We start from the raw sequence: 115,343 nt of genomic DNA, 5'->3' as shown, positions 1-115,343 counted from the left end.
TAGCAAATAGCAAGCGGCTAGAAGAAAGAATAAAGCCAATCAACCCAGTGAATATTCCCATCGTCAATGCTACCACTAAAATAGCCAAACCACCTATTCCCAATAAACGTTGAATCGCTGTTCCTGTTCCCCAAATGTAATTGCCGGCAACTAAACCTTGCCACGGCTCTGCCATGGATGTCGTAATAATCATCAAGCTGTATAATACGAAAGCAAAAAATATTGCATAAATAATTAAACTGAATGCTTTTTTAGAGGAAAAATTAAATTCCTCGGCTGTTTGTGGTACTGTATCAAATCCAACATATGCCCATGGTGCAATCGCTACAATTGAAATAATGGCTGCAAAAGCAGTTGTTTCCGCAGGGAAAAATGGTTGTATATTTGATATTCCAGTACCTGGCTGTATCCCAGCTAATAGTGTTAAAGCAACAATACTAGTAACCATTACACAGCAAAAGATAAACTGGATTCTGCCAGACATTCCAGTTCCTTTTATATTGAAATACCCGAATACGATGAGCGCAATTGTTCCAATTATAATTTCTGTTCCATATACACTCCAGCCAGCAACGTCGTAAAGATAGATGTTTTCAATAAGCTTCGGCAGCGTAAACTTAATCATTAATGCAAATGCTGATGCATTGAGTGCGACAATACAAAGATATCCAAACGTTAAAAACCAGCCACATATAAATGCATGTGTACGTCCCAGACTAACATATGTATATGCAAACGCTCCTCCTGAAACAGGAAAGCTTTTGATTAAAAAGCCGTAGCTGACAGCTATCAGCATCATTAATAAACCACCAATACCGAATCCAATAATTACTCCGAGCGGACCAGCTGTAGACATCCACGTTGTAGGTTGCACGAATGCTCCCCAGCCAATCGCTGAACCCAAGGCAATTGCCCATACCCAATGTGGCTTTAATGATTTCTCTAAAGTGGTTCTTTCATCCATACTTTTTCTCCTTTAATGTCGATTTGAATTTTAAACATAGGTTTTATTTTATCACTACTTATTTACAAAATATAATATTTTCTATTCCAAAAATATGACAAACGTATTTACCTATCATATACAATGTTCCCTGTTTACCCTAAAGAAACCAAAATAAACAAAAAGACCCAACAAAGATATCATACAGCTTTAAACAATAGTCGTAATTAACTAATTATTATTTATATTGCTATTATATTACAAAATTATATTCCTATTGTAATAGAGCTGTGCTACTATAAGATTGCATTATTGTCAAAAAATTGAATAATTTGGTGAAAGGATTGATTTAATATGAGGAATTAGTCGACCTATATAGAAAAATAATTGAAACGAGAATGGGAGGAAAAAATGGTTGAAACAGAGATATGTTAAGAAATTATTTAGTAGTTTATTAATCTTTACCCTTATACTTTCATTATTTAATCCATTAATTGTAACTGCTGAAACAAATCACGATGTTTCTAAGCAACTAAACATTGACGATAGAATATCGCAGCTGAAAAATGCAGTTTCAAAGCAACAAGCATTATTAAATCAGGAGCCTGTTTTACATCCATCATTGCAAAATTTATCTAGTGATAAAGAAGTAGCTGTTATTGTTCAATTATCGGAAGCTCCAGTTGCATTAGAACAAGGTAAGAAAACAGTCGAAGGAAAAATGCTTAGCGGAGCACAGGCAACAACTGTAAAAAATAAGGTTATTAATGAGCAAGCCAGGTTTGAAAGACTATTAAAAGCAGACAAGATAGACTATGAGAAAGGATTTACGTACACCGAGGCATTTAATGGGATGTCATTGAAAATGAACGCCAATGACATTGATAAGCTCTTAACAATGGAGGGCGTTGTCAGTGTTGATCCAGATGAAGAAGTTCATGCTCTTGAAGTTGCTGGAAATAATAAAGCAGGTCCGATGATGATTGATACTGTCCCCCACCTTGAAGTTCCTCAACTTTGGGATCTAGGTCATGAGGGACAAGGTGTGAAAGTTGCCGTGCTGGATACGGGTATTGATTATAATCACCCTGACTTTCAAGAAATTTATAAAGGCGGCCATAACTTCATTGAACATACGGATGATTATGCACGTCCTCGAAACGATGATGATCCGTATGAAACTACTCCAGAGGATCGTCCAGAACATATGCCAGAATTCAGTGCCAATGGCAGCTCCTTTTATACATCACATGGGACACATGTTGCGGGTATCATTGCAGGAACAGGAAACAATGAATACGGCATAAAAGGAATCGCTCCTAAAATTGATTTGTACGCATATCGTGTACTAGGTGCATATGGAAGTGGATTTACGTCCGGGATCATTGCTGCGATTGATAAATCGGTCGAGGAAGATATGGATATTATTAATCTATCATTAGGCGGTGGCAGCAACAGCCAGACTGCCCCAGACGCAATTGCTATCAATAATGCTACTTTAGCTGGAGTTACAGCAATTGTTGCAACAGGAAATAGTGGTCCAGGACGTGGTACGGTTGGAAATCCTGCATCTGCTGCACTGGCAATTTCAGTAGGAAACTCCACATTGCCAGAGGATACAATTCAAGCAAGCTTAGATATTAGTGCTGGTGAGTACCAGAAGCAATATGACGCAGCATTAATGGGATGGAATTTTGCTGAAAATCCAGCTGATGCATTATCGGGTACATATGACGTTGTACCTGTTCCAGGAGTGGGTGCATCCTCTGACTATGAAGAAATTGACATTGAAGGAAGAATTGCGTTAGTTGCACGCGGTGAAATTCCGTTTGTAGATAAGATAGAGGCGGCGAAGGAATTTGGAGCTATCGGTATCCTGATTCATAACAATATTGAAGGTGAAGGTCCTGCAAATGTATTGCTGGGAAGTTCATTTGGCTATATTCCAGCATTTGATATTTCAACTGCAGATGGCCAAGCTTTAAGAGAAGCAATCGCATCGTCAGCGGACAATATTGGCGAGGTTACCTTTAGTGATTACCAGGATGAGTCTACTGATGGCGACCAAATTAATCCATCCAGTTCACGTGGACCAGCTACGCCAGTATTTGACATCAAACCAGATGTTTCGGCACCAGGGACAAATATTATGGCAACAGTCCCTGCTTATGGAAAGGATTATCCTGATGCTGCATATGCTCAAGCATACGATCGGAAAACGGGAACGAGTATGGCTGCACCTCAAGTTGCAGGCATAGCAGCTTTACTTTTGTCCAAAAACCCTGATTGGACACCATATGATATTAAAGTGGCACTGTCAAACACAGCAAAGCAATTGAATACAGAGCAATATGATGTTTTCGCTCAAGGACCAGGTCGTGTTCAGCCACTGGCAGCTGCAAATGCAGAAGCATTGGCATATGCATTAGACACAACTGTTTTTGATGAACAATCACTTGATTACGAAAAAGGAACCATCACATTTGGCCGCGTAGCACCAGATCCAGAAAAAGCTTTAACGATAACAAAACAGATTGAAGTACGCGACCTAATCGGAAAATCCAGTGATTTTGATGTAAGTGTTGACGTAACGAAAGCAGCAACTGGTGAATTAGATGATGCTAGCGTTACCGTAAACAAATCAGCCTTTACTTTAAATGGTACGGAAACTCTTGATGTTACATTATCTGTCCCAGCAGGCGAAGAATCTCCTGGAAACGAGCTGCTTGGATACATTCATATTACGAACGGGACAACGAATTTAGCATTACCGTTTGCTGTTAACTTTTCCACAGAGATTCCGAGTGGACTAGCATATTTCGAAATAAACGATTATGCAATTTCACCTAATAATGATGGCCAGCATGATGAAACTTCTTTAGAATTTGGATTGTTAGCAGATGAAGAGCTGATGTCTATTGAGCTATGGGATGCAGCAAATCCAAATGGCGGCTATTATGATGATGGATATATTGGTTATTTGGCATTGCAAGCATTACCTGCTGGTGAATGGCAGCTTCCAATAGGTGAAACATACTACGATTGGGAAACCGAGCAAGAAATGGTAATTCCCGATGGTGTGTATACCGTTGATTTTAACTCATGGGATATTGCAAATCAAAATATCACATTGCTTGCAGACGATGGACCATTTTATGTAAAAACAGCTCTTCCTCAAATTGATTTCGCTCCTGTAGAGGAAGCAATTGACGGAAACGAATTTGTTGTAACAGGATCAATCGATGATAAATTTATTGACTTTAAAAAGACTGTCGAGAAAATTTTTGGATTGACTTACGATGTGAATGAAAAATTATCCGTCACATATGAACTGACAGATGATGATGGTCATGTTTTAGAAAGCAATGATGTAACACTGGAACAAGATGGAACATTTAAAGTCCAGTTAACGAACTTAACGAACGGTAAACACAACCTTGCTTTAACAGTTACCGACATTGTTGCAAATAGCGCTCAGCAGCAACTTGAGCTGGACGTTACAGAAGAAGAAGCAAAGGAGATTACGATTTCCTTAACACCTTCTACTAATGAGCAAACAGAAGAACCAGTTACGATTTCTGTAGATACAGATAGTGAAGCAGAATTGGTTAAGATGAAATGGCTGCAAGGTGACAAGACTGCGGAAGATTTTGCTGAAGCAGGAAATCTTATCGACTTAGATACAAAGGCTTTTGAGGTTCATGAAAATGGAACATACACCGTTTATGTACAAAATAGTGAAGGTGTTGAAGCTGTTGAATCGATTACGATAGAAAATATAATAGATCCGGTTGAAGAGGAAATTGCTATTACCCTTTCCCCTTCCACTATAGAACCGACAGAAGGACCAATTTCCATCTCTGTTGATTCGGATAGTGAAGCAGAGCTGGTTGCTATGAAGTGGCTTGAAGGTGATAAAGCTGCAGCAGATTTTGCTGAGAGCGGAAATACCATTGATTTAAATGCAAAGTCATTTGATGTTCATGAAAATGGAATCTATACCGTCTATGTTCAGAATAGCAACGGGACCGAAGCAGTTCAAACGATTACAATAGAAAATATTACAGATCCGGTTGAAGAGGAAATTGCCATTACCCTTTCCCCTTCCACTATAGAGCCGACAGAAGGACCAGTTTCCATCTCTGTTGATTCGGATAGTGAAGCAGAGCTGGTTGCTATGAAGTGGCTTGAAGGTGATAAAGCTGCAGCAGATTTTGCTGAGAGCGGAAATACCATTGATTTAAATGCAAAGTCATTTGATGTTCATGAAAATGGAATCTATACCGTCTATGTTCAGAATAGCAACGGGACCGAAGCAGTTCAAACCATTGCAGTTGGGAATATTATCGTACAAGGTAAGCTCAGCATTACATTGAGCCCTTCTACAACAAAACCAACGGAAGGTCCTGTATCCATTTCTGTTATTACAAACAGTGAAAAAGAGCTTACTGCATTAAAATGGCTTACAGGAGAACTTACAGAAGAAGATTTCGCGGATGATGGAGACGCAATTGACCTGAAAACAATGACTTTCGATATTGCTGAAAATGGGTCCTACACGGTATACGCGAAAAACAGTGACGGATTAGAGGCTGTACAAACCATTGTAATCGATACTATTATTGAGCCTGGCGATGAGATTATTAATATTTCATTGATACCTTCAACGACCGCACCAACTGAAGGAGCTGTTACAGTTTCGATTGACACTGACAGTGCAGCAGATTTAGCAGCATTAAAATGGCTTGAAGGTGAACATTCCATTGAGGATTTTGCTAAATCAGGAGCAGGAAATGCAATTGATTTAAACAAAAAGGCATTTGATATCACAGAAAACGGGACTTACACTGTTTACGCGAAAAACACTAATGGAGCTGAAGCGGTTCAAAGCATTACGGTAACAAATATTACGGACCCTGCTGAAGAGGAATTTACCATCACGCTTTCCCCTTCTACTACTGAGTCAACAAAAGGTCCTGTAACGATTTCTGTTGCAACAGACAGTGAGACAGATTTAGCAGCATTGAAGTGGCTAACAGGCGAGAAAACAGCTGAAGATTTTGCTGAGGATGGACATGCAATTGATTTAGAGACAAAAGCTTTTGATGTTAATAAGAATGGAATGTATACCGTTTATGCAAAGAATCGCAATGGAGTTGAGGCCATCCAAACCATCCATGTCGAGAATATTTCTAAGCCGGCACCTAAAGAGGATACTGTTATTACAAAGCCACAAATTAAGGATGGAGCAGCTGTCATTTCAAATGATGCTATCGATAAACTAGCGGATGATGGTACATTCATCATTAACTTAGACAAAGTGGAATCTGTACGTATTGACATTACAAAAGAACAGGTTGCTGCTTTGAAAGCAAAAGAAGCAACATTGATTATTCAGAACCATCATATTGAAATGCAAATCCCATTGGTTAATTTACCGGATGATAAAGACATTTCAATTAATCTTGAAAAACAGGACGGGGTTAAAGAGGCTGTCAGTCCTGTATATGATTTAACGATCTATGCAAACAAAAACGCAATCGACATCTTTAAGGAACCGATATCGCTTATATTCACTATTGATGCAAATAAAGTTAACCATACAGATGCTTTAAATGTATACTACTTAAATGAGGAAACAGAGCAATGGGAGTTAATTCCTGGTGCTGTATACAGGGATGGCAAGGTTTCTGTTAACGTGGATCACTTTAGTCAATTTGCCGTTTTTGAAGATGCAGACAATGATGACAAAATTAATGAACCTGCAGACCGGAACCAAGTGGATAAGGATGACAAAAAAAATCCAACAGCTAAAGACCCAATTAATAACAATCGTACAGGTTTCGGCAACAACACCGGCAACAATCCTAGCGGTGGAATGAATACTAGTTATGCAAAAAGCAATCCAACAGATGGTAATAAACTTCCAAATACCGCTACAGCAACATATAATTATCTAGCTATTGGAGCAGTACTAATCATCATCGGTTTGGTTGCGTTCTATATGCAGCAAAGAAGAAAAAGAAAATCGATGCTATGATTATAAACAAGTAGAGAGCCTGGGACAAAAGATACTTATTTATGTCCCAGGCTCTTCTCTTTACTGTGAACGTTCTATTTTCCGTAATATTTTCCTTAAGAAACTAACAATCGGGCGTTTCCCACCCATAACAATTCCTGCGAGCTCAGCAAAAATATAAAGCAGTATGATAACGACGAGCGTTATGAGCAACGACAGGGTTGGACTTGCATTGGAAAATAAAATTCCCATTACCCCAAATAAGGCACTGAAAATGTAAATAATAATAACTGCCTTTCGGTGACTGTAACCAGCTTGAATAAGCTGGTAATGGAGGTGCTTGTTATCCGCAGCCATAATACTCTCTTTGTTATAAGCACGTCGGACAATTGCTACTAATGTATCAAATATTGGTACTGCCAGGATAATAACAGGAATAATGAAACTGAAAAAAGTAACATTTTTAAACAACCCTAGCATCGACAGAACCGCAATCATATACCCGAGGAAATTTGACCCGGTATCCCCCATATAAATTTTGGCTGGATAAAAATTATGATATAAAAAGCCTAAGTTTGCTCCTATTAATGCAATACTTAAAAATGCAACAATAATTTGTGTATCAATTAGTGCCATAACAAATATACTTGTCATTGCAATTGTTGTAACACCTGTCGCCAAACCGTCCAATCCATCAATCAGATTAATCGCATTTGCAATACCAATAACCCATAGGATTGTGATCGGCACACTTAATATTCCGAGATCGATAACACCAAATATCGGGATGGTAATTCGTTCGATGATCAGCCCTGAAGACACCAAAAGGAAAGCTGCAGCCAATTGCCCCGACAATTTTAAAATCGGCTTGATTGTGAATCGATCATCCAGCGCACCAGTAATCAGAATGATAATGGATCCAATTAAAATTTCAGGTAAGTGCTGGTGATATGGCTGTAAATAAAGCGTCCCTAATAGAGCACCAATAAAAATCGCCAATCCACCTAGCCTGGGCGTTTCATGGATATGTATTTTACGGCTATTTGGTTTATCCATCGCACCGATTTTAATAGCGAACTTCTTTACTGGGTATGTACACAATAAAGCTGCACTGAATGCAATGAGAAATGCAATAAATAAATCGACATAATTAAACATAGAATTCTCCTACTGTTCTTTGTTGACAGTTCTTGTAGTAGTTCTTGTAGTAGTACTTGAATTTTTTTCTTTAATCGACTTAAATTATATCGAAAGATGGTGGCAATTAGCAAATTATATCGATATTTATAGACAGTCATTAGGAATCCCGTTACTCGTAAGCTTTCCAATGACATGCATATTAAACTATGCTACGATAATGAAGTGTTTCGAAATAATCTGAATTAAAGGGAGGTGTGCTAATTTGAGTCCGTATCTATTCAGCGCGGCAGCTGTTATCGCTGTTATTGGTATTTTAGCTTGCTTCAAAATCAACTTGGATAAAATCAAAGAAAATCCCGAGCAAGTCGCTAAGGCACAAACAAATTTCTTTATGGGCGTTGCCATTAGTGAAAGTCTCCCTCTTATTATGATTATCTTTGCATTGATTCATGCAGTGCCATTACCTATCGAAAATCTTTATATTCCCGCATTCATTATTATTATCTTAATGGCATTTGCGATGTTCTTTATTTTCTTGCAGCGAAAAGTAGATGTTGAAGAAGATCGAAAACAGGCAGTGAACCAGTTTTCTATGATTGCTCTTGCACTTGCCAATGCAGTTCCAATCATTGCTTTAGTCCTAATGTTTATAAATGTTGCTTAAGCTCCTGACAAGAGGAGCTTTTTTTCTTTCATTCCCCCAGGCAAAACCTTATAATATAAACGAATCGATTGCTTTAAAGGCAGGTGGTTTTATGTTAGAACGAATTACCATTGAAAAAGTTTGCATATTAGCAGGGAAAATTATGTTAGTCAGCGGAGCCGAGACTTATCGCGTCGAGGATACTATGGATCGTATTTCCACTGCATTTGGTGTTAAAAATCCACAGAGCTATGCAACACCTACTGGTATTAGTTTTTCTTTAGATATAGCAGGAACCTCGAATTTCCTTCGTGTGACGAATCGATCTACAGATTTACATAAAATTGCAGAGGTAAATAATATTTCACGAAAAATTACAGCTGGAGAATTAGATATTAAGGAAGCATATGAGCAGCTGGAAAAAGTTGATCAAGCAAAGTTAACATTTCCTGCATGGGCACAAATCCTTGCCGCAGCACTTGTGAGTGGATGCTTTGCCATTATGTTCGGTGGTAGTTGGAATGATTTTATTCCTAGCTGTATAGCGGGAGCATTCGGCTTTGCAGGAATGCTTGGGTTTGAGCGAGTGATAGAAATTCGTTTCCTTGCTGAATTTTTCGGTGCCTTTTTAATTGGCTTATCTACCTTATTATTTATATACTTCGGATTCGGAAATGCTTTAGATAAGACCATTATCGGTGCCGTTATGCCGCTTGTGCCAGGCTTACAAATAACCAACGCAATCCGTGATTTGATGGCAGGCCATCTTGTTTCCGGTCTTTCTAAAGGAGTGGAGGCATTACTGACAGCATTTGCTATCGGAGCAGGTGTTGCACTTATTATTGTCTTTGTTTAATACGAGTATTCATTTTGGAGGTTGAAATATGATGATTATTATGCAGCAGCTTATTACAAGCTTTATAGCCTCTGCCGGCTTCGGAATATTGTTCAATGCTCCACGGAATGCGCTCGTCCAATGCGGTTTTGTCGGTATGTTTGGCTGGATTCTTTATTATGTTTTGGTTGAGGCAGGAATGGATCCTGTACCAGCTACGACTTTTGCTGCAATGCTTGTTGCCGTTTTAAGCCATACATGTGCCAAGATTTTTAAAAAGCCAATTATTATTTTCAATGTATCTGGTATTATCCCGCTTGTCCCTGGTGGAATTGCCTATAATGCGATGCGCAATTTTGTGGAAAATGATTACTATACAGGTGTTCAGCTTTCCGCCCAAGTCATGCTGCTTTCGGGGGGAATCGCAATTGGACTGATGTTTTCAGGTGTTATTAATCAATTATTAAATAAATCCCGGATGCTATTGAAATAATAACTGTAGATGGGTTTTAAAAAGTTCACAATTAAAGTATCCATTATTTGATTAATATTTTATTTCCTATAAAATAGATGATAGATGTATATATAGAGTAAAAAGCGAGGGAACGAAATATGAGTAATGATTTGCAGCCTAAAGCAGTTATCGTAATATTTGGAGCAACAGGTGATCTAGCGAAACGAAAATTGTTCCCTTCGATATATCGCCTTTATCAGAGTGGTAAAATTAGTGAGGATTTCGCTGTTGTCGGGTTAGCCCGTCGTCCCTGGACAGATGAGGTTTTACGCGAGAATGTATCGAATTCCATTAAAGAGGCAGTTTCTCCAAATGAAGATCTGGAGGAATTTGTATCTCACTTCTATTATCAATCATTCGATGTGACTGATGATTCCTCCTACAGTGGATTAAATGCCTTAATAAAAGAATTAGAAGGGTCATACCAGACAGAGGAGAACCGTATATTTTACTTGGCAATGGCGCCAGAGTTCTTTGGGACAATTGCTAATAAATTACAAGAATACGGATTAAAGGATTCTGCTGGCTGGTCACGACTTGTGATTGAGAAGCCATTTGGTATAGATTTGAAATCTGCCAAGAAATTAAATCAACAGTTGCGCGGCGCTTTCGATGAGGATCAGATATATCGGATTGACCACTATTTAGGTAAAGAAATGGTGCAAAATATTGAAGTTATCCGTTTTGCTAATGGTATCTTTGAACATTTATGGAATAATCGCTTTATTTCCAACGTTCAAGTTACTTCCAGCGAGACATTAGGTGTTGAAGAAAGAGCACGCTACTATGACACTTCTGGGGCAACAAGGGATATGGTTCAGAATCATATGCTGCAAATGGTTGCCTTATTAGCAATGGAGCCCCCGATTAAGCTAACAACGGATGAAATACGATCTGAAAAAATCAAAGTTCTTCGTGCACTTCGTCCAATTGCCCCAAAAGAAATAGACAATTTCTTCGTACGTGGACAATACGGAGTCGGAAAAATTGGCGGGGAAACAGTTCCAGCATATGTCGATGAAGCTGATGAGCTGGAAAATTCCAATACAGAGACTTTTGTAGCTGGAAAGCTGATGATCGATAATTACCGATGGGCTGGTGTACCATTTTATATTCGAACCGGCAAACGTTTAGCAGAAAAATCAACGAAAATTGTAATTGAGTTCAAAGACATCCCAATGAATTTATATTATAAAAAGGACAAAGATAGACATCCAAACCTGCTGATTATTAATATCCAGCCAAACGAAGGTATTACACTTTGTTTAAATGCGAAGAAGTCAGGGACTGGTTCACTTGCAGAGCCAATACAGCTTGCCTATAATCATGATCCAGTGCCAGGAATTAACACGCCAGAAGCTTATGAGAAGCTGCTTTATGATTGCATGATCGGTGATGCGACAAACTTTACACACTGGGATGAGGTTGCATTATCTTGGAAGTTCGTTGATACGATTATTAACGAATGGACCAATAGGACCGCCGATTTCCCTAACTACCGCTCAGGCTCCATGGGACCTGACGCTTCGGACGAACTGCTTGCAAAAGACGGCTTCCATTGGTGGTCTATTTAACAAACAGAATGGAGCGTCGAAGCTGGACGACTAATTATTTATTCACAGCCTAGCTTGTATAAGTAGAAAAACTGCTATTACAATTATTGTAATAGCAGTTTTTTATTTAAATGTACTGTCTTCCCTCAGACCTTGATGCAGAGAGAATGAGAATTAAAGCGGTAATGATATGCAGAATCATTCCAACAATTGGTATCCATCCGATAATGGATGTAATAATACCCAAAACACTTCCAAATCCAGATCCATTGTCTTTTTTTGTAAGTATCAATGTAATAATATGGAGAATCAACATAACAAAAAGAGGCATCCAAGCGTTCGAGAGGATATAAAGCCCCCCAAGAAATGGTATTCCTAAAAGTCCTTCAAATATCCCAGTAATCCATTTGAAAATACGTGATATAGACATACAGATTATCACCTCCTGGTATTTCATTTGATTTATTATGACTAGCCATTTTATCGGTACCTTATTTTCTTCGTATAACACTAAAACGAACAGGATTATTACGCATTGCTTCTTTTCTTTTCCCGCTCATTTTATATTTAAATCATCAAGCAATGTATCACCCACTGCTGCAAAAATAGACAAAAGGCAAACACTGTCAATGGTCAAACAAAATCCTCCTGTTATAATGTACAATTACTTGACTTGTTCTTTTATACTGTGTGTCAATTGTATTTTCTGATGCATTGACGTAAATTCCTGTTCCATCTAAAAATTCAATATACGTCATATCAGCTCGCTGTTCATAAAATTTAATTTGGTGAAATGCTACCCATACGCAATCCTTATTTTTAGTTGATGATGTTGGAAACATAAATACGCCTCTTGTTGGAGAAACTGGGACTGGTAATTTGGAGGTTGTGCACAGGATTTTCTGTACAGCTTCTTTTCTCCCTTTTAAATTGGAACCATACAGCAGACAGCTGTTGTCAATAATTTGCTCTGGTGTATGTATGGAGTCTTTATCTTCATTACCCTCTAATACTTTCGCTCGAAAATATGAAGATGTATGACGCATAATTGCTTTTGTGTCAGAAGAAATAATATAAAGCTTTCCCATCTTTTCACCGCCTATTTTTATACATTATGGACTAAGCCTATTTTACTAGATTTATCAAAATATTTCACGTAAACAGAACTTTTTAATCTCAAAAATAAAAAGATCTGTTTTTAAGCACAGCGGAAAGGGTAAAGTAAATTATCTAAGGGAATGAAGGAGGCAGTTTAATGTCAAAAGACAAAAAGAATCAAAATATACAACTCGATGGCCGTAATACAGAAAAGGGCTCGCAGCTGCAATCTGATAAAATGGAAAAAGCACAAGGAAATAAAAAGAAAAAGGACAAAAAGGAAAAATAAAAGATTGCCAATGGTTAAACAGTTGTCTTGCGAATATGTGATATACTTGGGGTAATACATTAAAAAAAAGAGGGATTTAAATGGATATAGCCGCCATGTCTGTGGTAATGGCCAATCAGCAAGTTCGTACCGATGCAAGTATGGCAGTAATGGATAATATTATGGATGTAGCGGAACAGCAAGGTTTGCAGCTTATGGATATGCTGCAGGATTCCACTCCCACACATCCAACGTTAGGCAACAGGATAGATGTAAAACTTTGAAGTAAACTGCAAAGCAGAACGCCTGTTATAGGAGTCGTTCTGCTTTTTTCATCGCTTAACACGGATAATTCAGCTAGTCAATTATCCATATTCATATTCGAATGATTGAATTTGACCTACTGTAAGCAGGCTAATTCACTTGCTGTGGTTTTACTTTCTGTCCTCATCATCACCTAAGTTGTCATTCGGAACTTCTTCTTCATTCGGTGCGCCATCAAGATTATCATCTTCCATCATATTATCTTGATTCTCCCCGTTTTCCTCCGTTGGCTCCATAGGTGCATTATCTTCAACAGGGTCTTGCTCATTATCAGTTCCACAAGCTGCAACTAAAGATAATGCTAGAACAGGTGCACCTAGTCTGATAAGTAATTTGCTTTTCATCATTAATTCCTCCTTTGAGATGTTCACTATCGACATTAGCTTAACCATTTTTAAGGAAGAAATACGGATTTATGCGAAATTATTGATAAAAATTCCAACTTCATGGAATTTTCATCAGCACTCAAGTTCTAGCACTGCTTGGGAACACTTTTTAAACTAAATAGATCTGATGCGGTCTTTATTTAATTGCAAACGTAATTTCTGCTTCACAAGCTACCTCACCATCAACTGTTGCGATTCCTTTACCTTTACCAACCGGGCCTTTCATTCGAAGAATCTCTACTTCTAATTTCAGCTGATCACCTGGTTTTACTTGACGTTTAAATCGGCATTTATCGACTCCTGCCAGGAAACCAATCTTCCCTTTGTTGCCTTCTATATTTAACACTGCAATAGCCCCAACCTGCGCGAGGGCTTCCACAATTAAAACACCTGGCATAACGGGATAATCTGGGAAATGCCCTTGGAAAAACGGTTCATTGATACTTACATTTTTCAGACCAACGACGCGCTTTCCTTGTTCCATCTCTGTTACTTTATCAACCAATAAAAATGGATATCTGTGTGGAATAATTTCTTTAATTTGCTCAACATCTAACATGTTATCTTTCTCCTTTATTCTTTTATCAGCTTCACTATGTATTTCATTATAGCAGTTGATATGTTTCAAACAAAGCAATAAAAGGTATTTAATCTATATGGTTGCTTAATAATTAATTTTTTTGAAAGGAGAATTCGTTATGCTTTGGACTATATTTGTCCTGCTTATCATTTTATGGTTACTTGGATTTTCATTTGATATAGCTGGCGGGCTGGTTCATATTCTGCTCGTTATTGCGTTGATCCTTTTAATCTTTAGATTAGTTACAGGCAGAAAAATCACATAAGGTTTTCTAAAAAGAAACTTCAAACAGTGGGGGGATTGTAAATTCCACAGGATAGATCGGCAAGCTTTTGCATAAAATCAGCTATAAGGGGCTGATTCTCCTACCTTTATTTTTAGAGATGGGATACTAAAGAATGTTAATGCATAATAAAAAAATAAAAGGCTATCGCCAATGTTATGCGATAGTCTTTTGTTCGTACATATAATTAAGAAGAAGTTATTCTACCTTTGTAACAATATCAATGATATGCTGCCACGTTTCTTTTTTTAGTGCATCAGTTGGAACACCGTCACCAATAATTCCATAGCCAATCATCAATCCAGCAACTAGTGCAGCAGCAGCAAGAATTAAAACAATGATAATCCGTAGCCAAATAGGAAAAATACGACGTCGCGGTCTTCTATTTTCCTTTTTTTCAGCTTTATGTTTTAGCTTTTGCTGTTTTCTGGACTGCTTATCTGAAGCTGAACTAGATTTAGGAGACTCTTTCGGTGCTTTCAGTTTCTTTGTTGCTTGTTTTTCTTCTTTCAGAGCTCTTCTAGAGTTTTTTTCAGATTGGTTTGTTGACATAATTTGCTGCTCCTTATTCCCCTGCAAATCAAAACGCTTTTTCTTAATTGAAGTGTAACACAATCGTGTACGATCACCTAATAAAGTGAAACTCTTCAATTATTCGGGATCTTTTCCCACCCCACTGATTGTTAGTTGAACAAAATCAGGTATTTACAAGCTGTCTCCCCAACTTCAAATCTCATCTTTCTCATTTTTAAAGGCGTGGTATTACAGCTTGTTAATGCGTGATAAAAGGGATAATGTTAAGATCTTAGCTGATTAACGAGCCCCATCATTTGGTCACCCATTGAAATCGTTCGGGCATTAAACTGGTAGGAACGCTGAGTCATAATCAAATCGGTCATTTGCTTTGATAAGTCCACATTTGACTGTTCAAGTGCACCGCTTTGAATCATATTCTCATTAACACCTACCTCCTCGATTATTTCATTCATTTCATATCCAAGGTTATTGAGGTCAGGAAGGCGTAACATGTTCTCACCTGCTGCTTCAAGTATGGTTGGTCGAATTGCTTGCACAACTTGCACCTGTGCTTCAACAGCATCTTGACCACCACGTGTAACAACAATTTGGCCGTTTTCACGAAGGGCAATCGAATCGAATCCATCTGAAAGAACAATCGGACCATCTTGACCAAGTACTGGGTGGCCATCACCTGTCGTTAACATGACTGCCTCATTGTTATTTACTGGACTCAGAAAAAAGGATCCGTCTCTGGTGTATAATGTTTCATTCTGACCATTTTGATCTACTTGAATTTGAAACAGATAATTTTCTCGTGTCAACGCAGCATCAAGTGCTCTCCCTGTTTCAGAAATGGAACCAAGTGTCAAATCGTTGCCCACTGAACCAATTTTTGCTCCCGAGCCAATTCGTATACCGTCTGGTGTTAGTCGTCCTTCAGCATTTTCTCGAGCGGATAAATTATTGATTTGGCTAAACAAGAGCGAAGAAAATTCAGCTTGGCGGCTTTTGTAACCTGTTGTCTGACTGTTTGCCATATTGTTGCCGATAATATCGAGCTTTTGCTGCAGCTGGTTCATTGTGACAGCTGCTTGATTCATTATGTGAGACATGATTGTACCTCCTTAGTCCCTACCCAATGCGACCAATTTCAGATACAGCTTTACCCATGCTTTCATCATAGGCTTTTAGAACACGCTGATTCGTTTCGAACATCCGGTAAGCGTTCATCATATCTGTCATCGTTTGCATGGTATCCACATTTGATTGTTCAAGATAACCCTGATGAATGGAGAATTCTGCTCCTGCCGGGACCTGTCCTGCCTCACCAGCAAAAAGATCATTTCCTTCCTTGACCATGCCGTTTACATCTGCAGTGTATGAAATACCGAGCTGAACCGCTTGTTCAGGAGTTCGCAAAATACCTTCTGACGAAACCTCAAATTCCATTCCGTTTGTTTCAATCGGGTTACCTGCATCGTCAAGCACATAATAGCCTTGATTGGTCACAAGAAAGCCTTGTCCATCAATAGTAAAATTACCATTTCTTGTATAGCGCACTACTCCAGCCTCGTTTTGTACCGTGAAAAACAAGGAGCCCGTTTCATCAGGCATTGTGCCCCCTACAAGAGCAATATCGGTAGTTATTCCAGTCTCTCTGATATCACCTTGGTTAAAATTTGGAATTGTCTCTTGTACATAAACACCTGTGTTGATGGAACCAATGGGTGTCTGAATCGGGAATTGCAACTCTCCCTGTGTCGTAGGCAGACGTTTCTGCGATCCCATTTCTTTCAGCAATAATTCAGGAAAAGCACGCAAGCTTGTCTGGTCTGCTTTATAGCCTGGTGTATTCGCATTTGCAATATTATTCGCCAATGCTTCCTGCTGTCTTTGCTGTGAAATCATTCCACTAGCTGCTGTATAAAAGCCTCGTAACATGTTTTATTCCTCCTCCACAGGGCATTGCTGTACCATTCGAGTAAATCAAATCATGAAGAGGTCGTTCAAAAGCCCCGAAAAAATGGCGCACCAAATTTCCGGTTCTTTAATTACCTTTTTTGAACTTGCACTTTAAGATATGTACTCAGGAATATAATCTTTTTAATTCATTCACATTAGCCAATTTTGCTGCGTTCTATTTTATCAATATTCTCGAGCATAATCCCTGTTCCTTTTGCAACACAATCCATCGGATCCTCTGCAATAAATACAGGAACCTTCAATTCCTCTGCTAAAAGCTCATCGATACCATGTAATAATGCACCGCCACCAGTTAAAATAACTCCACGATCAATAATATCTGCAGATAATTCCGGCGGCGTACGCTCCAGCACCGATTTTGCTGCCTGTACAATAAGAGATACAGATTCGCTCAGTGCTGCTTGAATTTCTTCAGAACCGACAGTAATCGTGCGCGGTAATCCAGTTACCATATCACGGCCGCGGATATCCATTTCTTCACTGCGTGATCCTTTAGAGACAGTAGCAACATTAATTTTGATATCCTCTGCTGTACGTTCACCAATTAAAAGTTTATATTTCTTCTTAATGTACTGCAGTATATCAACATCAAACTTATCGCCGGCCATTTTGATAGATTCTGATGTTACAATTCCTCCCATGGAAAGAACCGCTACATCTGTCGTTCCTCCACCAATGTCTACGACCATATTACCACTAGGTTGGAAGATTTCCATTCCAGCACCGATTGCTGCAACTTTCGGCTCTTCTTCCAAATAAACTTTCTTTCCGCCGGATTTCTCAGCCGCTTCCTTAATCGCCTTTTGCTCTACTTTTGTGATATTCGTTGGGCAGCAAATAAGCATTCTTGGCTTCGATAATAACCCTTTTACATTAATTTTATTTATAAAATGCTTTAACATAGCTTCTGTTACATCAAAGTCAGCAATAACTCCATCTTTCAATGGACGAGTGGCTTCAATATTTCCTGGCGTACGTCCAACCATACGACGTGCTTCTTCCCCTACTTCTAATACTTTTCCAGTATTTCGGTCCATTGCTACAACAGATGGCTCATTTAACACAATTCCTTTTCCTTTTACATGAATCAAAACATTGGCAGTTCCAAGGTCGATTCCAATATCTCTAGAAAACATGAAACTAGATCCTCCTAGCGTTACTATCTTGCATGGTCATTTTGACACAATGCTACTATTATAATAGTTTACCACAAATTTCAACAATTAACTGCTGTTTGTGAAACTTTTTTATGTATAAAATTAAGAGCGTTTGTCGACGCAGACTGATAAGGCTCTAAATGCTTGAATTGATTGATTTTATAACTATTTGAAGAGTCATCAGCAGGGTAATTTGTGAGCAAATAATAGAAGATCCCGGATGTATTATCCGGGCATATGTTAGTTAAAACGATTTTATTCAGTTCCTTTAATCCTTTATGTTACATAATATAATGCAAATTCTCCATTATGCCTAACCAGCTGGTTTTTCCTCTGGCACTTTTTTTCCATCAATTTTATATTTTTGCCTTGTCGCCTCCCCCCCACGAAGATGCCGAATTGCTTTATGATATTCAAGAATTTCCTTTACTTGATTTGCGAGCTCTGGGTTAATCTCCGGCAATCGTTCTGTTAAGTCTTTATGAACTGTGCTTTTAGAAACACCAAATTCCTTTGCAATCGTTCGGACTGTTTTTCTTGTCTCCACGACATGCCTTCCTATCCTGATTGTTCTCTCTTTGATGTAATCATGCACACCGTTCGCCTCCCTAAGTTGGATTACTTCCGAGGTGTGGGCAGAGACATGGCGTTACAACGAGATATCAATATCAATATCAATAAAATGATGATACTAAGTAGAATATGGAGTATGTACAACTAATTTTATGAATAATGGACAATAGTTATGGGATATATTCTTCATGAGGAGTGTGTAGTAAAAGGAAGTTTTCTGAATCACACAAGCTCTCACCTCAGACAATTCGTTTGCATGGTTTGTATCATCATATTAGCTTCTTTCCAGCTTTATGATTAAAATTGTCTGGATAAATGAAAGGGACAAGATGTATTTTTATAAAACACTTACTGTGATGCTTTAAAGTACAGAAAAGTATATGCAGTCCGCCAAAGTTCGAGACCAGCATTCCCTGCACCTTGTCAGCACCTAAAAGTAAAAAGATACCTTACTCAAAAGAACAAGGTATCACATGCCAACTATAATTTCCTCATCGCATCTAACGGTAGCTTGCTGAAAAAATAATCACTGCGTTTTCCGATAAAATGATTATAAGATTTCCTCAGTAACCCTTTATCCTGCTTTGCCTTTCCTAAATAATAAAGCTGAAACGGCGTTTTGCTTGGTATTTCACTTAAAATATCTATTGCCTTTTCATTATTGCCTTTTGCTAATTCAATATGGGCTTGTTCTCCTTTATCTGCTGTATAGATATCTTCAACCATTTTATAATGTGCAGAAAGAAAAGGAATATTGTAATTTTCGAGTATATTGATCATGTAAAGCAAATTATGGTCTTCCGAAATTTTTAATGCCTTATCTAAATGATAAATGCCACTTTCATACGTATCATGCGTATAAGATAACCCTAAATACGTATGTACATGTGCATGAAGCTGTGGGCTATCAATCATATTTAATGCACGATATGCGTATTTTCTAGCCATGATTAATTCATTTCGCATAATATGGTAAACAACTTTTATTTTGTACAATCTCACTTTAAAAAAGACAACAAGAAGCCTTTCCTCAATTTCTGAAAAATATTGTTGATGTGTAACCATTAAATTCCCAATTCTATCAAATTGATTAAGATGCTGGTATGCCTTTTCTTGAATCAATTCAATTAGAAATAATAACTCTGGTTCGTTGGTAGAATAGCGGCTCCTGAAGTATGACAATTGTGCCAGAGTTTCTGTCGGACTAGTCTTAAAGCAACGCTGCGCCACCATAATGCGATAAATTTCTCCCCAAAGTCGATTGGATGGGTTGTCCGACTCCAGGTTTTTTTGAATTAATAATTCAAGCTCCCGCATAAATCCGTACATGTACAAATATTCCATGCCTCTTTTTTGGATATTCTGTGATTTAGAATGCAAACAAATATTCTTCATCGATTCCTTTGCTGAAGCTGCATCCTTTTCCAAATTTAATATATTCATCATTTCTGTTATTGTAAGCTCCGATAATGGAGTCATAAACTTTGCAATAAACAACCTTATTCCTCCTTTTCCTGCAACAGGAAAACCTTTATTCGTTTTTTGCCCAAAAAAAATTTATTTCTAAAAACAATAATATTTTATCACAATTTATTGTATTGAAAATATAATATCGTTCGACAATTTGCGCATTAATACGCTTCTTTTCCATAATTTGTTTTCATCGATAAAGAAAAAAATACTCCAGAAATGGCTTTTCCGGAGTATTTTCGTTTTATTCATTTTCAGTTTCTAATTGTTCATCTGTGTCTTGTTCAGAGTCCCCTGCTTCATCACTTGGAGCATCTTCCGGCTTCTCTTCCAATACATCATCCGTATCTGATGACTCATCTGCTGGTTCTTCACTTTCTGCGGAATCTTCACTTTCTGTTGAATCTTCACTTTCCGCGGAATCTCCATTTGCTGCGGAATCTTCATTCACTTCAGAGTCTTCCTTAGCTTCCTCTGTAATACTTTCGAGACTGCTTACAGGCTGATTGAAAAAGCTTTCTGGGTTCACTTCTTTTCCATCTTTTCTGATTTCAAAGTGGACATGCGTTCCGCTATCCTTGCCAAAAATACTTTTTCCTGCAGTACCAAGTTTTTCACCCTGTTTTATTTCTGCCCCAGCAGAAACACTAACCTCTTCTAAACTGGCATAGTAAGTCTTTACATCCTCACCATGTAATAGAATCACAACGTTTCCTAAAAGCGGATCTTCCTTCACTTCCTCAACAGTACCTGTTAAAGCTGCTACAACATCGAATGTTTCTGCATCAGCTGACGCGATATCCACTCCCGTACTTTGATAGAATCTGTTGTTGTAGAGCACTAGTGCATTCTCTCGATCTTCTTGTTCTGCGTTGTAGTCAAAAAATTTAGTTACGATTTCTGCTTGATCTGAGTTCTCTACTGGCATTTGAATCAGTTCCTGCTGCTCAATAACCGGCTCTGCACCCTCCTCATTTGGGATTGGGCTGTACTCATCTGTCAGATTCTCGGTTTCTGTCGTATCTGAGACTTGATTATCTAGATTTTGATACCACACAACCGCTGACAATAATACTGCTGCAATTGTCAAGTATAGAGCTGGGAAAAACCACTTCTTGCGATAAATGCGACTCCATTTATTTTTTGGACCGCCTTTAAATTCTTCACTCATAATTTATCACCTCAGCAACCATTGTGAGCAGAAAAATGAGAATATATACATTGCTGCTGAAAAAATTTGTTGACTTTGTGGATTTTTTTGCAAAATTGGGGGAAGGTAAGAGATTACTTGCCATGTTTACCTTCACAGCAAGTAATAGTTTAGTTTAATATTTCTTAGCTTTTTACTGCTTTATCTTGCAGATGGAGGATAAGTACTCCCAACTGACTACCTTTTAATTTTGGTTGACTCTTCTTATTCTTGGATTCAAACCGACCGGGATAGCCGTGATCTCGGTTGGTTCTGCTTACTTTTGGATTCATATCGACGGTGACACCCATGGTCTCGGGTGGTTCTGCTTATAATAGTTTGTATTTTTTCTACAATAAATAAACCCCCCGTCTATTTCGAGACGAGGGTCGGTGCTGTTTCATTTATTGTACTAATATCAACATCCTGATAATAATGTTTGACGATTTCTTCGTAGGTTTTGCCTTCTCTCGCCATTCCATCGGCACCATACTGGCTCATTCCAACGCCATGACCGAAGCCTTCTGTTGTAAAGATAAGATGCCCATTATTTTGCGTTACCGTAAAGTCGCTTGATTTAAGCTCAAGTCCTTCTCTAACTTCCCTGCCTGTAAAGTTATTATCTTCAATCGCGATGTTACTGACCCGCCCGCTTTTCGTTCGCTCCATTTCGATATATAAAGGTGCGTCCTTGGGCAAGTCAATTGCAAGTGCCTCTTCCACTTGTGCGATCGTAAATGTTTCACGGCCAAGGAACTTCGGTGAATCCACATCCCATGGACTCTCCACGCTTCTTAAATAGGAGACTTCATTATCCCAATATTCCTCAGAGTTTTCTGTATACCCATTGCTCGTAGAAAAAAAGGCTGCATTGATTGGTGCATCATTATAAGTTAAAATCTGACCCTCTGTTTCCTGAACTGCTTGCTTAATTTTATTCATGTTATCAGAGAATTCTTTACCCCATAATTCTTTCAGCTCTTGCTCATTTTTAAAAACCTGATGATTCACCGTATCGGTTACGTCATAGTTTCCTTCTGCATCACCATGCAATAGATGGTTAACTGTAAATGTTCGGGCAGCTAGAGCCTGTGCTTTTAATGCCTCTAACTCAAATGTGGCTGGCATCTCTGAAGCAACTACTCCTGCTACATATTCTTCCAATGGTATGTCCTCCACTGTATCTTTCGCTTGTCGCATCACTGCTATAGAAATTGGTGATTGATCTAACTCCACGGTAGCTTCTGCTTCCTTTTCCTGTGTCACAATAGATTCCTGCTTCCCTTCACCAAACATCGCTACAATAACCGCAGGGATGACGAGGATGAATAACAGCAGTCCAGCTAATACAATCGCAGTAGGGATCTTCCATGTCGATTGGTTCCGATTATCGAAGTACCGTGTTTTTCGATTTTTTAATGGAATAATTTTTTTGAGTGGCGCTTGTTGTGTTTTTGTATATTCCAATTTCTGCTGCTGTTTTTTTATTATTTGCTTTTTCAAGGATGCTTTCTTTTTTTTTAAGGATTTTGGAACAGAATTGGAATAATATGTGTGCTTTCTTTTGTTCACAGCTCTCCCCCTTTGCAATTATTAAAGTAGAGTTCTATTCTAGTTGCTCTACTAGTGCTTGTTCAAAAAAGGGAATAAAAATAAATCATCTTTTTTCTGAACAGCCTCTACTAATAAATCTATACATCACGATTCTAAAATAGACCTTTAATTTTATAATGCTGGAGAAAGCAAATGAATGGTTTAGTGTACAGGTAATGTTTCGGATTTATTTTTTATGGATTTTTTATTGCCGATTGTTTCATCATACAAATGACAGGCTACGTAATGCTCTTGTTCTACCTCCTGCCACATGGGCTTTACTTGTGAACATACTTCCATTGCCATTGGACAGCGTGTTCTGAAGACACACCCACTTGGGGGATTCGTCGGACTTGGTAATTCTCCTTTTAAAATGATTCGTTCTCGCTTTTCTTCAATATCAGGGTCTGGAATTGGAATGGCAGACAGCAATGCCTGTGTGTACGGATGGAGCGGTTTTTCATAGAGCTGATTGCTTTCTGTCAGCTCTACCATATTTCCTAAATACATAACTCCAATGCGATCTGAAAACTGCTTTACCATCGACAGGTCATGAGCAATAAATAAAAAGGTGAGACCCTTTTCCTGCTGCAGCTCCTTTAATAAATTAACTACTTGTGCTTGGACAGATACATCCAATGCGGAAATTGGTTCGTCTGCAATAATAAAATCCGGATTGAGTGCCAAGGCGCGTGCAATTCCAATTCGTTGACGCTGCCCGCCACTGAACTCATGTGGATAGCGATTAGCATGATCACGATTTAAGCCTACTTCTTCTAAAAGCTGATACACTCGTTCTAATTGTGCCTTCTTGTTTTTATATAAACCATGAACCTCCATTGGCTCTGAAATCACTTCTCTTACCGTTGATCTTGGATTTAAAGATGCATAGGGATCCTGAAAAATCATCTGCATTCTCCGGTAAAATTGAAATCGCTCTTTTTCAGACAAAGTATGAACATTCTCATTGTCAAAAATAACATCTCCAGCGGTTTTACTATACAGACCGAGAATTGTCCGTCCAATCGTTGATTTTCCGCAGCCTGATTCCCCAACTAGGCCAAAGGTTTCTCCTTTATTTACATGAAAGCTCACATCATTTACAGCTTGCAGCATTGTTCCTTTACCCATATCAAAATACTTTTTGAGGTTTTTTACTTCTAGTATTTTTTCTTTCATGCTGGTTGCTCCCCTTCATTGTGCCAGTAACGTCTTGCCGCACATAATTCTTTTTCGTATTTTGTTCCCGCTAGCGTTATAATTTCAATTCCTTTGCCAGTTTGCGGTGAGTGCAGCATTCTGCCATGTCCATAATAAATCCCGACATGATGCAGGCTTCCCTTTCCTTCTTCATAAGCGAAAAACAGTAAATCTCCAGGCTGCAATTGATTAAATTTAACCGGCTCACCTCCATTTGCCTGATCTCCAGCATCACGTGCTATTTGGTAACCATTCGCTTTATGGGCAGCATATGCCAGACCAGAGCAATCATAGCCGAACGAACTCATGCCTCCCCAAAAGTAATCTAGGGTTTGGAACGGTTCAACTGCCTTCACAATTTCATTACCATTCCCTTTAGTGATTCCTTTTTCTGTCGGAAAGATATGTAGTGCTTCTGTTGGCAATACAAAAATGCCGTGTGGCGTTATCACTTGTGTTCGGAGGCTATCTGATGATTTAACAGGCAGCATTGTCATATAGCTAAGCTTCATTACTTTTTCTCCAGTCTCTGACTCCAGCCAAGCTTTATCCAGCTTAACAGCTGCCAATTGATCTGTTTGCCAGTCTTTTTTTGCTACTTTTTTCAGTTGCTTCAGCGGAATCCAGCCAGGATAGCCACGTTCATCTTTATGGGACGGCTGTGAGGGAATTACCACATGGGCCCAATCATCTTTAACAGCTGTAATTTCTACAGGATCCCCGTATAAAACTTGCGTTTGCACACGGTTTTCATTACAAAGCGCAAGACTCTCCTCGTAGGACAAATGATTGATCCAATCGTCGATATCTGTTGGATTTGATATCCCCGCTGCATCGATATCCCTTGCTGATTGCGGTTCTGTCCAGACAGTTGCTACTTGAACCGCAGTGACCCACATTGGATCAGGTAGTTGTTCAAACGTTTGATTAATCATTGGTAAACCCCTTTCTTATAGAGAAATGTGCTTATGGAAATGTTTTAGTAAATGCTTTACTCACTTTAGTGAATCTCTTTTCCTGTATTTATGACTGCTAACGTCCAAATCTTGATTATCTGTCTTGCATTATCCGCTGACGACTTCACTTAAGATTAAGCCTTTTCTGCAACATATAGTTCATTAATCGTTTGTATCCCGAGACCTGCTGCATTTCCTAGCTGGATTTGATTATTTTTATAGCTGATTCCTCCATTTGCAATGTCTCCTATCAACATTAATGGAGCATCTAAGTCATAGTGAGCTATATTCGGATGGCTTGCAGCAAAATGTGCTGCAGCAGTAATGCCTATTTTTGTTTCAATCATGCTGCCGACCATGCATTTTACCCCAAAAGCTTCAGCGAGTGTAGCAATTTTAATAGCTTGATGGATTCCACCGGTTTTCATTAGTTTAATATTAATTAAATCTGCCGCTCCCATGTCAAGGACACGCTTTGCATCATAAACAGAGAATACACTTTCATCTGCCATAATTGGTGTTTCCGTATTTTCTGTCACATATTTTAACCCTTCTAAATCATGTGCGATAACTGGCTGTTCAATTAACTCAATTCCTAAATCTAGTTCCTCCATAAGCCTGATTGCTCGAACAGCTTCTTTTGCTTGCCACCCTTGATTTGCATCTAAGCGAATTGGAACATCAGTACCAATCACATTTCGGATTGCTTGAATCCGCTTGATATCTGTTGCAATCTCGTCTTTTCCTACCTTGACTTTTAAAATGGAAAACCCATTTTCAATATACTTTTTGGCATCCTGAGCCATTTCTTCTGGTGTGTTTACACTAACAGTATAGTCTGTTTCAATCGATTCCTGGACGCCTCCAATAAATTGATAGAGTGGGAGATTTGCTTGTTTTGCAATACAGTCATAAAGCGCCATATCGACTGCAGCCTTTGCACTCGTATTACGTACCACACTGCTTTCTATCTTTTGAAAAAGCTTTTCTCGCATTTGAAGCGATTCACCAATGAGCAGCGGCTTAAAAATAGAATGTATGACATAATCAATACTTGCCAGACTTTCGCCAGTAATTACATGTGTTGGCGGTGCCTCTCCCCAGCCAGCTGTCCCATCTGCGCAAGTTATTTTTACAATAATCGTTTCTGCAACTGTTACAGTTCGTAATGCTGTTTTAAAAGGTGTATGTAATGGAATTGCTCCTCGATATGTTTCGATTGATTTTATTTTCGTTTCGTTTTTCTCCACGGCTTATTTCACCCCTGGTTCAATTAGTAAACGCTTTTCTACTGTTGAAAGTTTGGCCCGCACACCTAATGGCAAGGAAAAATGAGGTAAACAATGGCCAATCCTAAACCCACTCATAACAGGGCCTGAAAAATCTGCAAAATAATCCGTAAATACTTCCTCAAGTGTTCGTGACGGATTAACCGTCGGAGCTGCCTCTGCAAAATCACCAAGTACTATACCATTCGCATTCTGAAACTTGCCAGCAAGCCTTAATTGATTCAGCATCCCATCAATACGATAGGCTTCTTCACCTATATCCTCTAATAGCAGGAGCTTACCTGCTGTCTCTATTTCGTACGGTGTACCAAGTGTACTTACAAGTAAAGAAAGGTTTCCCCCAACCAGTTGCCCGACCGCTTCTCCATCAGCATAAATCTTTAATGGCGAAATTACTTCGGAATAGTCTAATTGCGTTGGGGAAAATAATTGCTTAAACAGTTGTGCTGAAAATTGATCAAAATCGCTCTTTCCAATATCTGATGCAAGCATAGGACCATGAAAAGTGATAAGCCCTGTTTGTTGTCCGATGGCTGTATGTAAATAAGTAATATCGCTATATCCCCAGATAATTTTTGGGTTTTTCCGAATCAATTCATAATCGACCCTATCAACGATCCTCCCAGTCCCATAGCCCCCACGTGCAAACACAATTGCCTTTACTTCCGGATCTGCAATCATGGCATGGAAATCACTTAATCGCTCTTCATCCGTTCCAGCTAAAAATCCCAGAGTTTGCTTAACATTTTGTCCTAGCTTCACATGAAGACCCATCTCCTTAAAAAAGACAAGTGCACTCTGTAAGCTTTCTTGTTCTGGCGGTCCAGCAGGTGCAGTAACACCAATAGTATCACCCTTTTGAAGCCGCATTGGATGAATCATTTAATCCCATCCTTTCATATGTATACCTATTATCTAACATGAACCATGCTGCATGTTTTCTATATAAATAGGAGAGACTCACATACAATGTAAGTGAGCCACCCCTTTTTATCTCACGTCAGCTCCAGCTTTAAATTCACAACGATACTTCCCTCACCCTCGTACGTTGCTAATCGGGCGCTTCTGCTTTTGCTCTTTAGTTTTTATCTGCGTACTTCAAATCAAAATATCCTACCGGATGACGAAGGATTCCTTCTACACCGTCAACCTGTAATACAACCGTATTATAATAGCGAAGCGGCACGGCAATCATTTCCTCAGCAAGCATTTTTTCTGCTTCATATAAATATTCATAACGTTTTTCTTCATCCGTTTCTGACTTCCCATTGGCAATCAATTCATCATATTCATCATTAGACCAGCCTGTTCGGTTCATATAGGAGTCTGTAATAAAGCTTTCAAGGAAGTTCACCGGGTCACTGTAATCATTGATAAAGGAGCTACGTGAAAATTGCAGCTCTAGATTTTGCTGTGCCTCGGCAAACACGTTCCATTCCTGGTTTTCTAAGGTTACATCAATGCCAAGATTATCGCTAAGCATACCTTGGACGGTTTCTGCTACTGCTTTATTCAAGTCACTTGTGTTATACGATAATACAATTGGCGGAAGCTTTTCATAGCCCTCTTCTGCCATACCTTCCTCTAATAGCTGTGTTGCCAATTCTGCATCAAAAGTTACTAAATCGCCATTTCCATCCCGGAAATCGCCACCGGAAGGCGTAGTAAACCCTGGAGAAACAAATCCATGTGCAGGCTCAACACCATTTTTCACAACATAATCCGCAATATCCTGCCTATTGATTGCATATGCAATTGCTTGCCTGATTTTTTTATTTTGGAATGGTTCTTCCGTAACATTGAAACGGAAAAACTCTAAACCACCATAGTCTCCGATATAGATATTGTCCCCATCAATTAACTGATCGGATAACTCTGCGGGAATGGGAACATTCTCTCCAGCTGTATCCAAATCACCTGTTTCAAACATTTGGTACTGGGTATTCTCATCATTTACCATCGCAAAATGAACCTTATCTAATTTCACTGCATCTGTATCCCAATACTCTGGGTTTTTAACGAAAACCATTTCTGTATCATGTGTCCATGATTCCAGCTTAAACGGTCCATTCGCCACAAATGTATCTGCTTCTGCATGCCAGCTTGGATTTTCTTCAGCAACTTTGTGATTGATTGGGAAAAATGCTGGATTTGTTAATAGGTCAAGGAAAAATCCCGTTGGGGCTTCGAGTACAACTTCTAATGTCTTGTCATCGATTGCAGTGACGGCAACATCGTCTGCACTCCCTTCCCCAGTGTTAAACGCTTCTCCACCTTTAATAAAGTAACCAAGAAATGCTGCAGATGATGCAGTTTCCGGATTGAGCATATACTTCCACGCATATACGAAGTCCTCCGCTACAACTGGATCACCATTTGACCAGTTTGCGTCCTCTCTCAGATGGAATGTATACGTCAGCCCATCCTCGGAGATATCCCATGATTCTGCAATTCCCTCTGCTGCAACTGAATCCTCATTTAACCTTGTTAATCCTTCCATGAGATTGTTCAACGGATTATAGGAAACAGCGTCAAAACCAATAGATGGATCTAATGATGTCGGCTCTACACCATTGTTCAAGCGAAGTACTTTCTCACCTGGCTCCTCCTCGACCGCTTCAGCATCATTTGTTTCTGTTTCTCCTGTGTCACTTTCCTCCGGATCTTGTCCTGCATCTTCATTTGCTGTACATGCTGCCAGGACGACAACTGTTGTCAGTGCGAATAAAAATAAAAGCAACTTCTTCATTTTTTCTCCCCCTTTTTTATTTAGATAGTGTTGCTGAAATTAATAGCTGTTTAGCCCGCTCATCCTGCAGCCAGCAGTTTACATGATGTGATTTGGATAGCTCCTTATCTGCGGGATAAACTTTATCACACACCTCCATTGCAAATGGACACCTGGCAGTAAATGGGCAACCTGCAGGAGGTGAGAATAAATCCGGTGGTGTTCCGTCAATTGGAATCAATTTTTCCTCTTTTAAGTCGAGACGTGGAACAGAATTTAATAAGCCTTTTGTATAAGGGTGCTGCGGCTTATAGAAAATTTCCCGCTTTGTACCCGTTTCAATGATCTTTCCGGCATACATTACTGCGATTCGATCTGCAATCTTTGCTACAACACCGAGATCATGAGTTATTAAAATAATCGATACTCCTGTTGCAGCCTGTATTTTCTCAAATAGCTCGAGAATCTGCGCTTGAATCGTTACATCCAGCGCTGTTGTTGGTTCATCAGCAATAAGCAGGTCTGGCTCGCAAATTAACGCAATTGCAATTACGATTCGCTGGCGCATTCCACCACTAAACTGATGGGGATACTGCTTTAGTCGTTCTTCGGGATTCGAGATTCCAACAAGGTTCATCATCTCAATAGCTTTTTTCTTTGCTTCGTTACTTGATACACCGTGATGTGCAATTAGCCCTTCCATTAGCTGAGTGCCAATGGTTAAGGTTGGATTAAGTGCGGTCATAGGATCTTGAAATATCATAGAAATATCAACACCACGAATCGAACGCATTTGTTTTTCCGAATAACGAACAAGATTTTTCCCTTTAAAAATAATTGAACCATCTGTAATTTTCCCAGGCGGGTTAGGGATCAAGCGCATGATTGCATTGGATGTAACACTTTTTCCGCAGCCGGATTCACCTACAATTGCTAATGTTTCTCCTTTATTTAAATGAAAATCAACTCCGCGGACTGCCTTTACCGTCCCACCATAGGTCGTAAATGTCACTTGAAGATTCGTAACTTCTAAGATTTTTTCCATGCGCTCACCTACTTTCTTAATTTCGGATCAAGGGCATCCTGCAAACCATCCCCCAGTACATTAAAAGCAAACATTGTAAAGGAGATAAAAAATGCTGGGAAGAATAAGGTCCACCAATTACCTGATAAAATGGCTCCCAAGGAATCATTAGCCATTACACCCCAGCTTGCAAACGGAGACTGAATTCCGAGTCCAATAAAGCTTAAAAAAGCTTCGGCAAATATTGCGGAAGGCACTGTTAATGTCATCTGCACGATAATCGGTCCCATCGTATTTGGCAGTAAATTTTTCCTTATTATTCTGGAAGACTTCGTACCGAATGATTTGGACGCGAGAACAAATTCATAGTTCTTGATTTGGAGAACCTGCCCCCGCACAATTCGGGCCATTCCAACCCATCCGGTTACCGTAAGTGCAATAATAATCGTCGAGAGACTTGGTCCTAATACGACGAGCAGCAGAATAACAACTAATAAATATGGCAATCCATATAAGATTTCAATGATACGCATCATAACATTATCCGTACGTCCGCCTTTATAGCCAGAAATACCACCCCAAATAATCCCGATTGTTACATCGATAAGAGCAGCCATTAATCCAACAAACAACGAAATGCGCGCACCATACCATGTTCTTGTAAAAACATCTCTTCCAGCATTGTCAGTCCCAAACCAGTGCTCTCCGGAAGGCGGCTGATACTGGTTCGGTAAATCCTGCTGGTTGACTTCATAAGGAGATAGTATTGGTCCAAATATAGCCATCACTGCCAGCAATATTAAAAAGATAAATCCTAACATTGCAAGTTTATTCTTCAGTAGCCGTCTCCATGCATCCTTCCAGTAAGAAAGCGAAGGTCTTGCAACCGTTTCCGCTGCTCCTTCATTTTTTTCTTTCCATTTAAACCATTCATCAGGAACCTGTGAAGGAGCATGTGCTGAATTTACATCTTTGTTCACGGCTTTCATGTTAGTCTCCTCCCTTTCGATGGAACTTAATGCGCGGATCTAATATTCCATAGGCAATATCCACCAGGAACAGCATAAGGATTAGGAAAGCACTGTAAAATACAGTGGTGCCCATAATTACTGGATAATCCCGCTGGTTAATACTTTCAACAAAATATTTTCCCATTCCAGGTATCGCAAAAATCTGCTCAATAACAAAGGTTCCTGTTAAGATACCTGCAAGCAAGGTACCCATAATGGTAACTACAGGCATTAATGCATTACGAAGAGCGTGTTTAAATACGATTTTCCAAGGAGACAATCCTTTTGCTTTTGCCATTTTTATGTAATCCTGTGTTAATACTTCAAGCATTGTTGAGCGAGTAAGCCTAGCAATAATTGCCATCGGTCCTGTTGCAAGTGCAGCAATTGGCAGAATCATATGTGCTGGACTTGACCATGTGGCAGTAGGAAACAATTCCAAATTCACCGCTAACTGCTGGATAAGCAGTGTTGCCAAAATAAAGTTTGGTATCGATATGCCGAGAACAGCAATACCCATTGCTAAATAATCAATTACGCCATTATGACGTAAAGCTGCAAGAATTCCTAAAATAATTCCAGAAATAACAGCAACAATGATGGTCAGGATTCCAAGCTCCAGCGAAATTGGGAACCCTCTGGATAGTAGATCATTAACCGATTGATTTGGTTGTTTAATGGATGGTCCAAAATCAAACGTTGCAATTGATTTTAAGTAAAGTAAATATTGAACAGGATAGGGTTCATCTAAATTATAATGTGCTTCTAAGTTAGCCCGAATTGTTTCATTTGATGATTGGTCACTATTAAATGGTGAGCCTGGTATACTGACCATTAGAATAAAGGTTAACGTAATAATTACCCATAATGTTACAAGCATAATCAGGAATCTTTTAAGTATATACTTCAGCATGACCTTCCACCCCCGTCATAAGTTCTTTCTTTTTCATATAATAGTTTATTAACCACCCGTTATACAGCGCTTACATTTTCACGAAAACTTTGACTGCAGGGCAAGTTCAATCATAACAAGCATTGCTTGATAGGCTTCCAGAATATCATCGGCTTCAAAACCAACAATTGTTGTCCCAGGTTCAATCCATGTTTTTGGCATTAGATTTGCCCATTCTGCCTGTCCATAGTTATTAAATTCAATTCGCAATAAGGGGTTATCAGGTGGGATTAACGCTTCTACTTGATTACGGTTTTCTAACGCTTCTTTTACTTTAAGCCTTAAGAGAGCTTCTGCTTTTTCCGGTGTCATACTTTTGACAGCTGATCTTGAAATTGTTTCCTTTACCGCAACAGCAGTTACATTTGGAATAAGCTCCTTCGCTTCCTTGACTGCTTGATCATCACCGGACACTAGCAATATAGGGATACCATGAAACCCGGCAACATACGCATTGAAACCCATTTCACCAATTTCATGTTCATTGATATAAATATGTCGTACAGCATGAATCATGGAATGAGAAAGCACGCCAAACTGGCTAGCCCGGGCATGATAGCCTATAAACATTGCTCCATCATATGTATTATCTAACCCTTGTACCATTGAAAAAGGCTTTGCATCTCCAGTAATTAACGAGGCTTCGGGATGGAGCTCATCAATTAGAATATTATTCATTTTTGAGTGACTATCATTAACAAGCACTTCCTGACAGCCAAATTCAAGCGCTGTCTCAATAACATGATTTACTTCATTCGTCATTATTCTTCGTGAACGTTCATAATTATGTTCACTTGGACTGAGGAAAGTATAATCAGGTATGCCTGTAATCCCTTCCATATCCACTGATAGGTATAATTTCATATTATTTTCTCCCTGTCGCCATTATTATTTATTTTTTTCTTAATTTTAACACATTGCAGATAAAAATAGAAGTTTGAATTTTCCGTTCTATAACCTTATAAAATAATTCCAGTAAATTTGATGCAGGAAATAAGATCTTGAAAATGAGGAATAAAATGAAAGTGTCCGATTATCGGCGTACGGAGTAAGTGACTGTTCAATAACTGGTTTTGAGATTTTATAGTTTATTAACCATCAAAAAAACAGGTGTATTCATTTAATTACACACCTGTTTTTCCAAAATTCATTATAAAATTGATTAATTAATTGAACAAGCTCATGAATATCGATTAAAACTCAGCTGCTATTTTTGCATTTGATAAGTCAAGTACAGGTTGTACAGATTCTTTACTTTCATCAATACGTTCAATATCTGCACCCAATGCTGCCAATTTTCCAACGATATCCACATAACCTCTATCCAAATGTTTCAGCTCTGTTACACGAGTATAACCATTTCCAACTAAACCAGCTAGAATTAAAGCTGCTGCTGCACGAAGATCTGTTGCTGCTACCTCTGCACCTTGAAGATCAGATAATCCTTCAATGATCACGCTGCGCCCTTCAATCTTCATATTTGCATTCATCCGTCTAAATTCTTCTACATGCATAAAACGGTTTTCAAAAACGGTCTCTGTTATAACACTTGTGCCTTTTGCACGCAGCATTAATGCCATCATTTGTGACTGCATATCTGTCGGAAATCCTGGATGCGGCAAAGTTTTAATATCAGTAGCTTTTAAATCGTCGGATCCAATAACACGAATCCCTTCACCTTCTTCAATAACTTTTACATTCATTTCTTCTAATTTGGAAATTACAGAACGCAAATGCTCACTTTCTGCATTTTCAATTAGGACATTTCCACCAGTAATTGCAGCAGCAACCATAAATGTTCCAGCTTCAATACGATCTGGAATAATCGAATGCTCTACACCGGATAGCTTTTCCACACCATGAATGCGAATTGTTTCCGTACCTGCACCAACAATTCGTGCGCCCATTTTATTCAGGTAATTTGCCAAATCTACAATTTCCGGCTCTTTAGCGCAATTTTCAATGACTGTTTTCCCTTCAGCAAGCGCTGCTGCCATCATAATGTTTTCAGTCGCTCCAACACTAGGCATATCTAAATAAATCTTTGCACCTTGAAGGCGACCATCAACTTTTGCCTCTACAAAGCCATTGCCAACATGAATATCGGCTCCCATAGCTTCAAAGCCCTTTAAATGTAAATCTATTGGCCTTGAGCCAATAGCACATCCACCCGGCATTGCAACCTTCGCGTGTCCATAACGGGCCAATAACGGTCCCAAAACAAGTACAGAGGCACGCATTTTCCGTACGTATTCGAATGGAGCTTCTGTCTCTAAACGCTTCGAAGCATCCACATGTACTGTGTTGCTCTCAGCATCAAAAACAACATCGGCATTCATATTTCTTAAAACTTCATTAATTGTATATACGTCAGCTAAAACGGGGACTTCTTTAATTACGCTTTTTCCTTCACTAGCGATTAGACTTGCTGCTATCACAGGAAGTACAGCATTTTTAGCACCTTCAACGCGAACAGTGCCACTCAGTTTCTGTCCACCTCTTACGATGATTTTATCCATGTTTTTAAATCTCCTTCAGATCCAATTTCACTATATTAATATTCATGTATTAGGATAGGTGTTCCTATCGTATATTTCAGTTCTTCTTTTTCATTCGTTGCTACAGCTAATTGCAAATTCATTGGGGTACCATCAATGATGAAACTTTCTTTCCATAAATCTGTATACCCGTATACAATTTTTTTATGTGTCGAATTTTCAAGTGTGTCGAATTGTGTCTTAATATGTTGTAAATTATAATAATTTTTGATTTCCTTAATTAGAACATCAGACTTTATTATACCACTAAAATCAGTCGTCAGACAAGCAAATGTTTTTGACGTTTCTGTTAAATATTTGTCCATAATTTCGTGCTTGATTGAAAGGTAACTTTCTTCAATTTGCTCGTTCCATTTCGTCCCTTCTATTACCGCTATAATTTCTGCTTTAATCGCTTTATCCTTGGGAATAACCACCATATGCGTTATTTGGATTTCCTCATATTGTTTATCTTCCCTAAGCAAATATTTTATAGTATTTTCATCCTCGCTCCTAGTGACGAAACTACCATTTTTCATTTCAGCTAAATGTTTCTCTGCTTGCTTTATTGTTATACTCTCTTTCATTGTTACCTGCCAGTTCTCAATAGGTGTTCCATTGCTCAATGTAAAGTTTGCTAATTCAATCATTTCCTCAGATTCCATCCCATTAACTACTGGTTTAGCATTAATTAATAAAATCAGCACTAGTAAAAATGATATCTTTTTCATAAAAAATCCCCCTGTATTAAACGAATAGCATTAGTTTAGACAGAGAGACTTCATTGCATACCTTACAAATAACGACAAGCTTTGCCCGAATGTCTCATTAAAAACCATGGCACTTCCTAAGGATTTAAATTGTTATGCACCATATTGATTTATACACTCCGAACTCAGTTTTAAAAGAGTTTTAAAATACATTAAAAAAGATAAATAAGGTCAGCGGACCATCTTAATATATCCAGGAAAAATTGACTTACTCCCGTTCCAATAACAATTGCAAGAAACAGCAGAAAAATCCTTCCTTCCGTTGTTCTTCCCTTCTTAATAATTGGCTCAAAATTCATTGCCAGAATGATTCGCCATGAGATGTAAATGAAGAGCAAATGTGAAATAATGCTGAATAATGCCATTTGTCCAATTGAAAACATATTGACCACCTTTGTTTAATTGCTAATTGATACATTGCCATGATTAGATTGAAATGTCAATGCATTTTACATTACATAAGTATGTCAGTTTGTGCAGATATTTTTGTTATTCCTGTGATTAGTGCCTCCATTTCCCGGGAAATATCGACAGGATCGAAAGAATATATTATTGCAATTGAATATCAAGTTTAAAAATGGTGGGATTATTGAAGGAGGATTCTTCGCTTTTTTAAAAGCTAGAGAATCTGTTATGAAGTCATTGCTCTCAAGATGCTTATACATAAAAATCTCTTACAACATTTTGTTATAAGAGATTTTTGTCCATTTAACTGCCTATATTCAGGCGGTTTGTCGCGCGTTTGAGTGCTAATTCAGCCCGTATTTTATCAATATTATCTTGTTTCGCTTGAAGACGACGTTCAGCACGCTCTTTAGCTGCTTTAGCACGTTGTACATCAATTTCTGAAGCCTTTTCAGCAGATTGGGCAAGAATCGTCACTTTATCTGGTTTAACCTCCATAAATCCACCATTTACTGCCAATTTCTTCGTCTCTGATCCTGACTTGAGACGAACAGCACTAATTTGCAGTGGAGCTACGAGAGGTATGTGTCCTGGTAAAATACCGATTTCTCCAGTTTCTGCCTTACAGACTACCATATCAAAACTACCTTCTAAAACCGGACCACTAGGAGTAACAACACTCACTTCCAGTGTTTTCAATGTAACCCCTCCTAAGACTTGGCAGAAGAAATACTTTGATATACATTATAGTTACTTCAGAGATACCATACTGAAGCATTCTTCTGCCTATTATCTATTATTCCATGCCTTTTGCTTTTTCAACTACTTCTTCAATACGTCCCACAAGACGGAATGCATCCTCTGGCAGATGATCATATTTACCTTCTAAGATCTCACTAAAGCCAGCTACAGTTTCTTTTACAGGAACATAGGAACCCTTCTGTCCTGTAAATTGTTCCGCAACGTGGAAGTTTTGAGAAAGGAAGAATTGGATCCGACGTGCTCTTGAAACAACTAACTTATCTTCATCGCCAAGCTCGTCCATACCTAGGATTGCAATAATATCCTGTAATTCTCGATAGCGCTGTAATGTTTGCTGTACTTCTGTCGCTACTCTATAATGCTCTTCCCCAACAATTTCCGGATCAAGTGCACGTGATGTAGACGCTAATGGATCCACCGCAGGATAAATACCTTGTTCAGATAATCCACGGTCCAGGTTCGTTGTTGCATCCAAGTGTGCAAACGTTGTTGCTGGAGCTGGATCCGTGTAGTCATCGGCAGGTACATAGATAGCCTGAATCGATGTTACTGAACCTTTATCTGTTGATGTAATTCGTTCTTGTAATTGTCCCATTTCCGTAGCAAGTGTTGGCTGGTAACCAACGGCGGATGGCATACGGCCCAGTAATGCCGAAACCTCAGATCCTGCTTGTGTAAAACGGAAAATGTTATCAATAAATAGTAATACATCCTGTCCTTGCTCATCACGGAAGTATTCAGCCATTGTCAGACCTGTTAATGCTACACGCATACGTGCACCAGGAGGCTCGTTCATTTGTCCGAATACCATCGCGGTTTTAGCAATAACTCCAGAGTCTTTCATTTCATAGTAAAGGTCATTTCCTTCACGGGTACGCTCTCCAACACCGGCAAATACAGAAATACCCCCGTGCTCTTGAGCAATGTTATTAATTAATTCCTGAATTAAAACAGTTTTACCAACACCGGCACCACCGAATAGACCGATTTTTCCACCTTTTATATATGGAGCCAATAAGTCTACTACTTTGATACCTGTTTCCAGAATTTCTGTTTCTGTAGACAGGTTTTCAAACTTAGGTGCTTCACGGTGAATTGGATCTAAACGTAATCCATCTGCTAACGGCTCATCCAAGTCAATTTTTTCACCTAAAACATTAAATACACGTCCTAATGTTACATCTCCTACTGGAACGGAAATAGGTCTTCCAAGGTTTTCTACTGTTGCGCCACGCTTAACGCCATCAGTTGATGACATTGCAATTGTGCGAACACTTTTATCTCCTAAATGAAGAGCTACTTCTAATGTAAGATCCGTTTTTTCACCATGGACAACTAAAGCATTATAAATCTCTGGGAGTGCGCCGTCTTCAAATCTAACGTCAACGACTGGTCCCATTACTTGTGTAACGTGTCCTGTACTCATCGCTTTCCCTCCTAACTTACTTTCAGGCATGGTTAAAGAAGCTTATTCAAGTGCTGCTACTCCACCACTGATTTCTGTGATTTCCTGTGTAATCGCCGCTTGACGTGCACGGTTATATGTCAATGATAAGTCATCAATAAGCTCACCAGCGTTATCTGTCGCGCTTCTCATTGCAGTCATACTTGCCGCATGCTCACTTGCTTTTCCATCCAATAAAGCACCGAATATTAAGCTTTCGGCATACTGTGGTAAAAGAACTTCCAGAATTTGTTCCTGATCTGGTTCATATTCATAATTGTTGTTAATGGCAGCATGTGCGTTCAAATTCTCGATAGGCAACAACTTTTTCGCTGTTACCTTTTGTGAGATTGCACTCACGTAATGATTATAAATAATATTTAGTTCATCGATCTCTCCGTCACTGTACATTTGCACTGTCTCTGATGCTAGTTCTTTGATGTCATTAAATGTAGGATGGTCAGCCATTCCTATAATACTATTCGACATCGGCAAATCACGTTTCCTGCAGAAATCATACCCTTTTCGACCTACTGCTATAATCGTATACTCGTCTTTATTTTTATGACGTTTTTCAATCTTTTGAATCAAATTTTTCAGTATGTTACTGTTATAAGCTCCAACTAACCCACGGTCAGAGGTTATTATTAAATAAGCCGTCTTTTTCACTTCGCGTCTAGTTAGCATTGGATGGCTAGCATCGATACTGCTATTCGCGATACTGGCAACAACTTCTTGGATTTTATCTGCGTAAGGAACAAATCCTTTCGCATTCTGCTCTGCTTTACTCATTTTGGAAGCAGAGACCATTTGCATTGCCCCAGTAATTTTCTTTGTCTTCTTTGTTGAATCTATACGAGCTTTTAAATCTCTAAGTGATGCCAAGCTTTTTCACCACACTTTCCTGACAGAGGTTGAGCCGGAAAACAAGTCTATTTTACTTATTCCGGTTCGTAATTCTCTTTTCGAAATCTATTCACAGGGGATTCCCTACTCAGGAATACATCCCTTTGTAACAGACAATAAAAGGGTGTCCCCTACTATCTGCATACGTGCAACTTGGCATTTAGCTTAACGTTTCACAAATGCCAAGCTTGCAACCGTTAATTATTTGAAGGTAAGAATGTTTTCTTAAATACTTCAATAGCAGATTTCATATCACTATCATCCGGTAAGTTGCCTGTTTCGCGAATGGTAGTCAATAATTCATTGCGATTGCTTTCAAGCCATACATTCATTTCAGATTCAAATCGAAGTACATCTTCTACTGGAATATCATCCAAGAATCCTCTTGTTAGTGCATAAAGAATCATAACTTGTTTCTCAACAACCATTGGCTTATGCAGCCCCTGCTTTAGAACTTCTACCGTTCTTTGCCCACGGTTCAATTTAGCCTGGGTTGCTTTGTCCAAATCAGATCCAAACTGTGAAAATGCCTCTAGCTCACGGAAGGATGCAAGATCCAGACGCAAGGTACCAGCTACTTTTTTCATTGCTTTAATCTGTGCTGATCCACCAACTCGGGATACGGATAAACCGGCGTTAATTGCTGGTCTAACACCTGAGAAGAATAAATCAGACTGCAAGAAAATCTGCCCATCTGTAATCGAGATTACGTTGGTTGGGATGTATGCAGCGATGTCACCTGCTTGCGTTTCAACAAAAGGTAATGCTGTTAAAGAACCGCCGCCTAATGCATCACTTAATTTAGCAGCACGTTCCAGTAAACGGGAGTGCAAGTAGAAAACATCTCCTGGGAATGCTTCACGGCCTGGAGGGCGACGAAGCAGCAAGGATAGTTCACGATATGCTACCGCTTGTTTGGATAAATCATCGTATACAACAAGTACATGTTTTCCGTTATACATAAACTCTTCACCCATTGCTACACCTGCATATGGAGCTAGGTATAATAATGGTGCAGGATCTGATGCACCTGCAGATACAACGATCGTGTAATCCAATGCTCCGTACTTACGGAATGTTTCTACGGTATTTCGCACAGTTGATTCTTTTTGACCAATTGCAACATAAATACAAATCATATCTTGATCGCTTTGATTCAAAATGGTATCCACTGCTACGGTTGTTTTACCAGTTTGACGGTCACCAATGATAAGTTCACGCTGACCACGACCGATCGGCACCAATGCATCAATCGCTTTAATTCCAGTTTGTAATGGCTCATCAACTGATTTACGGTCCATTACCCCTGGAGCCTGTGCCTCGATTGGACGGGTATTGGAAGTTTCAATTGCTCCCTTTCCATCAATCGGCTGTCCTAATGGGTTTACAACACGTCCCAATAATTCTTCTCCAACTGGTACTTGCATGATACGTCCTGTTCGACGAACTTCATCGCCTTCTTTAATCCCTGTGTAAGGTCCAAGAATAACGATACCTACGTTGCTCTCTTCCAAGTTCTGTGCCAATCCCATAACACCATTTGAGAATTCGAGCAACTCTCCAGCCATTGCATTATCAAGTCCATGTGCACGCGCAATCCCGTCCCCGATTTCAATAACTGTTCCAACGTCACTAACTTCGATATCTGTATCGAAATTTTCAATTTGCTGTTTAATAAGTGTACTGATTTCTTCAGCATTTATGCTCATACCATTTCACCCCTATCGTCTTTGTTCTCATATAATCAGATATTTAAAGATTCGTTTCCATTTTCAAATGACCGCATTTAGCTATGTAAGCTTAAGTAAGGTCTGTACGCTGCTTAATTAGCAGAAACAATGCTTCTAGAGATACGATCCAGCTTTCTGCTGATTGTCCCATCATAGATCGTATTCCCAATACGAATTTTAATGCCGCCAAGAATGGACGGATCTACAATATTTTTAAAATGGATTGCAGTTTTGCCGATTCGTTTTGCGAATGTTTGCTGCAGCTCTTGCTTTTCATTATCTGTTAATTCACGCACAGAATAGACCGTTGCATCTGCAATTCCCTTTGCATCGTTCACTAATTGAATAAAGTTTTCAATAATGGAGGAAACAGCTGCGATGCGGCGACGTTCAACAAGCAATTTGATTGTATTGACAACATCTGCTTGCATGCCCTGAAATACATCTGTAACCAGTTGTTTCTTTTTCTCATTATTGACTTTAGGATGCATTAAGAATGTATTAATTTGCTTGTTTTGATTAAATACTTCTTGGATAACGGAAAATTCTTTTTCAAGCTGATCCAATGTGTTTTTTTCTAGTCCAAGTTGGAAAAGAGCATCTGCATAACGTTTAGCTACAACAACTTCACTCATCGCTCTTCTCCTACCTCTTTAATGTAATCATTGATCAATTTCTCTTGATCTTGTGCACTAATTTCCTTTTCGATTACTTTACTTGCAATAAGCACGGATAAGGATGCAACTTTATCTTGAAGTGCTTGTAATGCTCTTTCCTTCTCATTTTGAATGTCAGCTTGAGCTGCCTGAATAAGACGGTCTGCTTCTTTACGCGCAGCTTCCACGATATCCTGCTCCTGTCTTACTCCTGCCGCCTTTGCGTCCTCGATCATTTTTTGAGCTTCTTCTCGAACTTGGTTAAGCTGTGCTGCTGCCTCCTTTGAAGCTTTTTCAGCTTCTAAGCGGCTTTTTTCAGCTGCTTCAATTTCTCCAGCTACATACTCCTCCCGCTTTTCCATCATGTTCATGAGAGGACCCCAAGCGAATTTCTTTAATAATGCCAGTAACACGATGAAGAAGAATAATTGTACGAGCATGTCTCCTACTCTTAGTCCCCCAACACCAGCTCCGATTGTCATAAGGTCAATGTATGAATGCACTGATTTCACTCCTTTCAACGTGACATCTTATCTTTATATTGCGGTTATTCATTTTATTTTCAAATCACTCGAAAGTTACATAAAGGAATGGCGAAGATTCTATAGTAACGAACTTCGCCATTATGTTTTTTTAATAAAAAATACAATTACATGAAGATAGCCATAAATGCGATAACTGCTGCGATGATTGGAACAGCCTCTACTAGAGCTACCCCGATAAACATTGTACCTTGAAGTTGTCCTCTTAATTCTGGTTGACGTGCGATTCCCTCTACTGTTTTACTAACGATTAAACCGTTACCAACACCTGCACCAAGTGCTGCAAGGCCGATTGCGATTGCTGCTGCTAAAAGTCCCATTTTATAACTTCCTCCTTTTTATAGTAAACCTAATATTTAATAATTTATTTAATGGTCACTGCTCACTTTATGAGACATGTATACCATTGTCAACATAACAAATACATAAACTTGAATTGTACCAATGAAGAGTTTGAAGCCCATCCAAGCAAGTGTTGGCAATGCTGCTCCTAAAAATCCAAATACAGATGATGCTGCTAGCCCAATCAATAGACTTAACAAGATTTCCCCTGCATAAATGTTACCAAATAGACGAAGACCCAACGTTAATGTGTTGGTAAACTCCTCGATAATTTTAAATGGCAGCATGAAAGGTACTGGGCTGACATACCCTTTGAAATATTCTTTGGTTCCTCGTACTTTAATTCCATAGTAATGGGTTAATACGATAACTATACCTGATAGTGTTAATGTTAATGTTGCATCTGCGGTTGGTGATTTCCACCATAAGTCATGACCGACTACTCCGACGGTTGCAACACCTGCTAGGTTACTGACAAGGATGTAAAAAATCAGCGTTAATCCTAACGGAAGAAACACCTTCCCTGTTTTCCAGTCCATTGTGTCGTTGATAATTCCTTTTACAAATTCAACTACCCATTCCATGAAGTTTTGCATCCCGGTTGGCCTCATCTGCAGTTTGCGGCTTGCCCACACACAGAAAACAAAGACAATTAGCGACACAACTGCAATCATGAGGACATTAGATAAGTTAAAGTCAAGCCAGGAAATCCCCAAGACGTCTTCGACTATTGGAGCTGTATGATCCAAGATTATCCCCCCTTTACACTACTTAATTAAAAATCCATTCATACTACCCCTGTGCTGCTGGTTTATTTGACATTATTTTTTCGTTGGGAAATGATTCGAAAAGCAACATCAATTCCTAATATGATGTATGAAGATACGAGACCAAAAACTAGGGCAATAATATGAAAGGTTTCATTAAATCGAAGTGCGATCAAAACGGAAAGTACTGTTGCGGCAAGTCTTGAGATTGTTCCCAATCCCCCGCGTACCTTTCCTTTTTCAATAACCGCTTTTCCCAGCGCTTTTGTTTTATGCTGCAATAACCATAAATTGTAAAAACTTACGGCACTTCCTAACAATAACCCATTAAAAATCTGAGGATACGACGAGAATCCCGCACCAATTACGAAAATTGCAAGAAGAAAGAGCATCCATTTAAGCTGCCTTGTTACCATTAAATCATATTCAGACGTCATTTACTCTACTCTCCTAAACACTCAAACGATATGGTGGATGTCCTCTTTACAAAATAAAGGCTGAAAACACAGGTGCATCCGCTTCCAAACGAATTTGTTCATCATTCGCTGGTTTTGCTATTTTCAGTCATTATTTCTAATATGGGTCTTGTTTACAGCCAAATCCACTGGCACTGTAATACTTATGTAACAGAAGTTGCTGATGGGAAGTTTTCTCTGCTATTTTTTATGTCAACGATGCAAAAAGATGATGCATCAGTCTACAAAATACTTGCAGATTAGATAAAAATACACCTTCCCCCACAATTAGCAAGTTTACAACAGCTTGACTATTATTGTCAATTGGGACACTGAGAAAAATTGCAATTTTTAAAGAGTTTATAAAATTGCCTTCGTCAAAGGAATATGTGGCAGTTTTATGTCTTTAAATTACAATTAAGCGACCTGACTTTCATTATAAATGAAAGTCAGGTCGTTTAATGTGACATTTTTGTGAATTCCCTTGATTTTTTTCTGTTTTTTTGTCTCCTATGAACAATGGATTATTCTATATATACAATAGTTGGACTGCTTTCATACGTGCCCTCCTCCAAAAATACCGTTATTACAGCTAAATAATAACCTGTATCACCAGCGTCTTTTTTACTTATTTCACCCTCATGTTCTCCTTCTATTACATTTTCCATTTTTATTAGCTTTCTTCTGAAAACAAGGCTCTCAGGATCATATAGATCAACTTCAACCCGCCTTGCAGCCTCTGTGAGGTATATTCGGTATTCATATGCTTCTTCAGAGAGAGTCTTCACCGCAAACTCAAACCCTGCCGTTTTTGGCTGATTAGCAGTTTGATTCACAAAAATATATGGTAGGTTGTATTGTTCATCTTGAGACGTTAATTTTATCCATCCTTGGTGTACACCTTCCTCCATTCGTGCTGTTGTTATACTAAGTTCAATTGGAATTGTCTTTTTTTGATTCGCTCCGATTGTAAAGGACATTGGAAGCTTCCAGTAAACACCGTTCTCTTGCTTTGGATAATCAAAAGTAAATGTCTGTGCATCCTCTGACATATTTTCAATCGTTAATGCAAATTTACTTGTTTCTCTATAACCGTTTATTCTCCCAAAGTTGAGTTGTGGATTGTGAATAATTGTTTTTGATTCAATCGCTTTTTCCGGCTGAACTATCCCCATTCCTTGAATGGTAGGTGAGAGAATTTTTTCTTTTCCAATTACATGTGCAGTTGTTTTTAAAGCACCAAAGATTTGCTCTGTCGTCCAACCTGGATGTGCTTCTTTTATTAATGCAATTGCACCTGTGACATGTGGTGCAGCCATGCTCGTTCCATCAAGTTGCTGATAACCTCCTGGAACGGTACTCAAAATATTTGTTCCAGGTGCTACAATGTCTGGCTTAATATTCCAATTTATTGTAACAGGTCCTCTGGAGCTGAATGAGGCTATTGTACGTTCATCATTGCGATACGCTGTTTCCAAATAAATACGTTTTTGAGCAAGCTGCTCCTTCAGCCATAAACCATCTTCCATAGCAATAGATACAACAGGTATATTTATCGGATTTTCTTCATTTTGCACAGATCCTTGAAAGTTTCCTTTTTCTTTATTATAAATTACAACGGCAACCGCTCCTTTTTCTTCAGCACGTTTTGCCATTTCATAGAAAGGTATTTCCCCACGTTTCATAACTGCGATATGACCATTCATTGATGCACTTTCTGCTGTCCCATCTGCAATTGGATAGTCCTTTGTCAAATTCCAGGGTGCTGAGCCGGCCATTTCCGTAATCTGGAATGTTCGGCCTGCCATTGGTTCATAAAGTGAAGGCGTTTTTTTCGAAGGGGTTGACGCACCAATAGACAATGCTTTGTCAGCAGTTGCTGGCGCGCCAACCGTCCAGTCTTCAGGACCACTATTACCATTCGCGATAACCACTGGCACACCTAGCTCTGCAGCACGATTAACCGCTACACTTGTTGGGAAATCCGGGACATTCACATCGTTTCCCAGGGATAAATTGATAACATCTACTCCATCTTCAATCGCCTTCTCCATTGCAGCGATAACTTGTATAGATGTTCCTGCACCGCCAGGGCCAAGTGCCCGATATGCGTAAATCTCTGCATCTGGTGCGACTCCCTCCAGTTCTCCGTCAGCTGCAATAATTCCCGCCACATGTGTACCGTGCGATGTCGGTACGCCCTGCTCTGGTATTGTCTCCATTGGGTCTTCATCAAGATCAACGAGGTCATATCCGCCCCTGTAATTTTTCTGCAGATCCGGATGATTATGGTCAATTCCAGTATCGATAACCCCAACCTTTATCCCTTTTCCAGTGAATGAAGTCGTATTTAAATCAGAGGGAATTACCTGACCTTCTGTTTCAGCCTGTTTATTTGGAAGCGCCTTATATTGCTGTACCGAATGTATGCTTTGAACAAAAGGAAGTGCTTCTATTTTTTGCAAGTTTGAAGGCACTCCCTGCAATGCAATTCCATTGAACAATCGGCTATAAACTGCAATAACCTCGATAAATGGATGATATGTTTCCAAATACTCTTTATGTACCTCTGGATCCCCTTCTACTTCGATGATGATAGATTCCATTTCTTCTTTCGCCTGAAGTTCTTGTGGGTATGGAATAAATAGAAGTAAAAGCAATAAAAAGGTGCCAAAAATCCGCATAGGTGCCCGCTCCCTTTTTTAGCAATAGCATTTGAAATAAATTACGTTCTTATACATTTGCTTTGATTACGTCAGACTTATTAATTTTTTGCCTTGCTTTTATAATTGAACTAATGGTATACTGTTTTCAAAATTCAATACGCATATTCCTTCGGGGTCGGGTGAAATTCCCAACCGACGGTGATGAAGCATAGCTTCTAAGTCCGTGACCCGTGCGGTTTTTATAGGGCATAACCTATAAACCAAGCGGTGGATCTGGTGCAAAACCAGAACCGACAGTTAAAGTCTGGATGGGAGAAGGAATTTTAGGTAGGCACGCTAATTGTAATGCTTTTGGCGAGTGCTGTTATTTGTATACTTTTCATATAAATGACCAGGTGCTCTTTTGATGTATTACATAATCTTTTCCATTGCTTACTATTAAAATTCTAATCACAAGCCTCTGAGGAAACTCAGGGGCTTTTTCATTTCCTCCAGCTCGAGCGTCAATCAACTTGCAAGACTTCTTTGCTTCCATACGTTGCTGACCGAGTGCTTCCAAAGGATGCGATTTCTATATGAAAGGAAGTGAGTTACGTGTTTACAGGATTAATTGAGGAAAAAGGTGTCGTAAAGAAAATGCTGAAGGTTTCCGATCAGGCTGTCCAAATGACTATTGGCTCCAGCAAGGTAATTGATGATGTTGCGATTGGTGACAGTATTGCTGTTAATGGCATTTGCCTAACAGTAACTAGTTATACCTCCAATAGCTTCCAGGTGGATGCTATGCCAGAAACAATAAAATCTACTTCTTTGCAAGCTTTAAAACCTGGTTCTGAAGTAAATCTGGAACGGGCGATGGCAGCAAATGGAAGATTTGGCGGGCACTTTGTATCTGGTCATGTTGATGGAACAGGTCAAATTGTCCATGTGTACCAGAAAGAAAATGCTATTTATTACGATATCGAAATATCTGAATCTCTTATTCCATTTTTAATGCATAAAGGTTCCATAACAGTTGATGGAATTAGTTTGACACTTTTCGAAGTAAAACAAAATCAATTCACCATCTCCCTTATTCCCCACACTGCAGCAGAAACCATTCTTGGTGAAAAAGGTAAAGGGGATATCGTGAATATCGAATGCGACATGCTTGCAAAATATGTTCGAAATATGCTCAATAGTCAAAGCATGAAGCAGGAGTCAGGAATCAGTCCAGATTTTCTAGAAAAAAATGGATTCATATAGGAGGTAAAATAATCATGCATACCATTGAAGAAGCAATTACTGATTTAAAGCTTGGAAAACCAATTATTGTTGTCGATGACGAAAATCGAGAAAATGAAGGTGACTTTGTTGCTTTATCTGAAAAAGTGACACCTGAATTGATTAATTTCCTGATTACACATGGAAAAGGTCTCGTATGTGTTTCTCTGCCACCAGAACACGTGAAAAATATCGGGCTGTTACCAATGGTCGATCAGAACACGGATCCATATGGCACTGCTTTTACAGTATCTGTTGACCACAAAAATACTACTACTGGGATTAGTGCAGCAGAAAGAGCAAACACTATTCTGGCTTTAACCGATCCTCACGCACATATTAGTGATTTCAAACAACCAGGTCATATGTTTCCGCTTATCGCAAAGGATGGTGGCGTGTTAACTCGCCCCGGACATACAGAAGCAGCTGTTGATTTAGCACTTCTGAGTGGAGCATTTCCATCAGGTGTTATCTGTGAAATCATTAAGGACGACGGTACAATGGCACGACAACCTGACCTTGAGATCATGGCTGAAAAATTTGATCTAAAGATCATCTCAATAGCAGATTTAATTGTCTATCGCAATACAAATAAAAAAATGATTATTCATTCGTAAAGGAGAAAGAAGAATATGGGAAAAGTATATGAAGGAAACGTAGTTGGTACAGATTTAAAAATCGGAATTGTGGTTGCCCGCTTTAATGAATTTATAACATCAAAACTATTGGATGGTGCACACGATGCTCTGAAAAGACATGGTGTTGCCGAGGATAATATTGATATTGCATGGGTTCCAGGCGCATTTGAAATTCCATTAATTACACAGAAGATGGCAGCACTTAATAAATATGACGCTATTATCACATTGGGAACGGTGATTCGCGGATCTACTCCACATTTTGATTATGTTTGTAATGAAGTCGCTAAAGGTGTTGCAAATGTTTCGTTTCAAACAAGCAAGCCAATCATCTTCGGTGTCTTGACAACAGAATCGATTGAACAAGCAATTGAACGTGCTGGGACAAAAGCAGGAAATAAAGGCGCTGAATCAGCTATTTCTGCTATTGAAATGGCAAATATGGTGAAGCTGCTGGAGGACTAACCTGGAAATAACTCAGAGCAGCAAATTCATAGAGTTGTTTATTGTAAACTGTTTATTTAAGCTGAATCGCTTTTAGCTGAGAAATTTATTTTTAGCATTATACAAATTTGAAAGCTTCTATCTCTATTTTAGGGATAGAAGCTTCATTTTGTTATTTATCAAGGATACTTATTTTGTACCGAATAAACGGTCGCCTGCATCTCCAAGTCCTGGGACGATGTAGCCATGATTATCTAACTTTTCATCCATAGCTGCTAAATAAATATCAACGTCTGGATGTTCTTTCTTAATAACTTCAACGCCTTCTGGTGCCGCGATTATACACATGAGACGAATATTTTTTGCGCCACGCTTCTTCAATGAATGAATTGCATCATTTGCTGAACCACCTGTTGCAAGCATTGGATCAATTACAATCAGCTCACGCTCATTAATATCCGAAGGTAATTTAATATAGTATTCCACAGGCTTTAATGTTTCTGGATCACGGTATAGGCCAACATGTCCAACTTTTGCTGCAGGAATAAGCTTGCGCACCCCATCAACCATTCCTATGCCAGCACGTAAAATTGGAACAAGTCCAATTTTCTTCCCAGCTAATGTTTTCGATTTTGCAGTAGTTACTGGTGTCTCCACTTCTACTTCTTGCAATGGTAAATCCCTTGTAATTTCAAAAGCCATTAGCATCGCAACTTCATCAACAAGTTCGCGGAATTCTTTTGTTCCTGTGTTCTTATCTCTTATGTACGTTAATTTATGTTGAATTAACGGATGATCAAATACAAAAACATTTCCCAATTGTAGATCACTCCTTCAGATTAGTTATATCTTTAAAATTGTACTGAAAAATAACCGAGCTTTCAAGTTTAGTTTTATTCTTGTTATAAAATCGTAAAAAGGATACCCCTAAATCGGAGTACCCTTTTCTATTTTAGGCATATTGTGTATATAATGGGAACTTTTCTGTTAAGTCAATCACTCGTTTTGCAGCTTCTTCTAATACTGCTTCATCTTCATAATTTTTTAACGTTAACGAAATAATGGCAGCAATTTCTTTCATTTCTTCTTCACCAAAACCTCTAGATGTTACAGCTGCAGTACCAATACGTACCCCACTTGTTACAAATGGACTTTCCGTATCAAATGGAATTGTATTTTTATTTGTTGTAATTCCAATATCGTCAAGAGCCTTTTCAGCAACTTTTCCAGTTAGGTTAAGTGGTGTTACATCCAACAATAGTAAATGATTATCTGTTCCGCCTGAGACAATGCGAATTCCTTCTTCAGTCAGTGCTTCACCAAGAATCTTTGCATTTCTCGTAATGTTAGCAGCATACTCTTTGAATTCATCCGATAAGGCTTCTTTAAAGGACACTGCTTTTGCAGCTATAATGTGCATTAACGGACCGCCTTGGATACCCGGGAAGATCGATTTATCAATTTGCTTCGCATATTCTTCTTTACATAAGATCATTCCACCACGAGGGCCACGTAATGTTTTATGTGTTGTTGTCGTAACAAAGTCAGCATATGGAACAGGATTTTGGTGGAGTCCAGCAGCAACCAGACCTGCAATATGAGCCATATCCACCATTAAGTAAGCACCTACAGCATCTGCAATCTCACGGAATTTCGCAAAATTAATATGACGTGAATAAGCACTCGCACCAGCAACAATTAATTTTGGCTTTACTTCTTGTGCTTTTGCTAAAACAGCCTCATAATCTATTTTTTCCGTTTCTTTATCGACACCGTAGTCAACAAAATTATAAAGCTTTCCACTGAAGTTAACAGGACTTCCATGTGTTAAATGGCCACCATGGTTCAGATTCATTCCAAGTACTGTATCACCCGGCTCTAGAATGGAGAAGTACACACCCATATTCGCCTGTGCTCCAGAGTGCGGCTGAACATTAACATGTTCTGCGCCAAAAAGCTGTTTTGCACGATCGCGAGCTAAATCCTCTGCAACGTCAACATGCTCACAACCGCCGTAATAGCGTTTATGCGGATAACCTTCCGCATATTTATTCGTTAATACAGAGCCCATTGCTTCCATTACAGCTTCAGAAACGAAGTTTTCAGATGCGATCAGTTCGATCTTGTCCTGCTGGCGCTTTTTCTCCGCTTGAATTGCTTCATATATTTCCAAATCCGCTTGTTTAACATGTTCCATAATTATAGCCTCCTATGTATAAGAATATTTTTAAAATTTATTATAGGGAAGTGGATTCTCCCATTAATAACTTATTTGCAACTCTCATTTAATCTGGTATTCTCATAATTTGCTCGGTGACCACCGATTAGTTTTGGACGGGTTCGTGCTGCAGTAATTCGTGCGTCTCCAATAAATTTTTCTCTAAACCGAAGTGGAACAGCTACATGCTTTAAATGCATTCCAATCATCGTTTCTCCAATATCTAACCCTGCATGTGCACGAACTGCTTCCACAACAACAGGATCCTTCATGTGTTTATATGCATAAGAAGCCATCGATCCTCCTGCTGCGGGAATGGGAATAACGGCGACCTCTTCCAGCTGGTAGGCTTTAGCAGCTTCTTTTTCAACGACAAGGGCCCGGTTCAGATGTTCACAGCATTGAAATACAAGATGAATACCAGTCTGTTGCTGTAATGCTTGCAGTTGTTTAAAAATAACCGCCGCGATTTGTTCGCTGCCAGATGTTCCAATATGTTTTCCGGCAACTTCACTTGTCGAACAGCCAACTACAAATAATTCTTCTCTTCGCAAATAATCTGTTTCCAACCACTGCGTTACAATGGATGTCATATCTTGCTGTATACTTTCATATGCCATTTATTCTTCACCTTCCATCGGTTTATGTCAAGCATCAAAGGACCCATATTAACAGCCCAAAAATGAAGTTCACCCAATTCTAATTGTACAAAGAATATTACCGTATGACCACCAAAAAGTGATTAAAAAACCTGGAACTGATTAATTTGTTTGTTTAAACGTTGCGCCTGCTCTTCCATCTTTTGGGCTAACTGGTCTACTTGTTCCATTGTTGATACTTGTTCTTGAATCGCTGCATTTACTTCTTCTGTTCCTGCTGATGTTTCCTCAGCAATTGCAGCAACTTCCTGTGACTGTCTTACCGTATCTTGAATCGATTCCAATTGCTTATCGACAAGACTTGTAATCATATCGATTTCCGATGCCACATCAGTCACCGAACCTGACATCTGCTCAATTATTCTGTTTGTGCCCGCTCCATTTTCCGCTTCTTTTTTTGCATAAATAACGTTATCGTTTATTTTCCCAACCACAAGGTTAACATCTTCTTGAATTGCTTCTATTAAACTGGAAATACGATGAACTGCTTGAGCACTTTGATCAGCTAGCTTGCGGATTTCCTCTGCAACAACAGCAAATCCTCTTCCATGCTCGCCGGCACGTGCTGCTTCAATCGATGCATTTAATGCCAATAGATTCGTTTGTTCTGCGATTTCCCCTACCATCGTTATAATTGATTCAACTTGTATCGCATTTTGCTTTAGATGATCAACGTCTTTTAATGAAAGCTCTTGATCATCTGCTAATTTTTGAATACCTTTTACAAGCTGGTTCACAACAATTTTACTTTCGTTTAAAGTTTCCAGCATTTCACTGGATTTCACTTTTGATTGCTCTGCTTTTTCTTGCACCTTTTTAGCTAACTCCGTAGCAACCTCTACAGCCTCTGCCGTATTCTGGATTGCTTCTGAGGAATTCTCCGCACCTCTAGAAATTTCATAGATCGAAGTGCCTATAGCAGCGGAATGCTGTGCCGCCGAATGAGAGGCTTCTTTCATCTGTAAAACCGTCACATTCGTACTTTCAAAATGCTTATCAATGTTATGTACCATTTCGTTCAGATTGTTCAGCATTGTATCCACCGCAATGGAAAGATCGCGTATTTCGTCATTTGACTTAGGAATATGTACTTCTTGATTTAAATTTCCTTTCGCGGCTTCTGATGCGACCTTTTCTAAACTTTCCATTGGCTTTGTAATTACCCGTGCTGCAGAAAATGCCAGGATACCAGACCATATAACACCAAGCAGCAAAATGATAATCGTATACCATTCGATTGAGATAGACCAATAAGCTTGTACAAAATCATATAATACATAAATGAATAGCGCACTGAATGTATAAGTTATAATGGCCAAAATGGTCGTAAAGATTACGAGTTTTAAACGTAAACTAAACTTATAGCTTTTCTCCATACCGTCTCCTCCGACTACTTCTTTATTTTTTTAATAAGCAGGTCGATATGTTTTTCCAGCTCGTCCAACGTCTCCCGATAGATGCCTAAGCTACCTCCAAACGGATCAGAGATATCATAATTAATTAAGTTGGCTTCTAGCCCTCGAATCCTCGCCAATTCATGACTTAGATACTTCTTCAACTGCTGTTCAAACTCTGACTTGTTCATGTTCTTCTCATTTTTCTGGATAAACAGGGCGCGTTTTTCTTCTAAATCCGCATATGCTTTTTGTAATTCCTGCCATACTTGTTTATCGGCTTCTGACACGTATTCCTTTAGCGTATAAAAATTATTCTGATAATCCGGATAATCAATGATCAACGTTTGCTTGTGTCCGGTAGTCATCGTAAGTACAATATCCGCCCAAGCAAGTAATTCTTCAGTAACTGGTTGTGACCTGTGCTCGCACTGGATTCCGCGTTCCTGCAGAGACCGAATCGCAAATGCATTGGCATGAAGATTATCGCTTGCAAAAATTCCAGCAGATTGAGTGCTGGCTTCGGGCATTTTATCCTTTAACAAAGCTTCCGCCATTGGACTTCTGCACGTGTTGCCAGTACAGACAAATAATATATTCATAGCACGCCCTCCATCTAGTAACTCTACGACAAATATATCATATTTCCAATTAACTTGTTAGATTAAATATTTTATATTATCTTCTGATTTAAAGCTCACCATTACAAAATCTGGTATTTGTTAAAGAGAATCCAGGAAAGTGCTCTTTGGAGTATAAGCCCTTGAATTAATGCTTCGGTTGCACCTATGCAAAGTAAGAGGGTTTTATCTTTGCCCAACCCAAAAAAGAAGACACCAGCTTTCACTGAAATCTCCTATTGTGCAAATAGCATATATAATCCAAAACAACATAAGATGCTGCCACCGAGCAGTTCGCTGTATACACCAAGATAACCCTGTACTTTCCTGCCCACCAGCATGCCGAGACACGCTAGAAAAGCACTGCTGAACCCGAAAAGAATTAAGGCCAGGATCACCTTAACACCTGATATTCCAAGCCCTAATCCGACAGTAAAACTATCCAGGCTCACCGTTAATGCAATCAAAAGCAGGCTTAGTCCAACTGGCTGCATTCGCTTTTGTACCTCATGACTAAATGCCGAAAAAAACATTTGCGCTCCGATTACAAACAATAAAGCACCACTGGCTAACGTTGCCAAATTTCCAATTTGCAGTGAAATCGCTTTTCCAAGTATCATTCCGAAAAATGGCATAATGATATGGAAAATACCAATAGTCGCACCGATAAATGCGATTCGTTTTAAACGTAATTTTACTAGCCCTATTCCAAGGCTAATCGAAAATGCATCCATACCAAGCGCAATAGAAACAATGAGTAATGATATGATTTCACCAGAAAAAGACATTCACGGATCCCCCTTGGACATGCTTGTTAACTATATGCATGTCCAAGAGAAATTATGATGTCTCTTTCATTAAAAACGTGTTTGATTCGAGCTTGACACCGAACTCCGAGTAACCGTCTCATACCTAGCGAATAATTCTGCTAGCAGCTTTTTTTAAGCGGTTCATTACAGCTTGGCCAATTCCATCTTCTGAAAAAGCTTCGCAAATAATAACGTCGACATCTCTTTGTTTAAAGGCGCGCAAACCATCATACAGATTAGATGCAATCTCATGTAAATTTGCTCCTAAAGAGCGGACTTCCACGTGATGCAATTGCTTTGCTACTTGTTCACTTGCTAGTACACCTACCCGATTTCCCTTTATTTGCTGCTCATCAATGTTTGCTTGTATGCGTGCTGCCGTACCAGCTACAAGCATTAAAGGCACCTCTGGAGAATAGTGTCTATACTTCATCCCTGGTGATTTTGGTTTTTCTTTTTCATGTGCAAGACCTGGATCAATCATAACAGTTCCAACTACCGATTCGAGCTGCTGTTTTGTCACACCACCAGGTCGTAAAATAATAGGGATATCCTGTGTGCAATCAATTACAGTCGATTCTACACCCACTCCGGTTGGTCCACCATCTAAAAGTCCAGCAATTTTCCCGTGAAGATCCTCCCAGACATGTTCCGCATTTGTGGGACTTGGCCTGCCAGATACATTGGCACTTGGTGCTGCCACCGGCACATCAGCTAGTTGTAAGAGCTTGTGTGCTACTGGATGATCAGGGATACGAACCCCAATTGTGGATAACCCTGCCGTAACATTGGCTGCACATGCTCCGTTACTCTTAAGAACGAAAGTAAGTGGACCTGGAGTAAATACATTGATCAAATTTTCAACATAAGCAGGCAAGTTATCCACAAGTCGTCTTAATTGTTCCACAGTTGCGACATGTGCAATTAATGGGTTATCTTGCGGACGACCTTTTGCTTTGAAAATTTTTGCCACAGCTGCTTCATTTGTTGCATCAGCCCCCAACCCGTAAACCGTTTCTGTGGGGAAAGCGACCGTCTTTCCGCTTTTAAGCAGTCTAGCCGCTTCTTCAATTGCATGTTTGTTATAAACTTGGTCATTTCGTATATTCCAACGCTTCGTTTCTATCATCTTTGTACCTCATTTCTATCTTCTATTTTAGAGGATTGAGGCAAAATACGCAAAATGTGGATAACATTGACTTGGCAGCAGAAATTATACACAGCCAAACGAATGTTACCCACAAAGAGACATACTTATAAACAATTTTCCAACAATTTATACACATGTGGTTGTGGATAGTGTGTATAATCACTAAGAAACATTATATGCCCACCAGTTTCCACCTTTTACAGGATATTTATCTTTAAATAGGCTTTCTTTTTGTGGATGAAACTGCAATGCCTCTAGCAATATGTCTACTATAGGCTGATGGCTGTGAACATAAACACTCTTTGCATTCTGCTCCTTCGCAAGCACTAAGATAGCTTCTAATAAAAACGGGAGCTTCCCCGCTTCTGTTTGTGTAATATACAGCTGTTTCAGCCAATATATACCTTCTTCCACTTTGTCCAGAATAAAACAGCCTTCAATTGTATGATTCATTTCAACCACATAGCCTTTTTCAAATACAGTACCTTTATTTACACTTGGATTCTTGTTAAAAAATGCTTCCAGTTGTTCATAGGACATGTTTTTCGCAAGTATGAGTTTCAATAGTCTCACCTCTACAAATAAATTTTGATAGAATTATGATTTACCTTTTCTTCCATTCTATGCATTTACTAGAGAGACTATGACCAGCCAAACCATTCAAATAAGAAAAATTTAATTTCTGTTTCTTTCTCTTCAACCTCTTCCTCTGCTACTGTTTCTTCATCTGCAGCCTCTGCTACTGTTGTGCCTCCTGAAAAGTCAAGAAAACATAATGGCGGGAACAATACGCACCACCAATTTGAACCATTTCCTTCACCTAATGTAATTAAAATTGCCTCATATTCACCTGCTGGATATAAAAAGGAACCATAGAGCTTTGCTGGAAAAGTTATATTTTCTCCATATTCCACACTATATTCATTCTCTGTGCCTTGTTCGTCGATTGTGTTTTTCACAATTTGCTCCAATTCTGGAATACGGGACTCTATTAATCTGCGCGCCTCATCGATATCTGTAATATGCTGTACCCACTCTGTGACTACTTCATTAACACGGTCTCGAACCTCTAATTTTAATGCTTGGTCTTGTTCGCTATCACTATTTGCAAGTATTCGCAAACGAATTGCTTCATCTGGAATTACTTGATAATCCTCTTCTTCATCTTTCAGTTCCTTGCTTACTCCATTTATTGGCAACGAAAAATATAATACAAAACATATAAGTACAAAAAATACTAGCTTTTTCATTTCGAAATTCCCCTCTCCAACTCGTTAATTGCCAGTATGGACAGGTCAAAATGATTTTAAACTAGTATTCTAGCAAATTTTATATTTTTGTTACTTCTGCTGCTGCAATCCGATCCTTGCCATTGATATCCTGTATCGTAGCAACAATGCTTTCTGAAAAGGTTTCTTGAATAATCGCATGAACTGCTTCACCTTGTTCATGACCAATTTCAAACGCTAATGTTGCATTCGTCTTTATAATCTTTGGCGCTTGATCAATTATTGCTTGATAAGCTGCAAGACCATCAGCTTCCGCAAATAGCGCTAATTCCGGGTCAAAATGTTTTACAGTATCTGAAAGGCTGGCTGCTTCTGACTTTGCAATATACGGAGGATTTGACACTAGAAAGTCTACTTGAAGTTTTTTTTCAATTGCAGGCTGTAAAAAATCCCCTTGAAGAAAATGAACATTTGCATCTAGCTGCTCGGCATTTTTTTTAGCAACTTCCAACGCATCTTTAGAAATATCTGTAGCATAAACAACTGAATTCGGTATTTCCAATGCCAATGTAATTGCGATAATGCCGCTTCCTGTCCCAACATCAATAATTGTCAGGGGGTCTCCATTAGCTGCGTCAGTAGATTGAATAATATGCTGAACAAGTTCTTCTGTCTCCGGTCGCGGAATTAGCACATGTTCATTCACAATAAATTCTCTGCCATAAAACACCTCGTATCCTGTCAAGTGCTGTACTGGGATACCTGTTTTGGCATGCTGTTCAATTGCAGCTTTGAACTTATCCACAATTTCAGCTGGCACAGGCTCTCGCATTAGCATATAAAATTGCTGCCGATCTACTCCTAAATAATGCTGCAACAGTATCTCTGCGACTCGCGATTCACGTTGATGTTTTTCTAAAAAAAGAGAAGCCCAGCGCAGGACTTCGAACTGTTTTTGTACCTGTGTCATCTTATTCACCAATTTGTTCCAGCTTTTTAGTTTGTTCCTCCATAACGAGTGCATCAATGAATTCGTCCAGCTTCCCTTGCATAATCTGATCAAGCTTTTGAATCGTTAGACCGATTCGGTGATCTGTCACGCGATTTTGCGGAAAATTGTACGTACGAATACGTTCGGAACGATCTCCTGTTCCAACCGCGGACTTTCTGTTTTCATCATATTCTGCTTGTGCTTCCTGTTGGAATTTATCATAGACACGTGCGCGAAGCACTTTCATCGCTTTTTCTTTGTTCTTGATTTGTGATTTTTCATCTTGAATGGAAACAACAATTCCTGTTGGTTCATGCGTTAACCGAACAGCTGACATGGTTGTGTTTACACTTTGTCCACCAGGTCCACTGGATGCAAAAGTGTCCACTCGGATATCTTTATCATGAATCTCAACCTCTACCTCTTCCGCCTCTGGAAGAACCGCAACAGTTGCAGTAGAGGTGTGGATCCGCCCACCAGATTCCGTCTCAGGAACTCGCTGTACCCGATGCGCCCCATTTTCATATTTCAGTTTAGAATAAACATCGTTTCCATTTATCATGAAAATAATTTCTTTATAGCCGCCAACACCAGTAGAGCTGGCTTCCATTACTTCAATTTTCCATCCTTGACTCTCTGCATAACGGGAATACATTCGGTACAAATCACCAGCAAACAATGCAGCTTCATCTCCACCTGCTGCCCCGCGTATTTCCATAAATACGTTTTTGTCATCATTCGGATCTTTTGGCAGAAGGAGAATTTTCATTTTACCCTCTAAGTCTGCTTTTGTTTCACTAAGCTCGTCGATTTCCATTTTTACCATTTCATACATCTCATCGTCCAATTTTTCCTCAAGCATTTCCTTTGCATCTTTCAGCTGGGACGTCACTTCTTTATATTCACGATAAGCTTGAACAACATCTTCTAAACCTGATTGCTCCTTGGAATACTCACGTAATTTACTTGTATCACTAATAATATCCGGATCACTTAGCATTTCATTCAATTTATTGTAACGATCTTCTAATGTTTGTAAACGATCTAACATTCACGTACACCTCTTTCTGATTAACAGTCTAATTATATTATAACCTGTGGTGCATGGTCAATTAGTGGATGGTGGTTTTGCTTTGTATTGCGGGAATTGAAGCACTTGTTGATATTGAATGGTGCTTGAAGGCCCTGTAGTGAAAATGATTGGGGTTTAGCCGGAATGTGCTCGCCTTTTGCCTGAGAATTAGCGGTACGGGATACAGACATGATCTGCTTCTCTCAAAAGATAATGTTTTTTTAAGTAGAACTGTCAAACTCAACAGTAAATGCGTTTTCACAATTTGTTCATTGACGTTGAATTTAAATGCTGATAGATTGTTGTTAAATGTTGTTATTTTTTGTTTATATTTGTTATTGACTATTTTAGCGAAAGGAGATGGATAATGCTTCCGTTAGAGAGACAAAATCGAATTAAGCAGCTTATACTTGAAAATAAAAGTATGAAAATTTCGGATTTAAGTACATTACTTAATGTCTCAGAAATGACAATTCATCGTGATCTGAAGCCATTGATTGAGGATGGTACTGTAATAAAAACATTTGGCGGGATTACGATTCCTGAGATTCGTGTTCCTGATTCCAAGCAAGATTTGAATAATGATAAAGGAAAATGCGTGCTTTGCGGTCGAATAGTTAATGAAAGAATGGCATATCGTTTAATTTTATCAACCAGTCAAATTGAAACCGCTTGCTGTGCTCATTGCGGCTTACTGCGCTACCAGCAATTGAATGACAGGGTTATTCACGCCATCTGTCCGGACTTTTTAAAACAAACGACGATCAGTGCACCTGTAGCGTGGTATGTTATGGATACTGAAATCCATATGGGTTGCTGCCATCCGCAAATTTTGACCTTTGAGCTGAAAGAGCATGCCGATAAGTTTGTGAATGGCTTCGGTGGATATGTTTTTAATTTTTATGAAGCAAAAAATGAAATCATTCAGAAACTGCAAGGCCACAATTCAAGCTGTAAAAGAAGTCAGCAGTAGCGGTATGATTATCCGAACAATACCTGATAAATTTTAAAACATTGGAGGAACAATTATGAAAAAGATTTTTGGCTTTGTTAGTATTTTAATCTGTATTTTTGCATTGGCAGCTTGTGGTTCAAACAACAATCAGGCAGAAGGTGAAGTTGACTCAGAAGATGAGCTATTGTCACTCGATGTAGACTTTGAATTGCCAGAACAGGCAGATGTTGGTGAAACAGTTGAATTAAAGGCTACTGTTACATATGGTGATGAAATGGTTACCGACGCGGATGAAGTCGTTTTTGAGCATTGGTTAACTGGAAATGAGGATAATAGTACAATGGTTGAGTCAACCAACCATGAAGATGGTACATATACAGCGAAGGTAACATTTGAAGAAGGCGGTGTTTATGAAATTTACGCCCACACAACAGCACGGGATTTACACACAATGCCTAAGAAATCCATTACAATTGGTGGTGAATAACAAAACCAGATAGTACTTCTAACCACGTTCATAGCCAACATGCAGAGGACTTTATCATTCATTTAACAGATTTAAATGAAGTAATAAAGGCTGCAGATATCGTTATTCATTTACAATGGGATAAAGGAGAGCTAGCCACAATTTGTCAGCTCTTCTTTTATAACCCGGTTATATTTAGGATTACCGGCATAATACGGATACTTCATATTGTGCAAACAAAAAGCACCCATTCAGGTGCTCTCATTTATTTTATTGCATTTTCCAGGTTTCGGTTAAAATTTGCTTTCGGCTTCTTTGGAACCTCATGATGATGGCGACATCTTGGTTCATATGATTCCGATGCACCAACAAGAATAATTGGATCATCATAGGATGCTGGGCTGCCGTCTATTAAACGCTGTGTACGGCTTGCAGGCGAACCGCAAACTGGACATATAGCATTTAGCTTTGTCACAGATTCACTTAATGCCATAAGCTTAGGTACAGGTCCGAATGGTTCACCACGAAAATCCGTATCTAGCCCCGCCGTGATAACACGAATTCCACGATTGGCAAGCTCTTCAACTATTTCCACAACATCCTCGTCGAAAAATTGCACTTCATCAATCCCAACAATGTCGATATGGTCATCAATATGTTCTAAAATCTCTACAGATTTATGAACCGGCCGAGCAATGGTTGAAGTGCCATTATGGGACACGACAGCTGTATCATCATAACGATCATCAATTGCAGGCTTGAACACACGAACGGTTAGGTGGGCATATGTTGCCCGACGAACACGACGGATTAATTCTTCTGATTTACCAGAGAACATACTACCGCATATAACTTCAACCCAACCACTTTGCTTCATTACATACATGCAGGGGAACTCCTCTCATCACGTTGGCTAATCTTTATGTACAGTGAATAGTTTATCACTATACTCAATAAAATTAACCTCTTTTTTTCGAATAATATTAGAAAACTTGGTTTTCGCTAAAGGGAATTTTACGAAAGTGTCCTTTGCTTTCTTAGATGCCCTTATAATTTGGGATGCAAGCCTCCTGAGTGAAAGGCTTTGCTGTACTTATAAAGATAGACAAGTTTCATACTTACTTATCTGCAAAGTAAAAAAACAGGCAAAATAGAGACATTTTGCCTGTCCTTTATAAAAGCTAAAGCAAATTGCTTTAACTTTTTAAGTCGTATTAAAAATGCTACGACTCTTATTTCAATCCAGCTTAAGGGATAACCCTTTTCAGCCTTTTACTTCATATTATATTTTTTCTTGAATCGATCTACACGTCCACCAATTTTATCAGCTTTCTGCTTACCAGTGTAGAATGGATGTGAATCTGAGCTGATTTCAACTTTGAGTAATGGGTATGTGTTACCATCTTCCCACTCAATTGTTTCGTTTGATCCCTTTGTTGAACCACTCAAGAATTTGTAATCTGAACTTGTATCAAGAAAGACTACTTTTCTGTATTCTGGATGAATATCCTTTTTCATGTCTTCCACTCCTTTTTGCCCTGAATCCTGAGGAAACAGAGTTGTTGCAAGAGCCGTCAGAGGCATAATGCCTTTTCTAAACTCACATAGAAAGATTATAACAGGATGAAGGCATGATTGCAATAGAGGTTACCCAAAAAATCCTGTAAAAATAACCCTTCGAGAACAGTAATTTTTCGGCTGATTCTGGACATATAACCTTTGCCGAGTTAGAAGGATGGTGAGTTTAGCCGCTTTCGGTTCTTTTTACCCTCTTTTAAATCTGTACGAACAGAAAAATTTATTTTGTCATGCCTTTTCGTTTCATTTCTTCATCCATTAATTGCAAGAATTCTTCATTGCTCTTTGATGCTTTCAGGCGTTTTAGGAAACGCTCAAGGAAGTCATGTGAATCCTGCATCGTTTTGCGGATGGCCCACATTTTATCAAGATGCCCCTTATCAACAAGCAATTCTTCCTTACGTGTACCAGAGCGTAAAATATCAATTGCAGGGAAAATTCTGCGCTCTGCTAATTGTCGATCAAGATGCAGTTCCATATTGCCTGTCCCTTTAAACTCCTCATAAATAACATCATCCATACGGGAACCGGTATCAACTAAAGCTGTTGCTAAAATAGTAAAGCTGCCGCCTTCTTCGATATTTCGCGCTGCACCGAAGAAACGTTTTGGACGATGGAATGCAGCTGGGTCTATACCACCTGAAAGTGTACGTCCGCTAGGCGGAATAACAAGGTTATATGCTCGCGCCAGTCTTGTAATGCTATCCATTAAGACGATAACGTCACGCTTATGCTCAACAAGACGCATTGCACGTTCTAGTACAAGCTCAGAAACTTTAATATGACTTTCTGGAACTTCATCAAATGTGGAACTAACTACATCTACATCTGGATCTACAGAGCGCTCAATATCTGTAACCTCTTCCGGCCGCTCATCCACCAACAAAATAATAAGCTTTGCTTCCGGATGGTTTTTTGAAATACTATTTGCTATTTCTTTAATCAGCATTGTTTTCCCAGCCTTTGGTGGTGCAACAATCAATCCGCGTTGCCCAAAACCTACCGGAGTCATGAGATCCATAATTCTCGTTGACAGTTTATTCGTTACCGTTTCCAGTTTAATTACACGGTTCGGGTAAAGTGCTGTCAAAGCCGGGAAATGCACACGCTCTTTCGATGAATCTGGGTCTTCACCGTTAACCGCATCTACATGCAACAAGCCATAATAACGTTCATTTTCTTTCGGGGGACGTACCTTACCAGATACTTTATCACCATTTCGCAAATCAAAGCGACGAATTTGTGATGCAGATATATAAATATCTTCTGCACTCGGGGAATAATTAATTGGCCGTAAAAATCCGAATCCTTCTGAAGGGATAATCTCCAAAACTCCATCCATAAACAGAAATCCGTCTTTTTCTGCCTGTGCTTTCAAAATAGCAAAAATGAGTTCCTTTTTCGTTAATTTCGCATAATATGATACCTTAAATTCTTTTGCCAAAGCATAAATTTCTTTTAATGTCATTGTTTCTAAACTAGAAATTGTTAATGCTTCCATTCAATCACCACGCCTATTCCTATACATCTTCTCATAGAGAGATTTATTTTACTGTGTTCATGTGGATATTGGGAAATAACTTTTCACAACATCTATCAACTAATATAAATTCGATATTTTCAATGGTTCCACTTCTTATGGTAGGATCGTCCTTGAAGAAATGCAGAGTTTAACAGAAGCTTTAGTAGAAGTATTAAGTTTCTCCGTTGGTAATCTTATCTGGTATAAGTTAATGTACAAATAGATTAGCCAAGTTATGCCTGTATTAAACATATATTATATTACTCTTTTAATCACTAATATTCAATATCATTTTTAAGAAATTAGATATAATCAGACACAACTGGATTACTCGTATCAAACTTTCTCTTTTCATAGCTTTATAAAGTGTTAGAAAAGGAAGCCACAGCTGGCTTCCTTTATCATCTAGCTTCTAGTGAAAATTGGCTTCCTTGTAAATTTAAGGTGAATATAAGTCGTAATAATTAATAATGAAAATTAATTCAGGACTTAATTAGCAAATTGTTTTTTGCTGGTTATGTTCGCAATCGATAAACATACATTACCGTTTCCGCTCGCATAACCAGCGATTTGTATCTATAACTTATTACAGCTCGCCACCTAAATATTTAAGGTTTGCTGTGCTAATATACCTTATGGATCCCCGCCTGACACAAGCATTGACACACAATCCCCCGGATATTGTATTAACTAGGAGTTCTGAAAATACGCAATTTCTTTTTGCGTCATATCTTTTCTCCAAATATTGGCTCCAAGGCTTGTTAATTTCTCTGTTATTTTTTCGTAGCCCCTATCAATATGGTCGACACCAGTAATTTCTGTTATTCCATTTGCAGCCAAACCAGCGATGATCAAGGCAGCACCAGCACGCAAATCAGATGCCTTTACCTTTGCTCCCTGCAGCTCTGTAGGTCCAGAGGCAATTATAGATCCACCTTCTACTTTAATAAGAGCATTCATCCTTCTTAATTCGTCAATATGCTTTAAACGGGCAGAATAAATGGTATCTGTTATAACGCCTGTACCGGTTACTTGTGTTAATAGCGATGTAAATGGCTGCTGCAGATCTGTTGGAAAGCCAGGATAAACAAGTGTTTTGATATCAACGCTTTTCAATGGCTTTCGATTTGCGATATACAGCTGTTCATCACTTTCTTCAACCGTTACACCCATCTCGCGCAATTTGGCGATAAGTGACTCCAGATGCTGGGAAATAACATTATCAATCACCACTTCTTTTCCTTGTGCTGCAGCTGCAATTGCATACGTTCCAGCCTCAATTCTATCTGGAATAATTGTATGTTTGCAGCCATGAAGTGATGGCACTCCTTCAATTCGAATGACATCGGTTCCTACACCTTTGATTTTCGCTCCCATGTTCGTTAGCAGGGTAGCGACATCAATGATTTCCGGTTCTTTTGCTGCATTTTCAATAATTGTTTTTCCTTTTGCTTTGACAGCAGCCAGCATAATATTAATCGTTGCGCCGACACTTACCACGTCCAAATAGATTCTGGCACCTCTCAACTCTTTAGCGCGCAGGTAAATTGCGCCTTGTTCATTGGTAACCTCGGCACCAAGCGCTTCAAAGCCTTTAATATGTTGATCGATAGGACGTGGACCTAGGTAGCAGCCGCCCGGCAGCCCAATCACAGCTTTATTGAATTTCCCAAGCATCGCTCCCATGAAATAATAAGAAGCACGAAGTTTCTTCACTTTGCCATTTGGCAAGGGCATCGCAATCATCTTTTCAGGTTGAATCGTTACATCCTGCCCATCCCAAGAAACACTGCCACCAATTTCCTCCAAAAGATCTCCAAGTGTATAGACATCCGAGATTTCAGGAAGCCCTTCAAGTGTTACAGTAGAATCCGCTAAAATGGAAGCAGGCAGTAATGCAACCGCACTGTTTTTTGCCCCGCTTATTCGAACTTTGCCATTTAGTTCATGGCCACCTTCAATTAACAATTTTTGCATTTGAATACCTCGTTCCTGAGAGGTTGTCCAAAAAATATTTGAACACACTTCATTTCGATTAATTATTGTTACATAAAATCAGGGATTCCTGTTCTATGTATTTCCGCTTACGTAGAAATAGATAAACCGCATTCCTAATCCCGAGCCCAGTGAGTTTTATGGTTCTTCCTGAACACGTATCATTATTATCTTTTTCATTTTTTCCAATTTCATGCAGTTATTTTTGTTTGCTTTGGAATTATAATTTTTGAATGCTGTGGATAACTTAGACACTGGAGTAGCCACGTCCAGCCCCAGCGCCCAGCGACTCGCGAGACTTCCCTCACCTCCGTACGTCGCTAACCGGGCGCTTCCACTTTAGTTCTTATTCCAATCAGCTAAGAACTTTTCAATTCCTTGGTCTGTTAACGGATGCTTTATAAGACTGGTCAATACATTATACGGGATTGTTGCAATATGTGCTCCATGTATTGCAGCATCTGTTACTTGTAGAGGATGGCGGATAGATGCAGCGATAATTTCAGTATTAATATTGTGGCGTTCGAAGATTTCAGCAATGCTTGCAATTAAGGCTTTTCCATCATGACCGATATCATCTAAACGGCCAATAAATGGAGAAACGTATGTGGCACCAGCACGAGCGGCAAGCAATGCTTGATTTGCATTAAAAATCAGCGTAACATTGGTTTTTATGTTCAAGTCACCAAACGCTTTAACCGCTTTCAGTCCCTCTAAGGTCATTGGGACTTTTACCGTAATATTGGGGGCAATTGCAGCTAGCTCTTTCCCTTCCTCAACCATATCTTCAGCATTTTCCGATATAACCTCTGCGCTTACAGGTCCAGAAACTATTGTAGTAATCTCGCGCATGCGTTCATGAAAGGAAACGCCTTCTTTTGCAACAAGGCTTGGGTTGGTTGTAACACCAGCTAGAATACCAAGTTCATTCGCATTACGAATTTCTTCAATGTTCGCTGTATCGATAAAAAACTTCATCTATTCTACTCTCCCCATTATTTTCTATAGACTGGTAGGCTGAACCCGAAGGAACAGCCTGTCCAATTTTTCATCATTAGAGGATATTCAAAAAGGCCTGTGAAAGTAAACATCAAGAATAAAAGATTTTCAGCTGACTTTCAACACGTCCTGTGTCGAACACAGAAGACAGCACAGTCTCTGCAAGCCCATTCTCATGTATTGACTCTCAGTTTTTCCATTATCCTATTTAAACACACTCTGAGATGCTTCTATTCTTTACGCTTGTTGTGATGAACCAAAATCACGCATTTTACCTTTAACCGTCTCTTTAATTGCTTCTGTACCAGGTCCAAGATATTTACGTGGGTCATATAATTCAGGTTTAGCCTTTAACACACTACGAACAGCTTCTGCTTGAGCCATTTGGTTTTCTGTGTTTACATTAATTTTCGCTGTACCAAGTGAGATAGCCTTTTGAACATCCTTCAATGGAATTCCTGTTCCGCCATGCAGTACTAATGGGACTTGAACAAGGTGAAGGATTTCTTCCATTTCAGTGAAGCCTAAGTTTGGTTCTCCTTGATATGGGCCATGAACAGAACCTAATGCTGGTGCTAAGCAATCTACTCCAGCTTCAGCTACAAGACGTTTACACTCTTCTTTATCTGCATACTGAATCCCGCCGATAACACCGTCTTCTTCTCCACCAACTGTACCAACCTCAGCTTCAACAGATACACCGTGAATGTGAGCAAGCTCAACAACTTGCTTTGTAGTGGCGATATTTTCTTCAATTGGTGAATGAGAAGCATCAATCATGACAGAAGTAAATCCAGCATGAATTGCTTCAGCACATTTTTGGAAACTTGAGCCGTGGTCTAAATGGATTGCAACAGGAACAGTCGTACCATAGGATTCCATTAAAGATTTAACCATTGCAACTACAACATTAAATCCACCCATGTATTTTCCAGCGCCTTCAGAAACACCAAGTATTACTGGTGACTTTTCTTCTTCTGCTGCCTGCAAAATTGCTTGGATGTATTCCAAGTTATTAATATTAAATTGACCTACTGCATAACCATTTTCTTTACCCTTTTCAAGCATTTCCTTCATAGATACTAATGGCATTAAAATATCCTCCTTAAATTATATTACCTATAACAGCGTTATTTACTTTCATACACTATAAGAATACCAACTACCGTCTTCTCGCGCAACAAGTAATACTTGAAAGCAAATGCAAAATTGCGAATTAATCCGTTTATACAAAATAAAAACTCATTCAAAGGGGCCCACCGTCCCCATTGAATGTTAGCACCGCAAGGGAAACCCGCGAAACAGAATTAAGAATTAATGGGCCGCTTATCCCGTATGGATATGCTGGAAAACCCTATCCCCTTCATGCACTTCCCTTTCATTAAGCGGGGCTCTTACAGCCCGTTAATGCGTAATAAATATATTTCTTACATTGGTACATAAGTCCATTACATTAAAAGGTTTTGCAATCGTACACCTCACTATTCTCCTTGTTTCCATTTCCCCACTAATACTCTCAGCCATACCACTCATAACAATTACGGGTGTTTTTACTTTTTCATTTTCTAATTGGTTTAATACTTCTTTTCCGTCAATAATTGGTAACTTGTAATCCAGGATGATTAAGTCAAATGAAGCTTGATGGATTTTATCCAGAGCTTCCTTCCCTGTAGAAGCTAAAGTCACCTGATGACCTTCACTCGTTAAAATATCAGTTAAGAGCAAACGGATACCTGGCTGATCATCAACTACTAATATCTCCTTTGGCATCTCCTCTAATCCCCCTAGTAACAAATATCTCTATAAGTATGGTTTCTATACGATAATGCTTTCCCTTTCTAAATTATTCAGTTGTTCTGCTGCCTACTAATTAAGTGCAATTTTTTACAATGTACAGATAAACTAATATAAACCATACATTGTTTTACTTCTTTATGCTTCAAATGTTCAAGAATTGTTAAATGTGTTAAATGAGGGTTAAAAATAATGGAAGTAAGTACGAATACAATTGGAATTTTAAAGCAAACACAGAAATTTTTACGATCATTCAAAAATTGAATCAAAACAGCACGTATGCCAGTGGGGCGGAAGATAGGGTTTTTAAAAATGGTTACGAAATTGGAAATGCGCATGAATGCGCATTTTCCAGATATCCTATGAAGGATAATAAAGGGCTTAGCCACTCCCCCTTTTATCCAGAGTAGTTTCCAAATGATCTGTCTTGCTGTCGCTTTAACATACGATTAATTTAATTCTGTGCTGTTGTCCATTTTTTCCGTAAGAATATCGAATGATAGCTTTACATTTCCAATTTATTACTCTATAAAAAGTACTCATAATCTCAATTCAACAAAAGATGGTTAAATCCTCTTTTTTTACAAAAAAACAATCAAAACTGTTCTATAAAAAAGTTTTTAACGTGAATAAACCCCAAAAGTAAACTTTTGGGGTGAAATTTAGTTTAATTTGTTTGATTGCTCTGTTCTACTGAAGCTCCAATAAAGCCTTTGAATAATCCTTGTGCTCTTGTAGGACGAGAAGTAAACTCTGGGTGGAATTGACATGCAACAAACCATGGATGGTTGTCAATTTCAATTGTTTCCACTAATCTTCCATCCGGGCTTGTACCAGAGAAGATGAACCCATGTGCTTCCATTTGTTCACGGTAGTCATTGTTAAACTCATAGCGATGACGATGACGTTCTTCAATCATATCTGCACCATCGTATGCAGCTTTTGTTTTGGTACCATCTTTTAGCTTACAAGGGTAAGATCCAAGGCGTAATGTACCACCCAAATCAGAAACATCCTTTTGTTCAGGGAGTAAGTCAATAATTGGATGGGCTGTATTTGGATCAATTTCTGCTGAATGTGCCCCTTCTAGACCTACAACATTTCGTGCGAATTCTACAGATGCTAATTGCATACCTAAACAAATACCAAAGAACGGAATATTGTTTTCACGCGCATAGCGAATTGCTTCAATTTTCCCATCAATACCACGATCGCCAAATCCTCCTGGCACGATAATACCATCTACATGAGAAAGTTCGGAATGAATTGCTGTCTTGTCGAGTTCCTCTGAATTAACCCAATGTACAGTAATATCTGTATCGTAATCAAAACCGGCATGTTTCAATGACTCCACAACAGAAATATATGCATCTGGAAGTTCAACATATTTTCCTACAAGACCGATATCAACTTTTTTAGAAAGGTTTCTGACTTTGGATACAAGTTTCTTCCATTCCTTCATATCAGCTGCTCCACAATCAAGCCCAAAATGGTCACAAGTTAATTGATCCAGGTTTTGTTCCTGAAGAGCAATTGGCACTTGGTACAGTGTATCTGCATCACGCATTTCAATAACAGCTTTTTCATTAATATCACAGAATAACGCAATTTTCTTTTTCATTTCTATGCTAATTGGTAATTCTGTACGCAAGACAATCGCATCTGGCTGAATTCCTAAGGAACGTAATTCTTTTACACTATGCTGGGTTGGCTTTGTTTTCATTTCTCCTGCTGCTTTAATGTATGGAACAAGTGTACAGTGAACATACATAACACTGTTTCGGCCTACATCACTTTTAATTTGGCGAATTGCTTCAAGAAATGGTAATGACTCAATATCACCAACAGTTCCGCCAATTTCTGTAATGACAATGTCAGCTTCCGTAGCTTCTCCTGCACGGTAAACCTGTTCTTTAATTTCATTTGTAATATGAGGTATAACTTGAACCGTTCCACCAAGATAGTCTCCGCGACGTTCTTTACGAATAACACTGGAATATACCTTACCGGTAGTAATGTTGCTGAATTTATTTAGATTAATGTCTGTAAAACGCTCATAATGCCCAAGGTCGAGATCTGTTTCAGCCCCATCATTTGTAACAAAAACCTCACCATGCTGATATGGACTCATTGTACCTGGGTCCACGTTAATATATGGATCAAACTTTTGGATAGTCACCTTTAATCCACGATTTTTAAGTAAACGACCAAGTGAAGCAGCTGTAATTCCCTTCCCTAGTGAGGATACAACTCCACCAGTAACAAAAATATATTTAGTCACGATTCATCCTTCTTTCCTTTACTTGTTCTGTAATTAGTATTCCTAAAAATAATGTTAAAAAACTTGGCATTCAACATACTTACTCAGCAAATGCCTTTATAACATAAGCAGATAAAGACCTTGGCATACTTCTTATCTGCAAAAATAAGAAAGGCGTTTCCCCAAGTGTATCTAGGGAAACGCCTTGATTATTAGATTCAAAGAGCCCAATTAAGATTGTACTCATAGACCTAATAAAAGTCAAGGAACCTTTTCAACTATTTTTCTTCGTCTATATCGTCTTCCTCAATAACAAGTTCCTCGTCATCAAGTTCTTCCTCGTCAAAATCTTCATCAAAGTCATCGTCATCAGTGAAATCCTCAACGATTTCATCAATATCCTCATCTGTGATATCAAGCTCATCGTCAACTTCTTCTACTTCCTCTTCAGTCTTTTTCTTCACACGTTTCTTTTTCGGTATTTCTGTCAACTCTTCTTGCGCCTGTTCTACGGGATACCATCTTTTCAATCCCCACATACTGGAACCAAGTGTTAAGAAGCGGCCATCAACGTTCATGTCTGTATAGAATTGAGCTATATTATTCTCCTTTTCGCTATCGGAGAAACCTTTAATTTCAGCAATTTTATCAAAAATATCTCTGAAATTAAGGGCTTTTTTTTCATCAAATAGAATTTTACTTGCTAATTCGATCATTGACATTTCCTGTAGTTCTTCGTGGCTATACTTGTCTAAGCTCACGGCAATGCACTCCCTTTGCTAAAGATATTGAAGGCCAAAGCCTAATTTATTATCATGATTTTATTGTACTAATATACCATTTTTCTTTCACAATAAACATACATTACATTATAAACAAATTTATATAGAATATGCTAGAACGAAAGCATAAAAAGTTGAGAAAATATATTATTCCCTCAACTTTTTTTGCTTTTTCATGTTGTTTCTATACGATTTGGTGTTAAAACAGAATATATATTGAATGTGAACTAACTTCTCAGCTGTTTTCTTCTAGTTTGTGCAATAATCACCGTTCGGGATCGCTTCTTAGAGCACGGCCTCAGCCTCTCCGGAAGAATACCACTTCCTGCGAGTCTTCAGACACGTGCTGTTCCTGCAGGAGTCATCGCCCTTCGCTCAGCCGGACTGGTTAGAAGTAAGATTTTGCCTTAGTGTATTCTATTAATTATAGTATTGGGTGAAGCAATACATATCAGGTTACTCCTTCTTTTACTATAAAGATGCTAATCATTCATAAGCATTCACAAGTTTTATTTTACATATTCCTGCGATACTGCCCGCCAACCTCATAGAGAGCTGTTGTTATTTGTCCCAGACTTGCTACTTTTACCGTTTCTAAAAGCTCTGTAAATATGTTTCCACCAGAAGCTGCTACTTCCTTTAGGCGGGTTAATGCATTTTCTGCCCCTGCTTTATGAGCATCCTGAAATTTCCTCAACTCGGTAATTTGATGCTCTTTCTCCTCCTTGGAAGCACGTGCTAGTTCCATGGAGTCTATTTGTTCATCAGATGGCGGGTTCGGATTGATATACATATTCACTCCAATAATCGGCAGTTCTCCAGAATGCTTCTTCCCTTCGTAATAGAGCGATTCTTCCTGAATTTTACCACGCTGATACTGACGCTCCATGGCACCAAGCACCCCACCGCGATCGTTCATTTTTTCAAATTCCTGCAATACTGCTTCCTCTACTAAATCGGTTAGCTCCTCCACAATAAACGAACCTTGCAAGGAGTTTTCATTTTTGGTAAGGCCGAATTCCTTATTGATAATCATTTGAATTGCCATAGCCCTTCTAACAGATTCCTCAGTCGGTGTCGTAATTGCTTCATCATATGCATTGGTATGCAATGAATTCGTATTGTCCTGTATGGCAAGCAATGCTTGCAGGGTTGTGCGTATATCATTGAAATCAATCTCTTGAGCATGAAGGGAACGCCCAGATGTTTGTACATGATACTTCAGCTTTTGGCTGCGCTCATTGGCACCATATTTGTCGCGCATAGTAATTGCCCAAATCCGGCGGGCTACCCGGCCAATTACTGTATATTCCGGGTCAAGACCATTTGAAAAAAAGAACGATAAATTTTGCGCAAACTTATTAACATCCATTCCCCTGCTCAAATAATATTCTATATAGGTGAATCCATTAGCAAGCGTAAACGCTAGCTGTGTAATTGGATTTGCACCAGCCTCTGCAATATGATAGCCGGAAATTGAAACAGAGTAATAATTGCGGACATTGTTTTCAATAAAATATTCCTGAATATCTCCCATCATGCGTAATGCAAACTCCGTTGAGAAAATGCATGTATTCTGCCCTTGATCTTCTTTTAAAATATCTGCTTGAACAGTTCCGCGAATGACAGAGATTGTATCTGCTTTGAGCTTCTTGTATTCTTCCTCTGTAGGCTTGCGTCCATTATTCTCGGAAAACTTTTCAACCTGCTGATCGATCGCTGTATTAAAATACATCGCTAAAATAATTGGAGCTGGGCCATTTATCGTCATGGAAACGGATGTAAGCGGGTTCGTTAAATCAAAGCCAGCGTACAGCTTTTTCATATCTTCTAATGTACAAATATTAACACCGCTTTCTCCCACCTTCCCATAGATATCTGGCCTTTCCGCAGGATCTTCTCCATATAGTGTGACCGAGTCAAAGGCCGTGGAAAGCCTTTTTGCCTCATCATTTTTTGATAAATAATGAAAGCGTCGATTCGTTCTTTCTGGAGTTCCTTCGCCAGCAAATTGACGAGTCGGATCTTCCCCTGTTCGCTTAAATGGAAACACACCAGCAGTAAAAGGGAATGAACCAGGTACATTTTCCTTTCGCAGCCAAATGAGTCGCTCTCCCCAATCCTCATATCTTGGAAACGCAACTTTAGGTATTTTAAGACCGGATAGTGATTCGGTTGTGATGTCCATTTTAATTTCTTTATCCCGAACTTTAAAGGTCATTGTATCGCCCTGATAGCTTTCCTTTAGTGTTTCCCAATTCTCAAGCATTTTCTTCAGCTGAGGATCGAGCTGCACTGTATATTGATCAATCGTTTGATCAATGGCTTCCTTAACAGTTGCATCTTCCATAACTTCCTTCGTTCCTTCAAGCTGATACAGCTTCCTGGCAATGTCACTTTGTTTTTTTGTATGCTGGTGGTAATTGCGTATATAGGTTGCAATTTCGAGCAGGTAATATCTGCGATCATTGGAAATAATCCGATTTTGCTTTTCAGAAATGACATTTCGGTCAAAATCAATTTTTTCATCCCAATGGTATTTATCATTTAATGTATCAATAAGTGCAGCAAATAAAGCATTCGTTCCCGCATCATTAAACTGACTTGCAATTGTTCCAAAGACTGGAAATGCCTTTTTATCCTGATGGAAGAGCATCCTGCTCCGTTCATATTGTTTTCTCACTTGATTGAGTGCATCTTCCGAACCTTTTTGTTCAAATTTATTAATCACAATGAAATCTGCATAATCGATCATGTCTATTTTTTCAAGCTGTGTCGGTGCCCCGAATTCTGCTGTCATCACATACATCGACAGGTCAGTAATATCCGTAATTGCTGCATCACCTTGACCAATCCCGCTCGTTTCTACAATAATGAAATCAAAACCAGATGCACGAACAACATCAATAACATCTTGAATTGCCTTTGACAGCTCTGTTCGGGAATCACGTGTTGCCAATGAGCGCATATAAACGCGGTCTGTAAAAATTGCATTCATGCGAATTCGATCACCGAGCAATGCCCCGCCCGTTTTTTTCTTCGTGGGATCGATGGAAATAATCGCTATTTTTCTATCGGGGACTTCATTCATAAAACGCCGTATCAATTCATCTGTAAGGGAGCTTTTTCCTGCTCCGCCTGTTCCAGTAATTCCCAGTACAGGGATTGTACTATCTCCCTTTTCTCTTAATTCCTCAAGCACCTTCTGCTTTTCATCAGGGTTCGTGTCATTACTTTCCACATACGTTATAAATTTGCCAATTGCATTTCGGCTTCCCAGTATGAGCTGTTTTAAATCTTTTTGAATGTCAATAGGCGGCAATGTATCACATTGCTCAAGCATTCGATTAATCATTCCCTGCAGACCGTATTTCCGTCCATCCTCAGGTGAAAAGATCCACGCGACACCATATTCATGAAGCTCTTTAATTTCTCGCGGGATAATCGTTCCTCCCCCGCCGCCAAACACTTTAATATGTCCTGCATCCAGTTCTTTTAGAAGGTCAATTACATATTTGAAATACTCTACATGGCCACCTTGATAGGAGGATAAGGCAATTCCTTGAACGTCCTCTTGAATGGCAGCATGCACAACCTCTTCGACAGAGCGGTTATGTCCTAAATGAATGACCTCAGCACCACTTGCTTGAAGAATCCGGCGCATAATATTAATGGATGCATCATGTCCATCAAATAAACTAGAGGCTGTCACAAATCGAATTGGGTGCTTCGGCACGTAAACTTCAGCCTTCTCCATCACTCTACCTCCTTCTAAATTATGATAATTGCCTACTGATTGAGGATTCGATTATTTTCAACTGCTCTTCCGTGTAATCTTCCAGCGTGAATTTCTTTTGAATGATCCACCTTCTGAATCCCCACATATGTCCCTGCACCACAATATTATTGCCAAGGAGACTAACCTCTTTTGCAGATAGCTTCCCTTCCGTGCAAGTGTTAATGACGTCTTCTATAATCCCTACCATATCGCGTTCTCTTTCTAAAACATGTTTCCTGGATTCCTTGTTTAACGATTTCACCTCTTGATAAAGAATGACGATTTCATCCTGCATTTCATCCATCAAGTAAAAATAGGATCGTAATGCCTGCATCATGTTCGGAATGGATGGCGATTCCAGATCAATTGCCTGAGCTATCCGCTCGCGAACCTGTTCATGAATCGAATCACAGACAAGAAATAATACATCTTCTTTTGTGCGAATGTACTCATATAATGTTCCAATACTAAAACCAGACTCACTAGCTATTTCTCTTGTCGTTGTTTTATGAAAACCTTTTTCTTTGAAAAGCTTTATAGCCCCTTTAATAATTTGCTCCCTGCGTACTTTTATAAGCTGCTGATCTTTTACGGAAGAAAGTATCTTCTCCTCTTTCATATCGAATCCCTCCAATCTGCCTCATAGATATGTCAGTACGAACATTTCATACGAATGTGTGAAGCTCTAGCTATTTTGTCAGCATTCTGCCAATAACAAGTCGTTGGATCTCATTTGTTCCTTCATAAATTTGCGTGATTTTGGCATCCCTCATATAGCGTTCGACTGGATAATCCTTTGTGTAGCCGTAACCGCCAAATATTTGGACAGCTTCCACCGTTGTGCGCATCGCCACGTCACCAGCGAATAGTTTGGACATAGCAGATGCTTTTCCGTATGGAAGACCTTTGGATTCCAGCCATGCTGCTTGATAGGTTAAAAGACGAGCTGCTTCTATTTCAGTTGCCATATCTGCAAGCTTAAAGGAAATCCCTTGATTCGCCGCGATTGGCTTGCCAAATTGTTCACGCTCTTTTGCATATGCTGCAGCTGCATCCAGTGCACCTTGGGCGATCCCAAGCGCTTGAGCTGCAATTCCATTTCTGCCTCCATCCAATGTGGTCATCGCAATGGTAAAGCCTTCTCCTTCTGAGCCGAGCATATTTTCTTTTGGAATACGGCAGTTTTCAAAGATTAACTCTGTTGTTGGCGAAGAACGAATGCCGAGTTTCTTTTCTTTTTTACCGAAAGAAAATCCTTCAGTGCCTTTTTCCACGATAAATGCACTGATTCCCTTATGTTTGGCATCTGCATCTGTTTTCGCAAAAACAATGTAAATATCTGCCACACCACCATTTGTAATCCAAACTTTACTTCCGTTTAATACGTAGTGATCCCCATCCTCCTTAGCTGTCGTTTTCATCGAAACAACGTCACTGCCTGCCCCAGGTTCTGATAACGCGTAAGCTCCCAGTGCTTCTCCTGTTGCTAAGCGAGTTAGAAAGTTTTTCTTTTGCTCTTCGTTTCCATATTTATAAATTGGCCAGCTTGCCAGCGACAGATGAGCAGATAACGTTACACCGGTTGATGCACAAACGCGCGATAATTCTTCGACCGCAATGACATAACTGACATAATCAGCTTCAATTCCGCCATAGCTTTCCGGCCAGGGGATTCCCGTTAATCCTAGCTCTGCCATTTTGTCAAAAATCCCTCGATCAAAGCGCTCTTCCTCATCACGCTCTGCGGCTGTTGGTTCTACATCTTTTTCCGCAAAATCACGAACCATTTTACGCAGCATTTCTTGTTCTTCTGTTAATTGAAAGTCCATCTCTGTCTCCCTCCTAATCCTTTAATAAGTGTTTGGCAATGACAATATGCTGAATCTCATTTGTACCTTCATAGATTTCGGTAACCTTTGCATCTCGAAATAGCCGTTCGACAGGATAGTCTTCTGTATATCCATAGCCGCCAAGGATTTGCACTGCTTCGATAGAATTGTTCATCGCTGTCCTGGTTGCTGTGAGCTTTGCCATGGACGTTTCTTTTGCACACGAAATTCCTTGCTCTATTAGTGATGCTGCATGATAGGTTAATAGTTTTGCAGATTCTGTTGCAGTTGCCATATCTGCTAGTTTGAAGGAAATTCCTTGGTTTTCCGCAATGGATTTCCCGAATTGTTTTCGCTCTTTCGCATAAGCTACTGCATATTCAAGTGCCGCCTCAGCTATCCCAAGACCTTGAGCTGCAATTCCAATTCGGCCAATATTCAAATTAGCCATCGCAACCTTGAAACCGCTTCCCTTTTTGCCTAATAAATTTTCCTTTGGGATGACGCACTGATCAAATGTTAATTGCACCGTATTTGAGCCATGAAGACCCATCTTTTTTTCCCTTTTGCCAATAATCAATCCAGGAGAATCCTTTTCTACTATAAAAGCACTAATATCATCTCGGTTTTCGCCAGTTCGCGCAAATGTAATGTACGTATCTGCCACGCCGCCATTTGTAATAAACACCTTGGAGCCATTTAAAATATAAGAAGTGTCAGTTTCCTTAGCAGTTGTTTTTAAACTCCCAGCATCAGAACCAGAGCCTGGTTCTGTCAGAGCAAACGCACCAAGATACTCTCCGCTGGCAAGCTTTGGCAAAAATTGCCGTTTTTGACTTTCATTGCCAAAATACAAAATCGGATTCGTTCCAACTGATGTGTGTACAGACAAAATAACCCCAACAGTCGCACTGACCTTTGATAGCTCATGAATCGTTTGAATGTAGGATGTAAAATCCATCCCTGCCCCACCATATTTTTCTGGAATAGGAATGCCCATTAATCCAAGCTCTCCCATTTTCTTTACAATATCAATTGGAAAGCGATCTTCCTTTTCCATTCGCTCAATTTCAGGTACTACTTCCTTCTCGGCAAAATCTTGGACTACCTTACGCAGCATTTTTTGTTCTTCTGTAATATTTAAGACCATATTGTCTGCACCTCTTTTGGTGAAATTTAGCTAACGATATTCATAGAAGCCTCTGCCAGACTTTTTGCCGAGCCAGCCGGCTTTTACATATTGCCTTAAGAGTGGACATGGGCGATATTTACTATCTCCAAATCCTTCATACAGCACCTCCATGATGTATAGGCATGTATCCAAACCAATAAAATCTGCCAACGTTAGCGGTCCCATTGGATGATTCATTCCCAGCTTCATCACCTGGTCAACATCCTTTGGGGTTGCTACACCTTCATATACCGTATAAATCGCTTCATTAATCATTGGCATTAGAATCCGGTTCGAGACAAATCCAGGAAAGTCTTTTACTTCCACTGATATTTTTGCTAACTGAAGACTCATCGCTTCAATTGCTTCATACGTTTCATCACTTGTTTGTAACCCGCGTATAATTTCAACAAGCTTCATAACTGGTACCGGATTCATAAAATGCATGCCAATAACCTGATGCGGCCGCTTTGTTTCAGCCGCAATTTCTGTAATCGATAAAGAAGATGTATTCGAGGCAAGGATTGCATGCTTTGGTGCGTGTATATCCACCTCGCGGAAAACTGCTGATTTTACATCCATATTTTCCACTACAGCTTCGATAATCAAATCACAGAATGCTGCATCCTTTAATGTATAAGAAGGAGATAAGCGACTAAGGGTTGCCGCCTTCTCCTCTTCCGTTAGTCGCTCTTTTTCCACATTGCGTGTAAGCAATTTTTCGATTCCATTTATTCCTGCTTGTAATGCACCCTTATTCTGATCATTTAACAGTACTTCAAATCCCGACTGCGCGCAGACTTGGGAAATGCCTGCTCCCATTTGTCCTGCACCGATAACCATTATTTTTTTAATTGTCATCTTTTCGTTTCCCCTTTGTGTTAGACTTTAGGAACTTCGATTAGTACTGCATCCCCTTGACCACTGCCACTGCAGATAGCTGCTATTCCTAGGCCGCCACCGTGACGCTTTAATTCATGGATTAAGGTTAATATAATACGGGCACCACTTGCTCCAATTGGATGACCTAACGCAACGGCACCACCATTTACATTGATTTTCTCAGAATCAATTCCAGCAATTTTCCCGCTTGCCAGCGACACTGCAGCAAAGGCTTCATTAATCTCAAATAGATCAATATCATCCTTTGAATACCCTGTTTTTTCAAGTAATTTATTAATGACAAGTCCCGGTGTTTGCGGGAATTTTTCTGCTTCTACAGCAACTTCTGCATGCCCGAGAATGGTTGCCATTGGTGTTTTTCCGAGCTCTCTTGCTTTATCATCACCCATAACAACAAAAGCACATGCCCCATCATTGACACCGGGAGCATTTCCAGCTGTAATTGTTCCATTTTTATCAAAAGCCGGACGCAGGCCTGCCAGCTTTTCAACCATTGTATCCTTTCTTGGTGCTTCATCTGTATCGACGATGATTGGTTCTCCTCTACGAACCGGTACTTCGACTGGAATGATTTCTTCAGCAAATTTGCCTGCTTCAATCGCTTCAATTGCACGTTTATGACTGCGATAGGACCACTTGTCCTGCGCTTCCCTCGTTAGCTCAAATTCTTCTGCAGTTGAATTCCCATAATTCCCCATATGAACACCCGTAAAAGTACAAGTCAGTCCATCATGAATCATCATATCGACTACTTTTTTATCGCCCATCCGGCTGCCCCAGCGGCTATCTGGCAGAAAGTATGGTGCATTGCTCATGCTTTCCATTCCACCTGCAACAATCACATCTTCCTCTCCAAGACGAATCAATTGGTCAGCCAGTGTCACACTGCGCAATCCAGATGCACATACTTTATTAATTGTTTCGGATTTTACTTCCCAAGGAATACCAGCTTCACGAGCCGCTTGGCGAGAAGGAATTTGCCCTTGCCCGCCTTGGAGAACTGTACCCATAATCACTTCATCGATCTCCGACCCTTCGATTTCAGCACGTTTTAGTGCTTCTTTAATTGCCTTTCCTCCAAGCTGTGATGCTGTAAAAGGTTTCAAACCGCCGCCAAATTTTCCGAAGGGAGTTCTTGCTCCTGAAACAATAACTGTTTTTCTCATGATTTCCATCCTTTCTTTATGTGTAATAAATGCTTTGATTGAACGCTCACTCGTTTAGTTTATTCAATGGATAGAGGAGGGACTCCCCTCTATCAGTCTAGCATTATTTAGGATGCTGTTCTCTCTTGATCATCGAAATTTACAGATAATGCTAGAATTTCAGCAACGTCCATTGTGCTAATATCCTCATCAACCTCTTTTGCCTTTGTCCCATCGCTTAGCATCGTTAAGCAATACGGACACGCACTGGAAATCATCGATGGCTGGACAGCAAGTGCCTGTTCTGTACGTGCTACATTAATTCGATTTCCTGTTGTTTCCTCTGTCCACATTAAGCCGCCGCCTGCTCCACAGCACATTCCATTTTCTCGAGAGCGGTCCATCTCGACGAGCTTAAGACCTGGGATAGCAGTTAAAATCTCCCTTGGTGGATCATATACCCCATTATATCTCCCTAAATAGCAGGAATCATGATAGGTTAGCTTTTCGTTAATGGAACGTTCAGGCTTTAATTTTCCTGATTTCACTAAATCATAAAGCATTTGTGTATGGTGGTACACTTCTGCTGTATAGCCGAAGTCTGGATATTCATTTTTAAATATATTATACGCGTGGGGATCAATCGTCACGATTTTGGTCACACCATTTTTTTCAAATGTTTTAATGTTTTTTTCGGCAATTTCCTGGAATAAAAACTCATTCCCAATTCGGCGCGCTGTATCCCCTGAATTTGCTTCCGTATTACCAAGAATTGCAAAGCTGACACCTGCCTGATTCATCAATTTAGCAAAAGCAATGGCGATTTTTTGACTGCGGCTATCAAAGGATCCCATGGAGCTGACCCAGAAAAGATATTCAAATTCCTTTCCTTCCTTTTTCAGCTCTTTCACAGTAGGAATATATGCAGATTCATCTTCATCACGCCATTTAATACGATCTTTTTTAGAAAGTCCCCAAGGATTTCCTTGACGCTCAATGTTCATTACAGCTCGCTGAATATCCGAATCCATCTTTCCTTCTGTCATTACGAGATAGCGGCGCATATCTATAATCGTTCCAACATGCTCATTGTTAACAGGGCAAGCATCCTCACAATTCCGGCATGTCGTACATCCGGAGAGCTCTTCCTCTGTAATAACATCACCAATTAGGCTTGCGCTTTGAACAGTCGCTGCGGCTTCTTTTTGCGCACTTGCCTGATTCCCTGTCGTATTGCTAAAAGCGTAAGCTGGTACCCAGGCGGATTTCCCTGTTACCGCTGCTCCTTTTTCTGTTAAATGATCGCGAACCTTGATCATAATATCCATCGGAGACAGCATTTTCCCTGTTCCCGCAGCTGGACATACATCTGTACAGCGCCCACATTCCACACAAGCGTAAAAGTCAATCATTTGATGCTGTTCAAAATCCTCAACTTTACCAACACCAAAAGAAATTTCATCTTCATTCTCTTCACTATCTCCATCGATATCAAAGTCAATTTTTTTCAATTTACCTGGAACCTGTTTACTCAAAAATACATTAATTGGGGCTGCAATCAGATGAGCATGCTTGGATTGTGGTACATAAACAAGGAACGTAAGCAATGTTACGGTATGTACCCACCATGCAATGTAAAATAATACCATTGCAATGTCTTGCGATATCCATCCCAGTCCTAGAGCAACAACACTTGCAACCGGCTCAGCCCATGTTACATCATGACCATGCCAAAGGAGTGCCATCCCATTCCCAAATAACACAGAAAGCATTAACGTGCCAATAAAGATAAGAACAAGACCAGCTTTAAAGCCACGCTTTAGTCTTACGAGCTTTTCCATATAGCGACGGTAAAAGGCCCATACAACCGCAATAAGAATCATTAACGTTACAAGCTCTTGAAAAAATACAAATCCCGGATAAAACACACCAAATGGCAAATGATTGTCTGGTGATAATCCTTTTACGAACATGTCAATTGCACCAAACTGGACGAGAATAAAACCGTAAAACATCATGACATGAATGATACCGGATTTCTTATCCTTCAATAATTTTGATTGGCCAAATACAATTGTCCATACCCGCTGCAAACGCAGCTTAATTTCGCCATCAAACTCGGATTTTTTCCCAAGCTTTATATAAGCAATCCGTGTTGAGACGACCTTGACGAATAAATACAGTGCATAAAACGTGATGAGTAAGAATGCAATCCAGTTAATAAACATAAATGTATCCACCGAACGCTCCTCCTTTTTCGTTATGACTCAATGACAGCGATTACATTTTATTCAAAAAATCCGTTAACAGAATTCTATACCTATACTTTATACGTGAATGAGCATTCAGTCAACTGATTTTTGGTAAAAGATAATAAATCCTTAATATATTATCTTTTACCTTTATAACGAAAAAAGGACCCTATTGCCTAATAAAACGGGTCAAATTAAAATGATGCTAGACCCCATTTTGGCTTTGCTATAATATTTGCCATCTGCCTCTCCCTTTTATCCCAGCTCTAAATAAAAAAACCACCGAAAAATTCCGATGGTTTTCTTGTCCGATTTATTTACATTTTCTCTGGAGCCGATACACCAATTAACGTCATGGCATTCGCAAGTGTAATGCGAACAGCTTTCATTAAAGCAATTCGTGCTTGTGTTCTTTCTTTATAATCTGCATCCAGTACTTTCTCTGCATTGTAAAAGCTGTGAAGTGCTGAAGCTAAATCAAAAACATACTGTGTTACTTTATGTGGCGTATGCTTTTGAGCAGCGTCTGCAACGACTTGTGGAAGCTGACCTAATTTCTTCATTAAATCTACTTCCTTTTCTGCTGTTAATAATGCAGCATTAAAATCTCCATCGTCTGCAAATCCTTTACTTTTCGCCTGTTCGAGCATTGTACAGATACGAGCGTGCGCATATTGAACGTAGAAAATTGGATTATCATTGGACTGGGAGCGAGCTAAATCCATATCAAAATCAAGCTGTGAATCATTTGAACGAGTAACAAAGTAATAACGAACTGCGTCAACGCCAACCTCTTCCATTAGCTCTCTTAATGAAACAGCTTTTCCTGTTCGCTTACTCATTTTGACTTTTTCGCCGCCTTCAAACAGGTTTACCATTTGAATGATTTTTACATCAAATTTCTCGACCGGGTAGCCAAGTGCTTGAATGGCTGCTCGCATTCTTGGAATATATCCATGATGGTCAGCTCCCCACACGTTAATAATCGAATCAAATCCACGGTCGAGCTTGTCCTTATGATAAGCGATATCTGGTGTTAAATAGGTGTAACTTCCGTCTTGCTTAATAAGCACACGGTCTTTATCATCGCCGAAATCAGTCGTGCGGAACCACATCGCACCATCTTTTTCATACGTGTAATTCCCTTCTTCAAGCTTATCAAGCGCAATGGGAATTTTATTTTCCTGATAGAGGGAACGCTCTGAGAACCAATTATCAAATTCAACACGAAATGCTTTTAAGTCTTTTTCAATATTTCCAAGGGATGCTTTCAATCCATATTCTTTAAAGAATGCGAGTCGCTCTGCCTTATCCTTGGAGGCAAATTCATTGCCAAATTCTGCAACAAGCTTCTTCGCAATCTCAATAATTGCCTGTCCATGGTAACCATCTTCTGGCATATCAAATTCTTCACCAAGCTCTTGGAAATAGCGAGCTTCTACAGATAGTCCAAGGTTATCAATTTGATTCCCTGCGTCATTAATATAATATTCGCGCTCTACGTCGTATCCGGAAGCAGTAAGCACGTTACAAAGGACATCCCCAAATGCAGCATTACGGGCATGTCCTAAATGCAAATCTCCAGTTGGGTTTACAGAAACAAATTCAACCTGTACACGTTCGCCATTTCCAGTATTTGTTTTCCCGTAATCTTCTCCAGCATCTAAAATGGTTGGAATGATCTCGCCAAGAAAATCATTTTTCATAAAGAAATTAATGAAACCAGGTCCAGCAATCTCAACCTTATCAATCGAAGCTTTCGACTGATCTAGATTTACTATGATTTCATCAGCAATTTGACGCGGTGCTTTTCTAGCGATTCTTGCTAATTGCATCGCAATGTTTGATGCAAAGTCGCCGTGTGCCTTATCTTTTGGTTTTTCCAATATAATTGCAGGAAGCTCTTCTTCCGTCGCTAGCTTTGCTTCGATAACGGCAGCTGCAATTTCCTGTTTCAATGTATTTTCCGTTTGTTCCAAAACGTTCATTGATGATCCTCCTCTTGATATGCCAATTTCAATGTATGTTTCCGATTTTCCTGCCCATTTAACTTCACTGTATAATGAATGGTTAAGGTAGCCTCTCTTCCATCGCCTGCTTTGTTATACACAATTGCTTCGGTATTTGTTTCCATATGTATTTTTCCATGGGGATGGTGATATATATTTTCCGTTATTTGGTCAGCTTGAAATTTTTGATTCATCTTCACTGCACCAGAACGATTGATACTAACCTTGTGCGGATGGATGGTAAGCAAGTTTTTAATCGTGGAACCATCTTCTAAGACTTCCTCAAAAATCAATACGTCCATGTTGTTTTTCTGAAAAAAGTCTCCTTGGTGGCTCTGTTTCGTGTGCTCCAGTTGTCCATCATCTTCGATGGTTGTTTCCAGTGTAATAGCTATCTTTTTTTTCGGTGCATCCATACTATCGCCTCTTGAATCTATAATATACCTATTATAGCGATAAAACACGGTGAGTAGCAAGAATAAAAATGGAAGGTCGCTTATAGGCTAAAAACACGGGGATACGACTGTTTGCCCGACCAAAACATTTGTCGCAGTGCCTGTACAGTACGTCTAGTGTCTTGCACAGGTAAGAAAATACTCGCTGGTCGTGGGGATCTGAGGCTTTACACTTACAAAAAACAAGATTTTTACTAGTTAAGTTTATTTCCATGCCGCTTTTCCCATAATAATGAAAACAAAGCTTTTACATTGGAGATTACAAACATGCGATTTTTCCCGAAAAGAATTTTCTATAAAATCATACTTGCACTTATTGCTGTGGGTGTTTTTACAATAACTGCAATTTATTTAGCTGCCTTCCTATTAGGTCCGCCTAAATTGGCAAATGATCAAGCGACCATTATTTATGATCGAGAAGGAGAAGTGATCAGCGAGCAGCGCGGTGGCCTTACAAATCACTGGGTTAGCTTAGATGATATATCTCCTGCGGTTATTGAAGCAACATTACAGACGGAGGATCAGCATTTTTTTGAACATCAAGGGTTTGATCTGAAAAGAATCGCTGGGGCAGTTATGAAAAATATACGTAATAGCTCATTAAAGGAAGGCGCGAGCACCATTTCCCAGCAATATGCGCGCAACCTTTATTTATCCCCTGAGAAAACATGGACACGAAAGCTGTCAGAAGCATTCTATACCATACGTCTGGAAATGTTTTATTCTAAGGACAAAATTCTCGAGGGCTATTTAAATACGATTTATTATGGCCATGGGGCATATGGGATTAAGGCGGCAAGCCATTACTTTTTCGATAAAAAGCCAAAAGCGTTATCTTTAGCAGAAGCGACAATGCTCGTGGGAATCCCAAAGGGGCCGTCCTACTACTCTCCTTTAAACAATGAAGAGAATGCAAATCAGCGCCAGCAGCAGATTTTAAAACATCTAAAAGATGAAAATTATATTTCTGAAGCAGAGTATGCTAAGGCTATCGAAGTGCAACTGGATTATTCGGTTACACCTGAGCCTGTGGATACAGCTCCCTATTTTCAGGATGCTGTTTTACAAGAGGCAGCTAAATTTTTAGATTTAAGTCCCGATGAAGTACGTGCCGGCGGGTTTCGCATTTACACAACATTAAACCGTGAATACCAGAAAAAGCTGGAAGAACAGGTGCACGAAACAATTGACTCTGCCAGTGAAGTGGAAACTGCGGCGATTGCAATGGATCCTGATGACGGTGCAATTCTTTCGATGATTGGCGGCAAGGATTATTCAGAAAGCACTTATAATCGGGCAATGAAATCCAAACGAATGTCAGGATCAACTTTTAAACCTATTTTATATTACGCTGCATTGCAATATGGTTATACACCAAGCACGAAGTTAATGAGCAAACCGACTACTTTTGCATTAGGTGATGGCAATAGCTATCAACCGAGTAACTTTAATGGTTATTATGCAAATAAGCCGATAACACTGGCTCAAGCACTTGCCTTGTCCGATAATGTGTATGCTGTCAAAACAAATATGTACTTAGGACCTGAAAAGCTAATAGAAACCGCGGAAACCTTTGGACTGAAAGGAGATTTCCAAGCGGTGCCAGCATTAGCCTTAGGTACTGGTTCTGTCTCTGTAAACGATATGACGAGTGCTTATGGAATGATCGCTAATGGGGGGCGTTCAATTTCTGGGTATACGGTAGAAAAAATTACGGACCGAAATGGCAAAGTAGTTTACGAGCATGAGGATACATCAGAACAGGTATTGGATCCAAAAAAAGCGTTTATTTTGACACACCTTATGACAGGGATGTTTGATGTAGAGATGAACGGCTATACCTCTGTAACTGGTGCATCAATTTCTAAAGAGCTTAGCCGCCTATATGCCGGGAAATCTGGAACAACCGATTCAGATAGCTGGATGATTGGCTATAGTCCTTCCCTTGTAACAGGTATATGGGTTGGCTACGATGATAACCGAAACATGGAGCTTGTTGCTGAGTCAGCTTATGCAAAGGAGATGTGGTCAGGCTTCATGGAGGATGCACACGAGGGAATGGCACAAGATGTATTTGCTATGCCAACTGGTGTTGTCGGCATCCCAATCGATCCCGAAACCGGCGCACGTGCGACACCTAGCTGTGGTGCAAGCAGAATTATGTACTTTGAAAAAGGTACAGAGCCAAGAAATTATTGCTCCGAACATCCAGTTGAAGAAGATGGAGTAAATGAGGAGGACAAAGGTATTTTTGAGCGCTGGTTTGACTTGTTTTCCTGATTGTTATGCAAGTGGTTAAGTGCATGGTGCGCTGTTAGGGGTGAGTTTTTTGAGGGATGGTGCTGTTTTTGGAAGAGTGGTGCTATTTTCTATGGGGATGGTGCTGTTTTACATGGAGGTCGTGCTGTTTCTTTGTAGTATGGTGCTGTTTTACATTGGGGTCATGCCATCAATAGCAGGCAATAAAACAGCCAGCTTCCCAGGTAAGTCCGTTTTTCACCTGAAGGCTGGCTGTTTTATTGTCCTAGTAAACATGAGTTAGTCCATGTACCAATAGTTTACAAATTATTGTCACAAAGTACAACGATTTAACAAATGATTCACGATTCGGACACAAAATTGTCATATTCTCTATTACAGTGGGAGTGCCTCTTTTAATTCATCTGTTGCGTTGTCCCACATTTCTCTGTTAAATTCTATCAGGAAATCTCTTAACAGATTTTTTGAGTGCTTATCCATATGGTCAACAATGATATGGCCTTTGAGCGCTTTTTCCATATGCTTAACATGCTCGCCCATTGATTTATAGGCACGTCTTATTTCACGATCCACACGGATTTCACAGCCTGTTACACCCGAATAATAAGGACCATTATCTCCTCGTTCCACGTTGACCCAAACAATCCAATACAATTTTCCGTTTGGAACTTCATTTCGATCCGGTAACCATTTCACACGACGTTCAACTTCACTTCGCGCATGCATCGCTCCCATGTCAACGTATGCTTTATTTTCATTAGGATCAACAATCACAGACGACATATTCTCCAAACTAATTGCGCCAACTCCATAGCCGCCATGGCCATCTGTTGAATCGTCCTTGATGATTGTAAATGTATTCTTCTTTTTATTCGAAGATTGATCTGAACTCATAAAAGGATCCTCCTTCATCATTACTAGTTGCTATTGTAGCATAAGGCAAACCTTCCTGATGAGTTATTTGCCTTCCTGCTTTATTTTCCCCATAAAACGGATGGCTTCCTCAATTTCCTCATTACTGTATTTTTGCTTCGGTTTAACCATGTGGATTTTCTCTATATTCTCCTGAAGCGGTAAATCATCGAAGTAAAACATGGTGGAGACGAGCTCTAGAAAACGCGAGCTTTTTTCCTTCAGCATCGATACCTTTGCCGTCATATCCGGCATTTCCATTGAAAATTGATTCAGAAACTCTATTCCAGCAGGTGTTATATTATAATTATATTGATAATAATTGCTTTTATCCTCTTTTTCTTCCTTTAAAAAACCTAGATTACAAAGCTCCTCCACACGCAGCGTTAATTCCTCTGAGTATGGACCATAGAAATGGAATTGGTATTTCTCTTCAAAGGGAATATCGCATTTCTGCAAAATATAAATCATTTTTTGCAATTTTTTCCGCCCTGTTACGCCATTTGCCTCTAAAAAGAAACGGATTAATTTGGCATGATTATTCAACATCAAATTTCGCTCCTTGCCCGTAAAGAATTTCCATAATGCGCGCACGCAGCGCCTGATCCTTCAATTCATTCAACCGATCCTTTGGAAAATATAATTTATGGTCTGTCCGTTTTTTACCTGAAATGGATTCAACAATATCCGAATGCCTCGAGAGTTCCTTTAGGCTTCCATCTGGCATCAATAAATGGATTGGCAGCCGTTCTTCTTCCTCACCAGGTCGATAGAAATCGTACGGTAAATCAGAAGAAGAATCAACAACAAGGTAATATTCCGGATCAATATCTGCTTCTTGAAACAGCTGATACAGTTCCATCCACTCATTCATTTGCAGATTGGGATTAAATTCAACATATTTAAATAAGCGACGATTCATGAATCGCTCACATAAATCCCTTAGAATTTCGTCATCTTCTTCCTGCCAAAGCTGAAAATAATAATGAACAATCATCTCGTCCAGCTTTAAATAATCTGATAAGTCCACCTTTCCTTTAAAAAAGGAAACAAAATGCGTCGGCTGTAATTTAAAGGTAAAATCGTTATTTTCATATAAATACTTCGCTCGGTGAAGTATTTTAGTCAAGATAACTTCTGCACTTCTCGTAACCGGATGGAAATATACTTGCCAATACATTTGATAACGGCTCATAATATAATCCTCAACCGCATGCATTCCGGTTGATTTAATTACCACTTGATCATCAATTGGGCGCATCACTCGTAAAATACGTTCCATATCAAAGTGCCCATAACTTACCCCGGTGAAATAAGCATCACGCTGCAAATAATCCATGCGATCCGCATCAATTTGACTGGAAATTAAGCTGACCACCAATTTATCTTTATAGGTTTTCGCAATAACATCAGCAACCTTTTGTGCAAAGCCTTCACTAACACGCTCTAAAATTTCATTTATTTTTGTATCTCCCAAAATGATTTGCTGAGTAAAATATTCATGATCCAATTTAAAGACCTTTTCAAAGGAATGGGAAAACGGTCCATGACCAAGATCGTGCAGCAGAGCCGCACAGAGGCATAAGAGTCGCTCGCCTTTATTCCAATGAGGCCTGTCCTGAAAATTATTAATGATTCGCCGGACAATTTCGTAAACACCAAGTGAATGATTAAATCTACTATGTTCTGCCCCGTGAAATGTCAAATTGGTTGTCCCAAGCTGTTTAATTCGACGCAACCGTTGGAATTCCGGAGCAGCAATTAAATCCCATATAACACGATCCCGTACATGAACGTACCGGTGAACAGGATCTTTAAATACTTTTTCCTCCGACAATTGTTCGTCTTTATATGCCATTTATTCCCCATCCGTTCTTTTTCTGCATTTAAATGTGTTCCTTATTTAGTTTATTATATAATAAGTATGGAAAGCTTAAAAGGGTAAGGAGATTATTATGAAAAATTGGAAAGAAATTGTCGGTCAATCGACATTGCGATATATTGATCATTCACAGGAAACTGCATTTCAGCAAAATGAATATACAGCTCTCACATCCTTCGCTGTTGATGATGCTCTAGCTGTATCGGTAAGCAATCGGACTTCCCCATCCGCTATTCGACTTTGGGTTCACGAAAAGACAATTGTGCTTGGCATTCCAGATGCAAGGCTCCCTTTCCTTGATGAGGGCGTTCAGTTTTTAGCAGGAAAAGGCTATCATGTTGTCGTTCGAAATTCTGGTGGACTTGCAGTTGCGCTGGATGGCGGTGTATTGAATATATCTCTTGTCATTCCTGGTGTTGCAGAGCTTTCGATTCACGACTGCTACGAAGCAATGGTCCATTTGATTAAATATATGTTGCGCGATTTAACAACCGAAATTGAAGCATATGAAATTGTCGGATCTTATTGTCCTGGTGACTTTGATTTAAGCATTAACGGAAAAAAATTCGCAGGCATTTCACAGCGACGTGTAAAGGATGGTGCTGCAGTTCAGATTTATCTTGATGTAGAAGGAAACAGTAAGGAAAGAGCTTCTCTTATTCGAGATTTCTATGCGATTGCTAAAAAGGAAACAGAGACTAAATTTGTTTATCCGACAGTGAAACCAAGTGTGATGGGATCGCTGTCTGATTTACTTGGGGTCCATTTAACCGTGGAAGATATGAAAGATAGAGTGTACACTGCATTACAGGATATATGTGAAGAAATCGTGACGAGACCTTTTTCCAATACAGAACTCGATACATTTGAAAAAAGATATATCCAAATGATTAAACGGAATGAAGCAGTTGCCCACATGCAACAATTAGAAAAAAACAACCCTGCAGAGAAATGAATCTCGCAGAGTTGTTTTTTTCTATACTACTTATTCAGTCGCTTGTGCTGCTGTAATAATCGCTAACTTATAAACGTCATCTGCACTGCAGCCGCGAGAAAGATCATTTACAGGTCGGTTTAACCCTTGAAGCACCGGACCTACAGCTTCAAATCCGCCAAGGCGCTGCGCAATTTTATATCCAATGTTTCCTGCTTCCAAACTTGGGAAAACAAATACATTTGCATCCCCTTTTATAACAGAATCTGGAGCTTTTTTCGCTGCAACATTTGGAACAAAGGCTGCATCAAATTGAAATTCCCCATCAATAACAAGGGATGTATCTTTTTCTTTTGCAATATTAAGCGCCTCGACAACTCTTTCTGTTTCCGGTGACTTGGCAGAGCCTCTAGTCGAGAAGCTGAGCATTGCTACACGCGGATCAACATCAAATAATCGTGCTGTCTGTGCACTTTCTACAGCAATTTCCGCTAAATCCTGGCTGTCTGGATTAATATTAATCGCACAATCTGCAAAAACATATTTTTCATCGCCGCGTACCATAATGAATACGCCAGATGTTTTCTTAATGCCTTCTTTTGTTTTAATAATTTGCAGTGCTGGACGTACTGTGTCAGCAGTCGAATGTGCCGCACCGCTAACAAGCCCATCTGCTTTATTCATATAAACGAGCATCGTTCCGAAATAGTTTTCATCAAGAAGGATTTTACGTGCATCCTCTTCTGTAGCCTTTCCTTTACGGCGCTCTACAAAAGCTTCGACCATTGCATCAAATTCCGCATATCCCTGAGGGTCAATAATCGTACAAGAGGCAATGTCAATGCTGTTATATGCTGCTTTTTTTTCAATGCTTTCCTGACTTCCAATCAAAATCGGCGCTACAACTCCTGCAGCACTTAATTGGCTTGCCGCAGTCAGTATTCGTTCATCAAGACCTTCTGGAAAAACAATTTTTTTGTTTGTGTTCGATACCTTTGCTGTAAGCTGATCAAATAATGATCCCATAAAAAAACCTCCATCACAATAATGTGTGTGTCTTTTAACAATGATAGCTAATTTTATTATACTTTAAAAGGAAATCGCCTTCTTTTTCTGCAATCTATGACAAAGAATTGACAATATGAAAAAACGATCGTCTTCATTAGCCCTTTCATATGATTAGAATACCCTTAATGTGCTATAGTAAAAGCATGTACAGATTTTTTCTTTATCAACTGTAAGGAGTGATTGAACATGGCAGAAGCAGTAGTAACCATGGATGGATGGTCTGTTGTTCATGATACGCGCACATTTGACTGGGCTTCATGGAAACTGACATCAGAAGAAGAAAGAAACGCAGCAATCAAGGAATTCAAGGAAATAATGAAGAAATGGGATGCTGTTGAAGAAGAAAAGCAAGGCAGCCAATCTCTTTATAAAGTTGTCGGAAACAAAGCCGACTTCATGTTTATCTTCCTTCGCCCTACAATGGATGAATTAGAAGAAATTAAACGCGAAATCAACAAATCGAAGCTTGGAGATTATCTCATTCCTGATTATTCTTATGTTTCAATTGTTGAGATGACGATGCATAATCCAATGAACGAAGGAAAAGATCGTAAATTATCTCCACAGGTTGAAGCACGCTTACACCCAATTCTTCCAAAATGGGAACATGCATGTTTCTACCCGATGGCACGTCGCCGCTGGGAAGAGGCAAACTGGTTTGCCATCGAAAAAGAGGAACGTACGCGATTGCTTTATGATCATGGTATGACTGGCCGCAAATATGCAGGTAAAGTAAAAGAAATCATTACTGGTTCCATTGGTTTGGATAACTGGGAATGGGGAGTTACATTATTTGCGCATGATGCCCTGCAATTCAAAAAAATTGTTTATGAAATGCGATTTGATGAAGTAACGACGAAATACGCTGAGTTTGGCGAGTTCATTATCGGCAATTATTTACCGGCAGAAGATCTGGACAGCTATTTTGCACTGTAATTAAACCAAAATTATTTTAAAAAACTCAGGCATGCAAACGAGCATGCTTGAGTTTTTTATTTCATCATGCAGAACGCAAGCATTACTACTTCCTGGAAGCCTTCCTGAAAAGTAAATTTCTCCACCTTGCCTTCCTAAAATGAACGCCTATTTTTTATTGTCATGTTCCATTATCAATTTGCATAGATATATGTAGTGAGTTTAGCATCGAGATCAGACTTAGAAATGAGGTATCGGCCAATGGCCCTTGTTGCCCACACAGAAAATGATATTTCGCTGCTGGCCAGATTAATGCGTGCAGAAGCTGAAGGAGATGGTGAGCTGGGCATGCTGATGGTTGGAAACACCGGTATTAATCGAGTCATTTCCAATTGTCTTGATTTTACCCAGTTACGAAATATTAATGACATGGTATATCAAAGCCCTGGTGGCTTTGAGGCTACACAAAAAGGTTATTTTTACCAGCGGGCAAGGGAAAAGGATAGACGGTTAGCACGCCGTGTTATCCAAGGTGAACAGCAGCATCCAGCAACAAATGCATTATGGTTTTTTATGCCAGCTGGAGAGTGTCCAGCACAATGGTACAATCAATGGAATGTCGGCAGGTTTAAATCACATTGTTTTTATGCGCCAACACAGGAAGATTGCCCACGAGTCTACAGATAATTAACATAAGCAGCAAGATGCGAATCCGTTCATTTATGAAATCTGTAGTTAGCTAAGAATCAATTACATCCATCACTTTTTCCTTTCTTAACGAGAGGGTGAAACAAAAAAGTATTTCATTAACAGGAGGTTTTTCTATGAGCGAAAAGGAGAATAGCAGTCAGCCACAGTTTGCAAACCAATATCAACCATATCCGTACTATTATTATCCATCTACTTCTCCAGCATATTATCCAGTTTACAATACAAGACAATTCCAGCCCACAATGCAGCCGCCAAGCCAGCAACAACAGCAACAGCAACCACAAGCAAACATATCCGATTTACCTGGCATGCTGCCATTGCAGCAATCTTACATTGAAAATATATTGCGATTGAACAGAGGAAAGCTTGCAAACTTTTACATGACATTTGAAAATAACTCAGAGTGGAATGCAAAAATATTTACTGGAATTATCGAGGCGGCGGGGAGAGACCATATTATTGTAAGTGATCCGCAAACAGGAGAGCGATACCTTTTACTTATGATTTATTTAGATTATGTAACTTTTGAAGAGGAAATTAATTACGATTATCCATATGGTGGTGCTGGACAGCAGCTAGCCAATTTTTCACCACGCTAAACGAATATAATGCTTTTTCGAAAACCGCAAAATGATTGTTGAAAATAACGGTATCATGAATGTTCATTTTACTATTATAATTAAGTTTTTCAGTTCCTTAGCAAGCAGAAAAAGGATGACTCCACCTCCATCGGGTCATCCTTTATTCCATTTGCTTTATGAAATGAGGCGATGATTCTAATGAAACATCCATATCGAAAATTCATTCAAATTGAATTAATTTCATTGTTTCTTGCTTTATTATTTGGACTTGCAGCACTCGTCCTCGGTTATTTTTTAATCCTGTTTCTAGCTTTCTATTTTATCGTCCTGAGCATTATTTGTGATGCAATGGTTCTGCTGCAAACAAGGCATACAGCTGAAGCCGGAAAACAAGTACTGCGCGGAATTATATTATTTCTTTTCACAACCTATCTGCTATTCCATTTATAAATTTCGCATCACTGCTATTCCAATTAATACCCAGCCAATTAAAAACGCAACCCCACCAAGCGGTGTTATCATGGCGAATGTCTTAATCGACGTTGTGGAATAAATGTACAGGCTTCCTGAAAATAAAATAATCCCAATTAAAAATAGCCAACCTGCAGCTGTAAGGGAGCTGGCATTTGGGAATTTTGCTAAAAGCAGCCCTGTAACAAACAATGCCATCGTATGGAACATTTGATAGTCAACTGCTTTCTCCCATGTCGCAATCGCCTTTTCCGAAAGCTTCCCTTCTAATCCATGCGCGCCAAAGGCACCTAGTGCAACTGCTAAAAACCCATTAATAGCGCCGAGTAATAAAAGTAATTTCATTTCAAACCCCTCCTTTATCTATTAAAAACTAAAAGTCGAAAATTGAATCTCCATTTGCGTCATCATCATTAAGCTTCGTACCCAGTGGTTTCTTTACCTTCAAGGAATCGTTAGCTATCTTTTGTTCACCAAACATGACCTTCATTTCTGCCTCGGAGAAATCAATCTTCTCCTGCTCCACGACAGGTTGATTCCCTTCTAAAAACAAATCACAAAGTAAACGCACATTTGCGATATGGCGCATCATCTGATCCTGTGCATGCTCATTATCTTTTGCGAGATATAATTCATTCTGCATCTTTTTTATAATTGTTTCATTCGCCACTGCCATTGCTATCGCTCCTTAATAAAGTTGTCTTATACAACGCTCTCATTTTAGCATGATTATTCATTCTTTTATAGTTAAACAACAAAAAAAGCCTCGGTAATCCCAAGACCTTTTGTTAGCTATGAGTTCAATGTAATTAAAGCTTCCTCTGCCGTATGTTCTAATTCAGTTTCCAGTTGTTCCTCGGTATAGCGCTCATACATCCATTGCAAAAATTTCAATTCTTCGTCCTGCAATTTTCTGCCAAGCTTCTTCGTCATAACATTACTTATCGTAAAAAAGCTTTCCATACCGCACACACTCCCTTTATACATACTGTACCGCTGAAGTTTACACGTTCATTATAACGGATTTGATGACAGGAATCAATACAAAATTTAGGATTAGACAGAATTTACTGATTAATAAATCATTCTCATGTCGATTCATCGTATAGAGGAGATTTTTAACACCCCCAATAGAAAACAAAATGAACCGGCAATCAGCCGGTTCATTATAGATTAATTCAGTTGTTCCAATTTATCTTCTAACTCTGTAATGCGTGCTCTCAATTCGTTAATATCTTCTTTAGTTGCAATCCCATACTCATCAGCCATATTTTTTGTTTTCTCAAATTGCTTGGCATTCCATTCATCTTTCTTCATTTCACCTTTTTCGATGAAATTCTTCATTACGGTTTTAGCTTGTTCCTGAGTTAGTTCATTTTTGTCTACAAGCTCTTTTAATTTTTGGTCTAATTTTTCTTTACCGCTAATTGCAGCCCCAAGGCCTAATAAAAATCCTTTTTTTAAGTAATCACTCATTTTCAACATCTCCTTAATTTTTAGCCTATTACTGTGGATACACTAATTTCCGGGATAGCCCACCACATTCAACCAATCACTTTTACGAATCGGTTAGTTGTGTCTTCGTCTTTCGAATCAACCTCATATGGCTTACGAAAATTATGTTCAGGAAAATGATAAAGATACCTAACACGATAAGACCGATAATAACCATCGGTTTCATACTTCCAACAAATCCCCAAATGGATATGCCAATCGCTATTACTACCATCATAAAGGAAAGAACCTCTAATAGTAAATAAAATTGATGCTTTAATTTCACATGATGTTTTACTTTATCCCATTTTCTATCCTGTTCCCCACTTTCAAGGAAACTAAGCAATGCGCGAGGATACGATAAAATGGGTTCAGTCAAATTTTTTGCATATTGCTTGGAAACAGATTCCAATAAGCTTTTCCGGCCGAACCAGGTTTTAATTTTAGGAACAGCCCATTTTTTAATATCCATTTCAGGATAAATAGCAAATAATATTCCAATGACAATCGAAACAGCTCTTAATAAATAGGCATAATTTGCAGGCAATTGAATCGGCTGGTCTTTCATAATGATACTAATATCTTCGCTCAGCTGGTTCATTACTTTTGAATCAATATTTTTCATTGATCCGTCTGAATACATATCAACGGTTTCTTTAATAACCCGCTTCAGCTTCTTTTTGTCTGCATTAGGTAAAATAAAGTTCATTTTGTCTAAAGACGAAAGAACAATATCATAGTTATCAATGATGAATCCTTGTACGAGCAGTTTAAATTGCTTCGTATCGTCTACTTTAATTTCACCAACCATCCCAAAGTCAAGAATTGCAATTGTACCGTCTTTCTGAATGCGAATGTTCCCTGCATGCGGGTCGGCATGAAATTTCCCTGGATTAAGAAACTGGTCAATATAATGATCAAATAATGTTTTTGTTGTTTTCTCCCGATCAATGCGATGTTTTTTCATAAATTCGACATCTGTTATTTTGGCGCCTTCTATCCATTCCATAACAAGCACCTTTTCGGTAGACAAATCATGTTCGTATCTGGGAATTCGTATGGCAGGATCATTTTTATATCGATTATAAAAGTATTCCCCAAATTCCAGTTCTTGCTCATAATCAAGCTCACGATTCATCACAAGAACTAATTCTTTATATAGCGCATTTAAATCTGCCTTTTTTCCAAATGTTGTAAACACCTTTAAAATCCAAAAGACCATTCGCAAAGCCACAAAATCCTTGTGAAAAATTTCTTCGATGCGCTTTCGACGTACTTTAATTGCCACCACTGATCCATCTGTCAGTATAGCACGATACACATCCCCAATCGACGCGGATGCAACTGCCTTTCTTTCAAACGCCATCAGATGCGTTGTCAGCTCTGTCCCCCATTCCTTCTTTATTGTAGCTATCGCATCTTCATATGGCATTGGTGGTACACGATCAACTAAATCATCTAATTCCTTAATAAAAATGTCTGGCATAAAATCAGTTCTCGTACTGAGAAATTGACCAAGCTTGATAAGAATACCACCCAGCTTTTCGGCCTTATCCCGGTACTCTCTCGCCATATCACAGAGCATATTATCCCATCGTGCAACAGTCTTCTTATCCCATATTTTATTACGGAAATAAAAGAAATATATCTTAATAATAAACTTTACTGCCATCCATACGATTACGGTACACCGATAAATTAAATTATATTTGAATATCTTTGCCACCAATAACACCTCATCATTCTTTTACCCCGAACAGCATCATCTTATTACTTTTAACGATATCGAATTATGAATCGTTTGTACAGAATGAGCAGGTGGGTTAAAAATCATTATGTATGAGAATATTGACATGGACTGCTGCCTATTCGAAGCTATTGTGTACCTTAATTAATAAGAATAGTAATCAAGCGGATGGATACGATTTCCCTAAAACCTGGATTGAATATTTTTTCGTTAAGATGTATAATCATACAGTTAGATTCATCCATAATAAAATAGGGTATGTGGTTGTTGGAGGTTATTATGAAAAATTATCGATTAATCGATCACTTAAAATTTATCATCCCTTCGCTGATTGGAGTTTTTATTTTTATCATTCCAATTAAGACAGCGGATGGGATTACCATACCAATTGCGATTTTGGCAAATTGGGTGCAAACATTCTTAGAAAATCAGCTTTCTGCCATTATGATGGCTATTATCGTTATAACGGCAGTGATGACGCTGATCGCTAAGCTGGCTGGGAAAGAAGCATTTGAAAAAACACCATTTTTTCAGCAATTATTTTATACGAGTACCTTTTGGACAATAACAAGAGTGCTTGCAGCAGTTTTTGCGATTATGGTCTTTTTCCAGCTCGGTCCAGAAGCAATTCATGGAGAAGATACGGGACAGACTCTCTTGGACAGCTTGCTTCATGTATTATTTGCTGTTTTCCTATTTGCTGGACTGTTTCTTCCTTTATTAACGAACTTCGGTTTATTAGAACTTTTCGGAACGTTAATGACTAACATTATGCGCCCGTTGTTTAAACTTCCTGGGCGCTCTTCCGTAGACGCACTTGCTTCCTGGGTTGGCGACGGAACAATCGGTGTTTTGCTTACGAGTAAACAATATGAAGCTGGACTTTATACAAAACGAGAGGCAGCAGTAGTTGGTACAACATTCTCAATCGTGTCCATCACGTTTTCCTTAGTCGTTTTAACAGAAGTAGACCTTGAACATATGTTTATTCCATTTTATATAACAATTGTAATAGCTGGTGGAATAGCAGCTTTAATCATGCCGCGTATCCCTCCGTTATCAAGAAAGTCGGATACGTATATAAATGATTCAGCTGAACCAATAGAAGAAGCAATCCCTGCCGGTGAAAATATTCTGACATACAGCTATAAAAATGCATTAAATCGGGCCAAAAAGGAAACGAGCTTCACAAACTTTATTAAAGAAGGCGTACAGAACATTTTTGATATGTGGATGGGGGTTGCCCCAGTTGTAATGGCATTTGGCCTGGTTGCTCTTATAATCGCTGAATATACACCATTCTTTCAATGGATTGGTGCACCATTTATTCCGCTGTTAGAGCTCATGCAAGTCCCATTTGCACAGGAAGCATCACAAACCATCTTGATTGGCTTTGCCGACATGTTCCTGCCGGCAATTATTGGTTCGTCAATTGAAGCAGAAATTACTCGCTTCATCATTGCTGCATTATCGGTAACACAATTGATTTACATGTCTGAGGTCGGCGGTTTAATTCTAGGAACAAAAATTCCGGTATCCTTTATGGATCTCGTTATTATTTTCTTATTGCGTACGATTATTACATTACCAGTTATAACGCTTATTGCACATTTTATCTTTTAGAAACAGCGAAGAAGCAGGCGATCATTCTCGATCGCCTGCTTCTTTTTATGTTATGAAAAGGGGGTTATTAATTCATACGTTTTAGTTAGCGTTTAGTTTCACTATTTTTGTTCAGCTTTCTGTTTGGGTCGAGCTTCTATTTCGTTCACCTTTTAGCACCTGTTTCAGCAAGGAAGCTTTTCCTTCAATAAATGGCTGCCATACTCCTAGAATTGGTTTGCTTGAAAGCACAATAACAATTAAAGCTGCAATTGCTGCAAGTCCGAGAACATCGATAATTCCATTTACCTCAAAGTAATTGTTTTGACGGAAATACTGCACGATAAATCCGTGAAGCAGATAGACATACAATGTACGCGTACCTAACTTTGTAATCCATCCAAAATTTTTATGTGGTATCCAAGCAAGAATACTGACTACCATTATCGACGCTACAACATAAAACAGGAACCTGGCAACCCCTCCGTACTGCTCCAATCCTAAATCACCGTAAGAGCTGGATGAAAGCAGCCATCCTGTATTAATATCCGGCAAGTAGTAAATTGCTACTGCTAAGAGTGTCATAACGACAACAGACGAGATTCTTACCAATCGATGTTTCACCCACATAATTTGCTTTTCCGTTAGCCAATAACCGATAAGAAAGAATGGAAAGAAAGCAAATGTGCGGGAAAGACTAAATGTATGCCCGATTTCACCGAAATAACCAACAACAAGCCCCACGAATACTGCTAAAGAGATACTTAATAGAGCCGGAAGTTTTTTGTACCAGCTCAGTAAAATATGCCAGCTGAATAAACTAAACAAGAACCATAGTGACCATTGTGGATAAAAAATCCCTGCTTGCCAGCCTTCCTTTCCAATATAGAAATAATAAATAGTGTATAGAATTTGAAAGATCAGATATGGAATTAATAAGCGTTTTGCCAGCTTAAAAATATACTCCTTATTCCCTGAACCCTTTGCAAAGAATCCGGACAATAGAATAAAAGCAGGCATATGGAATGTGTAAATCCACATATACAGTGTGTTCATACCATTTGAATTACTAATAAACGGCTGAATAATATGCCCAAAGACAACTAAGAAAATCAATAACACCTTCGCATTGTCAAAAAATGGATTACGTTTCATCACTTCTCATCCTTCTTAATTATGTCGGTTTACATTGTAATAACCACTCTACCCCTTTTTTATGAAAAAATCATAAAATATGAAGTAATTTCATCAATTTGTTAATAGTTTGTAAGCATTGTGAAAAATTGAAGCAGCTTTGTAATCCTCGTGGTGAATGCTGGAAAGAGAACCAATAAATAATTTTCCAATTCCGCGCCTCCTCATTTTATTCCAAATATCAAGTTTTTTATCCACAAGCATCTGCTTTTGCGTAATCACAGATTAAGCCATAAAAAGAACGCACCAGTTAAAATTGGTGCGATCTTTTTGTCCATTGAATTAGCTTAGATTCGCTTCTAGCTCAATCTGCACATTGCCTTTTAGGGCCCGCGAAATCATACAGCTCTTCTCCGCTTTCTCCACAAGCTTGCTTAATTTCCGATGCTGTTCATTTGCAGCGCCAGCTTTTAACGAAACGGTTGGACGATGAATAATTTTTTTATAAGTGAATACACCGTTTGTTACATCCACAATTCCTTCTGATTCCAGTGACATATAATCAAGCGGCAAATCTGCGCGCTCTATCATCGCTGCTAATGTAATGATATAGCATGTTGCCGCAGCACCTAATAGCATTTCATCTGGATTGGTCCCAATATTAGGCCCATCCATTTCTTTCGGTATCGAAATTTTGGTTTGCAAATTTCCTGATTCAATATATCCGTCACTATTCCGTCCGCCAGGCCAGCTTGCTTGTAAATGAAAATGATGCTCTGCCATTTCAATCACCTCTCCTGCTTCCATTTTAACCTATGCTTTCTATGAAGCAAAAATAAAAACAGTAATCCTTATACCAACACGGCTTATATAAATGGAATGAAACCTTTTACGTATACTAATCGTAATAGGAGACAGACCCCTTAAAAGAAAGGCCGGATAACCAATGTTCAGTGAAAAAATGAATCAATACACAACTATATATAAAGAACTGCATGACGGCATGAAATGGAAGGTATCCGATAAACGGATATTAATGGCTATTGCCTCTCTCTATGTTATGAACAAAAAGAAATTTCATTTTGATGCATTTCTGCAGCTTGCTGATCGCATAAAGGCCAGGGCTGGCTTCTTTTCGCCGCTGAAGTCCACTTCTCGATTTACTACTGCTGCAGCACTTGATATAAAATTTGATCATCCAGAAAATCAAATTAATACCCTTTTCATGTTATATGATAAATTAAGAAAAGCTAAATTCAGTAGTGGCGTGTACACCTATTTAGCTGCATCTACCTTGCTGACGCATGCGAATCACATGGAAAAAGAGGAGCAGACAATTGCCCGGGCAAAAAAAATCTATGATAGCATGAAACAAGACCATATCTTCCTTACAAGCGCAAGTGATTATCCGCTTGCTGTATTGCTTGCGTATGAGGACCGTGATGACATTAATGAACAGATGGAAAAATACTATGATTCATTAAGTCAAAATGGTTTTCGAAAAGGAAATGACCTGCAGTTTCTAAGTCATATCCTTTCATTGGATACGAGTACGACTATTGATCGTCCCGTTCGTCGTGCTGCATCCATAATGGATAGCTTTAGAGAAACAGGTATTAGACCAAAACCTATGTATTATCCTATTATCGGCATGATTAGCCTGTTGCCGGAAGAGCAATTTCAGATAGACGAAATTTCAAGGATGTTTAATGAATTAAATAATGAAAAAAGCTTTCGTTGGCAAAAGGATATGAATTTGATTACAGCAGTTTCATTCTATGTAAATGAAAAAATCACTAATAAAAGCCTTGCAGCCACAACCATCCAAACGACATTGGAATCTATTCTGCAGGCCCAGCAAGCCGTTATGATTGCAACGATTGTCTCCACCACTGCAGCCACCAATGCAGCAAATAATGGCAGTAATTAATGCGAGAGAAAAGCACTCGATTCCTAAAAAGGAAGTCGAGTGCTTTTATTCATCAAGCTTCTTGTTTTTGGTTATCTTTCTTACCAGAAGCAATCCAGCCAACAACTGCTACTAGTATTAATACACCATAGAAAGTGATTTTCCAAAATGTAGAGTGTGGGAATTCATATGGAATCCACGCAATATCTGGATGCGCCAATACCAGCACAGCAAGCTTTACACCTACCCAGCCGACAATAACAAAGGCTGCTGTTTCTAGGCCTGGTCGTTTATGGAGCAAGCCAACAAAAATATTTGCTGCAAAACGCATGATAATTAGCCCAATCATCCCGCCGGCAAATATAACAGCAAATTGCCCAGTATCCAGACTTCCAATCGTTCCTAAACCTGTCGCCGGAAGGGCTACCGCTAAGGCAACTGCTGCAAGGATCGAATCCACCGCAAATGCTAAATCAGCAAACTCGACTTTAAGAACAGTAAGCCAAAATTCCTTTTGAGAAGCCTCACCATCTGCATTAAGCTGAACACTTTTTTGCTCTTTTTCATGATCGTCTTCGGATTTCGGTTTATATTTACTGTATAAGTTCTTAATCGCAATGATTAACAGATATGCTGCACCTAATGCTTGAACCTGCCAAAAGTCCACCAGAAATGAAATTACAAATAATGATCCAAAGCGTAAAACAAACGCTCCTGCTAACCCGTAAAACAAGGCTCTTTTTCGTTGTTTTTCCGGCAGATGCCTTACCATGATAGCCAATACTAATGCATTATCAGCAGCTAAAAGCCCCTCCAACCCAATCAAAACAACTAAAACCCATAAGTATTCCAAAATTAATTCTGTTCCCATGTGCACTCTCCTTAAAATGTAATTTCATCAACAGGGAAAAGCACACAAAAAGAGACCTTTACCTGCTGATGGTAAAGGTCTCGCTAACAACGTTCATTGCCAATTAAGCCGGAGACAATATCTCGTAATGACGACTTAAATTGTACAGCTACTCCCCTTTAGGAAATATTAAGTTACTCATATTAAACCCTATTTATCGCAAAATGTCAAATTTCCTTTGGGTGATTGTACAATGGATGTTGGAAGCACTCCTTAGCTTCGTACCAAGCGAGTTTGTGACCTTTACAGCATGGACCAGCGTGATGAACATCATCAAAAATATAATTCCCTATTAAGCAAAAGATAATCAGCTTTTATACGTATCATCTCTATGAAAGGTCGCATGCCGCAAATGAACAAATCCCAGACAGTTTTTTAGTTTTTTTCTAAAATACCCGAAATAATTCGGTCCATTGTTTCTTTTAATGAGGCTAGCCTTGCTTCACTATCCGCTTTACTTTTCCCGCTTACACCATAATAGCACTTGATCTTAGGCTCTGTACCAGATGGGCGCAAGCATACCCATGCATGCTGCTCTAAAATAAACTTCATCATATTTTCCTGTGGCAAATCAATTGTTTCTTTTCTAGCTTCCTTCATTAAAGTTCGCTCGCTTGATAAATAATTTTCCACTTGTTCAACTTTTATTCCTGCAATTTCTTGTAATGGATTGGAACGGATTTCATCCATAATTTTAGCGATTTGCTCCGAACCTTCCTTCCCTTTTAACGTTAAGGAAGACATCCCCTCTAAGAAATAACCATGCTTCTCAAATAAAACATCCAGTGCGTCAAATAGCGTTTTTCCTTGTTCCTTCCAGTAATAGGCCATTTCTGTTGCCATCATAGCAGCTTGAACTGCGTCTTTATCTCGCGCAAAACTGCTAATTAAATAGCCATAGCTCTCCTCAAATCCAAATATAAAAGTCTCGCCAGTTGCGTCAAATTGATTAATTTTCTCGCCAATATATTTGAATCCTGTTAATGTATCAAGTGTTTTTACATCATATGATTCTGCAATTGCTCTTCCAAGCTCTGTAGAAACAACCGTCTTAATCATACGTGGATTTTGGTAAACCTGTGGATTGGTATGCGACAAAATATAATCGAGCAATAATGCTCCAAGCTGGTTTCCTGTTAACACTTGGTATTCACCAGCTTTATTTTTAACTGCTACTCCTAAGCGATCAGCATCCGGGTCCGTTCCGAGCAAAATATCAGCATCCGTTTGTTTACCAAGCTTTATTGCCATCGTAAATGCTTGATGCTCTTCCGGATTTGGTGATGCTACCGTAGAAAACATCGGATCAGGTTCAGCTTGCTCTTTTACAACCGCTACATTCGGAAAATTAAGCTGTTCAAGTCCTTTCGTTACTAAGTTATAAGCCGTTCCATGCAAAGGTGTAAAGACAATCTGAAGATCCTTTTCCTGCTGATGCACAGTCTCGTCCATTTTTGTCATATGGTACAAACGCTCAAGGTACGCATTATCGATTTCATAACTAAGCCAATTAAGCAGGCCTTTTTCTTCTAATTCTTCTTTTTCCATAAACGGCACTGTCAGCTCATCTTCCGTCTTTTGGATCGACTCTATGATTAGACTTGCCTCTTCTGGAACAATTTGAGCACCTGTTTCATTGTACACTTTAAATCCATTGTATTCCGGCGGATTATGACTTGCAGTAATCATGATTCCTGCAACAGTTCGCAGATAGCGGACAGCAAAGGAAAGAAGCGGTGTTGGACGCAATGATTCAAAGATATGTGTTTTTATTCCATAGGAACCTAGCACTTTTGCCGATTCAACAGCAAATTCCTTTGACATATTTCTGGAATCATAGGCAATAACAACACCTCTGTCACGTACGTTAACCTGATTTGCTAATAAATAGTTTGCAAGCCCGTTAACAGCTTTCCTTACTGTGTAAATGTTCATCCGATTAACACCAGCGCCAAGAACACCTCGCATCCCACCAGTGCCGAATGTTAATTCTTTATAAAATGCATCTTCCAGCGCATGCTTATTATCTTTAATCTTATGTAATTCTGTTTTTAAATCTTTGTCGAGATCTTCAAATGAATCCCATTTTTGATAGACTGCTTCCCAATTGTTCACAACATTACCCCCTGCCATTATATATGTCAAAATTTTAGCATACTTTTATGCTTTATACTATAACTCTTTATCATAATATCTGGAAGTCATTCATAAAGATTGCCTGCAAAATACCCCTCCAAAAATTACGGGATGAGTACAGATCTTCTTTTTTAAGCAGTACCATTCTACATCTTAATTGTACCTTGTTCCTTTATGAAAGGAATGCTTTTGCTATAATAGATATAACTAATCAATTGGGGGTATAATCAATGACAAAGCAGCAACTGCTAGCAAAGCTGGATGAATTGAAATCCGATTATGTTCGTATTCAAAGTGATATGGACAAGCTGGAATACGTTAAGGGCAGAGTCTCCTCTGCAGAAGAGCAGTTAATTCGGTTGGAGGGTGAGATTGCGGAAGTGAATCGCCAGCTGGAAGAAATAGATGAATAATCAAGGACTAAAGCATAATCGCCTGGTTTATGCTGGAATAAAGCTTAACTTTTTATAAAAATATTTACTGTTTTAAAATTTGTCTTGACTTTTTTAAAAATTTGACTTATTGTATGTGATAATAAAAATAATACCGAATATTCTTATCAAGAGAGGTAGAGGGACTGGCCCTGTGAAACCTCAGCAACAGACTTTTAGTACTGTGCTAATTCCAGAAGCGTGAAGCTTGAAGATAAGAAGAGTACTTAGCACACAGCCAAACCCTCTTCTTATTTTAGGAAGGGGGTTTTTATTTTCACTATTTAACTTGCCCAGGCATAACAACCAATAAAAATCAGAAGGAGGAAAAATGATGAAGCGAAGTTTAGAGGAACGTTTAAAAGAAGGAACTGTAATTGCAGGAGAAGGTTATTTATTTGAATTGGAACGAAGGGGATATTTGCAGGCAGGATCCTTTGTTCCTGAGGTGGCTCTGGATAATCCTGAGGCATTGAAACAGGCATATAGGGATTATATGAATGCTGGTTCTGACGTTGTATTAGCTTTTACATACAATGCCCACCGGGAAAAAATGCGGATTATCGGTAAAGAAGATTTATTAGAGCCTTTAAACAGAAATGCCATTCGTTTAGCAAAAGAGGTTGCAAAAGAGCATCCAAAAGAAGAAGCGCTGGTAGCTGGAAATATATCGAATACTAATATTTTCAATCCAGATTTACCTGAATCAAAGGATAAAGTTAGAAGTATATTTGAAGAGATGGTGAAATGGTGTAAAGAAGAAGGTGTCGACTTCATAAATGGTGAAACATTTTATTATCATGAAGAGGCGTTAATAGCACTAGAGGAAATCACCAAACAAGGTCTGCCAGCAGTTATTACATTAGGATTAATGGGTGAGAATATATTAAGAGATGGTTTCACCGTGGAAGAATCCTGTAAAATACTTTCTGAAAAAGGCGCATTAGTGGTTGGAATGAATTGTTTCCGAGGTCCCGAAACGATGCAGCCATACCTTGCTGACATTCGAAAAAATGTAGATGGATATGTAGCAGGATTACCAATTCCATATCGTACTACAGAAGAAAATCCAACATTCTTTAACTTGCCCGATGGAGGATGCAGTTGTCACTTACCTACAGAAACAACTTTTCCTACTGCCCTGGATCCGCTGTACCACAACCGTTACGAGCTAGCTGAGTGGGCGAAAGAGGCAAAAGATATAGGCATTAATTATATTGGACTTTGCTGTGGTGCCTCACCAGCGATGCTGCGGGCAGTGGCAGAAGCTGTAGGCATTGAAACAGTTAATTCGAAATACTCTCCTGATATGGAGAAGCACTTCTTGTTTGGGAAAGACAAAACACTTCAAGAGCACAATTTAAATTATCGACTGAAAGCCTGATAGATTAATAATATGTGGAAGCCTAATTTCTCAATTAACACGAAGGAATTAGGCTTTTTTCATCGTTTCCTGTGCCATAAATTGATTCAGATACGTTATCCCTAAAGCTATAATTGAGCTTTCTTTCATTCCATACTATACTCCTGAAAATAGAAATAGCGGGCAAGGTCATTCATCAATGGTCTTGCCCGCTAATCTTAGTATGTTTTCCTACTCGTTTAATGAACGATTGCTTTCCAATTTTGCTTGAATTTTTGCCTGCTCCTTTGTAGGTGGAGTCAAACTAATGATTTTATCGCCTATCGCAGGAACAGTACGCATCTCCTCAGAGAAAAACTTCAATTGTCCAGAAGGCTTGATTAAATATAAGAAAATGGTTGATGAGTCTTTCTCTGCTTTATATGCTTCAAAGTTGAATTGCTCTGTCAATGTTGTTTGACGGAACACATAACCAATCTCAATTTTTTCAATCAATGTTTCCAGCGGAAATTTTTTATCGAATAGAATTCTTCCACCTACCTTGGAAACGACTCCTTTTGCATAGCCGTTATCAAGCTGGTTGAATGGACTTGCTTTAAACACGTTTGTTCTGCCATACTCTGGCAGGAATGTCGTACAGATTAAGGAATTAAATGCTCGGTCATCTGTCATCGCAAGCAAGTATTCATACGGAATAGTATCTAAATGATGTTCCGTTTGTTCGGAAAGTATATCCCCGTAATAAAAAGATACACCCGACTTTCTAGCTAAACTTAAATGTTCCCATGATGAATCAATAATCATAACTGGAACATTAACCTTCGCTAAGGACTTGGATAATTCAACAGTAAACGGATTACTGCCAACAAGCAGCACACCTGGTTTGCCTGTCATGGATAAATCTAATTTCTTTGCTAGCCAGCCGATAGAAAAGCCATGGGCCAAAACGGTGAAGATTACAAGTGCAAATGTTAATGTTGTTAAGATAGAAGCATCCTCATATCCCGCCTCGGCGAAAACAGTCGCAAAGTAGCCTGATACTGTTAATGCAACAATCCCTCGCGGAGCAATCCAACCAACAAGTGCACGTTCATTAAAGGATAATCCTGTACCAATCGTTGCTATAAAAATGGATAATGGACGAACAGCAAACATCATTAATAGAACATAACCAATAATATTCGGACTGAATATATGCAGAATGGTGTCCATTTCCAAGGAAGCTGTAAGCATAATAAAAATCGTTGATATGAGCAGCACAGAGATATTTTCTTTAAAATGGCGCATATCAGAGATTGAACTAATCCCCATATTAGCTAGTGTTATTCCCATTGCTGTTACAGATAAAAGCCCTGTTTCATGCATGACTTCATCTGCTGCTGTAAAACAAAAGATAACAACGACAACCACTGCCGGAGATTTTAGGAATTCAGGAATATGTCCTGTTTCAAACATCCATCCCAAACCACGCCCCAGCGCCCAACCAAGAATAATCGCAAATAAGGAAGCTGCGAAAAACATAAAAAGCTGCGTACCATCAGGGTCAATTGCCGTAATAAATGTGATGATTTCAAAAGCAAAGACTGCCAGTAACGCACCAATTGGATCAACGATAATTCCTTCCCATTTCAGAACTTTAGCAGGTCTTGCTTTTAATTTTGACTGTCTGAGCAACGGCATAATGACAGTTGGTCCGGTTACTATAAACAAACCACCAATAACAAAAGCTACCGCCCAAGAAAGACCTGCAACATAATGAGCAGTTAAAGATCCGAGTATCCATGCAATAAATGCCCCAACCGTCGATATTCGGAAAATCGATTTCCCTACACCACGCAGCTCGCTAAAGCTCAGGTTTAGGCTCCCTTCAAAAAGAATAATTGCAACCGCCGCCGAAATAATCGGACTGTACATCGGTCCAAAGCTCTCCTCAGGGTTTATAAATCCAAAAATTGGACCAACTAATAATCCGGTAATGGCCATTACGACAATCGCAGGTAATCGATAACGCCACGCTACCCATTGTGATCCAATTCCAAGTAAACCAATGATCATGATTTCAAATAACAATGAAGGAACCATCTCAACCCCCCTAAGCAATTTTTATAAACGTTATTTTATAGATGTATCCATGAAATGTAAATGATTTGAGCGTTTTTAGTAAATGATGAAATATAAAGGTAATTATAAAATATTATATAGGTATGCTGGTTGTTCATTATAAATTTAATATTGGTTCTGTAAGCCAGTCCGCTGCAGCAATTCACAACGGGCATTGACAAGTACTAACAGTCTTGTTACGATGATTCTCGTTGTAAAATTTACGGAATCATTTATTTAAATTGTCTGATAATAGGCTAAATTTTCAAAATACAACAAAAGTAGAAGTTTAATTTACTTATATATCTCGGAGGCTTTATGTTATGAATAAAGATACATTTACGATTGGTTTTATGCTCTTTGCTTTATTCTTTGGAGCGGGCAATTTAATATACCCGCCAACATTAGGGATTGACGCAGGAACTGCTTATTGGGCTGCAATAAGCGGCTTTATTATTACTGGGGTTGGATTGCCAATTCTTGCTGTGACTGCTATTTCTTTTGTTAAAAATGATGCAAGGGAATTATCGGACCATGTTCACCCATTGTTCGGATTGATCTTTACTTCTATCATTTATCTGGCAATTGCCCCGTTTTTTGGGATACCACGGGCAGCTACGGTTGCATACGAAATGAGTATTGAACCATTTACAAAAGGAAGCTCACCAATTGCATTATTTATTTTTACAGTTATTTTCTTTATACTTGTTTTTTTATTTAGTATCAACCCATCGAAAATGGTAGATCAAATCGGTCAGTATCTTACTCCAATTTTATTAATCGCTATTATTGGATTAAGTGTTGGCAGTTTCCTCACCTTAGATACTGCCTCGCTCACACCGACTGAAAAATATCGAAACGGCCCCTTTTTTACTGGCTTTATGGAAGGGTATTTGACGATGGATGCGATTGCCGCCCTCGCATTTGGGATTATCGTTGTAAATGCGTTTAAAGAGCGGGGCATCACAACTCGAATTGGCTTGATAAAATCTACTTTGAAAGCCGGCGCAATTGCTGGAATCAGCTTAATCATTGTTTATAGCTCACTTGGCTGGATTGGAAGCAAGATGGCTGTTAATGGAGAATTTGCAAATGGCGGAGAAATTTTGTCTCGAGCGGCGAGTATTATTTTTGGTAATTTCGGAACATTATTACTTGGAGCTATCGTAATATTAGCATGCTTCACCACATCCATTGGTCTTGTTGTAGCTTCTGGTGAATTTTTCTCCAAAACGACAAAGCTCCCATATAAATGGGTCATTTTAACGGGAACGATTATCAGCTTTTTAATTGCGAACCAAGGATTAAATACAATTATTAATTACTCTGTTCCAGTGCTTGTGTTTATTTATCCGATAACGATTGTCCTTATCCTTCTTACATTTATGAATAGGTTATTCGGTGGCGCAAAACCCGTTTATCGTGGTGCAGTTCTACTCACAGCTGTCTTTAGCTTATATGATGGTCTAACTGCATTCGGATTTAAGCTGCAAGCAGTGACTAAATTCATGGAAAACCTTCCATTTTTCTCATTAGGATTAGGCTGGGTTGCCCCTGCACTTGTCGGGGGCCTGATTGGACTATTCGTATCCAAATGGAGAAGCTGACCTGTTGAGGTCAGCTTTTTAAATGGTGTTGTCAAAGGAAATGTTCATCGAATCTCTTAATGCATTTTAGGATAAGTTAGATCCAAAAGAAATGCATTTTTACAAGACAGGGGAATACCCTCTATGCTCCTCTGTTTTACCAGTTATCAACTTACTTGATAAGATAAGTATTTACCCGTTTCTCCTGCTGACAGTCTAATCAAAAATATGTTAGGATAAATCTATCATGCATTGAAAAGCTGTAATACTTTCTCTAAAGCGAAAAACTAAAAACCTGAGGGGTTCCTTGTGTCATGCCCTTATGGTAAAAACAGCTGTAAATATCTGATTCTGTTAAACTATCATTTTATGAAAAGGAGTCTCTTTCATGACGCTCGTAAAAGAAGAAAAAATTCTGCAAACTTATTTTGGGTACGAAACCTTTCGTCCAGGACAGGGACAAACGATACAACATGTTTTACAACTGCATAATACCCTTGCTGTTATGCCGACAGGTGGTGGTAAATCACTGTGCTACCAGATTCCTGGCATGTCAATGGAAGGAACCGCTATCATTATTTCCCCGTTAATCTCCCTTATGAAAGATCAAGTCGATGCACTTCAAGCTTTAGGCATTCCAGCTACTTACATCAACAGCTCCCTTTCTAATGGAGAACAACAAAGCCGATTACGTGATATAGAAAATCGTCGTTATAAGTTTGTTTACGTTGCACCAGAACGCTTTGAATCCACTGTATTTGTCAATATTATCAAGCGGATTCCGCTAGTGCTTGTAGCATTTGATGAAGCACATTGTATATCACAATGGGGACATGACTTTAGACCAAGCTATCGTTCCATCGTCCCTAATTTGAAAAGGCTATCGAATATCCCTGTGTTTGTTGCATTAACTGCAACGGCAACAGAAGAGGTCATTCATGACATTCAAGAATTGCTGCATATTTCTGGGGACCATGTAGTAAATACAGGTTTCGAACGGGAAAATCTCTCCTTTCATCTCGTTAAAGGAAAGGACAAGCAATCTTACATTCGGTCGTTTTTAGAGGAGCACCGTGAGGAATCTGGCATTATTTATACTGCCACACGAAAACAGGCTGATGCATTATATGAACAGCTGACAAAACGAGGAATTTCTGTTTCCAAATATCACGCAGGTTTATCAGAACAAGAAAGAAAGGAAGCCCAGGCAGCATTTATTCATGATGAAAAGTCCATTATGATTGCCACCAATGCTTTTGGAATGGGTATAGATAAATCGAATGTTCGCTACGTCATTCACTATGCAATGCCGATGAACATTGAATCGTATTACCAGGAAGCCGGCCGTGCTGGGCGTGACGGTGAGCCAAGTGATTGTATTCTTCTGTTCTCCCCGCAGGATGTCCAATTGCAGAAATTTTTAATTGAGCAGTCGCAAATGGATGAAGCGGCAAAGCAAAATGAATATCGAAAATTACAAGCGATGATTAACTATTGCCATACACATAGCTGCTTGACCTCCTTTATACTCGATTATTTTGATAATAACGTAACAAAGAGTTCGTGCAATCGCTGCAGTAACTGTGTGGAACGTCAGGAGAAAATGGATATTACAGAAGAGTCTCAAATGATTCTTTCATGTGTGAAGCGCATGGGTGAGCGCTTTGGTGTCGGAATGACTGCTAAAGTTCTAAAAGGATCCAAAGATAAAAAGCTTCGGGATTTTCGTCTTGATCAAATCACTACCTATGGAATACTTTCTGCTTATACAGAAAAGGAATTAACAGAACGGATACAGTTTCTTATTGCAGAACAGTTACTCGCAACCGAAGAAGGCCAGTTTCCTACATTACGATTGAATCAAAATTCAGTAGATGTATTAAAAGGAAAACGTTCTGTTGAGATGTTTACCGCGCCAATTCCCACAAGTGAAGATGCGGATTACCATGAGGATCTATTCGCAAAATTACGTGCATTACGGAAAGAAATTGCCGACGAAAAAAAAGTACCACCATATGTTCTTTTCTCCGATGTTACGTTAAAAGAACTGAGCCGCTATTTCCCTACAGATAAAGCGGATATGCTGGAAATTAAAGGGATTGGTGAAAAGAAATATGAACAGTATGGTGAGGCATTCTTAGCTGTTATTCAAGACTGGCGCCAAGAACATCCTGATATCAAGAAGAAAATTCGAATTGGTGACACTGCTCCTTCGAAACCGAAAGAAATGAAAACTGCCGATGACCGACCTAGCCATCTAATCAGCTATCAGATGTTCCAATCAGGAAAATCAATAAAGGATATTGCAGCCATTAGAGGTTTCTCTAAAATGACGATTGAGAATCATATTTTCAAAGCAGTTCAAGATGGCTATCCATTGGCCTGGGAAATCTTTTTTAATGTCCAAGAGGAAGAAGCTATACTGGCAGCACATGAAAAGCTTGACGAACCAAAGTTAAAGCCGTTGAAAGAATTGCTTCCAGAGGAATATGACTATACGAAAATTAAAGCTGTATTGGTTAAAAATGAATTGATGTAGCTTGACGATTGAGTGGATTGACGTTGCTGAAAGATGCTGTACTTTGCGGGGCTTTAGTCCGAAGTGGATGTTGGATGGTGCTGTTTTTTGGCGGAATGGTGCTGTTGCACGGGTGATTGGTGCTATTTTTGGGGAGAAATGGTGCCATAAAACGGAGCGATGGTGCTATTTTTGGGAGAAATCTATCTGCAGCATTAGTTTTCATTCCAGAGAAGTGAAAATCCAGCGCTTAAGTATAAGCGCTGGATTTCTATTATTTTATTCACCTTTGACATTTAATGCCCAAGTCCCATTACGGAATACTGCCTCCGTTGTTCCGTCTGCTTTTACACCATCGATATCCATGGCCTCAGAACCGATCATAAAGTCAACGTGGATCAAACTGTCATTTACACCATGTCTATCCAGTTCCTCTTCACTCATTTCCGAACCGCCTTCCAAGTTTGTTGGATAAGCTTTTCCTAGAGCAATATGGCAGGATGCATTTTCATCAAATAATGTATTGTAGAAAATTAATCCGGATTGGGAGATTGGAGATTCATCTGGAACTAATGCAATTTCTCCTAATCTGCGTGCACCTTCATCCGAGTCAAGCAGATGCTTTAGTACCTCTTCACCTGTTTCCGCTTTAAAATCAACCACTTTTCCGTCTTTAAAAGTCAAGCTGAAATTATCGATTAAACTGCCACCGTAATTAAGAGGCTTCGTGCTTGATACTGTTCCATTAACACCATATTTGTGCGGCATGGTGAAGACTTCTTCTGTTGGGATATTTGGGTTAAATGTAACACCTGTTTCTGCTTCTGCAGATCCGCCTTTCCAAATATGTCCTTGTGGAAGCTCCATTTCCAGATCTGTTCCAGGTGCTTTAAAAATCAATTTTTGATAGTTTTTCTTATTTAAAACTTCTCGTGCTGTTTTTAATGTTGCATTATGCTTATCCCATGCAGCAATTGGATCATCCTGATCAACACGTACAATGCTTACAATTGCTTCCCATAAACTTTCCACTGCATCCTCTTTTGACTTGTCAGGGAAAATTTTCTGCGCCCAATCACCTGATGGAATTGAAATGATAGACCAAGGAATCTTGTCATTCATTGTATAGTTACGGAAATTCACCATTGCTTCTGCTGCAGCTTTATTTGCCTTCGCAACACGTGATGGATCAATATTTTGTAATAAATCAGGATTCGTGGAACGGATATGCAATATCGCAGCTCCATCTTCTGCAAATGTATCATGGAGCTTCACACGCCACTCCGGGAAGTCTTCAATAACTTGATCTGGAGCGTTTTCATACTTTAACAGCGTCAATTCATCATCGACCCAGTTAATATGCACATCCTTCGCACCTAATTCATATGCTTTCCGAGCAACGATTTTTGTAAAATCTGACCCTTCAATTGGTGCGTTAATCATTACTGCCTGCCCTTTTTGTAAATTAACACCTGTGTGTAATGCCAATTCCGCATACTTCTCTTGTGTTCTTTGACTTACCATAATTCAAACCTCCAAGATATTTCAGATAATGGTCTCATCCAGAAGTCTTTACTTTTTAAACAGTATGTCTTTTGTCAGAGGGATGAATGTACCATATAGTCATTATTCCATAATCAATAGAAAATTGCCAAAATCACCTTCTATATTTTCAAATTCCTGCCAATAGAACGATAGGTCAGTTCTATTTACGGTATTAGTGGTTTGTGCTATTATAATAATATAGAAGTTACTTTTTGTAATCACTGGAATGTTTTATATAAAGCAAATTGAAATGATTGTATAGGAAATGAGGTAATCATAATGGAAAAATTATGTCCACGTTTTGAAAAAGCGATGGGACTTCTTAGCACACGCTGGGTGGGTTTAATTTTATTTGAATTATTAAAGGGAACAAAACGCTTCTCTGAAATGGAAGCTGATTTGCCTATTAGCGGAAGACTGTTATCTGATCGGCTGAAGCTGCTTGAAAAAGAAGGAATTGTGGAACGGAATATTTATTCTGAATTCCCTGTTCGAATCGAATATTCTCTATCTCAAAAAGGCAAGGATCTAGAACCAGTTATTA

The 115,343-nt window shown here is 39.1% G+C and carries 105 protein-coding genes, 1 pseudogene and 2 riboswitches (2 of these 108 running past the window's edge); of the genes and pseudogenes, 26 read left to right on the top strand and 80 right to left on the bottom strand.

The features are described from left to right. Positions 1-964, bottom strand: partial view of an APC family permease gene (locus tag NSQ77_RS13515; protein ID WP_339226560.1) — the 5' portion only. 494 nt of this gene lie to the left of the window's left edge; the window shows 964 of its 1,458 coding nt (coding positions 1-964); it begins with the start codon at positions 962-964; its stop codon lies off the left edge, out of view. A 394-nt stretch (positions 965-1,358) separates the two neighbouring features. On the opposite strand from NSQ77_RS13515, the gene NSQ77_RS13510 reads away from it, so the two are divergent. Continuing rightward, positions 1,359-6,983 (top strand): S8 family serine peptidase, encoded by a 5,625-nt coding sequence (locus NSQ77_RS13510; RefSeq protein ID WP_339226559.1) that lies wholly within the window; start codon positions 1,359-1,361, stop codon positions 6,981-6,983. A gap of 60 nt (positions 6,984-7,043) precedes the next feature. Here NSQ77_RS13510 and NSQ77_RS13505 read toward each other — a convergent pair whose 3' ends face one another. Next, the gene (locus NSQ77_RS13505; RefSeq protein WP_339226558.1) at positions 7,044-8,120 is read right to left on the bottom strand and encodes an MraY family glycosyltransferase; all 1,077 of its coding nucleotides are present in this window, start codon (positions 8,118-8,120) and stop codon (positions 7,044-7,046) included. Between the two features lie 244 nt (positions 8,121-8,364). Between NSQ77_RS13505 and NSQ77_RS13500 the strand changes: the two genes are divergently transcribed. The 4 genes from NSQ77_RS13500 (at position 8,365) to zwf (ending at position 11,668) form a co-directional block, all read left to right on the top strand. Further along, positions 8,365-8,766 (top strand): hypothetical protein, encoded by a 402-nt coding sequence (locus tag NSQ77_RS13500; RefSeq protein ID WP_339226557.1) that lies wholly within the window; start codon positions 8,365-8,367, stop codon positions 8,764-8,766. 91 nt (positions 8,767-8,857) lie between these two features. Further along, the gene (locus tag NSQ77_RS13495) at positions 8,858-9,601 is read left to right on the top strand and encodes a threonine/serine exporter family protein (RefSeq protein WP_339226556.1); all 744 of its coding nucleotides are present in this window, start codon (positions 8,858-8,860) and stop codon (positions 9,599-9,601) included. Positions 9,602-9,632: 31 nt separating this feature from the next. After that, on the top strand, positions 9,633-10,073 hold the full coding sequence (locus tag NSQ77_RS13490; protein WP_339231011.1) for a threonine/serine exporter family protein: 441 nt from the start codon (positions 9,633-9,635) through the stop codon (positions 10,071-10,073). Between the two features lie 119 nt (positions 10,074-10,192). Then, positions 10,193-11,668: a glucose-6-phosphate dehydrogenase gene (gene zwf, locus NSQ77_RS13485; protein WP_339226555.1), complete on the top strand. Its 1,476-nt coding sequence runs from the start codon at positions 10,193-10,195 to the stop codon at positions 11,666-11,668. Between the two features lie 106 nt (positions 11,669-11,774). Here the strand turns inward: zwf and NSQ77_RS13480 are convergent, their stop codons facing one another. Further along, entirely contained in the window at positions 11,775-12,077 is a 303-nt protein-coding gene (locus NSQ77_RS13480) for a hypothetical protein (protein WP_339226554.1), read from the bottom strand. 196 nt (positions 12,078-12,273) lie between these two features. Beyond that, positions 12,274-12,735 carry a competence protein ComK gene (locus NSQ77_RS13475; RefSeq protein ID WP_339226553.1) on the bottom strand — a complete coding sequence of 154 codons (462 nt, stop codon included), beginning with the start codon at positions 12,733-12,735 and terminating at the stop codon, positions 12,274-12,276. Between the two features lie 167 nt (positions 12,736-12,902). On the opposite strand from NSQ77_RS13475, the gene NSQ77_RS13470 reads away from it, so the two are divergent. Next, entirely contained in the window at positions 12,903-13,034 is a 132-nt protein-coding gene (locus NSQ77_RS13470) for a hypothetical protein (RefSeq protein ID WP_339226552.1), read from the top strand. A gap of 80 nt (positions 13,035-13,114) precedes the next feature. After that, entirely contained in the window at positions 13,115-13,297 is a 183-nt protein-coding gene (locus NSQ77_RS13465; RefSeq protein WP_339226551.1) for a YjfB family protein, read from the top strand. A 150-nt stretch (positions 13,298-13,447) separates the two neighbouring features. Here NSQ77_RS13465 and NSQ77_RS13460 read toward each other — a convergent pair whose 3' ends face one another. Both NSQ77_RS13460 and fabZ read right to left on the bottom strand, forming a co-directional pair. After that, complete coding sequence (locus NSQ77_RS13460; RefSeq protein WP_339226550.1) at positions 13,448-13,681, bottom strand: hypothetical protein; 234 nt, start codon at positions 13,679-13,681, stop codon at positions 13,448-13,450. 178 nt (positions 13,682-13,859) lie between these two features. Then, positions 13,860-14,282, bottom strand: coding sequence for a 3-hydroxyacyl-ACP dehydratase FabZ (fabZ, locus tag NSQ77_RS13455; RefSeq protein ID WP_339226549.1), 423 nt, complete (start codon positions 14,280-14,282; stop codon positions 13,860-13,862). A gap of 139 nt (positions 14,283-14,421) precedes the next feature. On the opposite strand from fabZ, the gene NSQ77_RS13450 reads away from it, so the two are divergent. Continuing rightward, complete coding sequence (locus NSQ77_RS13450) at positions 14,422-14,568, top strand: lmo0937 family membrane protein (protein ID WP_339226548.1); 147 nt, start codon at positions 14,422-14,424, stop codon at positions 14,566-14,568. Between the two features lie 216 nt (positions 14,569-14,784). On the opposite strand, the gene NSQ77_RS13445 is transcribed toward NSQ77_RS13450, so the two are convergent. The 30 genes from NSQ77_RS13445 to NSQ77_RS13300 all read right to left on the bottom strand — a co-directional run bounded on the left by NSQ77_RS13445 (position 14,785) and on the right by NSQ77_RS13300 (position 46,229). Next, positions 14,785-15,138, bottom strand: coding sequence for a DNA-directed RNA polymerase subunit beta (locus tag NSQ77_RS13445; RefSeq protein ID WP_339226547.1), 354 nt, complete (start codon positions 15,136-15,138; stop codon positions 14,785-14,787). A gap of 245 nt (positions 15,139-15,383) precedes the next feature. Beyond that, positions 15,384-16,217: a flagellar hook-basal body protein gene (locus NSQ77_RS13440; protein ID WP_339226546.1), complete on the bottom strand. Its 834-nt coding sequence runs from the start codon at positions 16,215-16,217 to the stop codon at positions 15,384-15,386. Between the two features lie 19 nt (positions 16,218-16,236). Next, entirely contained in the window at positions 16,237-17,046 is an 810-nt protein-coding gene (locus NSQ77_RS13435; RefSeq protein WP_339226545.1) for a flagellar hook-basal body protein, read from the bottom strand. 176 nt (positions 17,047-17,222) lie between these two features. Then, a complete protein-coding gene (locus tag NSQ77_RS13430; RefSeq protein WP_339226544.1) occupies positions 17,223-18,224 on the bottom strand; it encodes a rod shape-determining protein in 1,002 nt (333 codons plus the stop codon). 334 nt (positions 18,225-18,558) lie between these two features. Then, positions 18,559-18,840, bottom strand: a complete 282-nt coding sequence (spoIIID, locus tag NSQ77_RS13425; RefSeq protein WP_095307858.1) for a sporulation transcriptional regulator SpoIIID — start codon at positions 18,838-18,840, stop codon at positions 18,559-18,561. 458 nt (positions 18,841-19,298) lie between these two features. Then, the gene (locus NSQ77_RS13420; protein ID WP_339226543.1) at positions 19,299-20,315 is read right to left on the bottom strand and encodes an AimR family lysis-lysogeny pheromone receptor; all 1,017 of its coding nucleotides are present in this window, start codon (positions 20,313-20,315) and stop codon (positions 19,299-19,301) included. Positions 20,316-20,532: 217 nt separating this feature from the next. Further along, a complete protein-coding gene (locus tag NSQ77_RS13415) occupies positions 20,533-21,459 on the bottom strand; it encodes a M23 family metallopeptidase (RefSeq protein WP_339226542.1) in 927 nt (308 codons plus the stop codon). Between the two features lie 390 nt (positions 21,460-21,849). Further along, positions 21,850-23,049, bottom strand: coding sequence for a stage II sporulation protein D (spoIID, locus tag NSQ77_RS13410; RefSeq protein ID WP_339226541.1), 1,200 nt, complete (start codon positions 23,047-23,049; stop codon positions 21,850-21,852). 183 nt (positions 23,050-23,232) lie between these two features. After that, on the bottom strand, positions 23,233-24,249 hold the full coding sequence (locus NSQ77_RS13405) for an oligopeptide/dipeptide ABC transporter ATP-binding protein (protein WP_339226540.1): 1,017 nt from the start codon (positions 24,247-24,249) through the stop codon (positions 23,233-23,235). Continuing rightward, a complete protein-coding gene (locus tag NSQ77_RS13400) occupies positions 24,246-25,205 on the bottom strand; it encodes a C40 family peptidase (protein WP_339226539.1) in 960 nt (319 codons plus the stop codon). The genes NSQ77_RS13405 and NSQ77_RS13400 overlap by 4 nt, the downstream gene beginning before the upstream one ends. A 155-nt stretch (positions 25,206-25,360) precedes the next feature. Continuing rightward, positions 25,361-26,476: a dipeptide epimerase gene (locus tag NSQ77_RS13395; protein WP_339226538.1), complete on the bottom strand. Its 1,116-nt coding sequence runs from the start codon at positions 26,474-26,476 to the stop codon at positions 25,361-25,363. A 3-nt stretch (positions 26,477-26,479) separates the two neighbouring features. Further along, positions 26,480-27,397 carry an LD-carboxypeptidase gene (locus NSQ77_RS13390; RefSeq protein ID WP_339226537.1) on the bottom strand — a complete coding sequence of 306 codons (918 nt, stop codon included), beginning with the start codon at positions 27,395-27,397 and terminating at the stop codon, positions 26,480-26,482. A 196-nt stretch (positions 27,398-27,593) separates the two neighbouring features. Beyond that, positions 27,594-29,264: a peptide ABC transporter substrate-binding protein gene (locus tag NSQ77_RS13385; protein WP_339226536.1), complete on the bottom strand. Its 1,671-nt coding sequence runs from the start codon at positions 29,262-29,264 to the stop codon at positions 27,594-27,596. A 16-nt stretch (positions 29,265-29,280) separates the two neighbouring features. Then, on the bottom strand, positions 29,281-30,288 hold the full coding sequence (locus tag NSQ77_RS13380) for an ABC transporter ATP-binding protein (protein ID WP_339226535.1): 1,008 nt from the start codon (positions 30,286-30,288) through the stop codon (positions 29,281-29,283). Between the two features lie 8 nt (positions 30,289-30,296). Then, on the bottom strand, positions 30,297-31,256 hold the full coding sequence (locus NSQ77_RS13375) for an ABC transporter permease (protein WP_339226534.1): 960 nt from the start codon (positions 31,254-31,256) through the stop codon (positions 30,297-30,299). A gap of 1 nt (position 31,257) precedes the next feature. After that, the gene (locus tag NSQ77_RS13370; protein ID WP_339226533.1) at positions 31,258-32,190 is read right to left on the bottom strand and encodes an ABC transporter permease; all 933 of its coding nucleotides are present in this window, start codon (positions 32,188-32,190) and stop codon (positions 31,258-31,260) included. 78 nt (positions 32,191-32,268) lie between these two features. Then, entirely contained in the window at positions 32,269-33,093 is an 825-nt protein-coding gene (locus NSQ77_RS13365; RefSeq protein WP_339226532.1) for a M55 family metallopeptidase, read from the bottom strand. A gap of 329 nt (positions 33,094-33,422) precedes the next feature. Further along, positions 33,423-34,748 (bottom strand): UDP-N-acetylglucosamine 1-carboxyvinyltransferase, encoded by a 1,326-nt coding sequence (murA, locus tag NSQ77_RS13360; RefSeq protein WP_339226531.1) that lies wholly within the window; start codon positions 34,746-34,748, stop codon positions 33,423-33,425. 35 nt (positions 34,749-34,783) lie between these two features. Further along, on the bottom strand, positions 34,784-35,497 hold the full coding sequence (locus tag NSQ77_RS13355) for a YwmB family TATA-box binding protein (protein ID WP_339226530.1): 714 nt from the start codon (positions 35,495-35,497) through the stop codon (positions 34,784-34,786). Between the two features lie 191 nt (positions 35,498-35,688). Beyond that, positions 35,689-35,919: a DUF1146 family protein gene (locus NSQ77_RS13350; protein WP_339226529.1), complete on the bottom strand. Its 231-nt coding sequence runs from the start codon at positions 35,917-35,919 to the stop codon at positions 35,689-35,691. A 325-nt stretch (positions 35,920-36,244) separates the two neighbouring features. Continuing rightward, on the bottom strand, positions 36,245-36,640 hold the full coding sequence (locus NSQ77_RS13345; protein WP_339226528.1) for a F0F1 ATP synthase subunit epsilon: 396 nt from the start codon (positions 36,638-36,640) through the stop codon (positions 36,245-36,247). A 97-nt stretch (positions 36,641-36,737) separates the two neighbouring features. Beyond that, the gene (gene atpD / locus NSQ77_RS13340; protein ID WP_339226527.1) at positions 36,738-38,129 is read right to left on the bottom strand and encodes a F0F1 ATP synthase subunit beta; all 1,392 of its coding nucleotides are present in this window, start codon (positions 38,127-38,129) and stop codon (positions 36,738-36,740) included. Between the two features lie 42 nt (positions 38,130-38,171). After that, positions 38,172-39,032 (bottom strand): ATP synthase F1 subunit gamma, encoded by an 861-nt coding sequence (atpG, locus tag NSQ77_RS13335; protein ID WP_339226526.1) that lies wholly within the window; start codon positions 39,030-39,032, stop codon positions 38,172-38,174. 218 nt (positions 39,033-39,250) lie between these two features. Next, on the bottom strand, positions 39,251-40,762 hold the full coding sequence (atpA, locus tag NSQ77_RS13330; RefSeq protein ID WP_339226525.1) for a F0F1 ATP synthase subunit alpha: 1,512 nt from the start codon (positions 40,760-40,762) through the stop codon (positions 39,251-39,253). Between the two features lie 113 nt (positions 40,763-40,875). Further along, positions 40,876-41,418 carry a F0F1 ATP synthase subunit delta gene (locus NSQ77_RS13325; protein ID WP_339226524.1) on the bottom strand — a complete coding sequence of 181 codons (543 nt, stop codon included), beginning with the start codon at positions 41,416-41,418 and terminating at the stop codon, positions 40,876-40,878. Further along, entirely contained in the window at positions 41,415-41,942 is a 528-nt protein-coding gene (atpF, locus tag NSQ77_RS13320) for a F0F1 ATP synthase subunit B (RefSeq protein WP_339226523.1), read from the bottom strand. Before atpF ends, NSQ77_RS13325 begins: the two co-directional genes overlap by 4 nt. Positions 41,943-42,088: 146 nt before the next feature. After that, positions 42,089-42,301, bottom strand: a complete 213-nt coding sequence (atpE, locus tag NSQ77_RS13315; protein WP_339226522.1) for a F0F1 ATP synthase subunit C — start codon at positions 42,299-42,301, stop codon at positions 42,089-42,091. A gap of 48 nt (positions 42,302-42,349) precedes the next feature. Beyond that, a complete protein-coding gene (atpB, locus tag NSQ77_RS13310) occupies positions 42,350-43,072 on the bottom strand; it encodes a F0F1 ATP synthase subunit A (RefSeq protein WP_339226521.1) in 723 nt (240 codons plus the stop codon). Between the two features lie 62 nt (positions 43,073-43,134). Then, entirely contained in the window at positions 43,135-43,527 is a 393-nt protein-coding gene (locus NSQ77_RS13305) for an ATP synthase subunit I (protein WP_339226520.1), read from the bottom strand. A 542-nt stretch (positions 43,528-44,069) separates the two neighbouring features. Next, positions 44,070-46,229 carry a S8 family serine peptidase gene (locus NSQ77_RS13300; RefSeq protein ID WP_339226519.1) on the bottom strand — a complete coding sequence of 720 codons (2,160 nt, stop codon included), beginning with the start codon at positions 46,227-46,229 and terminating at the stop codon, positions 44,070-44,072. Positions 46,230-46,372: 143 nt separating this feature from the next. Next, positions 46,373-46,535: riboswitch (FMN riboswitch) on the top strand. Between the two features lie 270 nt (positions 46,536-46,805). On the opposite strand from NSQ77_RS13300, the gene ribE (NSQ77_RS13295) reads away from it, so the two are divergent. The 3 genes and pseudogenes from ribE (NSQ77_RS13295) to ribE (NSQ77_RS13285) all read left to right on the top strand — a co-directional run bounded on the left by ribE (NSQ77_RS13295) (position 46,806) and on the right by ribE (NSQ77_RS13285) (position 48,577). Beyond that, entirely contained in the window at positions 46,806-47,456 is a 651-nt protein-coding gene (gene ribE, locus NSQ77_RS13295; RefSeq protein ID WP_339226518.1) for a riboflavin synthase, read from the top strand. Positions 47,457-47,467: 11 nt separating this feature from the next. Further along, positions 47,468-48,079: pseudogene (gene ribB / locus NSQ77_RS13290) on the top strand (3,4-dihydroxy-2-butanone-4-phosphate synthase); the annotation flags it as partial. 27 nt (positions 48,080-48,106) lie between these two features. Next, positions 48,107-48,577 carry a 6,7-dimethyl-8-ribityllumazine synthase gene (gene ribE, locus NSQ77_RS13285; protein ID WP_339226517.1) on the top strand — a complete coding sequence of 157 codons (471 nt, stop codon included), beginning with the start codon at positions 48,107-48,109 and terminating at the stop codon, positions 48,575-48,577. A gap of 168 nt (positions 48,578-48,745) precedes the next feature. On the opposite strand, the gene upp is transcribed toward ribE (NSQ77_RS13285), so the two are convergent. The 11 genes from upp to prfA all read right to left on the bottom strand — a co-directional run bounded on the left by upp (position 48,746) and on the right by prfA (position 58,677). Beyond that, on the bottom strand, positions 48,746-49,375 hold the full coding sequence (gene upp, locus NSQ77_RS13280) for a uracil phosphoribosyltransferase (RefSeq protein ID WP_339226516.1): 630 nt from the start codon (positions 49,373-49,375) through the stop codon (positions 48,746-48,748). Positions 49,376-49,508: 133 nt separating this feature from the next. Further along, the gene (gene glyA, locus NSQ77_RS13275) at positions 49,509-50,753 is read right to left on the bottom strand and encodes a serine hydroxymethyltransferase (RefSeq protein ID WP_339226515.1); all 1,245 of its coding nucleotides are present in this window, start codon (positions 50,751-50,753) and stop codon (positions 49,509-49,511) included. Between the two features lie 71 nt (positions 50,754-50,824). Then, positions 50,825-51,394 (bottom strand): TIGR01440 family protein, encoded by a 570-nt coding sequence (locus NSQ77_RS13270; protein WP_339226514.1) that lies wholly within the window; start codon positions 51,392-51,394, stop codon positions 50,825-50,827. A 122-nt stretch (positions 51,395-51,516) separates the two neighbouring features. Beyond that, entirely contained in the window at positions 51,517-52,809 is a 1,293-nt protein-coding gene (locus NSQ77_RS13265; RefSeq protein ID WP_339226513.1) for a HAMP domain-containing methyl-accepting chemotaxis protein, read from the bottom strand. 14 nt (positions 52,810-52,823) lie between these two features. Further along, entirely contained in the window at positions 52,824-53,429 is a 606-nt protein-coding gene (locus tag NSQ77_RS13260; RefSeq protein WP_339226512.1) for a low molecular weight protein arginine phosphatase, read from the bottom strand. Between the two features lie 254 nt (positions 53,430-53,683). Next, positions 53,684-54,235 carry a manganese efflux pump gene (locus NSQ77_RS13255; protein ID WP_339226511.1) on the bottom strand — a complete coding sequence of 184 codons (552 nt, stop codon included), beginning with the start codon at positions 54,233-54,235 and terminating at the stop codon, positions 53,684-53,686. Positions 54,236-54,359: 124 nt separating this feature from the next. Beyond that, positions 54,360-55,385, bottom strand: a complete 1,026-nt coding sequence (locus NSQ77_RS13250) for an L-threonylcarbamoyladenylate synthase (RefSeq protein ID WP_339226510.1) — start codon at positions 55,383-55,385, stop codon at positions 54,360-54,362. 183 nt (positions 55,386-55,568) lie between these two features. Further along, positions 55,569-55,979, bottom strand: a complete 411-nt coding sequence (locus NSQ77_RS13245) for a hypothetical protein (RefSeq protein WP_339226509.1) — start codon at positions 55,977-55,979, stop codon at positions 55,569-55,571. 68 nt (positions 55,980-56,047) lie between these two features. Continuing rightward, a complete protein-coding gene (spoIIR, locus tag NSQ77_RS13240) occupies positions 56,048-56,656 on the bottom strand; it encodes a stage II sporulation protein R (RefSeq protein WP_339226508.1) in 609 nt (202 codons plus the stop codon). A gap of 79 nt (positions 56,657-56,735) precedes the next feature. Next, entirely contained in the window at positions 56,736-57,605 is an 870-nt protein-coding gene (gene prmC / locus NSQ77_RS13235) for a peptide chain release factor N(5)-glutamine methyltransferase (protein ID WP_339226507.1), read from the bottom strand. 1 nt (position 57,606) lies between these two features. Next, positions 57,607-58,677 carry a peptide chain release factor 1 gene (gene prfA, locus NSQ77_RS13230; RefSeq protein WP_339226506.1) on the bottom strand — a complete coding sequence of 357 codons (1,071 nt, stop codon included), beginning with the start codon at positions 58,675-58,677 and terminating at the stop codon, positions 57,607-57,609. Between the two features lie 388 nt (positions 58,678-59,065). Between prfA and NSQ77_RS13225 the strand changes: the two genes are divergently transcribed. Together NSQ77_RS13225 and NSQ77_RS13220 are read left to right on the top strand one after the other, a co-directional pair. After that, the gene (locus NSQ77_RS13225) at positions 59,066-59,671 is read left to right on the top strand and encodes a DeoR family transcriptional regulator (protein WP_339226505.1); all 606 of its coding nucleotides are present in this window, start codon (positions 59,066-59,068) and stop codon (positions 59,669-59,671) included. A 55-nt stretch (positions 59,672-59,726) separates the two neighbouring features. Beyond that, positions 59,727-60,140 carry a FixH family protein gene (locus NSQ77_RS13220; RefSeq protein WP_339226504.1) on the top strand — a complete coding sequence of 138 codons (414 nt, stop codon included), beginning with the start codon at positions 59,727-59,729 and terminating at the stop codon, positions 60,138-60,140. A gap of 244 nt (positions 60,141-60,384) precedes the next feature. Here the strand turns inward: NSQ77_RS13220 and NSQ77_RS13215 are convergent, their stop codons facing one another. The 18 genes from NSQ77_RS13215 to NSQ77_RS13130 all read right to left on the bottom strand — a co-directional run bounded on the left by NSQ77_RS13215 (position 60,385) and on the right by NSQ77_RS13130 (position 84,552). Then, entirely contained in the window at positions 60,385-61,005 is a 621-nt protein-coding gene (locus NSQ77_RS13215; protein ID WP_339226503.1) for a thymidine kinase, read from the bottom strand. 386 nt (positions 61,006-61,391) lie between these two features. Next, positions 61,392-61,637, bottom strand: a complete 246-nt coding sequence (locus NSQ77_RS13210; protein ID WP_339226502.1) for a type B 50S ribosomal protein L31 — start codon at positions 61,635-61,637, stop codon at positions 61,392-61,394. Between the two features lie 280 nt (positions 61,638-61,917). Beyond that, complete coding sequence (gene rho, locus NSQ77_RS13205) at positions 61,918-63,198, bottom strand: transcription termination factor Rho (RefSeq protein WP_339226500.1); 1,281 nt, start codon at positions 63,196-63,198, stop codon at positions 61,918-61,920. A gap of 711 nt (positions 63,199-63,909) precedes the next feature. After that, positions 63,910-65,196: a UDP-N-acetylglucosamine 1-carboxyvinyltransferase gene (locus tag NSQ77_RS13200; protein ID WP_339226499.1), complete on the bottom strand. Its 1,287-nt coding sequence runs from the start codon at positions 65,194-65,196 to the stop codon at positions 63,910-63,912. Between the two features lie 357 nt (positions 65,197-65,553). After that, on the bottom strand, positions 65,554-66,192 hold the full coding sequence (fsa, locus tag NSQ77_RS13195) for a fructose-6-phosphate aldolase (protein ID WP_339226498.1): 639 nt from the start codon (positions 66,190-66,192) through the stop codon (positions 65,554-65,556). 258 nt (positions 66,193-66,450) lie between these two features. Beyond that, positions 66,451-67,305, bottom strand: a complete 855-nt coding sequence (gene fba, locus NSQ77_RS13190) for a class II fructose-1,6-bisphosphate aldolase (RefSeq protein ID WP_339226497.1) — start codon at positions 67,303-67,305, stop codon at positions 66,451-66,453. Between the two features lie 312 nt (positions 67,306-67,617). Then, the gene (locus tag NSQ77_RS13185; RefSeq protein WP_339226496.1) at positions 67,618-67,983 is read right to left on the bottom strand and encodes a response regulator; all 366 of its coding nucleotides are present in this window, start codon (positions 67,981-67,983) and stop codon (positions 67,618-67,620) included. A 691-nt stretch (positions 67,984-68,674) separates the two neighbouring features. Further along, positions 68,675-70,288, bottom strand: a complete 1,614-nt coding sequence (locus tag NSQ77_RS13180; protein ID WP_339226495.1) for a CTP synthase — start codon at positions 70,286-70,288, stop codon at positions 68,675-68,677. A gap of 257 nt (positions 70,289-70,545) precedes the next feature. Beyond that, entirely contained in the window at positions 70,546-71,028 is a 483-nt protein-coding gene (gene rpoE, locus NSQ77_RS13175) for a DNA-directed RNA polymerase subunit delta (protein ID WP_339226493.1), read from the bottom strand. 535 nt (positions 71,029-71,563) lie between these two features. Then, the gene (icmF, locus tag NSQ77_RS13170) at positions 71,564-74,806 is read right to left on the bottom strand and encodes a fused isobutyryl-CoA mutase/GTPase IcmF (protein WP_339226492.1); all 3,243 of its coding nucleotides are present in this window, start codon (positions 74,804-74,806) and stop codon (positions 71,564-71,566) included. A gap of 19 nt (positions 74,807-74,825) precedes the next feature. Continuing rightward, positions 74,826-75,446, bottom strand: a complete 621-nt coding sequence (locus tag NSQ77_RS13165) for a TetR/AcrR family transcriptional regulator (RefSeq protein ID WP_339226490.1) — start codon at positions 75,444-75,446, stop codon at positions 74,826-74,828. A 70-nt stretch (positions 75,447-75,516) separates the two neighbouring features. Beyond that, complete coding sequence (locus NSQ77_RS13160) at positions 75,517-76,656, bottom strand: acyl-CoA dehydrogenase (protein WP_339226489.1); 1,140 nt, start codon at positions 76,654-76,656, stop codon at positions 75,517-75,519. A gap of 13 nt (positions 76,657-76,669) precedes the next feature. Further along, entirely contained in the window at positions 76,670-77,806 is a 1,137-nt protein-coding gene (locus tag NSQ77_RS13155) for an acyl-CoA dehydrogenase (protein WP_339226488.1), read from the bottom strand. Between the two features lie 30 nt (positions 77,807-77,836). Further along, positions 77,837-78,688, bottom strand: coding sequence for a 3-hydroxybutyryl-CoA dehydrogenase (locus tag NSQ77_RS13150; protein ID WP_339226487.1), 852 nt, complete (start codon positions 78,686-78,688; stop codon positions 77,837-77,839). 20 nt (positions 78,689-78,708) lie between these two features. Beyond that, a complete protein-coding gene (locus tag NSQ77_RS13145; protein WP_339226486.1) occupies positions 78,709-79,896 on the bottom strand; it encodes an acetyl-CoA C-acetyltransferase in 1,188 nt (395 codons plus the stop codon). Positions 79,897-80,003: 107 nt separating this feature from the next. Beyond that, a complete protein-coding gene (locus NSQ77_RS13140) occupies positions 80,004-82,115 on the bottom strand; it encodes a heterodisulfide reductase-related iron-sulfur binding cluster (RefSeq protein ID WP_339226485.1) in 2,112 nt (703 codons plus the stop codon). 329 nt (positions 82,116-82,444) lie between these two features. Then, positions 82,445-84,115 (bottom strand): arginine--tRNA ligase, encoded by a 1,671-nt coding sequence (argS, locus tag NSQ77_RS13135; protein ID WP_339226484.1) that lies wholly within the window; start codon positions 84,113-84,115, stop codon positions 82,445-82,447. Next, positions 84,112-84,552, bottom strand: coding sequence for a DUF1934 domain-containing protein (locus NSQ77_RS13130; protein ID WP_339226482.1), 441 nt, complete (start codon positions 84,550-84,552; stop codon positions 84,112-84,114). The genes argS and NSQ77_RS13130 overlap by 4 nt, the downstream gene beginning before the upstream one ends. Before the next feature lie 306 nt (positions 84,553-84,858). Between NSQ77_RS13130 and NSQ77_RS13125 the strand changes: the two genes are divergently transcribed. Continuing rightward, positions 84,859-86,871: a transglycosylase domain-containing protein gene (locus tag NSQ77_RS13125; protein ID WP_339226480.1), complete on the top strand. Its 2,013-nt coding sequence runs from the start codon at positions 84,859-84,861 to the stop codon at positions 86,869-86,871. Between the two features lie 354 nt (positions 86,872-87,225). On the opposite strand, the gene NSQ77_RS13120 is transcribed toward NSQ77_RS13125, so the two are convergent. The 3 genes from NSQ77_RS13120 to NSQ77_RS13110 form a co-directional block, all read right to left on the bottom strand. Beyond that, entirely contained in the window at positions 87,226-87,744 is a 519-nt protein-coding gene (locus NSQ77_RS13120; RefSeq protein WP_339226478.1) for a YwhD family protein, read from the bottom strand. Positions 87,745-87,807: 63 nt separating this feature from the next. Then, entirely contained in the window at positions 87,808-88,311 is a 504-nt protein-coding gene (locus NSQ77_RS13115; RefSeq protein ID WP_339226477.1) for a YwgA family protein, read from the bottom strand. Further along, positions 88,301-89,620 (bottom strand): HD domain-containing protein, encoded by a 1,320-nt coding sequence (locus tag NSQ77_RS13110; protein WP_339226476.1) that lies wholly within the window; start codon positions 89,618-89,620, stop codon positions 88,301-88,303. Before NSQ77_RS13110 ends, NSQ77_RS13115 begins: the two co-directional genes overlap by 11 nt. A 97-nt stretch (positions 89,621-89,717) precedes the next feature. Between NSQ77_RS13110 and NSQ77_RS13105 the strand changes: the two genes are divergently transcribed. Next, the gene (locus NSQ77_RS13105; RefSeq protein WP_339226475.1) at positions 89,718-90,599 is read left to right on the top strand and encodes a lipoate--protein ligase family protein; all 882 of its coding nucleotides are present in this window, start codon (positions 89,718-89,720) and stop codon (positions 90,597-90,599) included. A gap of 30 nt (positions 90,600-90,629) precedes the next feature. Here NSQ77_RS13105 and pta read toward each other — a convergent pair whose 3' ends face one another. Next, complete coding sequence (gene pta, locus NSQ77_RS13100; protein ID WP_339226474.1) at positions 90,630-91,604, bottom strand: phosphate acetyltransferase; 975 nt, start codon at positions 91,602-91,604, stop codon at positions 90,630-90,632. Positions 91,605-91,832: 228 nt separating this feature from the next. Here pta and hemQ point away from each other — a divergent pair, with 228 nt between their 5' ends. From hemQ to NSQ77_RS13080, 4 genes are all read left to right on the top strand, one after another. After that, positions 91,833-92,582 (top strand): hydrogen peroxide-dependent heme synthase, encoded by a 750-nt coding sequence (hemQ, locus tag NSQ77_RS13095; protein ID WP_339226473.1) that lies wholly within the window; start codon positions 91,833-91,835, stop codon positions 92,580-92,582. Positions 92,583-92,822: 240 nt separating this feature from the next. After that, the gene (locus NSQ77_RS13090) at positions 92,823-93,248 is read left to right on the top strand and encodes a cell wall hydrolase (protein WP_339226472.1); all 426 of its coding nucleotides are present in this window, start codon (positions 92,823-92,825) and stop codon (positions 93,246-93,248) included. Between the two features lie 137 nt (positions 93,249-93,385). After that, positions 93,386-93,871, top strand: coding sequence for a spore coat protein GerQ (gene gerQ, locus NSQ77_RS13085; protein WP_339226471.1), 486 nt, complete (start codon positions 93,386-93,388; stop codon positions 93,869-93,871). Between the two features lie 180 nt (positions 93,872-94,051). Beyond that, positions 94,052-94,303, top strand: a complete 252-nt coding sequence (locus tag NSQ77_RS13080; RefSeq protein WP_339226469.1) for a hypothetical protein — start codon at positions 94,052-94,054, stop codon at positions 94,301-94,303. Here the strand turns inward: NSQ77_RS13080 and NSQ77_RS13075 are convergent. The 5 genes from NSQ77_RS13075 to NSQ77_RS13055 form a co-directional block, all read right to left on the bottom strand. Then, positions 94,298-94,669, bottom strand: a complete 372-nt coding sequence (locus tag NSQ77_RS13075; protein WP_339226468.1) for a DUF423 domain-containing protein — start codon at positions 94,667-94,669, stop codon at positions 94,298-94,300. The two genes, NSQ77_RS13080 and NSQ77_RS13075, sit on opposite strands and share 6 nt — an antisense overlap. Before the next feature lie 28 nt (positions 94,670-94,697). Continuing rightward, positions 94,698-95,000, bottom strand: coding sequence for a YwdI family protein (locus NSQ77_RS13070; protein WP_339226467.1), 303 nt, complete (start codon positions 94,998-95,000; stop codon positions 94,698-94,700). A 116-nt stretch (positions 95,001-95,116) separates the two neighbouring features. Continuing rightward, positions 95,117-95,287: a hypothetical protein gene (locus NSQ77_RS13065; RefSeq protein ID WP_339226466.1), complete on the bottom strand. Its 171-nt coding sequence runs from the start codon at positions 95,285-95,287 to the stop codon at positions 95,117-95,119. A 210-nt stretch (positions 95,288-95,497) separates the two neighbouring features. Further along, on the bottom strand, positions 95,498-95,800 hold the full coding sequence (locus NSQ77_RS13060; RefSeq protein WP_339226465.1) for a hypothetical protein: 303 nt from the start codon (positions 95,798-95,800) through the stop codon (positions 95,498-95,500). An 82-nt stretch (positions 95,801-95,882) separates the two neighbouring features. After that, positions 95,883-97,544, bottom strand: a complete 1,662-nt coding sequence (locus NSQ77_RS13055) for an AarF/UbiB family protein (RefSeq protein WP_339226464.1) — start codon at positions 97,542-97,544, stop codon at positions 95,883-95,885. A 300-nt stretch (positions 97,545-97,844) separates the two neighbouring features. Here NSQ77_RS13055 and NSQ77_RS13050 point away from each other — a divergent pair, with 300 nt between their 5' ends. Next, positions 97,845-99,188: a YjiH family protein gene (locus NSQ77_RS13050; protein ID WP_339226463.1), complete on the top strand. Its 1,344-nt coding sequence runs from the start codon at positions 97,845-97,847 to the stop codon at positions 99,186-99,188. A 111-nt stretch (positions 99,189-99,299) separates the two neighbouring features. On the opposite strand, the gene NSQ77_RS13045 is transcribed toward NSQ77_RS13050, so the two are convergent. Continuing rightward, positions 99,300-100,322, bottom strand: coding sequence for an acyltransferase family protein (locus tag NSQ77_RS13045; RefSeq protein ID WP_339226461.1), 1,023 nt, complete (start codon positions 100,320-100,322; stop codon positions 99,300-99,302). A 321-nt stretch (positions 100,323-100,643) separates the two neighbouring features. Next, a complete protein-coding gene (locus tag NSQ77_RS13040; RefSeq protein WP_339226459.1) occupies positions 100,644-101,084 on the bottom strand; it encodes an OsmC family protein in 441 nt (146 codons plus the stop codon). A gap of 163 nt (positions 101,085-101,247) precedes the next feature. On the opposite strand from NSQ77_RS13040, the gene NSQ77_RS13035 reads away from it, so the two are divergent. Then, a complete protein-coding gene (locus NSQ77_RS13035; RefSeq protein ID WP_339226457.1) occupies positions 101,248-102,231 on the top strand; it encodes a DUF4003 family protein in 984 nt (327 codons plus the stop codon). 52 nt (positions 102,232-102,283) lie between these two features. On the opposite strand, the gene NSQ77_RS13030 is transcribed toward NSQ77_RS13035, so the two are convergent. After that, complete coding sequence (locus NSQ77_RS13030) at positions 102,284-103,081, bottom strand: TerC family protein (protein WP_339226456.1); 798 nt, start codon at positions 103,079-103,081, stop codon at positions 102,284-102,286. 414 nt (positions 103,082-103,495) lie between these two features. Further along, a complete protein-coding gene (locus tag NSQ77_RS13025; protein ID WP_339226455.1) occupies positions 103,496-105,235 on the bottom strand; it encodes a phospho-sugar mutase in 1,740 nt (579 codons plus the stop codon). 251 nt (positions 105,236-105,486) lie between these two features. Here NSQ77_RS13025 and NSQ77_RS13020 point away from each other — a divergent pair, with 251 nt between their 5' ends. Beyond that, complete coding sequence (locus NSQ77_RS13020; protein ID WP_339226454.1) at positions 105,487-105,669, top strand: SE1832 family protein; 183 nt, start codon at positions 105,487-105,489, stop codon at positions 105,667-105,669. A 140-nt stretch (positions 105,670-105,809) separates the two neighbouring features. Next, positions 105,810-105,908, top strand: a riboswitch (SAM riboswitch). A gap of 113 nt (positions 105,909-106,021) precedes the next feature. Then, complete coding sequence (locus NSQ77_RS13015) at positions 106,022-107,071, top strand: homocysteine S-methyltransferase family protein (RefSeq protein WP_339226453.1); 1,050 nt, start codon at positions 106,022-106,024, stop codon at positions 107,069-107,071. 210 nt (positions 107,072-107,281) lie between these two features. Here NSQ77_RS13015 and NSQ77_RS13010 read toward each other — a convergent pair whose 3' ends face one another. Further along, the gene (locus NSQ77_RS13010) at positions 107,282-109,132 is read right to left on the bottom strand and encodes a sodium:proton antiporter (protein WP_339226452.1); all 1,851 of its coding nucleotides are present in this window, start codon (positions 109,130-109,132) and stop codon (positions 107,282-107,284) included. A 341-nt stretch (positions 109,133-109,473) separates the two neighbouring features. Between NSQ77_RS13010 and brnQ the strand changes: the two genes are divergently transcribed. Then, positions 109,474-110,757, top strand: a complete 1,284-nt coding sequence (gene brnQ, locus NSQ77_RS13005) for a branched-chain amino acid transport system II carrier protein (protein WP_339226451.1) — start codon at positions 109,474-109,476, stop codon at positions 110,755-110,757. 367 nt (positions 110,758-111,124) lie between these two features. Beyond that, a complete protein-coding gene (gene recQ, locus NSQ77_RS13000; protein WP_339226449.1) occupies positions 111,125-113,275 on the top strand; it encodes a DNA helicase RecQ in 2,151 nt (716 codons plus the stop codon). 258 nt (positions 113,276-113,533) lie between these two features. On the opposite strand, the gene NSQ77_RS12995 is transcribed toward recQ, so the two are convergent. Continuing rightward, positions 113,534-114,778 carry an aminopeptidase gene (locus tag NSQ77_RS12995; RefSeq protein ID WP_339226448.1) on the bottom strand — a complete coding sequence of 415 codons (1,245 nt, stop codon included), beginning with the start codon at positions 114,776-114,778 and terminating at the stop codon, positions 113,534-113,536. 300 nt (positions 114,779-115,078) lie between these two features. On the opposite strand from NSQ77_RS12995, the gene NSQ77_RS12990 reads away from it, so the two are divergent. Beyond that, a protein-coding gene (locus NSQ77_RS12990) for a helix-turn-helix domain-containing protein (RefSeq protein WP_339226447.1) crosses the window boundary here: on the top strand, positions 115,079-115,343 show its 5' portion. 77 nt of this gene lie beyond the right edge of the window; only the first 265 of its 342 coding nucleotides appear in the window; it begins with the start codon at positions 115,079-115,081; its stop codon lies off the right edge, out of view.

This window comes from Oceanobacillus sp. FSL K6-2867 (genome assembly GCF_037963145.1).
Taxonomy (GTDB): domain Bacteria; phylum Bacillota; class Bacilli; order Bacillales; family Amphibacillaceae; genus Oceanobacillus.
Note: the sequence above shows the minus strand (reverse complement) of the source record. Positions and strands in the feature narration are given on the sequence as shown.

Bases quoted from the DNA above. Each gene is read 5' to 3' on its own strand.
- NSQ77_RS13115 (WP_339226477.1), bottom strand. From the start codon at position 88,311: ATGTTGAATAATCATGCCAAATTAATCCGTTTCTTTTTAGAGGCAAAT.
- NSQ77_RS13090 (WP_339226472.1), top strand. From the start codon at position 92,823: ATGGCCCTTGTTGCCCACACAGAAAATGATATTTCGCTGCTGGCCAGA.
- NSQ77_RS13225 (WP_339226505.1), top strand. From the start codon at position 59,066: ATGCTTCCGTTAGAGAGACAAAATCGAATTAAGCAGCTTATACTTGAA.
- atpA (WP_339226525.1), bottom strand. From the start codon at position 40,762: ATGAGCATAAATGCTGAAGAAATCAGTACACTTATTAAACAGCAAATT.
- fabZ (WP_339226549.1), bottom strand. From the start codon at position 14,282: ATGTTAGATGTTGAGCAAATTAAAGAAATTATTCCACACAGATATCCA.
- NSQ77_RS13210 (WP_339226502.1), bottom strand. From the start codon at position 61,637: ATGAAAAAGGATATTCATCCAGAATACAGAAAAGTAGTCTTTCTTGAT.
- NSQ77_RS13400 (WP_339226539.1), bottom strand. From the start codon at position 25,205: ATGATTAATCAAACGTTTGAACAACTACCTGATCCAATGTGGGTCACT.
- NSQ77_RS13035 (WP_339226457.1), top strand. From the start codon at position 101,248: ATGTTCAGTGAAAAAATGAATCAATACACAACTATATATAAAGAACTG.
- NSQ77_RS13110 (WP_339226476.1), bottom strand. From the start codon at position 89,620: ATGGCATATAAAGACGAACAATTGTCGGAGGAAAAAGTATTTAAAGAT.
- brnQ (WP_339226451.1), top strand. From the start codon at position 109,474: ATGAATAAAGATACATTTACGATTGGTTTTATGCTCTTTGCTTTATTC.
- atpD (WP_339226527.1), bottom strand. From the start codon at position 38,129: ATGAGTACAGGACACGTTACACAAGTAATGGGACCAGTCGTTGACGTT.
- NSQ77_RS13010 (WP_339226452.1), bottom strand. From the start codon at position 109,132: ATGGTTCCTTCATTGTTATTTGAAATCATGATCATTGGTTTACTTGGA.
- NSQ77_RS13375 (WP_339226534.1), bottom strand. From the start codon at position 31,256: ATGAAAGCCGTGAACAAAGATGTAAATTCAGCACATGCTCCTTCACAG.
- NSQ77_RS13450 (WP_339226548.1), top strand. From the start codon at position 14,422: ATGCTTTGGACTATATTTGTCCTGCTTATCATTTTATGGTTACTTGGA.
- NSQ77_RS13470 (WP_339226552.1), top strand. From the start codon at position 12,903: ATGTCAAAAGACAAAAAGAATCAAAATATACAACTCGATGGCCGTAAT.
- murA (WP_339226531.1), bottom strand. From the start codon at position 34,748: ATGGATAAAATCATCGTAAGAGGTGGACAGAAACTGAGTGGCACTGTT.
- hemQ (WP_339226473.1), top strand. From the start codon at position 91,833: ATGGCAGAAGCAGTAGTAACCATGGATGGATGGTCTGTTGTTCATGAT.
- NSQ77_RS13145 (WP_339226486.1), bottom strand. From the start codon at position 79,896: ATGAGAAAAACAGTTATTGTTTCAGGAGCAAGAACTCCCTTCGGAAAA.
- NSQ77_RS13460 (WP_339226550.1), bottom strand. From the start codon at position 13,681: ATGAAAAGCAAATTACTTATCAGACTAGGTGCACCTGTTCTAGCATTA.
- NSQ77_RS13490 (WP_339231011.1), top strand. From the start codon at position 9,633: ATGATTATTATGCAGCAGCTTATTACAAGCTTTATAGCCTCTGCCGGC.
- NSQ77_RS13495 (WP_339226556.1), top strand. From the start codon at position 8,858: ATGTTAGAACGAATTACCATTGAAAAAGTTTGCATATTAGCAGGGAAA.
- NSQ77_RS13250 (WP_339226510.1), bottom strand. From the start codon at position 55,385: ATGATAGAAACGAAGCGTTGGAATATACGAAATGACCAAGTTTATAAC.
- pta (WP_339226474.1), bottom strand. From the start codon at position 91,604: ATGGGATCATTATTTGATCAGCTTACAGCAAAGGTATCGAACACAAAC.
- argS (WP_339226484.1), bottom strand. From the start codon at position 84,115: ATGAACGTTTTGGAACAAACGGAAAATACATTGAAACAGGAAATTGCA.
- NSQ77_RS13475 (WP_339226553.1), bottom strand. From the start codon at position 12,735: ATGGGAAAGCTTTATATTATTTCTTCTGACACAAAAGCAATTATGCGT.
- NSQ77_RS13350 (WP_339226529.1), bottom strand. From the start codon at position 35,919: ATGTTTTCAATTGGACAAATGGCATTATTCAGCATTATTTCACATTTG.
- NSQ77_RS13075 (WP_339226468.1), bottom strand. From the start codon at position 94,669: ATGAAATTACTTTTATTACTCGGCGCTATTAATGGGTTTTTAGCAGTT.
- NSQ77_RS13105 (WP_339226475.1), top strand. From the start codon at position 89,718: ATGAAAAATTGGAAAGAAATTGTCGGTCAATCGACATTGCGATATATT.
- prfA (WP_339226506.1), bottom strand. From the start codon at position 58,677: ATGTTAGATCGTTTACAAACATTAGAAGATCGTTACAATAAATTGAAT.
- NSQ77_RS13080 (WP_339226469.1), top strand. From the start codon at position 94,052: ATGAAACATCCATATCGAAAATTCATTCAAATTGAATTAATTTCATTG.
- NSQ77_RS13370 (WP_339226533.1), bottom strand. From the start codon at position 32,190: ATGCTGAAGTATATACTTAAAAGATTCCTGATTATGCTTGTAACATTA.
- NSQ77_RS13125 (WP_339226480.1), top strand. From the start codon at position 84,859: ATGCGATTTTTCCCGAAAAGAATTTTCTATAAAATCATACTTGCACTT.
- prmC (WP_339226507.1), bottom strand. From the start codon at position 57,605: ATGACACAGGTACAAAAACAGTTCGAAGTCCTGCGCTGGGCTTCTCTT.
- NSQ77_RS13480 (WP_339226554.1), bottom strand. From the start codon at position 12,077: ATGTCTATATCACGTATTTTCAAATGGATTACTGGGATATTTGAAGGA.
- fsa (WP_339226498.1), bottom strand. From the start codon at position 66,192: ATGAAGTTTTTTATCGATACAGCGAACATTGAAGAAATTCGTAATGCG.
- glyA (WP_339226515.1), bottom strand. From the start codon at position 50,753: ATGGAACATGTTAAACAAGCGGATTTGGAAATATATGAAGCAATTCAA.
- ribE (WP_339226517.1), top strand. From the start codon at position 48,107: ATGGGAAAAGTATATGAAGGAAACGTAGTTGGTACAGATTTAAAAATC.
- NSQ77_RS13060 (WP_339226465.1), bottom strand. From the start codon at position 95,800: ATGAGTGATTACTTAAAAAAAGGATTTTTATTAGGCCTTGGGGCTGCA.
- NSQ77_RS13160 (WP_339226489.1), bottom strand. From the start codon at position 76,656: ATGGACTTTCAATTAACAGAAGAACAAGAAATGCTGCGTAAAATGGTT.
- NSQ77_RS13325 (WP_339226524.1), bottom strand. From the start codon at position 41,418: ATGAGTGAAGTTGTTGTAGCTAAACGTTATGCAGATGCTCTTTTCCAA.
- NSQ77_RS13435 (WP_339226545.1), bottom strand. From the start codon at position 17,046: ATGTTACGAGGCTTTTATACAGCAGCTAGTGGAATGATTTCACAGCAA.
- NSQ77_RS13130 (WP_339226482.1), bottom strand. From the start codon at position 84,552: ATGGATGCACCGAAAAAAAAGATAGCTATTACACTGGAAACAACCATC.
- NSQ77_RS13255 (WP_339226511.1), bottom strand. From the start codon at position 54,235: ATGTCTTTTTCTGGTGAAATCATATCATTACTCATTGTTTCTATTGCG.
- NSQ77_RS13070 (WP_339226467.1), bottom strand. From the start codon at position 95,000: ATGGCAGTGGCGAATGAAACAATTATAAAAAAGATGCAGAATGAATTA.
- NSQ77_RS13200 (WP_339226499.1), bottom strand. From the start codon at position 65,196: ATGCAAAAATTGTTAATTGAAGGTGGCCATGAACTAAATGGCAAAGTT.
- NSQ77_RS13430 (WP_339226544.1), bottom strand. From the start codon at position 18,224: ATGTTTTCTAGAGATATTGGAATCGACCTTGGAACTGCCAATGTTTTG.
- NSQ77_RS13260 (WP_339226512.1), bottom strand. From the start codon at position 53,429: ATGAATATATTATTTGTCTGTACTGGCAACACGTGCAGAAGTCCAATG.
- spoIIR (WP_339226508.1), bottom strand. From the start codon at position 56,656: ATGAAAAAGCTAGTATTTTTTGTACTTATATGTTTTGTATTATATTTT.
- NSQ77_RS13120 (WP_339226478.1), bottom strand. From the start codon at position 87,744: ATGAGTTCAGATCAATCTTCGAATAAAAAGAAGAATACATTTACAATC.
- zwf (WP_339226555.1), top strand. From the start codon at position 10,193: ATGAGTAATGATTTGCAGCCTAAAGCAGTTATCGTAATATTTGGAGCA.
- rho (WP_339226500.1), bottom strand. From the start codon at position 63,198: ATGGAAGCATTAACAATTTCTAGTTTAGAAACAATGACATTAAAAGAA.
- fba (WP_339226497.1), bottom strand. From the start codon at position 67,305: ATGCCATTAGTATCTATGAAGGAAATGCTTGAAAAGGGTAAAGAAAAT.
- NSQ77_RS13355 (WP_339226530.1), bottom strand. From the start codon at position 35,497: ATGAAAAAGATATCATTTTTACTAGTGCTGATTTTATTAATTAATGCT.
- NSQ77_RS13185 (WP_339226496.1), bottom strand. From the start codon at position 67,983: ATGCCAAAGGAGATATTAGTAGTTGATGATCAGCCAGGTATCCGTTTG.
- NSQ77_RS13040 (WP_339226459.1), bottom strand. From the start codon at position 101,084: ATGGCAGAGCATCATTTTCATTTACAAGCAAGCTGGCCTGGCGGACGG.
- NSQ77_RS13150 (WP_339226487.1), bottom strand. From the start codon at position 78,688: ATGACAATTAAAAAAATAATGGTTATCGGTGCAGGACAAATGGGAGCA.
- NSQ77_RS13045 (WP_339226461.1), bottom strand. From the start codon at position 100,322: ATGAAACGTAATCCATTTTTTGACAATGCGAAGGTGTTATTGATTTTC.
- NSQ77_RS13390 (WP_339226537.1), bottom strand. From the start codon at position 27,397: ATGATTCATCCAATGCGGCTTCAAAAGGGTGATACTATTGGTGTTACT.
- NSQ77_RS13020 (WP_339226454.1), top strand. From the start codon at position 105,487: ATGACAAAGCAGCAACTGCTAGCAAAGCTGGATGAATTGAAATCCGAT.
- NSQ77_RS13215 (WP_339226503.1), bottom strand. From the start codon at position 61,005: ATGTATGTAATGAAGCAAAGTGGTTGGGTTGAAGTTATATGCGGTAGT.
- NSQ77_RS13380 (WP_339226535.1), bottom strand. From the start codon at position 30,288: ATGGAAAAAATCTTAGAAGTTACGAATCTTCAAGTGACATTTACGACC.
- NSQ77_RS13015 (WP_339226453.1), top strand. From the start codon at position 106,022: ATGAAGCGAAGTTTAGAGGAACGTTTAAAAGAAGGAACTGTAATTGCA.
- NSQ77_RS13050 (WP_339226463.1), top strand. From the start codon at position 97,845: ATGAAAAATTATCGATTAATCGATCACTTAAAATTTATCATCCCTTCG.
- NSQ77_RS13405 (WP_339226540.1), bottom strand. From the start codon at position 24,249: ATGAAAGAAAAAATACTAGAAGTAAAAAACCTCAAAAAGTATTTTGAT.
- NSQ77_RS13445 (WP_339226547.1), bottom strand. From the start codon at position 15,138: ATGTCAACAAACCAATCTGAAAAAAACTCTAGAAGAGCTCTGAAAGAA.
- NSQ77_RS13415 (WP_339226542.1), bottom strand. From the start codon at position 21,459: ATGAGTGAAGAATTTAAAGGCGGTCCAAAAAATAAATGGAGTCGCATT.
- recQ (WP_339226449.1), top strand. From the start codon at position 111,125: ATGACGCTCGTAAAAGAAGAAAAAATTCTGCAAACTTATTTTGGGTAC.
- NSQ77_RS13440 (WP_339226546.1), bottom strand. From the start codon at position 16,217: ATGTCTCACATAATGAATCAAGCAGCTGTCACAATGAACCAGCTGCAG.
- gerQ (WP_339226471.1), top strand. From the start codon at position 93,386: ATGAGCGAAAAGGAGAATAGCAGTCAGCCACAGTTTGCAAACCAATAT.
- atpE (WP_339226522.1), bottom strand. From the start codon at position 42,301: ATGGGACTTTTAGCAGCAGCAATCGCAATCGGCCTTGCAGCACTTGGT.
- NSQ77_RS13065 (WP_339226466.1), bottom strand. From the start codon at position 95,287: ATGGAAAGCTTTTTTACGATAAGTAATGTTATGACGAAGAAGCTTGGC.
- NSQ77_RS13305 (WP_339226520.1), bottom strand. From the start codon at position 43,527: ATGACGTCTGAATATGATTTAATGGTAACAAGGCAGCTTAAATGGATG.
- NSQ77_RS13300 (WP_339226519.1), bottom strand. From the start codon at position 46,229: ATGCGGATTTTTGGCACCTTTTTATTGCTTTTACTTCTATTTATTCCA.
- NSQ77_RS13155 (WP_339226488.1), bottom strand. From the start codon at position 77,806: ATGGTCTTAAATATTACAGAAGAACAAAAAATGCTGCGTAAGGTAGTC.
- NSQ77_RS13465 (WP_339226551.1), top strand. From the start codon at position 13,115: ATGGATATAGCCGCCATGTCTGTGGTAATGGCCAATCAGCAAGTTCGT.
- NSQ77_RS13505 (WP_339226558.1), bottom strand. From the start codon at position 8,120: ATGTTTAATTATGTCGATTTATTTATTGCATTTCTCATTGCATTCAGT.
- icmF (WP_339226492.1), bottom strand. From the start codon at position 74,806: ATGGAGAAGGCTGAAGTTTACGTGCCGAAGCACCCAATTCGATTTGTG.
- NSQ77_RS13270 (WP_339226514.1), bottom strand. From the start codon at position 51,394: ATGGCATATGAAAGTATACAGCAAGATATGACATCCATTGTAACGCAG.
- NSQ77_RS13365 (WP_339226532.1), bottom strand. From the start codon at position 33,093: ATGAAATTATACCTATCAGTGGATATGGAAGGGATTACAGGCATACCT.
- NSQ77_RS13030 (WP_339226456.1), bottom strand. From the start codon at position 103,081: ATGGGAACAGAATTAATTTTGGAATACTTATGGGTTTTAGTTGTTTTG.
- NSQ77_RS13265 (WP_339226513.1), bottom strand. From the start codon at position 52,809: ATGGAGAAAAGCTATAAGTTTAGTTTACGTTTAAAACTCGTAATCTTT.
- NSQ77_RS13220 (WP_339226504.1), top strand. From the start codon at position 59,727: ATGAAAAAGATTTTTGGCTTTGTTAGTATTTTAATCTGTATTTTTGCA.
- NSQ77_RS13385 (WP_339226536.1), bottom strand. From the start codon at position 29,264: ATGAAGAAGTTGCTTTTATTTTTATTCGCACTGACAACAGTTGTCGTC.
- NSQ77_RS13165 (WP_339226490.1), bottom strand. From the start codon at position 75,446: ATGAAAGAGGAGAAGATACTTTCTTCCGTAAAAGATCAGCAGCTTATA.
- NSQ77_RS12995 (WP_339226448.1), bottom strand. From the start codon at position 114,778: ATGGTAAGTCAAAGAACACAAGAGAAGTATGCGGAATTGGCATTACAC.